Origin of the sequence: Kitasatospora sp. NPDC056076 (genome assembly GCF_042266305.1) — a bacterium.
GTDB lineage: Bacteria > Actinomycetota > Actinomycetes > Streptomycetales > Streptomycetaceae > Kitasatospora.
In genome coordinates, this window is sequence record NZ_JBHJWG010000015.1 from 1 (window position 1) to 84278 (window position 84278).

Sequence of the window (84278 nt, forward strand, 5' to 3'; positions counted from 1 at the left end):
AGTTCGGGCTGCTTCCAGTAGCCGGCCATCAGGGTGGCGGAGCGGACGTGGATCTCGCCCTGCTCGCCGGCGGGCAGCACGGTGCCGTCGGCGGCCCGGACCTCCACGTCCACGTCGGGGAACGGCCGGCCGACCGGGAGCGGGCCGTCGTCCGTGAACCGGGTGTGCTCCTCGGCGGTGAGGTAGGCGATCTTCTGGGCCTCGGACATGCCGTACAGGCTGACCAGTACCGGCCCGAACACCTTGAGGGCTTCGCGGATCCGGGCCGGGGAGGCGGCGCAGCCGCCGTAGTCGAGCCGGCGCAGGCTGGACAGGTCGGTGCGGCCGACGGCCGGGTGGTCGAGCAGCTGGTAGATCAGCGGGGGCAGCGTCCAGAGGTCGGTGATGCGCTCGCGCTCGATCGCGGCGAGGACCTCGCCGGGTTCGAAGCTGCGCTGGAGGACGACGGATCCGCCGCGCTGGAGCGCCACGTCGGCGAGCACGCCCGACAGGTGGGCGAGCGAGGTGGCGGCGAGCAGTCGGGGCGGCTCCTCGTCGTCGGTGCCCGCGAAGTCGACGTGGAACATGTCGTGGTAGGGGCCGTGGAGGCTGAGGATGCCCTTGGGGATGCCGGTGGTGCCGCCGGTGTGGCGGATGCCGATGTCGTCGCCGGGGCCGAGGGGGACGGCGGGGTCGGTGGCCGGGCGGGTGGCGCTGGCCGCGATGGCGTCCTCCCCGATCCCCGTGCCGTCGGGGCCGAGGGTGAGGACCGTCGGGACGTCGATCAGCGGCAGCAACTCGGGGGCGCCCGCGTACCGTTCGGCGTCGACGAGGAGTGCGGTGGTGTCCACGCTGGCCACGATCTCGGCCAGCACGGGGGCGCTCATCCCGTCGTACAGGTTGACCACCCGGGCCCCGGCCAGGCCGGCCGCGTAGCGGGCGGCGAGGGCCTCGGGGGTGTTGCCGGTGAGCAGGGTGACGGTGCTGCCGCGGCCGACGCCGCGGGCCAGGAGCTCGTGGGCGAGGCGGTAGGCGGTGGCGGCGAAGTCGCCGGCGGAGATCTCGGCGCCGTCGGCGGAGGTGATGGCCCGCCGTTCGGGGTGCGAGGCGAGGGACCGGAGGATCAGAGCGGGTCCGCTGACGAATTCCTGGTCACTCATGGCCACTTCTTCCTTGTAGTTTGCAACCATGTCGTCAGGCTAACTCCACCCCCCACTCCGTACCGGCGAGATTTGGCCATGTCCGGTCAGGAGAATGTCGGTGGACGAAGGACCGGCTCGGTGACAGCCCCCCAGTGCTCGTCGGGCGCGGCCGCGATGACGTACCCGGACCGGCCGGGGAGTGCGGGGGTTGCCGTCGAAGCGATCCGAGTTGGCTGGGAAATGGGCGAGTTGGGACCACGGGGCGGCGATGGAGCCGGTCCGGTGCTCGGGCGGGGGGCGGCCAGGGGCGGCCGGGGTCAAGATCCAACGGGTCAAGGTCCGTCGGGTCACGGGTGTGTTCCAGCGGGGGGTGGCCGGGTGCGGGGGTGCGGGGGCGGTGGGAACCGCTGTCCCGGCTGGGCGGGGGGCCCGCTCCGGCGCTTCGTGGTCGGCGGGCCGTGTAACAGCACTGTCCTGACGGATGGTCGGACGGAACGGTTCATCGGCCCGGGCGGTCCTGCTCACCAGAACCGCCGCTCGTACCGATCCGTGCCGAGCAGCCGCCACCGCCACCCGATATCGAGGAAGTCACGATGCGCGTTCACAAGGCCACCTTCGCCGCCGCCCTGGTCGTTGCCGCCGGTCTGTCGCTCACGGCCTGTGGCCCCAACGACGACACCGGCACCGACCAGGCCAAGCCGACGGCCGCGGCGCCCGTCACCGCCGCGCCCACCAAGGCCGCCACGGGCGGCTCCGCAGGGTCCGCCGGAACCGCCGGAACCGCCGGGACCGGCGGGACGGCCCCGAGCGGGAAGGCCACGGCCGGCGGGACGGGCGCCACCGACGGCGGCAAGGCGGGCGGCAAGTGCCGGACCGACGACCTGACGATCACGGCGGTGGACCGCACCATCGACGGCGACGCCGACCGCACCGTCGTGGTCGAGTTGAAGAACCACAGCGGCCACGACTGCTCGCTCACCGGGTACGCGGGCGTCGACCTCAAGACCAACGCCGGTTCGCTGTCCGCCCAGCGTTCCGGCGAGCCGGTCGTCGCGGGCGTCGTCAAGAACGGCAAGTCGACGTTCTTCGGCATCAGCTACCCGAACAACACCTCGGGCGGCTCCGGCGTCAAGATCACCGGCCTGGTGGTGACCCCGCCGGATGAGACCCACTCGGTCACCCTGCCCTGGCCGGGCGCGGGCTCGCTGCCCGTCACGGACGGGTCCGGCTCCCCGGTGAAGATCGGCCCGATGGGCAGCGCCGGCCAGGGCGGCCAGTGACCCCGCGCCCGTTCGCAGGGTTGAGCCGCGGGGTCGGGCCGCCGCGTCGGGCCGATCCGGGGCTCACCGGTCCGCGATGAGCGTGCCCGCGACGCCCCAGCTTTCCGGCTGGTACTCGTTGACGAAGACGAACACGCTCTCGGCGGGGACCTCCAGGGTCTCCACGAACGCCTGGGTGACCTTCTCGACCAGCTCGCGCTTCTGCTCGACGCTGCGCGGGCCCTGCTGGATGGTGACGATCGGCATCTTCGGCTCCTGACCGGGTGTCCTGCCCGGCTGTTCCGCCGGGCTCTTCCGCCGGGTTCTCCGGCTGGGAACAGTCCACCCGACCGGTGCCGTCCGCACCCAGACCCGAATCGCTCTCGCAGCGATCACGAATCCTGATCGTTCCAGGTCGGGGGTGTGCTGCGGCAGGTCTCCAGGAGCAGTCGGGGCACCGGGGCGGAGCGCCGCACGGCGATCGAGGTGGGCAGCGCCAGCGGGGTGCGGCAGGGGCGGAAGGCGACCCGGTGGGTGTTCACCATCCGGGCGTTGGCCGCGTACACCACCGTCCACATCGGGGTGCCGGTGCCGATCGAGGCCAGGGTGTCCTGGAGGGCGCCGTGCGCCGGGCCGAGGACGGGCCGGAAGCCGGCCCGGGCGCAGGCCTCCGTCACCAGGTCGACCAGCGCCGGGTGGTTGGCCCGCTCGGTGAGCCGCAGCGGCAGCTCGGCGAGGTCCGCGAGGTCCACCTCGGCCGCGTCGGCGAGCGGGTGCCGGGCGGGCAGCGCGAGCACCAACTCGTCCTGCCAGACGGGCAGGAAGCGCAGGTCCGGGCTGTGCTCGGCGATCGCCCCGCGGACGAAGGCGGCGTCCAGCCGGCCGTCGGACAGCCGGGCCAGCCGCTCCCGCACCGGGGCGGAGTGCAGTTCCACCCGCACCCCGGGGGCCTTCTGTTGGTAGGTCTCCAGGATCAGGTCGAGCCGCTCGGCGAGCCCGGTGACGGTGCCGAGCCGCAGCACGGCGGGCGCGGCCAGGTCGGCGGCGAGCGCCCGGGCGGCGTCCTCGGCGGCCAGCACGTTCCGGGCGGCGGGCAGGAACCGCTCCCCGGCCGGGGTCAGCCGGACGTACCGGGGCGAACGGTCGAACAGCTCGACCCGCAACTCCCGCTCCAGCCGCCGCACCTGCTGGCTCACCGCCGGCTGCCCGAGCAGCAGGCGCTCGGCCGCCCGCCCGAAGTGCAGCTCCTCGGCGACGGCGACGAAGCAGCGCAGCTGCCGTAGCTCCATGCGGTCCCCCTGGTGGATCGGTCGTCGACCCCATCGTCCCAGGCCGGGGTGTCACCAGGGAGGGGGTGCCGCCGGGGGGAGCGGATGGTGCTGCACGGGAAGTCGGCCGGGCCGACTTCCCGTGCGGGCTCTCGGGCCGCCGGTGGCGGCGGCGGTGGCGGCTGGAACACTGGGGGCCATGACCACGGGCATCGTCGTGCAGTACACCGGGCTCCTGCGGAACAGCGACCACGATCTCTGGGTCCGGCTGCGGGAGTTGCTGCGCGGCCAGGGGCTCGATCCCGAGGGGACGGTCGTCGTGGACCTCCTCCAGGAGAGCCTCAGCTCCGAGGAGGGGCAGGTCATCTCCGCCGAGGGCCGGGTCTACCGGTTCAGCCTCACCTTCGACCCGGAGCGCGAGGACGGCGTCCGCGACGCCCGGCTGGGCAGATGGCGGGACGTCACGGACTCCTGGCGGGACGGAGCACTGGCACGGCGGACGGAGTTCGCCTTCGCCTGGAAGTCCCGGGGCGAGGCCTGAGCAGGCGCACTCCGCCACACTCCGCCGCGTACGGGAAGTCGGCCGGGCCGACTTCCTGTTCAGGTGCGGCGGCGTCGCCGGTAGTAGGCGAGGGTGACGGCCGCGAGCAGTGGGCCCCAGAGCAGCAGGGGTGCGTAGCAGGCGTCCATCAGGAAGAGGGCCGGCCCGGTCGGGGCTCCCGGGGCCCCGCCGAAGCCGCCCGCCCGGGGGATCGTCAGCAGCATCACGGCGGCCGCGCCGAGCAGCGCCGGAACGACCGCCGCCAGCGGCGCGACCCGCCTCCCCCCGATCAGCGGGAGCCGGCGCGGCACCACCTCACCCCAGGGCCGCACCAGCCCGAGGGTGAGGAGGGTGAGCCCTTCGGTGGCCAGGCTCATCGCGATGCACACGGCGCTGAACCGGCCGGGGACGTCCAGGCCCGAGGTGTCGAACCCCACCGGTACGCCGACCCCCATCGCGATCCGCCAGATCCCGGACGGTACGGCCGTGAGCGCCGCGAGGTGCGCGGCCCGTACCGCCCAGCGGGCGGGCGGTCGGTACGCGGGCGGTCGGTACGTCGGGGCGGCGGTGGCCATCGGGTTCCGGTCGGCATCCATGGCCCCCATGCTGGCGCGCGGCCCGCTGCGTCCGGATCGTGCGCGAGGCCCAACTCTCCTCCCCCGCGCGGGGGATGGGTGACGAGGCCCGGCGCCGAACCCCCGCCACCGGGCCGTACCGCGCTGACGTGCATACTTGCCGGACGATCAGGAGGACGTGGAGGTGATGACGCGATGAAGCTGGCAGAGGCGCTCGCGCAGCGCGCGGCCGCGGTGCGGCAGGTGGAGCAGCTGCGGGCGCGCGTCGTCGGCAGTGCCCGCTACCAGGAGGGCGAGGAGCCGGCCGAGAGTGCGGCGGAGGTCCTGGCCCAGGCCGAAACGGCGCTGGACGAGCTGGAGCGGCTGATCCGGCAGATCAACCGGACCAACTCCACCGCGCGGATCGAGGGCGGCGGCACCCTCACCGACGCCCTCGCCCGCCGGGACGTCCTGCGGCTGCGCCACTCGGTGATCACCGCGGCCGCCGACGCGGCCTCCGGGCGCGACCAGCGGGGAGCCGTACGGCAGTTGCGGTCCGAGCTCCGGATCCTCTCCGCCCTGCCGGTCGCGGAGCTCCGTGCCCGGACGGACGCGCTGGCCAAGGAGATCCGCGAGGTGGACACCCTGATCCAGCGCACCAACTGGGAGATCGACCTGATCGAGGACTGACCTCCCGGTCCCATGAGCAGGGTGTGGGGCAGCAGGTAGTCGTCACGGAGGCGTGCACACACCGCGGGCCGGCGGTTCATCCGGTCCATGGCGCGTGAAGAGCAACGCAAGGGGTTCGATTCCCCACCCAACAGTGCAGCTCAGCACCGCGTACAGGTGACGGAGCACAGCGCACAGCTCACCACTACGTGCAGATCCGGACGACGAGGGCGGGAACGGGGCGCCCCACACCCCCAGCGAGGGCCGTGCGACCGAGCACGGCCCTCGCTGCGTGAGGCCGGTGGGTGCTGGCCGGTGATCATCGTTCGGATCGGCACGCCGGCAGGCGTGGTGAGTCCGCTCGGCGCGGTGGAGGCGGCAGACTCCTGACGGCGTCCGAGGCCCGGCGTCCGGTGTCCGGTGTCCGGCGTCCGAGCGGATCCGCCGGGCCCGCAGCGGGCAGGGGCCGCCGGGGCGCAACGACGAGAGGAGCGGCCATGGACGGGAACAGCCAGGACCAGGGACGGCTGGGCGGGCGGATCTGCGTCATCGCAGGCGCGGGCGGGGCCATCGCGGGTGCTGTTGCGGCCCGGTTCACCGCCGAGGGCGGGCGCGTCATCGGAATCGACCGGCAGCCGGTGGAGGTCGGGTTCCCGGTCGTCGCGGCGGACCTGCGGGTCGATTCCGAAACGCGGCTCGCGTTCGAGCGCATCCACGCGGAGTACGGCGGGGTCGACGTGCTCCACGTCAACGCCGGGCCCATGGACCGTGAGGACCACGGCCTGCTGGAGACGCCCCCCGAGGTCTGGGAACGGGCCTTCCGGGCCGTCCTCGCCCCCGTGGTGCTCAGCTGCCGCTACGGGGTGCCGGTGATGAACCCCGGCGGATCGATCGTGCTGACCGGCTCCTTCCTCGCCGGCATGGGCGCGGCGACCGCCCAGACGGCCTTCTCCGCGGCCAAGGCCGCGGTGACCCAGCTCGGGCGCGACCTGGGCACCCACCTGGCACGGCGCGGCATCCGGGTGAACACCCTGGCGCTGGGCCCGGTCGACGCCCCGGAGATCAGGGCCGTCTTCGAGCGGATGGGCGAGGAGGAGACCCGGCGGCGCTTCGCCCACATCCCGATGGGCCGGTTCGCCACCCTCGACGAGGTCGCGGCCGCGGCCGCCTACCTCGCCGGCCCGGACTCGGGCTACCTGACCGCCTCCGAACTCCCCGTCTACGGCGGCATCCGCGCCGCGTACACCCTCCCGGACCACTGAACCGGCGCGGGGCGGACACTGCACGGCATGGAACGCGAAGACCTGATCACCGTCCTGGAGCGGCACGGCACCGACGGCGCCCGCCGGGCCGCATTGGCCCAGCGACCCCGCTCGTCATCGGAGCACGGAGGCTTCGTTGTCGCTCGGGGCCCGGTAGACGGTCACCACCGAGGCGAGGGCGTCGACTTCGAGCGGACCGGTGATCCTTAGCCAGGCCAACTCGGGCAGGTCTGTGGTGCGCTCGATCCGCCCCACCGCCTCGGCGGGCCAGGGTGCCGGAAGCCGGGGCAGGTGGACGAGGGAGATCCCGTCGATGACGGAGGGAACCAGGTCGGCCTCCAACGGGCGGACCGAGCGCAGGCCGGGCAGCGAGATCACCACTGAGGGCGCCTCCGGCCCCTTGTGCAGCCACACGTCCAGCGCGTTGTCCTGGGGGTTCTCGTGGGACTGGTTCAGGGAGACGCGCTCGATGAAGTGGTCGAGGCAGGAGTGCAGCGCCAGCGCTGCGTTCGTGCAGCGGTTGTTGAAGGCATCGGGTGTCTGGTGCGCTTCGGTCATGCCGGGAGGCTACGGGGGCGGAGCGGTCCGCGGGGTGGTGCACGGGAAGTCGGACGGGCCGACTTCTGGTGCTTACGGGTGGGCGGCTGCCCGGGCCGCGCGGCTGCGGCACTGAGCGAGGGCGGTTTTGATGCGGGGGTCGGGGGTGGGGGTGGCGGCGAGGAGTTCGCCGGCGGTGATGAGGCTGGTCCAGTAGGTAGCCGGGTTGCCGGTGGTGGGGCGGGGGTGGGCGGAGGTGAGGGAGAGGTAGGCGGCGTTGAGGTTGCCGGTGGTGAACCAGCGGGCGAGGCCGTGTTGGTGGCCGGGGCGGATGCCGCCGAGGGCGTCGATGGCGGTGAGGAAGTGGTCGACGACGGCGAGTTCGGTGGCGGTGAGGTCCTTGGGGACGTCGAAGACGCCGAGGGCTTCGAGGAGTTCGCCGGTGTCGGCCTCGGTGCCGGGGCGGGGGTCGGCGAGGAGGGCGTCGTAGCACTCGTCGAGGCGGATGGTGGTCTCGGCGAGGGGGATGGCGAGGGCGAGGCAGACGGCGCGCGCGGAGGGGAGCGGTTCACCGGAGCGGCGGGCGAGGATCGCGTAGGTCTCGGCCGGGGTGTGGCCTCGGTCGAGGGCGTGCCGGGCGAGGGTGGGGAGGGGAGGCAGCATCGGGGGGTGCGCTTTCAGGCGGCGAGGAGAGAGGGAGTGACCAGGGCCCAGACGAACTTGCCGACGCCGCCGGCGCGGGGGCAGCAACCCCAGCGCTCGGCCAGCTCGTTGACGAGGAACAGCCCGCGTCCGTGCTCGTCGGTGGTGGTGGGGGTGCGGAGGGAGGGGCGTCCGGTGCCGGCGTCGTGGACTTCGAGCCGGAGGCGGTCGTTGACGAGGGCGAAGCGGATCTCGATGAGGCGGTCGACGGGCGCGTCTGAGTGCTGGACGGCGTTGGCGAAGAGTTCGCCGAGGAGGAGTTCGGCGATGTCGCGGTAGCGGTCGCCGGAGGGCAGGCCCGCGAGGTACGCCTGGAGCAAGTACCGGGCGAGGGGGGTGGATTCGGCGCGGGAGTCGAGGCGGGCGGCGAACGCGCGGGGGCGGCGGGAGATGGGCATGGGGGGACCTCGGGAGGGGGCGGAATGGGGAGCGCGAAAGGCGCGCGCAATCACGCTGTGCACGCGAATGATTGCGCTCTGGTGTCAATCATCGGGGCTGCGGAGGTACGGTGACGCCAGATAGGCGTGCGGGACGTGCGGTGCACAACTGGGGGCAGTCGTGGCACAGGGAAAGACCAGGCGGGGAGCGACTGTTAGCTCCGCGATCATGTTCGGCGAGGAACTCAAGTACGCCCGAGAGGCGGCGGGCTACACCCAGGAGGACGTGGGCAAGCTCCTGCACTGCGATCGAACGGTGGTCTCGCGGACCGAGAGCGGGAAGCGGAAGCCGTCGGTCGAGGAGGTCGGGGAGTTCGACCGGCTGTACGGCTCGGGCGACCTGTTGATGCGGCTGTACGGGCGGGTTGACTGGGATGTCTCCGTCGAGCACCCGGACTGGTTTCAAGAGCAGGTCGACCGCGAGGCCATCGCGGTTGGGCTGCGGGTGTATCAGGACAGTGTGGTGCACGGCTTGTTGCAGTGTCGGCAGTACGCGCATGCGCTCTTCGCCAATGGTGCAGCGGCCCTTGGTCGAGAAGAGATTGAGGAACGGGTCAAGGCTCGACTCAGTCGACAGGACCGCATTCTCGCGCCTGGCGGCCCCCTGCTGCTCGTCATTCTGGATGAGAGCGCCATCCGTACGGTCGTGGGCGGACCGGGCGTGATGAGGCATCAGATGGAGCATCTGCTGCGGGTAGCACAGCTCCCGAACGTCCTTATTCAGGTGGCGCCGTTTGCACATCGGCGCACCTTCATCAAGACGGCTATGGTGTTGTTGGAACTGCCGGATGGGCAACGCTCGGTCTACTCGGAGAGCCTCGAACAGGGACATCTGAGCGACGTTCCCGCCACTGTGGCCAAGTATCAGCGTCGCTATGATCAGCTCCGTGTCGAATGCCCGTCGGAGCGCGACTCGCTTCGGCTGATCGCTGATGCGCTGGAGGGGTTCAGAGATGAAGAGCAACGAGCTCGCGGCAGCCGCTTGGAGGAAGAGCAGCTACAGCGGGGACGACGGCGGCGACTGCATCGAGGTGGCCCTCGGATTCCTCCCCAGCGCCGTCCCCGTGCGTGACTCCAAGGACCCGCACGGCCCGGTCCTCGTCTTCCCCGATTCCTCGTGGGGCGTCTTCATCGAGGCCGTCCGGTCCGGGGGCTTTCCCTCGTAGCCCTGAGGTGGTCAGAGGCACCCCTCCAGATGGTCTATAGTTAACCCATCACCCAGATGCGCGGGTGGCGGAATAGGCAGACGCGCTGGATTCAGGTTCCAGTGCCCGAAAGGGCGTGGGGGTTCAACTCCCCCCTCGCGCACAGCGAATGGCCGGTCGATCTTCGGATCGACCGGCCTTTTTGCTTTACGGCACCAGGCGGTCCAGGAGGGCGTCCAGGCCGGTGGTGAACTCCGTTTCCGCGTCGTGGTCGATCAGCAGCGGGGCGAGGGTGCGCAGCAGTGGGTACTCGGCGGCCGGGAGGCGGTGCAGGCCGAGGCGGAGCAGGGGCTCGGGATCGTCGGGGTTGTCGATCACCTGCCGCTTGTCCACCAGGAGGAAGCCGATCGCCCAGCCGACCACGGCCCGGTAGAGGCGCAGGGTGCCCCGGTCGTCGAGGCCGGCGCCGCTCAACACGGTCAGGACGAGTTCGTTGAGCTGGAGCATCGAGGCCGGCCGGCGGGCCAGGGGGACGCTGAGCGGGCGGGTGGCGACCAGGGGGAACACCTCCGGGTGGGCGTCGGCGACCTGGTGGAAGGCCTTGCCGACATGGTGCAGCCGGGTCCGCCAGTCGCCCGTGTCCGCCCCGTCGCCCACCCGCTCGTTCACCTCGGCGTAGAAGGCCTCCACCATGCCGTCGAGGAGCGCCTGCTTGCCGTCGGCGTAGCGGTAGAGCGCCATCGGCTCCACGCCCAGGTCGACGGCGAGGCCGCGCATGGTGAGCGCCGTGAGGCCCTCGCGGTCGACCAGGGCGACCGCCGCGCGCAGCACCCGTGGCCTGCTCAGCCGGCCCCGGCCGGACGGCTTCGGCTCGGGGGTCGAGTCGGGGGTCGAGTCGGGGGTCGAGTCGGTTCCCACCAGTGCCTCCCGGACTGTCCTCGGGGCTCAGGTCTTGACGTCCGACGCTGCGCGGCAGAGGCTGTAAGTATACAAGCGACATTTACGGCAGATGCGTAGTACCTACGTATACACCACGGAATCGGACATCGGGAGGAGCCATGTCCATCATCAAGATCGAAGTGACCAACGAGAGCACCGTGCTCACCGACCACGAGGTGAGCGCCGTCGTCCCCGCACTCCAGACCCAGGTCCACCGGGACTTCGCGCCGGTGTGGGGGATCGACGCGGACGTGTCCTTCGTCGCGTCGAACGCACTCTCCGACACCGCCTGGTGGATGGTCGTCCTGGACAACTCCGACCAGGCCGGCGCCCTCGGGTACCACGACCTGACCGCGAACTTCCTGCCGATCGGCAAGGTCTTCGCCGCCACCGACAAGCAGTACGGCGAGAACTGGACCGTGACGATCAGCCACGAGCTGCTGGAGATCATCGGCGACCCGGACATCGACCAGGTGGTCTTCGACCAACCGACCGCCAACAAGGGCACGTTGTACGCCATGGAGGTGTGCGACGCCTGCCAGGACGAGAACTTCGCGTACGACATCGCCGGGGTCAAGGTCAGCGACTTCGTCCACCCGGCGTGGTTCCAGTCCGCCCGCCCCGCGAACGGCACCCAGTTCGACCACGGCAATGCCATCAAGCAGCCGCTCGAACTCCTCCCCGGCGGCTACATCGGGATCTTCGACGTCTCGGCCGGCACCGGATGGACCCAGAAGACCGCCTCCCTCAGCGTCGCGTACCACAGCCGGGCGCACGTCGGCAGCCGTCGTGAACGGCGCCGGATCCCGCGCGACCAGTGGCTGCCGAGCAAACGGAGGGGCTGATGTCCGGCGGCGACGGCCTCCAGGCGGTCGAGCACCTCGTGGTGCTGATGCTGGAGAACCGCTCCTTCGACCACATGCTCGGGTTCCTGTACACGGACGAGGGCAACCTCTCTCCCACCGGCCAGCCGTACGAGGGCCTGACCGGCCAGGAGACCAACCCGGACCAGAACGGCAAGCTCGTCACCGTCCGCCGCATCCAGTCGACGGACCCCCACCCCTACTTCATGCCGGGCGCCAACCCCGGTGAGGGGTACGGCCCGACCAACGCCCAGCTCTTCGGCACGACCGACCCGCCGACGCCGCCGGTGGCCGGGATGCAGGGGTTCGTGACGGACTTCGCGCGCGTGCTGGACCTGCCTCCCCAGCCGAACCACACCGTCCTTCCCGGCACCGTCCCGGCCGACATCATGAGCTGCCACACCCCGGACACCCTGCCGGTGCTCTCCGCACTGGCCCGCGGCTACGCGGTGTGCGACCACTGGTACAGCTCCGTGCCCACCGAGACCCTGCCGAACCGGGCGTTCTCCTGTGCGGCGACCAGCCAGGGGCACCTGGACGACCACACCCACAACTTCACCTGCCCCAGCATCTTCGGGCGGCTCACCAGCGCCGATGTGTCCTGGCGGGCCTACGGCTACCACGCCGCGCCGATGGTCTCCGGGAACTTCCCCGACATCCACGGCGCCTCCGCCGACCACTTCGGCGTCTTCACCGCCTTCCAGGCGGCGGCCGCAGCCGGCACCCTGCCCGCCTTCACCTTCCTCGAACCCAGTTGGGGAGCCACCGGGAACAGCGAACACCCCGTCCTCGATGTCGCATTGGGCGAGCAGCTGGTCCGGGACGTCTACCGGGCCCTGCGCGGCGGGCCGGCCTGGGGGCAGACCCTGCTCGTCATCACCTACGACGAACACGGCGGCTGCTACGACCACGTCCCGCCCCCCACCACCGCCACCCCGCCCGGCGACGGCACCACCGGCGAACTCGGCTTCGACTTCAAGCGGTTCGGCGTCCGCGTGCCGACCGTGCTTGTCTCCCCGCTGATCGCCCCCGGCACCGTCTTCCGGTCACCCGACGCCGCGGCGCAGCTGGACCACACCAGCGTCCTGCGCACCGTCGAGCGGCGCTGGTCGCTGCCCGCCCTCACCGCCCGCGACGCCGCGGCCGCCGACATCGGGGCCGTGCTCACCCTCGCCGCGCCGCGCACCGACGACGTCCTCGCGGGGGTCACCGCACCCACCGCGGCCGCCGTCAACCCCGCCGCCGGGGAGGTCACCCACCTCCAGCAGGTCTACGCCGACCTCGTCGCCCGCCGGCTCATCCCGCCCGGCGCGGTCGCCGCGGCCGCCGGCCCGCCGCCCGGTGGCTGAACTCCACGGCCACGACCACGACCACGGCCAACGGTTACGGCCAACGGCCACGGCGAACGGCCACGCTGAACGGCCGGTCGGTCCCAGGACCGACCGGCCGTGTCACTGTGCCCTGCTTCGATGGCCCGAGGAACGCGACACCGGCACCACCCCTCCGAGGAGAACCACATGGGCACCTGGGGCAGCGGCAACTTCGAGAGCGACACGGCCCTCGACCACCTGTCGAGCGTCGTCGACGGGCTCGTCACCGAGATCGCCGAGGCGCTGGACGGCGATCCCGTCGAGATCGAGCCCGACGAGTACTGGGGCGTAGCCGTGCCGTGCAACCTGGAGCTGCTGCACACCCTCGCCGTGGCCGGCTACGCCTTCGAGGGCCTGCCGGAGGCCGGGGTGGTCGAGGACTGGAAGCGGACGTTCCTGGCCGTCTGGGAACGGACCGTCGACGGCCTGGAGCCCTCCCCGGAGTTCAAGGAGGAACGGCGGACGGTGCTGAACCGCACCTTCGACCAGCTGGCCGACGTCATCGCCCGGCGCGCGACGGACGACCGGTGAGCGGCCGGGGCTGGGGCCGGGACTGTCGGGGCGGGGTGGCACACTCCCCGCCATGAAGATGATCGACGCGATCGAAACCGTCCTGAAGGCGAACAACTCGGAGGACGAGCCCGGCTTCCTGGGCGAGTTCACGCTGGCCGGGCGGCTGGCGAGCCGCGGGGAGATCGCGGTCTGCGGTCTCGACGGCGGGGACCACTACACGTTCAGCGACATTGCCGACGGGCTGCACGAGGTGTACCTCGCGTACGACTGGAACGACGAGCGGGGCGCCACCGTCTCCGCGGTCGCGCTGGTCGCCGCCGGTACCGGCCCCGAGGCGCTGGTCGACGCGGATTGGGAGGAGGCGTCCGACGACGTCAACGAGCTGAGCGAGAGCGCGTCGGCGATCTGCTCCACCACCCCGGACAACCTGGTGATCGGCGGGGCCCTGCGCCGGACCGCCGGGTTCGCCGAGGCGGCGGACCCGGCGGACCATGCCACCGCCGCGTTCGAGGCCCAGCAGGAGGCCGGCTCCCGGACCCCGCTGCTGGACGTCCTCGTCGACCCGGCGAGCGGCGCGAACGCCCTGGTCTTCCCCACCTGCGACTTCACCGCGAACAGCATCCTGGTCGGCCGGGACGCGAGTGGTGCGGGCGTCGGGATCTTCTGGTCCAACTTCGACGGGTGATCCGCGACGGGCTGTCGCTGTGACGGCGGGCGTGGCTTCGGTTGCGGCCGCGCGAGGAGGGCGGGCGGCGGATCAGCGGCAGAGGGCCGTGTCCACGACCTGCTCCAGGCGGCGGGTGACGGCGCCGTCCGCCGGGATCTGCGTCACCGCGATGTTGACCGCCCGGCCGTCGTCGGTGGCCCCGCCCCGGGTCTCGAAACCCGGGATGTCCCCGCCGTGGCCCCAGTAGACGCCGCCGCAGGACAGCGGGCGGCTGATCAGTCCCAGCCCGTAGCCGGCGCCGCTGTCCGCGATCGGGACGGTCGTGCGCATCTCGGCGAGCTGGGCCGCCGGGAGCAGGCGTCCGCCGAGCAGCGCGGTGAAGAACTGGTCGAGGTCGGCGTTGGTGGAGATCATCTGGCCCGCCGCCCAGCCCGCCGAGGGGTCCAGCTCGGTGGTGTCGATCAGCGGGCCGCCCGGCTTCTCCTGGCGGTAGCCCTGCGGGTGGGCCTCCCGGATGCTCCGGTCGCCGGTGCCGGGGAAGGAGGTGTGGCGCAGCCCGATCCGCTGGACGATCCGCCGGTCGATCTCCTCGGCGAGGGGGCGGCCGGTCACCTTCTGGACGAGCAGGCCGGCCAGCACGTAGTTGGTGCTGCTGTACTCGAACTTCTCGCCGGGCGCGGAGCCGGCCTTGTGCCGGAAGGCCATGTCCAGCAGCTCGCGCGGCTCGAAGTACCGCTGCTGGAGGGTGGCTTCGTCGATGTCGCCCTCGTAGTCGGGCAGGCCGCTGGTGTGCTGGAGGAGCTGGCGCACGGTGATGCGGTGCCCGTCGATGCCGTCCCCGCGGACGAGGCCCGGCAGGTAGGTCTCGATCGGTTCGTCGAGGCGGATCTTCCCCTCGCCGACCAGTTGCAGCACCACGACGGCGGTGAAGGTCTTGGTGTTGCTGCCGATCCGCACCTGGCTGTCCCTGGGCACCTTCGCGCCGGTGGCCAGGTCGCCGACGCCCGCCGTGTAGGCCTGGGTGCGGCCCTTGCGGTCCTTGACCGTGGCCAGTGCGGCGGGCAGCTTGTCCTGCCGCACCAGTGCGTCCAGGCCCTGCTGGACGGTGTCGGGCTTGGCGGCGGCGGATGCGGCGGATGCGGCGGCGGTGGCGGCGGACGCGGCGGTCGGTGTCAGGACACCCGCCGCCAGGACGCCGGCCGCCATCGCCACGGCCACCGAGGCCGCCACGGCGCTGCGCCGCCGGGGGGTGCGAAGCCTCTGCCAAGTCTGCTCACGCATACGTCAACTCCTGTGAATCGTAGGGAAATCGAAGGGAAGTCGTCGGGAACACGGGCGCTGGGGGCGGTCGACCGCCGGTCAGCCCCGGTGGAACTGCTGCTGGACGCACTCCCGGTACTGCCGGAAGCTGTCGGGCCGGTAGCACGGCTGCGTCCGGTCGGCGTACCAGGCCAGCAGGACGGCGGCCAGGACGGACCCCGCGATCGCGAGGAGCGACAGCACCACGCCCGCGTTGGCCATGCCCCGGCCGGTCCCCGTCCGCCGGGCCGTCCGCAGGGCGACGGCGCCCAGCACCAGGCCGAGGACGCCGAACAGGCCGCCGACGACGACGATCGAGGTGACCGCGCCGAGGACCCCCAACGTCAGCGCGGCCACGGCCGGGCCGTTGCGGCGGGCCGGGGGCCGTACGCCGTGGTGCGGGCCGGGGGTGGGGCCCTGCCCGGGGGCGGGGTCGTGCCCGGGGGCCTGGCGGTCCAGGGTGCGGACGTCCGTCCGGGGCTCGTCTTCTCGGGTGTGCAACGGCCGTCCTCTCGTCAACTGGCAGGACACGATCCTGACTTCCGGAGCCCCGGGCGCACATCGCGGAAAAGCGGGAAAAGGCCCTCCCTCGATCGGGGGAGGTGGTCGCTGACCTGGCCGGACATACTGGCAGGCATGATCAGGGGAATCCGGCCGCTGCTGCGCGGCTCCACGTACACGGGCGCGCTGTTCGCCTACTGCGGCGCGCTGGCGAGCCTCGCGCTGCTGCCGGTCGTGATGGTGCCGGCCCTGGCGTGGCGGTCCGCTCCGTACGGGGTGCAGGTCGTGCTGACCCTGCTGGTCTGGGCGGTGCTGATCGGCGTGGTCGGGCTGGCCCGCACCACGCGCCGGGTGCTGGTCGCGTCCGCCCGCCGACTGCTGGGGGTGGCGCTGCCGGATCCCGGTGCTGCCGGAGCGTCGGGAACGGCCGGGACGGTTGCCGCCGACCGCTGGCGGACACCGCTGTGGCTGCTGCTGCACGTGGCCCTGGGGTGGACGGGGGCGCTGGCCAGCGGCCTGCTGCTGCTCGCCGGCCTGTCGCTGCCGGGAGGCTGGCTCGACGGCCGGGCACAACTGAGCCTGTTCGGCCGGTCGGTGTCGGTGGCCGATGGCGGGTGGAGCTGGGCGGTGGCCGTCGTGTGCGTGCTGCTCGCGGTGGCCGGGTCCGCGGCGGTGGCGGCGGCCCTGCGGTGGCTGGCGCCGCGCCTGCTGGGGCCGTCGGCCGCCGAGCGGCTCGCGCAGGCCGCCGAACGGGAGCGCCGGCTCGCCGAACGCAACCGGCTGGCCCACGAGTTGCACGACTCGATCGGGCACACCCTGACGGCGGCCACCATCCAGGCCGCCGTCGCGGGCGAGGTGCTCGACGCCGACCCGGTGACGGCCCGGGCCGCCATGCGCAGCATCGAGGAGTCGACCAGGGCCGCGCTGGAGGACCTGGACTACGTGCTGGGCGTGCTGCGCGAGGAGGAGGCGGGCACCGCGCCCACCCGGACCCTGGCCGACCTGCCCGAACTCCTGGACCGGCTGCGGCACGCGGGCGCCGTGGCGGAGCCGGAGCTGTCCGGCGACCTGGCGCAGGTGCCGGGGACGATCTCCCGGGCGGCGTACCGGATCCTCCAGGAGGGGCTGACGAACGCGCTCCGGCACGGGGCGGGTGGCCCGATCACCGTCCGGGTGGCGGCGGGGCCGGACGCGCTGGAGCTGCGGGTGGTCAACCAGGTGGGGGCGGTCGCGGGGGCCGGGGTGGGCGGTTTCCCGACGTCCGGGCACGGTCTGCCCGGGCTGGCCGAACGGGTGCGGCTGCTGCACGGCGAGTTCGAGGCCGGACCGGTCGGGGCCGGGCCGGTCGGGGGCGGGCCGGCCGGGGACGGGTCGGTTGGGGACAGGGCGGTCGGGGACGGACCGGCCGGCGATGCGCGCTGGCGCCTCGCCGTCCGACTGCCGGTCCGGGCGGCGGTGTGAGCACCGCGCCCGAGGCTCCCGTCACGCTGCTGATCGCGGACGACGACGCCATCACCCGCAGCGGCCTGCGCACCCTGCTCGGCGTCCAGCCCGGGATCGAGGTGGTCGGCGAGGCCGCCGATGGGGTGGAGGCGGTCGAGCAGGCGCTGCGGCTGCGGCCCGACGTCGTCCTGATGGACGTGCGGATGCCGCGCCGCAACGGGATCGAGGCCACCCGGCAGCTGCTGGCGGAGTCCACCGAGCCGCCGAAGGTCGTGGTGATCACCACCTTCGAGAACGACGGCTACGTCACCGCCGCGCTCAGCGCCGGGGCCAGCGGCTTCGTGCTCAAACGCCTCCCCGTCCGGCAGATCGCCGAAGCGGTACGGGTGGTGGCGGCGGGCGAGGCGGTCCTCTTCCCGGCGGCGCTGCGCCGGATGGTCGCCGCCCGGCCGCTGGACTCCGCCGAGGCCCTGCCGCAGGCGGCGCTGACCGGGCGGGAGGAGGAGGTGCTGCGGCTGATGGCCACCGGGCTGTCCAACCCGGAGATCGCCGAGACGCTGACGGTCAGCCTGGAGACCGTCAAGACCCACGTCGGCAACGTGCTCACCAAGCTCGGCGCCCAGAACCGCACCCACGCGGTGGTGATCGCGTACGAGTCCGGACTGGTGGTGCCGGGCTTCACCGGTTGAGCCTGCCTCACCTGCCGCTCCCGGCCCCTACTAGGCTGGGCCGGTCGGTCGGCTGGACGGCCGACCGGCTGGACGGCCGGACGCGCCTGGGGGAGGAAACGGCACGTGACCTTGTCGGAACACGATCCGCGGGAGATCGGCGGGTACCTCCTGGAGGGCAGGCTCGGCGCGGGCGGGATGGGCGTCGTCTACCGCGCCCGGTCGGTGTCCGGGCGCCAGGTGGCGGTGAAGGTGATCCGGCCCGAGCTGGCCGCGGACGCCGAGTTCCGGGCCCGGTTCCGGCAGGAGGTCACGGCCGCGCGCAAGGTCAGCGGGGCGTTCACCGCGCCCGTGCTCGACGCCGACCCCGACGCCCCGGCGCCCTGGCTGGCGACGCTCTTCGTCCCCGGCCCCTCCCTGGGTGAACGGGTCTCCGGCCAGGGCCCGTTGACCCCGCCCGAGGTGCGCAGGCTGGCCGCCGGACTCGCCGAGGCGCTCCAGGAGATCCACCGCGTCGGACTGATCCACCGCGACCTCAAGCCCGGCAACGTGCTGCTCGCCGAGGACGGGCCGCGCGTCATCGACTTCGGCATCGCGCGCAGCGCCGGCGAGACCCAGTTGACCAGCACCGGCGTCGCCGTCGGCACCCCGCCGTTCATGGCCCCCGAACAGTTCCGCAACGGCACGGCGACCACGGCCACCGACGTGTTCGCCCTCGGCTCCGTGCTGGCCTTCGCCGCCACCGGGCGCGGCCCCTTCGGCGCGGACTCCTCGCACGCCGTGGGCTTCCGGGTCGTCTACGAGGAGCCGGACCTGGCCGGGCTGGCGCCCGAGCTGTACCCGCTGATCATCGGGTGCCTGGCCAAGGAGCCGGAGCAACGGCCCACGGTGGAGGGGCTGTTGAGGATGACGGGGGAGGGGGCGAGGGAACGGACGGTCCAGCTGCGGACGGGGCCGGTGGCGCCTGCTCCGGCCTCGGCTCCTGCTCCTGCGACCGTTCCGGCTCCGGTCGTTCCGACGCCCACGGCCCCCAACCCGGTCGCCCCGGCGTCGGTGCCGCCACCGGCGCCGCCGACCGTACCGCCGTACCTGCCGACCGCCCCCTCCGCCGCTCTCTCCGTCGCCCCCTCCGCCACCCCCGCCGGTCGACCCCGACCGCGTAAGGCCCTGCTGATCGGCGCCGCCGTGGCCGCCGCCGTCATCGCCGCGGCGGGCACGCTCGGCTACCTCACCTGGCACGACGGTGCGCCGGACACCGGGCAGGCCGGGCAGAGCGGGCAGACCGGCCCGTCCACCGTCGCCTCCGGGGTCAGCTGCGCCCCGGCCGGGCAGGCCACGATCGGCGTGGACGGGATGGAGGGCGCCCTCGTCGAGCGGTGGACGGCGGATTTCGGCAAAGCCTGCCCGGGCAACCGGCTCACCTACAAGGGCCCTGCGGCCCCCAGCGCCGACGACCCGTTCAAGACCGCCAACGCGACCCTCCTCGCCGACGGCGGGCTCGACGCCGCCGGATTCGACACCACGTTGACCGACCAGCAGGCGGTCACCTACGGCAAGCACTGCGCCACCGGCCAGGTGTCCCAGCTCCCGGTCACCGTGGCCCCCGTCGCGGTCGTCTTCAACGTGCCCGGGGTCGTCGACCTGGTGCTCGACGCCCCGACGCTCGCCAAGATCTTCCGGAAGCAGATCCAGTCCTGGAACGACCCGGCGATCAGGGCGCTCAACCCGGCCACGGTGCTGCCCGGTTCACCGATCGACGTCCGGGTCCCGGCCGGGCTGTCCTGGTCCGCCTACGTGTTCTCCCAGTACCTCGGCAAGGCCGCGCCCGCCGACTGGCCGTACGAGGTGGGCGCGGTCTGGGACTCCGAGGCGAAGGCCCGGCCGGGGGCGACCGAGGCGAGCATCCCCGGCGCCGTCGCCGGTGCCCAGGGGGCGATCGGCTTCGTCCCGCTGCGGGACGTCGGGAACCTCCACGCGGCCCGGGTGCGCACCGGTGACTCCGACGCGGCCCCGAGCACCGCGACCGCCACCACGATGGCCGCGACCGGCACGGCGGAGACCTCGGGCGGCAAGGTGTCGGTCAAGCTCGACTACCAGAAGCCGGTCAAGGGCGGCTATCCGGTGGTCGGCTTCGGCTACCTCGCCTTCTGCGGGAGCGGCGGGAACTCCGCCGTCGTGGCGGGCCTCGCGTCCTACGCGGTCAGCGGCCCGGGCCAGGCGAGCGGCGAGTCGATGAAGTACGGCACGCTGCCCCCGGCAGTCGTCCAGCAGGTGCAGGGGGCACTGGCCGGGCTCCGCGCCCAGTAGCGGCGCCGAAGGCGCGCCCGGTCGGCCACAGCGCCGACCGGGCGCGCGCAACGGATCCGCCGGGGTCTACGGCTCGACCCGGACCTTGTCGGCCTGCGGGCCCTTCTGGCCCTGGACGGCCTCGAAGGAGACCTTCTGGCCCTCCACCAGGGACTTGAAGCCGGTCGACTCGATCGCCCGGAAATGCACGAACAGGTCGGGGCCGGACTCCGGGCTGATGAACCCGTAGCCCTTCTCGTCGTTGAACCACTTCACGGTGCCGTTCTGGCGCTCGGCCATGCCTACTCCTCGGGGTCGGGGCGCGGTGCCGTCGCGTGATCCTCTCACGGAGGGCACGTGAGTCGACACGAAGAGTAGTCGAGCGGCCCTAGGCGTGCCGGGGCCGGAGCGCCGCCGAGGCGGCGACGAGGAGGTCGCGGAGGGCGGTGGCGGCGGGGGAGGGCGCGGCGGGCGTGAGGACGACCTGGTCGGCGGTGGTCGAGGGGCCGGTGAGGGGGATGACGTGCAGCCCCGGAGGCCGGTGGTCGAGGGCGGACTCGACGGTGATGCCGATGCCGGTGCCCGCGGCGACGTGGGCGGCGATGGCGTGGACGCTGTCGGCGGTGCGGATGATGCGCAGGTCGGCCCCGCCGATCCGGAAGGCGGTGAGGAGGCGGTCGCAGAGGCCGCTGTTGATCTGGTGGGGCCAGGTGAGCAGGCCGGTGGTGGAGAGTTCGGCGGTGCTCAACTCGGCGTGCCCGGCCAGAGGATGGGCCTCCGGGACGAGGGCCATGAAGCGCTCGGTGGAGAGCACCCGGGCCCGTACGCCGGTGATGCCGCCGGTGGCCCAGCCGATGCCCAGGCCGATGGTCTCCGCGCGGAGGGCGGCGACCAGGGCGGTGGTCGGCATGGCCTCCGGCACGATCGTCACGTCGGGGAAGCGCTCGCGCAGTTGCGGGAGGCAGCGCAGCAGCAGCTGGTGGCCGGTGTACTCGGCATGGCCGACGACGAGGGTGGTCCCGGTCCGCTCACCGGCGGCGAGCGCGCGGCCGCGCTGCTGGAACCCGCGCAGCTGGGCGAGGGTGGCATGGGCGTCGGGGAGCAGGGCCGTGCCGAGCTCGGTGAGGGAGACCCGACGGCTGGTGCGGTCGAACAGTCGGCCGCCGAGGGTGTGCTCCAGGCGCCGGACGGCGTCGCTGACGGTGGGCTGCCCGCGGTGGAGACGGGCGGCGGCGCGGCCGAAGTGCAGCTCCTCGGCGACCGCGACGAATGCTTCCAGTTCGATCCTGTCCACCGTCCCACGGTAGCGCGACCGCCCCGGCGATCGATCGGTGCCACCGATCGCTGCACGCCGGAGTTCGGCGTTGATGCCGGACCGCGCACGGGCTGAGATGGGAGGACAAGCAGCGCAGTCGATCGACGAGAACGGTGAAGAGACATGGCAGTCAACGGTGTTGAGTCCGGCCGGGCAGTACCGGCGGTCACGGTCGGCGTGGTGTTCCACTCGGTGCACGGCCACACCCGGGTGCTGGCCGAGCACCTCGCCGCCGGCGCCCGGCGGGTGCCGGGCGCGGAGGTGCACCTGGTCGAGATCCGGGCCGAGGACGTCAACGCGGGCCGCTGGCACGACCCGGAGGTGCTGGCCCTGCTGGACCGCTCCGACGCGATCGTGTTCGGCAGTCCGACGCTGATGGGCAGCGTGTCGGCGGTGTTCAAGGCGTTCATGGAGGCCGCGTTCACGCCGTTCGTCACCCAGAGCTGGAAGGACAAGCTGGCCGGCGGGTTCACCATGTCGGCTTCGCAGAGCGGCGACAAGCTCGCCGTGCTGGAGCAACTGGCCGTCTTCGGTGCACAGTTGGGCATGCAGTGGATCGGCGTCGGCGACATGCCGGGCAACAACTGGAGCGGCGGCAGCCGGGACGACGTCAACCGGCTGGGCTCCTGGCTGGGGCTGATGAGCCAGAGCAACGCCGACCAGGGGCCGGAGCACGCCGGGTCGCGCGGGGACCTGGCCACCGCCGAACGGTACGGCGAGCGGATCGCCCGGCTGGCCCAGCGCTGGGTGAACGCGGTGCCGTACGAGACGACGCGGATGACGGAGCACGAGGCCCGTGCGCTGTCGGCGATCCTGCGGGAGGCGGGGGTGGAGGTGCCGAGTCTGCCAGGTGCGTCGGGTGTGCCGAGTGCGCCGGGTGCGCCGGGTGTGCCGGCGGCGGGCTGAGGGGGTGGGTTGAGGGGGTGGGTCGCCGGGGCCCGGGGCCCGGGGCTGGCGGCTGGGTGGCTGTTGGGCTCCCGACGGTGGATCCGATACGGTTGCATCGGAATGTCCCGGGGTGGAGCCCGGAGGCGGGTGGAATCGGGCGGAGTCGGAAGGTGTGTGGCGGATGCCCAAGCAGGTCGACCACGAGGAGCGGCGCCGACGGATCGCCGACGCCGTCTGCGCGCTGATCGACGCCCAGGGCCTGGAAGGCGCGACCCTGCGGGACGTCGCCACCCGCGCCGACGTCTCCATGGGCGCCGTCCAACGCTGCTTCCGCAACAAGGAGGAGATGCTGCGGTTCGCCCTCGGCCACATCGGCGCACGCGTCACCGAACGGGCCCGGGGCCGACTCGTCGCCGGCCCCGCCCAGTCCGCCGCCAGCACGGTCGGCCACGTCGTCGGCGAAGTCGCGCTGCTGCGCGAGGAACACCGCGCCGAGGCCCGGATCTGGCTCGCCTTCCTCGCCGCGGCCGCCGTCAACCCCGCCCTGGCCGCCGACCTGAGGGCCGGCTATACCGACCTGGAGGGGCTGCTCGCCCGACTCGTCGCCGAGGCCGCCCCCGCCCTCGACCCCCGGCGCGAAGCCCGTACGCTGCTCGCCCTCGCCGACGGGCTCACCGGACACGTCCTCATCGGCCACCGGACCACGGCCGAGGCCGAGGAACTGCTGCACGCCCACCTCGCGGGGCTGTGGCGGGAGCATTAGGCGTCTCCGTCGGCTGGCTCCGCCGGGCGTCTCCGCCTGGTGTCCCTGCCGGGTATCTCCGTTGCGGGGGTGGGGCTTTGCGGCGAGGATCCTGTTCGTGCCCGACTCCTGGTCCGAACTGACGCCCTATCCGAAGATCCCCGCGAAGGGGCGCCCCGACGCGCCCGGCAGCCGGGAGTGGACGGCGGCGGAGAAGGTCCACGGCGCGCACTTCGCCGTGGTCTGCGAGGGCGACGCCGTACGGGCCGCCAAGCGGCGCGACCTGCTCGGGGACGAGGACCTCGACGCCTTCTTCGGCGTCAGCCGGATCTGGCCCCGACTGCGCGTCGCGGCGGGCCGGTTCGCGGCGGCGGTGCGGGCCGGCCGGGGCGGCGACGCAGTCGTCACCGTGTACGGGGAGCTGGCCGGCGGCCGCTACCCCCACCCCGGGGTGCCCGTCGCCCCCGGGGTCGAACCCGTGCAGACGGGCGTCTGGTACGACCCCGGACTGCGCTGGCTGCCCTTCGACGCCACGGTGGAGACCGCCGACGGCCGCTGCTGGCTCGCCGACCGCGAACTCCGCTCCGCCGCCGACGCCGCCGGGCTGAGCTGCGTCCCCCTGCTCGCCCGTGGCCCGCTGAACACCCTCCAGGACCTGCCCGACGCCTTCCCCAGCCGGGTGCCGGCCCTGTTCGGACTGCCCGAACTCGACGACAACCTCGCCGAGGGCTACGTCCTCAAGCCCGCCGGCGAATGGCGCGAGTCCGGAGCGGCCCGCCCGGTGCTCAAGGTCAAGCAGAAAGCATTCGCCGAGGACGGGCGCTACGACGGCGCCCGCCCCTACCTCCCCCCGCCCGAGGGTGCCGCCGGCGTCCCCGCCTGGCTGCTGGTCCAGGCCTCCGCCCTGCTCACCCCCGCCCGCGCGGCCGCCGCCGTCAGCAAGCTGGGCCCGCGCACGGCCCCGGACGCGGTCGCGGCGGAGATCGCCCAGGACGTCACCGACGAACTCGCCGAAGCCCTCGGCGGCTTGGAGCCGGCCACCGCGTCGGCACTGCGGGACGTCCTCCGGCCCGCCGCCGATGCCCTGGTCCTCTTCGACGCCCAGGGTCGGGCGCGGCGGTGGGGGCGGGGGCGGGGGCGGTCCTGAACGTACGTCCGTGTGATGCGCGGATGGGACGGACGTCCGTCTCGGACGCGCAATGGGACGGACGTCCGTCCTAGGCGCCCGCTGGGACGTACGTCCGTGTCAGACGACCGGCCGCACGGTGCGTCCGTCCTGGACGCCCAGTGGGACGGACGTCCGTCCCAGGCGCTCGCCGGCACGTACGTCCGTATCAGACGGCCACGCCGGACACCCGTGTGAAACGCACGTCCGCGTGAAACGCACGTCCGTGTGCCCGCCCGCCGCCGGGGCGCGCGCCGTCCGCTGTGCGCCGGTTCGGCGCTGCGCGAGGGGTTCTCGGGAACGGGCTCTTATTGTACTGTCCGTCTAATAAGGCGGGTGAGCGGGAACCCGCAGGGGCAGGCACCAGGAGGCAGCCATGGCTCTCACCCGGCAGACGCCGGCGGACCGGAACGGCCACGGGGCGGCGGAACACGGCCACACGGCGGCCGACGACGACGTCTCGAAGCGGCTGCTGGAGTCGGCCGCCACCCTCTCCTACGACCCGATGACCGAGATCGACTGGGACGCGCCCCTCCCCGAGGAGCACTACGGCCTCAACCCCGAGTGGAGCACCCTCTACGGCACCCGGCTGTGGGACGAGATGACCGAGCCGCAGCGGGTCGCGCTCACCCGGCACGAGGTCTGCTCGATCATGAACACCGGCATCTGGTTCGAGATGATCCTCCAGCAGATGGTGCTGCGCGACCAGTACCTCAAGAACCCCGCCAACGCCGAGTTCCAGTTCGCGCTCACCGAGATCGCCGACGAGTGCCGCCACTCCATCATGTTCGCCCGCGCCTGCCAGAAGATGGGCGTCCCCGCCTACCGGCCCAACAAGGTGATCGCCCAGGCCGGACGCGCCTTCAAGGCCCTCGCCAAGGGCGAACTCGCCTACGGCGGCATCCTGGTGGCCGAGGAGGTGCTGGACGTCATGCAGCGCGACTGGATGCGCGGCGAGAACGTCCTGGAGATCGTCCGCGGCAGCTCCCGGATCCACGTGGTCGAGGAGTCGCGGCACATGAAGTTCGCCCGGCAGGAGATCCGCGAACGGGTGCGCCACGCGGGCCCGGCCCGGCGCCGCGCCTCGGCCACCGGCATCGCGATCGGCGCGTACGTCATCGTCAGCAGCATGGTCCACCCGGGCGTCTACAAGGCCGTCGGGCTGGACGTCGCCCGCGCCCTCGACGAGGTGAAGGGCAACGAGCACCGCAAGGCGATGATGCGCAACAGCTCCCGGCACCTGATGGCCTTCCTCGCCGAGACCGGGCTGATCACCAGCCGTTCGGCGGCGATCTACCGCCGCGTGCACATGCTCTGACGATCCGTCACCCACAGCGAGGACCCACCCCGGCCATGGCCTACGCGATCACCCGGACCTGCTGCAACGACGCCTCGTGCGTGTCCGTCTGCCCGGTCAACTGCATCCACCCGACCCCGGAGGAGCCGGAGTTCGGCACCACCGACATGCTCTACATCGACCCGCAGGCGTGCATCGACTGCGGGGCCTGCGCGGACGCCTGCCCGGTCGACGCGGTGTACCCGGTCGACCGGCTGCGCGGGCCGGACGTCGTCTTCGGCGACCTCAACCGCGACTGGTACCGCGACCACCCCAACGACCACGCCTGGGGCGCGCCCGGCTTCCCGCGCAGCCTGCCGGGCGAACTCGGCACCCTGCGGATCGCCGTGGTCGGCACCGGTCCCTCCGCCGGGTACACCGCTCAGGAACTGCTGCGCTGCACCAGCGCCGAACTGACCATGATCGACCGGCTGCCGGTCACTGGCGGCCTGCTGCGGCACGGCGTCGCCCCCGACCACCAGTCCACCAAGCGGATCGCGGAGAGCTTCGCGAGCGTCTTCCACGACCCCCGGCTGCGGATGCACCTCAACCTGGAGGTCGGCACCGACGTCACCCACGAGGAACTGGCCGCGCACCACCACGCGGTGGTGTACGCGGTGGGCGCGGCCGCCGACCGGAGGCTCGGCGTGCCCGGTGAGGACCTGCCCGGCAGCCTGCCCGCGACCTCCTTCGTCGGCTGGTACAACGCCGACCCGACGGTGCCCGCCGACGCGGTCGAGCTGTCCGCCGAACGGGTCGTGGTGGTCGGCAACGGCAACGTCGCGGTGGACATCGCCCGCATCCTGCTCACCGACCCCGACCGGCTCGCCGTCACCGACATCGCCGACCACGCCCTGGCCGCGCTGCGCCGCAGCCGGGTCCGGGAGGTCGTGCTGCTGGCCCGGCGCGGGCCCGAGCAGGCGGCCTGGACGGCACCGGAGTTCCTGGCGCTGCGCCGACTGCCCGGTGTCGAGCTGGTGGTCGAGGACCACCCGCAGGTGCGGGCGGCGATCGAGGCGGCCGCGCCGGACTCGCGGGCCGCGCTGCTGGCCGGCCTGCCGCTGGTGCGCACCGGGGACGCGGGCGGCGAGGGCGGCGAGGGCGCGCGGCCGGGGCCGGGCCGGCGGATCGTGCTGCGCTTCCTGTCGACCCCGGTGGAGCTGACCGGGGCGGACGGCCGGGTCACCGGGCTGACGGTCGAGCGGACGCGGCTGACCGGGGACGGCGTGCCCGACGGGACGACGGGGGAGCGCGAGACCCTGCGGGCCGGGCTGGTGGTGCGCTCCATCGGGCACCGCGGCGTGCCGCTGCCGGGGCTGCCCTTCGACGAACGGACCGGGACGGTCGCCCGGCGGGGCGGCCGGGTCGTCGACCCGGCAACCGGGCAGGCGCTGCCGGGCGTGTACGTGGTCGGCTGGGCCAAGCGCGGGCCCTCCGGCGGGATCGGGGCCAACCGGGCCTGCGCGCGGGAGACGGTGGACGCGCTGCTGGACGACGCGGTGTCCCGGGTGCTGCCGGAACCCCCGGCGGGGCGGGCGGAGTTCGAACGCCTGGTGCGGCGGCGCCGGCCGGACGCCGTCGGGTTGAAGGAGCTCCGCGCGGTGGACCGCGCGGAGCGCGAGCGCGGTGCGGCGCAGGGACGGCCGCGGGTGAAGCTGGCGACGGTGGCGGAACTGCTGGCGGCGGGCCGGCGACGCTAGGGCCCGTCCTACGGCCTTCCGGAGGGGCCCTGTGCAGGGGGCGGCCCGCTCCGGGAGCCGCCGGTCGGCTCCACGGTCCTGCCGGTCGGCTCCACGGCCGTGCCGGCGTCGGAGCCCTCCGGGTAGAACTGCCGCGCCCAGCGCCGGAACAGCCCGATCGAGCGCTCCCCGGGCACCAGTCGCGGCTGCGCCAGGTAGCGCTTGTGGGCGAGCACGGGCCGGTCCTGCTTGATGATCCGGACCGAGGCCTGGAGCGCCAGCCAGGACGCCGCCCGGTCCACGGCCCGCGCCGCGCCGACCCCCGGCACCGGTACGGTGGCGGTCACCGCGAAGCGCACCAGGGTGCGCCAGGGCGCGAGCGGTGTCGGCAGCACCCACACCAGCAACGAGCTGCCCAGGTCGGGGAGTTCGGCCGTCAGCCGCATCATGCCCAGCCCGGCCAGGGTCACCGGCTGGTCCAGGCTCACCGCGCCCAGGCCCGGGAACCGGGTGGTGGTGCGCTGGTGGACGGTGAACAGCGGGCCGTCCGGCTCCGGTGGTGCGCTCTCGCGGGTGTCCAGGCCGTGCAGCACCGCGACGTGCCGGAAGTCGACGCTGTTCTCCATCACCTCCTGCGGGTGGGAGAGCAACTCCCCGCTCCACCAGGCCAGCGGCCGCACCCCGACCGCCGGCGGCAGCTCCCAGGCGGGCGCGGCGCCGTCCGGCCCGTCCTCCGGCCCGTTCCCCGGCCCGCCCCGCCAGACGAACAGCGCGCCGTCCCGCTCGACCAGCCGGCGCCGCGCCAGCTCGCCGCGGAACCGGGTGCCGTCCGGGGAGCCCGTGCAGGAGCCGTCCGGGGCGAAGGCGAAGCCGTGGAACGGGCAGACCAGCTCCTCGCCCCGCACCCGCCCGCCCGCGCCGAAGTGCGCGCCCAGGTGCGGGCAGTGCGGCCCGATCGCGCGCACCGCGCCCCGCCGCGTCCGGTACAGCACCACGTCCTCGCCCATCAGCCGGGCGGTGCGGACCCGGCCGGGTGGCAGGTCGCGGGCGCGGCCCACGCAGAACCAGCCGCTCGGGTACGGCAGCGGGGCGGAGTGCTCGGCCATGGCGGTCACCTCGGTGGCTTGACGGCGGTGTGGACGTACCAGGCGATGTGCTCGCGCACCGCGTACATCTCCACGGTGGAACGGAGGTTGAGCCAGCGCGCCGGGTCGCCGAGGCGGCGCAGCAGCTCCCAGGGCAGCCGGAAGTACGCGTGCACCGCCTCGGTGGTCGGCAGGTAGTAGGGCGTCGCGTCCAGCGACTCCTCGACCTCGAAACCGGCCCCGGCGAGCAGCTGCGGCAGGGTGCCCGCGTGGTAGAGCAGGGCGCCGGTCATCGCCATCGCGTCCAGGTACGGTTCGAGCAAGGCCCGTGCGGGTGCGGGTAATTGGTCCACCGGGCCGGTGCTCATCGGTCCGAGCAGCACCAGCCGCCCGCCCGGGCGCAGCACCCGGTGGAACTCGGCCAGCGCGCGGGCCGGGTGGTAGGAGTGGACGAGCGTCTCCATCGAGTAGGCGCCGTCGAACCCGCCGTCGGACCCGCCGTCGGGGAAGGGGAGTTCGTGGTAGTCGCCCCAGTGGAAGTCGGTCCGGTCGGCCAGCGCGGCGCGGGCGCTCAGCCGGCGGGCCTCGGCGAGGTGGAAGTCCAGGACGTCGACCCCGGTGACCAGCAGCCCGAAGCGGGTCGCCATCGCCCGGGCCACCACCCCGGCCCCGCAGCCCGCGTCCAGCACCCGTGATCCGGCGGGCAGCGCCAGCTTCTGCCCGAGCACGTCCTGGAGTTGGCGCTGGGCCCGCCACAGCCGCCACTTGGACTGGCCGGGCTCGGTCCACCCCCAGTGCCGGGCGTTGCGCGCCACCCGGGTGTAGAACCACCGGCTCCCGGCGCGTCCGTACACCCGGCGCAGCGCGGTGAGATCGAGTTCCTGGGCGACCATGCCGTCACGCTAGCGGCGGGTCCGTCACCCCTCCCGGCGGCGCCACGGGCGGTTGCGCCGCCGGGAGGGTTCGTACGGTCGTCGGACCGGCTGATCAGCCGACCAGGGTGGCGCGCAGCCAGGGCACGATCAACCCCATCGCCTCGCCGAAGCGCGAGATCGCGCAGTGGCCGGTGTCCGGGACGAGTTCGACCCGGGTGTCCCGGCGCCCGGTGAACACCAGGGTGTCGTGCTGGGGGACGTGCACGTCGTCCGCGCCGTTGACCACCAGCATCGGCCCGTTGGCGTCCCGGTCCAGCAGCGGGCGCAGGTCGAAGGCGGCGAACGCGTCCTCGCGGGCCGTCGGGCCCGGCATCGCGTCGAAGCCCAGGGCGTTGCCGACGATGCCGTCCATGCCGAAGGCGAAGCCGCGGTCGCGCGCGAAGGACCGCTCCACCGGCCCGCCGAGCACCACCGCCGCGTCCACGGCGCCGGTCAGGCCGGTGCGGGCCGCGTAGTAGCCGCCCATCGAGATGCCGAAGTGGCCGACCCGGCCGCCGCCGAGGGTACGGGCGAAGGCGATCAGGCCCTCGATCACCTCGGCTCCGCCGTCCGGGGTCATCGGCAGGTGGGCGGTCTCGCCGGTGCCCGCCAGGTCGAACAGCAGCAGCCGCACCGGCAGGGCGAGCGCCAGCTGCTCCCACATGCCGTGCAGGTCGGCCTTCCAGGAGTCCACCCCGCCGCTGGCCAGGAGCACCGGCGCGTCGGCGGGCAGGCCGGGGGCGGCCATCAGGTGGACGGGCAGGGAGGTGGTGCCGCCGCGGTACGGGACGGTGACGGTACGGCGCTCGAATTCCACCGGGAAGCCGGGGGCGGCCAGGACGTACTGCTCGATCTGGCGGGCGAGCGCGGTGCGCTTGGGGGCGTCGGCCAGCGAGGGGAACTTGGCCCAGCCGTACGCCTGGGCGGCCTCCCGGTGCCGTCCGGCGGCGGCGTGCCGGGCGGCCAGGGCGGACCACTCGTGCACCCAGCCGCCGGGCCGGTCGGGCCACATCTCGGTGACGGCGGCGCGCACCGCGTCCACCTCGGCGGCGGGCAGGCCGAGGGTCATCTGGGGGTGGCGCTCGGCGAACAGGTCCTGCGGGTCCAGGGGCCAGGTGAAGGACATGGTGGTGCCTCCCGTGCTGCTGGGTCTCTCGACGTTCCGGTTCTTAAGGCCGGAACTCTTGCGTTAGTGACTATGCGCCCGGCGGACCGTAAACGCAAGTACTCCTGCGTTAAGCTGGCGTCCGAGCCGAACGAGGGGACCGCCGCATGACCGAGCAGGAACCGGAACCGGAACCGGAACCGATCCGCCGCCGCCCCGGCGGGCGGGCCGCCCGGGTGCGCCAGGCCGTCCTGGCCGCGGCCATGGAGGCCCTCGCCGAGGGTGGTCTCGCCCGGCTCGGCATCGCCGACGTCGCCGCCCGCGCCGGGGTCAACGAGACCACCGTGTACCGGCGTTGGGGCAGTCGGGAGAAGCTGGCGCTGGACGCCATGCTGACCGCCAGCGACGAGGGGATCCCCGTCCCCGACACCGGGGCCGTCCGCACCGACCTGGCCGCCTTCGCCCGCGCCCTGGCCGACTACACCGCCACCCCGCTCGGCCGCGCCGTCGTCCACGCGGCCGCCCACAACTCCGACGACCCGGCCCTCGCCGAGTCCTGGCAGGCCTTCTGGCAGACCCGCCTCGACCGGGCCGGCGTCATCGTGCACCGGGCCGTCGAGCGCGGTGAACTCCCGGCCGGCACCGACGCCCGCCTCGCCCTGGAACTGCTCTGCGCCCCGATCCAGACCCGGGCCGTGCTCGGACACCGCCCGGTCGACCCCGATCTGCCGGAACGGCTCGCCGACGCCCTGCTGGACGGGCTGCGCGCGCGGGCCTGACGGGCGGGCCTGACGCGGGTCTGACGGGCGGGCCTGACGGGCGGACGCGCAAGGGCCGGTGACTCCAGGGGAGTTCAGCGGCCCCTCGCCGAGCAGCCGAGAGCCGATCAGTCGAGCAGCCGGGCAGCCGGGCCTCAGGCCGGGCCGGCCGCGCCGTGCAGGATGCCGCCGCCGTCCCGGCCGCGCAGGGCCAGGGCGGCCGGGAGGACCGCCGCCGGCAGCGCGACGGCCGCGCAACAGGCGGCCAGCACGCCCATCACCGTCCACGGCACCAGCACGGGCGTCGGCCCGACCAGCGCGGTCAGCGCCGTCCAGGAGCCGCCGACGCTGATCACCGTGCCCAGCCCGCCCAGCAGGGCGCCGGCCGCCACGCAGAGCAGGGTCTCGACCGCCACCGTGCGCAGCACCTGGCCCCGGGTGGCGCCGGCCAGCCGCAGCAGGGACAGCTCCTGCCGCCGGTCGCTTGTCGTCATCACCAGCGAGTTGGCCAGGGTGATCACCGCGTAGCCGATCGCCAGGCCGAGGATCATCAGCAGGGCGTTCCAGGAGTCCCGCGCGGTGCTGTCGGTGGCGGCCGACCAGACCTGCTCCGGCGTTTCGAGCCGGGCGCCCAGCCCGTCCACGGCCGTCCGCAGGGCGGCGGCGGCCTGCGCGCGGTCGGCGCCGGGCAGCAGCCGCAGGTCGATCCGCTCGGCCAGGGCCGGGCCGCCGACCCCGCCGACCCCGCCGGTGACGGCGTCGGGGTCGGTCACCCAGGCCTGGACGGCCTCGGCGCCGGTGCCCAGCAGGGCCGCGACCCGCAGCTCCCGAGGGGTGCCGTCGGCCAGCCGGACGGCGATCCGCGCGCCGACCGCGGGCGAGCCCGGCCAGGTGCGGCTGAGCACGACCGAGCCCGGGCCGAGGTCGGCCAGCGAGCCGGCGACGACCGGGAGCCGGTCGACGGCGGCCAGCGCGGCCGGGTCCGCCGTCGCGGCGCGGAAGGGCACCAGGGCCTGGCCGTCGTCCACGGCGGCCATGAGCGAGGTCGGGGTGATCACGGCCGCCTGCACCCCGGGGACGGCCCGGACCCGGTCCGCCACGGTCCGGCTCAGCCCGGGGGTGCCGGCCGGTACGACCACCAGGTCGGCGGCGGACAGCTGGGTGCGGGTCTCGGTGACCTGGGCGCGGTCGATGGTGCCGATGCTGCCGACCAGGCAGCCGGCGAAGGCGACGATCAGCACCACCGGGGTGGTGGTCGCGGCGGTGCGCCGGAAGGCCGTCAGCGCACTCTGCCGGGCGGTCGCCCAGACGATGCCGCCGCCGTCCTCGGCGGACCGGCCGCGCAGCCGGGCCACCAGTGCGGGCAGCGCCGTCAGCAGCCGGATCGCCGGCCCGGCCAGCACGGCCGCCAGCAGCACGCAGCCGGCCACGATCGGCAGCAGCAGGGCGAGCGCGTCGGCGACGCTCGCCGCCGCGTCCGGCCAGCCGCGGGCGGTCAGCGCGAGGGCGGCGATGCCGCCGCCGAGCACCAGCAGGCCGCTCGCCCAGCGGAACGCCAGGGCGGCGCGCGAGGTCCGCTCGGCGTCCGCCTCCGCGAGCGCCTCGCCGGGGCTGATCAGGCCGGCCTTCACCGCGGAGGACAGCACGCCGGTGAGCGCGGTCAGCAGCCCGATCGCGCCCGCGACGAGCAGCCCCCACCCGGTCACCGGGACGGTGAACCCGTCCGGCACCAGGTCGTGGTCGACCAGCCAGCGGCCGGCCGGCGCCGCCCCGACCGCGCCGAGCGCGCACCCGGCGGCGGAGGCCAGCACACCGACCACCAGCGCCTCCCGGAGGACCAGGGCGCGCAGCTGGCGGCGGGTGGCGCCGATCAGCCGCAGCAGGGCGAGTTCACGGCGGCGCTGGGCGATCGACAGCGCGAAGGTGCCGCCCACCACGAACACCGCGGTGCCGCCGGAGACCGCGGCGGACAGGCCGAGCGGCGTCTGCACGCCGTCCAGCCGGGCGGCGACCTCGGCGTGGTGCGGGTCGGCCTGGCCGCGCTCGGCACCGGTGAGCACCCGGGCCACGCCGGCCCCGCCGTTGGCCTCCACGGCCCGGCGTACGGCGTCGGCGGGGCCGAAGGCGGCCAGCGCGCCGACGGCGGGGCTGAACCGGGCGGCCCGGGCGTCGGTGAAGAAGACGGCGTGCTCGAAGGCCTCGGCCCCGGTGACGCCGGAGACTGTCGCGGTGTGCGGGCCGTCGGCGGTGACGAACCGGACCGACCGGCCGATCTGCTCCGGGCGGCCGCCGCCGAGCACGACCTGGTCGTCGGTGGCGGGCGCGGTGCCCGCGGTGAGCCGGTAGCCGCCCAGGGCGGCGCTCGACCAGGCCCGGCCGACCTGGTCGCGCGGGCCGTCCGCGAGCTGGGCGTAGAAGGTGTGGTCCTCGACCGTGCGGCCGGTCGCGGCCACGGCGGCGAGCAGCCCGGCGGGCAGGCCCGGCTGGGCGGGGACCTGGGTCGGCTGGACGTCGCCGCCGCCCGCGGGCGTGAAGTCCACGTTCAGGTCGGCGATCACCAGCACCGGGGCCTCGGAGAAGCGCTGGCGCCCCTGGTCCGGGACGCCGACGGTGGCCGAGATGACCAGGAGCGAGGTGGCCAGCAGGGCGACGCCGCAGGCCAGGGCGACGAAGCTGCCGACGAAGGAGGCCCAGCGGAGCCGGACGGAGGCGAGGGCGAGGCTCAGCATGCGAGGGCCTCCGGGGTACGGGCCTCCACCGGGTCGGCCTCCACCGGGTCGGTCTCCAGCGCGGTCATCCGGGCGGCGACCTGCTCGGCGGTCGGCCGCTCCAGGGAGCCGGCCAGCCGGCCGTCCCGGAGGAAGAGCACCCGGTCCGCGGACGAGGCGGCGACCGGGTCGTGGGTGACCATCACCACCGCGCGGCCGGGGTCGTCGGCCATCCCGCGCAGCAGGGTGAGCACCTCGCGGCCGCTGCGGGTGTCCAGGGCGCCGGTCGGCTCGTCGGCGAGCAGCACCGCCGGGCGGGTGATCAGCGCCCGGGCGATGGCGACCCGCTGCTGCTGGCCGCCGGAGAGCTCGCCCGGCCGGTGCCCGGCCCGGTCGGCGAGGCCGACGGCGGCCAGCGCGGCGGCCACCTCCGCCGCGGCGGGGTGGCGGCCGGACAGCCTGGCCGGGAGCGCCACGTTCTGCGCCGCGGTCAGCGCGGGCAGCAGGTTGAAGGACTGGAAGACGAAGCCGATCCGCTCCCGGCGCAGCACCGTCAGCTCCTTGTCCCGCAGCCCGCCGAGCACGGCACCGTCCACCCGCACCTCGCCCCGGTCGACCGCCTCCAGCCCGGCGGCGGCACGCAGCAGCGTCGACTTGCCCGACCCGGACGGCCCCATCACGGCGGTGAAGGTGCCGAAGGGGAACCCGACGGTCACGTCGTCGAGCCCGACGACGGGTTCGGGCCCGCGCCGGTAGGTCCGGCGGACGGAGCGGAGTTCGACGGCGAGGTCGGTGGCGGGGGCGGCGGCGTTCATGATCCCCATCCCACCGCCCGGGGCGGGGGTGGCTCAATGGCCAGGGGTTCACTTCCGGGGGTGCAGCCAGCTACACCCCCTCGCACCACCGGCGCTTCAACCGCTCCCAGCGCTGCGCCTGGTCCGGGGTCAGGGTGCCGCGCAGTTCGGCGAGTTTCAGGAGCTGGGCCTCGGCGTCGGCGCCCAGGGGTTGGGCCTCGGCGCGGTAGTGGTCGGTGAGCAGGGCGTCGAGTTCGGGGCGGGTGAGGGCCGGGTCGAGGCGTTGGGCGAGCTTGGCCATGTTGCGGTAGGAGCCCTGGAGCAGGAACGGCGGCTCGGTGCGGGCGCGGTCGTCCTGGGCGGCGGAGGCGAGGTAGGCGCGGTTGACGGCCAGGACGGTGCCGCGCAGGTGGAGCAGCCCGGCCAGGACGGCGGTCATCCGCTCGACCTCGGCGGCCGGCCAGGCGCCGGTCAGGGTGCCGCCCGGGGTGCCGCCGGCGCGGGCGAGCAGGGTGTCCAGGTCGGTGCGTTCGGCGGTGGCGAGCGGGGCCAGGTGGGGGCTGGCGGGCAGGGCGTTCTCGACGAAGCTGAGCGCGAAGAGGTCCTCCCGGCCGGCCACGGCGTCGCCGAGGTTCCACACGTCGGCCCGGTTGGCGAGCATGTCGGGGAGCCGGAAGAGCCGGCCGGACTCGGTGTACGGGTTGGCGGCCATCACCACGGCGAAGCGCTTGCCGCGCAGGTCCCACTCGCGGGCCCCGCCGTCCGCGACGCCGTCGATCCGGCGCTGGGCGTCGCACAGCGGGATGAAGCGCTGCAGGAACTCGGGCGAGGTGTGCTGCACGTCGTCGAGGTGGAGCAGCACGTTGTCGCCGGCGTGCAGGGCGAAGTTGAGCTTCTCCAGCTCGCGCCGGGCGGCGGCGTCGGGGGCCTCGGCCGGGTCCAGCGAGGTGACCCGGTGGCCGAGTGCCGGGCCGCTGACCGAGACCAGCAGCAGGCCGAGCCGCTCGGCGAGGTACTCGACCAGGGTGGTCTTGCCGTAGCCGGGCGGGGAGACCAGCAGCAGCAGGCCGCTGCGGTCCACCGGGCCGCCGGGGCGGGCGGTGCCGAGCTGCTTGGCGAGGTTGTCGCCGATCAGCGGCAGGTACACCTGGTCGATCAGCCGGTTGCGGACGAAGCCGTTGAGCGATGCGGGCCGGTACTGGTCGAGCCGCAGCCGGGCGTGTTCGGCGGCCAGCAGCTCACCGCGCAGCCGCTGGTAGGCGCGGTGCCCGGGGACGTCGACCGCCTCGAAATCGCGGACCCGGGCGAGCAGTTCGTCCAGGCGGAGGTCCAGCGCGCCGCCGCGCAGGCGGGGGTGGTCGCCGAGCAGTCCGGTCAGCCGGGTGCCGACGGCGCCCTCGGCGCGGCGGCGCGGCAGCGTCGGGCAGAGCAGTACGGCGGCGGCCTCGGCGAGGTCGCCCGGGTCGGCGTCGGCGGCGGCCGACTCCAGCCAGGCGGTGGCCAGTTGGTGCCGTACGGGGAGCAGGGAGGGGTCCTCCGGCAGGGTGGTCAGGGCCTCGGTCAGCCCGGCGGACTCGGGGGCGGCGTGGAACTTCTCCAGCAGTGCGCGGGCCCCGGGGGAGTAGGCGAACTCCGGTGTCGCGGAGGCGAGTTCGGCGACCAGGTAGGCCCCGGCCGGTTCGGCCTCGGCGCCAGCGCCAGTGCCGGCCCCGGCCCCGGCCGCGCCCGGGCCGGACCCGGTCGGGGCGAACTCCGCGACGGCAGACGACAGTTCGGCTTCCAGGGCGGCCAGCGCCGGCACCGCGCCGCCGTACGCCTGCCGGGCGAGGCCCAGCGAGCGGGCCCGGGTGTGCCAGACCAGCCGCTGCCGTTCGTCCGCGCCGTGCGCCCAGTACAGCTGGGCGGCCGCCCGGGCCGCCGCCGGGTGCCGCAACAGGCCCGCCTCGGCGCGGAGTTCGAGCAGGGCGCGGAGCACCAGCGCGGCGTCGTGGTCGTGCACCCCGCGCTGGTAGCCCTCGTCCGGGCGCCGTTCGGCGGCCCGCCGGACGTACTCCAGCAGGTCGCCGTCGGGTTCCCCCGGCTCGGCGGCCAGCAGCAGGCTCGCGGCCAGGTACTCGGCGCGGTAGAGCGCGGGCGTCTCGGAGGGCAGCGGCCGGTCCCAGTACCGTTCGGTGGCGGCGAAGGCCGGGTCGGTGACCGGGGCGCGGTAGTCGGTGCCGGTGAGGGTGAAGGCGGGCCGGCCCCGCCAGGGCAGCAGGGTGAGTTCGGGGCGCTGGGTGGTGACCGCGAACAGGTGGCGGCCCAGTCGCAGGGTGCCGGGGCCGTCCCCGGCGAGCTCGGCGCGGTCGCGCAGCGCCCGGTGGGCGCGGCCGCGCGCGGCGCGCAGCCGGCCGGTCAGCTCCTCGGCCCGGACCCGGTCGCCGAGGGCGGTCAACTGTCCGGCGAGGTCGCGGAGTTTGACGGCCGTCGGGTCGGCGGCGAAAGCGGCCTCGATCTCCTCGAGAGTGCCCAGGGCGGCCAGCCGCCGGTGCAGGGTGTCGAGGATCCGCTCGGCGGAGGCGGCCAACCGGTCGGCCCGCCCGGCCCGCTGCTCCAGCAGGTGCTGGCGGCGGGCGGTGAGGGCGTCGTGGATCTCGGTGCGGCGTTCGGTGAGCTGTTCGCCGAGCGCCGGGTCGGCGTCGGCGAAGCGGGTCTCCAGCTGCTCGATCCGCAGCAGCAGGCGGCCGAGCCGGTCGTCGCAGGCCTCGGGGGTGTCGGCGGCGGCCAGTGCCGCGGTGACGGCCTGGGCGAGCAGCGCCGTCTCGGCGGCGAACTCGGCGGCGGCCTCGCGGGTGCGCAGCTCGCGGCGGCGGACGGTCAGCGTGCTGCGGGCCCGGTTGAGCAGTCCGAGGACGTCGGCGAGCCGGTCCAGGATGGCGGTGCGGGTGGTGGCGTCGGCCAGGTCGAGGGTGCCGACCAGCTCCGAGACGGTCTGCAACGCCTCGCTCTGCGCCGTGAGTTCGAGGCCCAGCGGCTCGGCCTCGGCGGCGGTCGCCAGCGCGGCGCAGCGCTCGGCCAGCTCGCCGGCCCGGCGCCGGTGGGGCTCGAAGGCGGCGGGTTCGGCGAGCTGGACCACTGCTCGGTCGGCGGCCTCGGCCAGCCCCTCGGCGAGGTGCTCGGCCAGCGCGTCGATCCGCTCCGCCCGGGCGCGCGGCAGGTCCCGCAGGGCCTCCACCCGGCCCTGGGCGCGGCGCAGCGCGGCCAGCCGGTCGACCCATTCGGCGGCGTCGGCGATGGTCTCGCCGCGCGCCGTGCGCAGCAGGCCCTCGACGTGCTCGGCGGTCTCCTCGGTGCGGGCGGCGGCGTGGGCGGTGAGCTGGGCGACCGCCTCGTACTCGGCGATCACCTGCCGGGCGGTGTCGCGGATCTCGGCGAGCGGTGCGGCGAGGTCGCCGAGGCCGCTCTGTCCGAGCCAGTGGTGCCGGTCGGCGGTGCGGGTGCAGGCGGTGAGCACGGCGTGGTGCCCGGCCGGGGTGTCGGCGCCGGCCGCGGCCAGCCGGGCGAGGGCGAGGCAGTCGGCCAGGCCGCGGACCAGGTCGGCGTTGCCGATCCGGGCCAGCGGGCCGGTGCCGGGCGGCTGTTCGGCGGCGTGCCGCTCGCTGGTGAACGGGCTCTGCCAGAGCTGGACGGGGTGCAGCCGGGTCGGGCCGTCCTCGGCGGGGCGCAGCGCGATCAGGGTGCCGTCGTCGAGCAGTGCGTAGCCCTGGCAGGCGAGCGGGGCGGCGGCCTCCTGGCGGACGGAGTTGTACGGCTGGAGCAGCGCCCGGCCGTCGGTGGCGGAGCGGAACTCGTACAGCAGGTCCTCGCCGTTGGGGGAGAGGACGGTGCGTTCGTACGCGAGGCCGTCGACCGGCTGGTCGAAGGTGCGCACGGTGCCGTCGGCGAGGTGGCAGCCGCCGGGGAAGGCCACGCCCTGGTCGGCGGGCAGCCGCAGGCAGGCCTGGCCGAGGGCGTCGATCCGGGTGACCCGGCCGGTGGGCAGGTGGACCACCAGGTGCCGGACGGTCTCCTCCTGGTACGGGCGGACCCGCACCAGCAGCAGGGTGGCGAGCCGGGCGTGGGCGACCTGGGCGTCGGCGAGGGTCTGGAGGGCCTCGGCGAGCGGCTCCCGGTGCAGTTCGCGGCCGTCGGGGGTGGTGAGGGTGAGCCGGCCGCCGTCCACGCCGAGGCGGAGTTCCCCGGCGAGGTCGGCGCGCGGTGCGGTGCCGGGGGCGGCGGGCAGCTGGTCGTCGCGGGTGAGCGGGGTCCAGTCGAGCTGCCGGCCGTCGGCGGGGGTGTGGTCGCGTTCGCCGCGGCCGTCCTGGTAGGTGGCGCGGTCGTCGTCGAGGCGCCAGCGCAGCACCCGGACGTCGGTGGCGGCCGGGCCGGTGCGGAAGACGGCGAGCAGCCGGCCGCCGACCGGGCGCAGCCGTTCCAGCCGGGCGTCGCGGAAGTAGCGGCGCAGGTCGGTGAGGTCCTGGCGCAGCCGGGGGTCGTCCAGCAGGGTGCCGTCGGCGGGGGAGAGGTCGTCGGGCCGGTGGAGGGAGAGGAGGTCGGTGAAGTCCTCGGTGCCGCCCTCCGCCTCGGCCGGGCGGGTGCCGAGCAGCAGTCGGCCGCCGACGGCGGTGAGGTCCTGCGGCAGGCAGGCCCGGGCGGTGGTGAGCCGCCCGGTGCCGGTGAGCCGTAGTTCCCCGCCGCCGAACTCGGCGACCCGGCGGGTGTTCAACGCCTCCGCGCGGTCGGCGAGTTCGGCGGCGGCCCGGGCGAGCCGGCCACGCAGGACCTCGTAGCTGCCGGCGTCGGGCCGGGCGTCGTCGAGGGCTTCCACGGTCATTCCCCTGGTGTTCGGCGGGTGTCTGCCTGCTGCTGCTCGGCGGGTGACTACTTGCTGCCGTTCACGGCGGCGCCGGTGAGCGCCCCGATCGGGGTCTCCGCGATGCCCAGCTTCCGTGCGGAGTCGAGCAGTTGGCGCAGCTGTCCGGCCTGCTCGCCGCCGCCGCCGATCAGCTTGAGCAGCAGCGCGGACACCGTCAGGTTCTGCACGTCCGCGGTGGAGACCGAGGACAGCACCCGGGTGAGGTCCTTGGTGAAGTCGGCGCTGCCGTCCAGCCAGGGCCCGGCCAGGGCCTGGGCGGTCTGCGAGTGGCCGACGAAGGCGTCCACGCTCTTGCCGGCCGTCACCGACTGCACCAGCCGGTCGAAGAAGACCGAGTCCCCGCCGACGATGTCGATCTTGGCCTTCTCCAGCCCGGCGGCGACCAGCGCGGCCTGCGCCTCGGCGATCTGCCGCTGGGTGTCCAGCCCGGCCAGGCGGACGTCCTTCTCGGCGGCCAGCCGCAGCCGGTACTCCTCGTGCCCGCGCGAGGCCTCGTCCAGCTTGGCCATCGCCGCGGCCTTCTCGGTCAGGCCCTCGGCCTCGGCCTTGAGCTTGGCGCCGACCTCCAGCGCGCTCGCCCTGGCCTTCTCGGTCTGCACCACGGCCTCGGCGCGGCCGACCTTCTCCACCGCGGCGGCCTCCTGCTCCCGCACCTGCACCCGGGCCAGGCCCTCGGCGGCGGCCTCCGCCCGGACGCCCTCGGCCAGCTTGACCTTGGCGGCCGCGTCCAGCTCGGCGGCCTGCTGCCGGGCCTCGGCCAGCACCAGCGACTCGCGGGCCTTGTGCGAGGCGGCCTGCTCGGCGGCCTCGGCGGCCTTGATGTCCTTGACCAGCTTCTCCTGGGCCTCCGCCTCGGCCTGGATGACCACGGCCTTGCGCATCCGCTCGGCCTCCTCGACGGCCCGCAGGGTCTTCACGGCCTCCTCCTGCTCGGCGACGGTGCGCTCGACCGCGACCCGCTCGCGGACCACGTCGGCGACCTCCCGGCGGCGGGACTCGACCTCCTTCTGCTTGGCCATCACGGCGAGTTCGGTCTCCCGCTCGCGGCCGACGACCTCCAGCAGCCGGTCCTTCTCGATCCGCTCGTTCTCCACCGCGATGACCCGCTCGCGGTTCTTCTGCGCCACCGCGACCTCGCGGGCCTGGTTCTCCCGCTGCACCCCGAGCACCTCCTCGGTGCGCAGGAAGGCGGTCTGGGCGGTGAGCCGCTCCTCCTCCTGCACCCGGGCGATCACCGCGTCCTCCTTGGCCCGCAGGGTCTCGATCTCGCGGCGCTGGCGGATCTCGGCGTCGGCCTGGCGGCGCTCCAGCTCCAGGACGGTCTCCCGGGCGTCCACGTTCTGCCGGGTGATCTCCTTCTCCTCGTTGCGCTGGTACTCGTTGGTGCGCACGTGCTCGATCGCGGTCAGCTCGGTGATCTTGCGGATGCCCTGGGCGTCCAGGATGTTGTCGCCGTCCAGCTGGCTCATCGGGGTCTGTTCGAGGTGGTCGATGGCCGCGTCCTCGAGGGTGTAGCCGTTGAGGTCGGTGCCGATGACCGCGATGATCTGGTCCCGGAACTCGTGCCGGTGGGTGTAGAGGTCGGTGAAGTCCAGCTGCTTGCCGACGGTCTTGAGCGCCTCGGCGAACTTCGCCGCGAAGAAGTCCTGGATCGCCTGCGGGTCGCTGGCCCGGGCGGTGCCGATCGACTGCGCCACCTTGACGACGTCCTCGACGGTCTTGTTCACCCGGACGAAGAAGGAGATCCGGATGTCCGCCCGGATGTTGTCCCGGCAGATCAGGCCGTCCCGGCCGGCCCGGTGGATCTCCACCGTCTTCGCCGTGATGTCCATCAACTCGGCCTTGTGCAGGACCGGCAGGACGATCGCCCCGGTGAAGGTGACGTCCACGCTCTTGGTGCGGGAGACGATCAGGGCCTTGCCCTGCTCGACCTTCTGGAACAGGCGCCCCACGAAGAGCAGCGCGGCGAGCAGGATGAGCAGCACGACGGCGATGAGTACGCCGAAACCCACGGCGATGGTGTCCATCACGGAGTCCTTTGACGGGATGGTGGTGCGAAGTGGTTGGTGGGAAATCTGTGCTGACGAGGCGTCAGAGGCCCGGCGGGGACGGGTCGAACGGCGTGACCAGGAAGTGCTCGCCGTCCGCGTCGTAGTCGTAGATCAGTGCGGTGCGCCCGGCGGTGAGCTCCGGGTCCGCTTGCGGGGTGCGGACCTGCACGGTGGCGGTGGAGCCGTCCCCGGCGGTCACCTCGGCCTGTCCGAAGTCGGCCGTCACCCGGCCGGTGCGGATCACGCAGACCCGGCCGACGAAGTCGCCCCGGGTGACCGGCCGGTCCTCGGGGAACAGCCGCCGCAGCGGCCGGACGAGCACCCGGGTGCCCGCCCAGGAGGCGACCAGCGCGACGACGAACACGCCGCCGCGCGCCGGTGCCCCGGAGGTGAGGACGGTGCCGGACAGGCTGACGAACCAGGCGAGCGCGACCAGCAGCGACACCGCCACCGTCGCGGGCACCCCGCCCAGCCCCAGCGCGTCCAGCACGCCCCCGTGGTGGCCCGTGCCGTGGGCTCCGTCGGCGGTCCCCCCGTCGCCGGTCCCCCCGCCGGCGCCGTGCCCGCCGGACGCCCCGTGGGCCACGTTCCCCCCGACACCGTGCCCCCCGGCACCGTGTCCGACGTGACCCGCCGGGCCCACATGTCCGGCGTGCCCGGCACCGAGGTGGTGCCCGACGCCGTGCCCCCCGTGCACGGCGTCGAACCCCAGGCCGCCGATCAGCATCAGCAGCCAGTACCCGACGACCACCACCAGCGCGAAGCTGAACAGCGCCGTCGGAAAGGCCAGCGCGGCCGCGAAGAAGTCCCCCGTCCCGGCCATGCCCCCCGCCTTTCCCCCGGCACCGGGCATCGGCGCCGCAGAGATCATGGCAGCGGGCGGGGCGTTCGCACATTGCCAGGATCCGGCAATCTTTACGGCCTTTTGACACCCTGGTACGCGCGCTGCCCGTGACACTGTGACGGTCGGGCAACAGAACGGACTTGAGCAGGTCACCCGGGGTTTCGGCGGGCCGGGAGACGCGCCGCGGAAGGCGGGGTGCGGGAGCCCTACAGTGGCTGTTCCGGCCAGTTCAGCAGCCGCGCGCCCATCGCCGCCGTCTCCAGGGTGAAGCGCTGCAACGCGTCCGAGGGGTCGTAGCCCGTGAGCGCCTTGATCCGCTCCAGGCGGTAGCCGAGGGTGCGCACGCTCAGCCCCAGCCGACGCGCCGCCTCCGCGTTCACGTACGCCGCCTCCGCCTGCACCGCGATGGTGTCCAGCAGCGGACGGGCCCCGCCGCGCGCCTCGGTCAGCGGGCCGAGGACGCTGCGCACCAGGTCGGCCATCGCGGCCCGGTCGCGCATCAGCACCGGGAACACCAGCAGCTCCTCGGCCTTCAACTGGCAAGCCGACAGCCCCAGTCGCTGCGCGTAGTCCAGCGCGTCCAGCGCCTCGTCGTAACTGCGCAGCACCCCGCTCGCCCCCGAGTGCCGGCGGCCGGTCGCCACCCGCAGCACCGGCCGGTAGCCGGGCCCGGGGCGCAGCGTCAGTTCGGCGAAGGCCTCCAGCACGGCCCGCTCGGAGTCCGGGGCGATGCAGACCAGCCGGCCGTCCTTGCTGGCGAGCAGGACGTCCCGCTCGCCGAACCGCCCGGTCAGCTCCCGCTCCACCCGGTGCAGCATCGGGTGCACGTCCGCGAACGGTTCGCCGCCCACCGCCACCGCCACCGTGTACGCGCCCGCCAGCCGTAGCCCGAACCGCTCCGCGCGCTCGGCGAGCAGCCCCAGGTCGCTGCGGCCGTGCAGCAGGTCGTCGATGAACTCCCTTCGGGCCGCCTCCTCCTGACGGACCGCCAGGCGCTGGGACCGCTCGTGGCCTTCGCCCAGCGCGGCCAGCGCGGCGTCGGTGGCGGCCAGCACCGCGTCACCGGTCCGGCGCAGCTCGCCGACACTGCTCGCGGCGGCCGTCCCCGGCAGCGTCTGCCAGGCCCGCCGGGCTGCCGCCAGGCAGTGCGAGACCACCTCGCGCAGCCCGTAACCGGCCTCGGCGCACTGCTCGCCGAGCCGGCGCAGCGCCTCCAGCTCGTCCCGGCGGGGCAGGCGCCCGGTGCGGGAGGTGTCGGCGAGCAGGGCGAGGTACGCCTCGGCCAGCTCGTTCGGTATGTCGCACTCGTCCGTCTCGTTCACCGTTACTGCCAACCCCCGTGCGGCCTGCGATTTCGGCGCTGAACGTTATCAGGATCCATACGCCCGGGAGCCGTTCCCGCTACCGCTCGCGGAAGTGCAGCACGAAGCGCGCGCTGCTGCCGTCGATCCGGCGCCGGACGTACAGCGACGGCGTGCCGTCCGGCGTGCAGCTGACCCCCTCGCGGACCAGCAGCGGGGTGCCCGCCGGGACGCCCAGCAGTTCGGCGTCCGCGAGGTCCGCGCCGATCGCGCCGAAGGCCCGCCAGTCGTACTCCAGCTCCACCCCGGCGGCCCGGGCCAGGTCCAGCACCAGGTTCCCGGCGTGGCCGGGCCGTACCAGCTCGGCGGGCAGCGGACCGAACGGCACCCAGTAGCTGCACGCGGCCCGGGCCCGGCCGCCGAGGCGGATCACCGAGTCCAGCCGGTACAGCTCGCCCGGCGCCCGGCCCAGCTGGCGGGCCGCCTCCTCGTCCTCGGCCGAGCCGGTCACCGGCGGGGCGGCCACCACGAACTCGCCGTCGCCGCGACCCCCCGCCGGCACGGCCTCGTGCACGCTGCCCAGGTCGAAGCGCTGGCTGCGCGGGTCCACCGCGATCGAGACCCGGACGGCGGGCGGGCGGACGAAGGTGCCCACGCCCCGGCGGATCTCCACCACCGCGGCCCGCTCCAGCTCCGCGACGGCCTGCCGCACGGTCAGCCGGTTCACGCCGAACTCGGCGCTCAGCTCCGGCTCGCTCGGCAGCCGGGCGCCCGCGGGGTAGCCGCCCGCGTCGATCCGGTCCTGGAGCCGGCGGGCCAGCCGGCGGTAGACCGGGGTGTTCGGGCTGTCGGGGGGAGTGCTCGGAGGGTTCTCGGGAGTGCTCGGGGGAGTGCCCGGGGGAGTGCTCGGGGGGGTCGTCGCCACGGACCGATCCTACGAAGCCGAGGGCCCCGCCCCGGGTCGCCGTGGCGGGCCGGCGGCGGTGGGATGGAGGGGTGCCCCGCGCCCGCCGGGGGAATTGGACATCTAGACGTCTAGATGTCCTACTGGACGTTCAGCCCTCCCGTGTGCGGCTCCACCGAAAGGCCCTCGCATGTCCCTGGTCAACTTCCGCGATTCCGCCGTCCTCAGCGACCCGGAGGGCCTGCGGATCCGCCCCGGCGTGCTGTACCGCTCCGCCCAGCCCTTCCCGGCCGCCGACGAGGCCGTCGTCGCCCAGCTGCGCGCCTGCGACATCCGCACCGTCGTCGACCTGCGCGACCCCCGCGAGACCCGGCCCGACGACTGGGCCGCCGCCGAGGCCGCCGGGATAGCCGTGGTCGCTGCCCCGGTGAACCCGGCCACCGACGCCCTCACCGCCCACATGGCGACCATGACCACCGCCGCCGACCTCGGCGAGTTCTACCTGCTGCTCGCCGAATCCGCCCCCGAGGCCGTCGCCGCCGCCGTCGAGGCCACCACCCGCCCCGGCGCCGTCCTGCTGCACTGCGCCGCCGGCAAGGACCGCACCGGCCTGCTCACCGCCCTGCTGCTCGACCTCCTCGGCGTCCCCGCCGACCGGATCGTCGAGGACTACGCCCGCACCGCCGAGGCCCTCCCGCAGATCTTCGCCAACCTCGCCGAGCGCCACCGCACCGCCCTCAACGACCGGGGCACCGCCACCCGCGTCACCGACTCCGAGGGCCGCACCCTCACCATCCCCGCCCCGCTGCTCCAGGCCCCGGCCGAGGCGATGTCGGTCTTCCTCGGCCACGTCCGCACCCGTCACGGCGGCGCCGAGGCCTTCCTCCCCGCCTGCGGCGTCCCGGCCGCCACCCTCGCGGCCTTCCGCAGCAAGGCGGCGGTGCCCGCAGCCCCCGCAGTCTGACGGGCCGGGGCCGGGGCCGCCGGAGGGGGCGTCAGACGTCCCGGCGCCGCACCACGACCACCGTCACCGCCACCGAGACGACCGCCCACACCCCCATGGTGATCCAGGAGTCCAGCACGCTCGGCGCCCACTTGCTGATCGTGGTCGAGGAGTCGGGGTTGTAGGTGAGCAGGTTGACGGTGTCCATCGGCAGGTGGGCGCCGATCTCGTGCAGCCAGCGGTAGCGGTCCCCGCCGAACATCAGCGGCAGGATGAAGAACAGCAGCACCAGGGAGACGATCGAGGCGGTGGCGTGCCGCAGCACGGCGCCCAGGGCCATCCCGATCAGCGCGCAGACCGGCACGATCAACGCGTAGGCGAGGACGGCCCGGAGGCTGACCCCTTCCGTGATGGAGAGCCCGACGTGCCGGGAGGCCAGCATCGCGTTGCCGCCGAAGAAGGACACCGTGGACACCACCGCCCCGGCCAGCGCGGTGATCCCGCCGACCAGCAGCACCTTGGCGGCGATCACCCCGCGCCGGTCGGGCACGGCCGCGAAGGTGGTGCGGATCATGCCGGTGGTGTACTCGCCGAACACGGTGATCGCGCCGAGGCTGCCGGCCGCGATCGCCATCAGGTAGCAGGCGATGCTGCTGAGGCTGTGGTAGAGCGCGTCGTACCGGTACGGCGGGAGGCCGGGTATCGGCCGCGGCGGGTGGTCGATGTACGTCAGGTCGGAGTGGACGGCGTTCAGATTGATCCCGATCGCGACCAGCGCGGCCAGCGCCAGCACCCAGTACGTCGACCGCAGCGAGCGCAGTTTGATCCACTCGGCGGCGAGCAGGTCGGTGAACCGGGGCGCGGGTTCCGTCGAGCGGGCGCTCTCGGTGCGGATCAGGGTCGTGGTGCTCATCGGCTCTCTCCTGCCAGGTACTCGACGCTGTCGGCGGTCAGGGACATGAACGCCGACTCCAGGGACGACGTCCGGGTGGCCAGCTCGTGCAGCACCACGCCGTGGCGCAGCGCGAGTTCACCGATCCGGGCCGCGGCCATCCCGGTGACCACACCGAACTGCGGCTCCGGCAGGCCGACTTCGGCCCCCTCGGCGCGCAACACCGGCACCAGTTGGGCGAGTTCCGGTGCCCGGACGGCCACGCTCGACTCCGCGTACCGGGCCGAGAACGCGCCGAGGCTCTCGTCGGCGATCAGCCGGCCGCGGCCGATCACCACCAGCCGGTCGGCGGTGTGCTCCATCTCGGCCATCATGTGGCTGGAGACGAAGACGGTGCGGCCCTCGTCGGCGAGGCGGCGGAACAGGCCGCGCACCCAGAGCACGCCCTCGGGGTCGAGGCCGTTGAGGGGCTCGTCGAAGAGCAGTACGGGCGGGTCGCCGAGCAGGGCCCCGGCGATGCCCAGGCGCTGCTTCATCCCCAGCGAGTAGCCGCCGATCCGCCGGTCCGCGGCCTTGCCGAGGCCGACCTCGGCGAGCACCTCGGCCACCCGGCCGAGCGGGATCCGGTTGCTGCGGGCCAGTGCGGACAGGTGGGCCCGGGCGCTGCGGCCGCCGTGCACGTCCCCGGCGTCCAGCAGGGCGCCGACGTGCCGCAGGCCGCGCGGGCGGCCGGCGAACGGCACCCCGTCGACGGTGACGGCGCCCGCGGTGGGGGTGTTGAGGCCCAGGACCATGCGCAGGGTGGTGGACTTGCCTGCGCCGTTGGGCCCCAGGAAGCCGGTGACGGTGCCCGGCCGGACGGTGAAGGTCAACTGGTCGACGGCCGTGGTGGCGCCGTACCGCTTGGTCAGTCGCTCGATCTCGATCACGGGGACAACGCTGCCGGTCGGGGGCGTGATCGGGCATCGGGCGGCGGGCCACAACCGGGAGCGGCGGCCCCCGCCCCGGGGATTACGCCCGCGGGCCGATGCGCCGTCCGACGGCCCGCCGCTACCATCGCGTCATGATCACCGAACCCCGCCCGCCGCTGCTCAGGCGCCTGCCCGCGGGCGTGTGGGTGGCGGCGTTCTGGACGTCCATCGTGGTGTTCCGGTTCTTCACCCGGGACAACGAGTTGAGCCACCTGTTCAATTACGACGGCAACACCGAGGACATGGCCCTGGTGGTCACCGCCGTGGTCACCACGCTGGTCGCCTTCCTGCTGGTGCGGCTGCCGCTGGCGGCGGTCGCGGTCGCGCTGGCGGGCGGCGTCTTCTCGCTCGGGATGTGGACGGTCACGGCGACCGCGCCGGTGCAGTTCCTGATCGCCGAGGCGGTGGTCGGCTACTGCGTGGTCACCCGCTCCCGCCTGCTCTCGACGATCGCGGTGGCGATGCCGCTGACCGTGCTCGCCACGCTGTTCGCCTGGGGCGCCGTCAACGGCTACCCGGTGAACCCGTACGCCTATCTGGGCATCGCCGCGACCGTCCTGATCGCCTGGCTGATCGGCAACACCGTCCGCCAGGGCCGCGCCCACACCGAGGCGCTGCGCGGCCGTGCCGCCGAGCAGGCCGTCACCGCCGAACGGCTGCGGATCGCCCGTGAGTTGCACGACATGGTGGCCCACAACATCGGCATCATCGCGATCCAGGCGGGCATGGGCAGCCGGGTCATGGACACCCAGCCCGCCGAGACCCGCAACGCGCTGAACGCCATCGAGGCCACCAGCCGGGAGACTCTGGCCGGGCTGCGCCGGATGCTCGGCGCGCTGCGGCAGGGCGAGGGCGAGTCCGCGCCGCTCGAAGTGGCGCCCGGGCTGGACGAGTTGGAGCGGATGCGGGAGAAGGCGGCCGGCGCCGGGGTGCGGGTCGCGCTCAGCCGCAGCGGCGAGGCCCGGGCGCTGCCGCCCGAGGTGGACCTCGCCGCCTACCGGATCGTCCAGGAGGCGGTCACCAACGTGGTCAAGCACTCCGGCACCCGGGACTGCCACGTCACCGTCGCGTACGCGCCCGAGCACCTCGCCGTCACCGTCGTCGACCTCGGTGCCGGCACGCCCACGGCCACCCCCGGCACCGGCTACGGCCTGGCCGGGATGCGCGAGCGGGTCGCCCTGCTGGACGGCGAGTTCAGCGCCGGCCCGCGCCCCGGCGGCGGCTTCCGGGTGGCCGCCCTGCTGCCGCTCCCGGCCGTGCCCGCCGGGAGCCCCGAACCGACCCCCCCGGAGGTGGGACCGTGATCCGCGTCGTCCTGGTCGACGACCAGCCGCTCATCCGCACCGGCCTGCGCGTGCTCATCGCCGACGCCCCCGACCTGGAGGTGGTCGGCGAGGCCGGCAACGGCGCCGAGGCCGTCGACGTGGTCGCCCGACTGCGCCCGGACGTCGCCGTGATGGACATCCGGATGCCCGGCATGGACGGCATCGAGGCCACCCGCCGGATCCTCGCCGACCCGGACCTGCCCACCCACGTGCTGGTCCTGACCACCTTCGACGACGACGACTACGTGTACGGCGCGCTGCGCGCCGGGGCGAGCGGCTTCCTGGTCAAGGACCTCGCCCTGGAGACCATCCTGGACGGCGTCCGGGTGGTCGCCGCCGGGGACGCCCTGCTCGCTCCGGGTATCACCCGCCGGCTGATCGGCGAGTTCGCCGCCCGCCCGGACGCGGCCGCCCGGCCGCGGACGTCCGCCGAGGGCATCACCGGGCGCGAACGCGAGGTGCTCACCCTGGTCGGCCGCGGCCTGTCCAACACGGAGATCGCCGAGGAACTCACCATCAGCGTGGCCACCGCCAAGGCGCACGTCGCCCGGCTGTTCACCAAGCTGGGCGCCCGGGACCGGGTCCACCTGGTCATCCACGCCTACGAGTTCGGGCTCGTCGCGCCGTCGTGACGGTGCCGCCCCGGTGGCCGGCCCCGGACAGCGCGAAGCGCCGGGGCGGGCCCGCACAGCCCGCCCCGGCGCTTCCCCCGTACCGGATCGTCAGGGCACAAGACCCCTCCGGCCCGTCCGATCCGTCGGTCCCGTCAGCTCCCGAGCTGCCCCACGCTGCTCGGGGGACGGCGTTCGGAGGTGTTCAGGCGACGTCGGTCGGTCCCCGACCGCTCAGTGCCCGACCGCTCAGTGGACGATCGCGTGCGAGATCTGGCACCCGCTGACCGCGTTCGACCAGGTCCCCTGCATCGCGAACGAGCCGGTCGCGAAGGCCACGTTCTGCGAGCCGCCGGTGCCGCCGACGCCCTTCCAGGCGCACTTGTCGGCGTTCTCCGAGCCGGAGGAGTCGGTCCAGCCGCCGGCCGGGTTCTGGTCGGTGACCGTCTCCGCGTACTCGTGGCCGAACACCATGGTCACGCCGTCCAGCAGGCCCGCACTGCCGCTGTTGACGTAGTTCTGGCCGCAGGAGGTGCCCATGTCGGTCACGTACGGGTCGTTGCTGAACGCCACGTCGCCGTAGGGGGAGGTGGCCGCGCCGCCGGTCAGCGTGGTGTCGCCGTTCCAGTCGTGCCAGGCGCAGAAGTTGCCGGTCGAGGTGTTGAAGCCGTCCGGGTGGGTGCCGGTCGGCGAGAGCACCACGTACTGCACGTTGCGGTTGGCGGCCGCGGTGGTGTTGCCGAAGTGCCCGGCGGCCTTGATGGCCTCGTTGGCGATCTGGTTGCCGGTGGCCTGGCCCGGGGCGGTGGCCGAGTTGTCCACCCAGACCCCGGCCAGCGCGCCGCCGGTCGGGTAGCCGACGTGCGCGGCGGTGGAGCCGCAGGTGGTGGCGCCCTTGGCGACGCCCTCGCAGTACTGGGTCATGACGCCGGACCAGGTCTCGCTGTTGGTGCCGAGGCCCTTGTACAGCTGCTGCGCCCGGACGGCCTCGCCGGACGGGTCGCCGGACAGGGTGGTGTAGCCGTTGGCGTCGGTGCCCGCGGTGCCCCACTGGGAGCCCCAGAAGACCACGTACACCTTCGGGGCGCCGGTGGTGACGCCGATGCCGTCGACCGCGCCGCCGTACTTGAGGTTGGTGGTGCGGCTCGCGGCCGCGGAGGCGGCGTTGGCGTGCTCGGCGGCCTCCTTGGTCGGGACGGTGCCGTGCCGGTACGGGTGGGACTGCCCGGCGAACTCGCTGCCCGGCTGGTCGGCCTGGGCGGCCGGCGCGGCGGCGAAGCCGGTGGCGGCCAGCGCCAGCGCGCTGAGCCCGGTCAGGGCCCGGACCCGTGCCCGGCGGGAAGTGGGGGAGATGCCCATCGTGAGGGTTCCTCTCTCATGCCGACCGCACGCCGGTGGGGGCGCGGCGACACCGTGGGGGACAAATGGGGAGGAGCGACGACGGCAGGCCGGTGTCCACCGACCGCCCGTCAGGGACGTTCGGTGAAACGGGGATGGGGGACCGGTTCACTGCCGACGGCGGGAAGCAAAGCACCGCCGCGGAAACCGGGTCAACGACGCCGGGAGTAAGACCAGCCCCAAGAGCGGCCCCGGAAGAGGTATTGAACGTCAAAAACCCGCAGTTGACAGGTGGTTGACGCGCTTGACGAAGACATGCCTCAACAGTTGAAGGGGCCTTCTACACCGTATGGCGGTCCGACCCGGCCCGGCCCGCCGTCCGGCTCAGCGCTGCGCGCCCTCGACCTCCGGGTCTTCCGTGCCCTGGACGTCGGTGCCCTGGACGTCCGCGCTCTGGAGCTCCGTGCCCCGGACCTCCGTGATGCGCATGATCCGCCCGTGCGAGTCCAGCACGACGTCGTAGGCGTTGCCGTGGCAGCCGTACGGGTCGGCCGGGTCGCGTTCGGCCAGGCAGTCGTTGAGGTGGGTGACCAGTTCGTCCAGGTGGACGGGCCGCGCGCTCTCCCCGCGCGGGCGGTCGATCAGGGTGGCGGTGACGCCGGCCGCCGCGAAGCCGTAGTGGACGGGCGAGCCGGTGGCCTCGTAGCGGGGCGGGGTGCAGGCGAACCGGGCGGGCTGGGCGGTGAGTTCGGCCGGGCCGGCGGCGACCACGACCAGCACCTGGTGGCCGGGCCGCAGGGCGGGCGCGGTGCACTCCGGGGCGGGGTCGACGGGCGCGCCGGGTGCGGCGGCGACGGTGCCCGCGGCGGTGCCGGTGGCGGCGTAGGCCTCCTCGTCGGCGAAGTCGTCGTCGCCGTCCAGCAGCGGGTCGTCCAGGCCCTCGTCGGCGAGGGCCTCGGCCGAGGAGGCGGCGGTCACCGTCGGGCGGGAGTCCGCGGGGGTGCAGCCGGTGAGTCCGGCCAGGGTGAGTCCGGTCAGGGCGGCGGCGGCGAGGAGGGTACGGGGCACGGCCATGACACAAGTCTCCCCGGGCGGCGGTGGTGGTCGGTACCCGGGTACCACGAGCGGCGCGCACCGCACGGTTCCCGCCCCCGCCGGACGTGCGGGTCCGGTGGGGGCGGGAGGTTCAGGGGGCAGGCGCCAGGCGTCAGACCGTGACCGCCGGCTGCGCCTCGTACGCCCTGCGCACCCGCGCCTGCGCGGCCGCGTCCACGCCCAGGTGGTCCAGCCCGAGCAGCGCGGCGCCCAGCACCGGCGGCGCGACGACCACCCGCGGCTCGGCCAGCGGCGCGGCCCGGGCCAGCCGCTCCCTCAGGTTGTCGAGCAGCAGCGGCTGCCGGGAGGCGAGCACCCCGCCGCCGAGCACCACCGGGGTGGCGGAGTCCAGCAGGTCCAGCCGGCCGAGGGCGACCACGGCCAGCCGGACGATCTCGTCGGCCTGCCGGTCGATCAGCTCCCGGGCGACGGCGTCCCCGGCGTTCGCGACCGCGAACAGCACCCGGACGATCTCGTGCAGCCGGGTGGCCGGCAGGTGCCCGAGGTGGACGGCCTCGGCGACGGCCCCGGCGCTGGGCAGGCCGAAGTGCTCGGCGATGGCCGCGGCGAGCCCGGTGGGCCCGCCGCGACCGTCCTCCGCGCGGACGGCGTGCCACATGCTGCTGGCGGCCAGTCCGCCGCCGCCGCCCCAGTCGCCGGTGAGCTCGCCGAGGGCCGGGAAGCGGGCGGTGCGCCCGTCCGGCAGCAGCCCGACGCAGTTGATCCCGGCGCCGCAGACCACCGCGACCCCGCGCGGGCCGTCGGTGCCGGCCCGCAGCAGGCCGAAGGTGTCGTTGACGACGGTGTTGCTGAGCCCCCACGGGTGCGATTCCAGGGCTGCGCGCAGCGCCTCCTCCTCCACCGGGAGGTCGGCGTTGGCCAGGCAGGCGCTGACGTGGCTGGTCAGCACGCCGCGGAAGGACGGGAATCCGGCCGCCGCGGCGGCCTCCTCGACCAGCGGGGCGAGGCCCGCCACGGCCGCCGCGCCGCCGATCTTCTGCGGGGCGAAGCCGCCGCCGCGGGCGGTCCCGCGGACGGTGCCGTCGGCGCCGATCAGGGCGACGTCGGTCTTGGAGTTGCCCGCGTCGATGGCGAGGACGCCGGGCAGGAGTGGTTCGGGCTGGTGGGTCATCAGGTCCCCGCGGCTCGTACGTGGCCCGGCCGCGAGCTCCGGCCGGGGACCGGGCCCCCACGCGGGGGGCCCGGTGAGGGCTCTCAGGCCCAGGAGAGGTGCTCGCGGTTGTGGGCGAGCAGCCGGTCCGTGAGCCGGTCGGCGAGTTCGATCTGGCCGACCAGCGGGTGCGCGAGCAGGGCGTCGAAGACCCGGTCGCGGCCGCCGCGCAGGGCGGCGTCGAGCGCGAGGTGCTCGTACGAGGTGACGGCGGCGACCAGGCCGGCGAACAGCGGCTCGACCGGCCGCTGCGGCAGCGGCCGCACGCCGCGGGCGTCCACCTCGGCGGGCACCTCGATGACGGCGTCGTCCGGCAGGAACGGCAGCACCCCGTCGTTGCGGGTGTTGACGACCTGGACGGAGGTCCCGCCGCCGGTGCCGAGCAGGGCGGCGATCAGCTGGACGGCGGCCTCCGAGTAGAAGGCCCCGCCGCGCTTGCCGAGCAGTTCCGGCTTGGTGTCGAGGGCCGGGTCGGCGTACAGCTCCAGCAACTGCCGTTCGATCTCGGCGACCTGGGCGGCCCGCGAGCCCTGCACCCTGAGCTCCTCGACCACCGCGTCGTGCTGGTAGAAGTAGCGCAGGTAGTAGGAGGGCACCACGCCGAGCCGCTGCACGAAGGCCTGCGGCAGGTGGAGGTCCTCGGCGATCTCCTTGCCGAAGTCCCGCAGCAGTTCCGGCAGCACCTCGCGGCCGCCGGCGGCCCCCGGGCCGTCCAGCAGGGTGACCCCGCGCTCCCAGGTGAGGTGGTTGAGCCCGACGTGGTCCAGCCGGACCAGCTCCGGGTCCACCCCCAGGTGCCCGGCGAACTTGCGCTGGAAGCCGATGGCGACGTTGCACAGCCCGACGGCCTTGTGCCCGGCGCTCTGCAGGGCCCGGGTGACGATGCCGACCGGGTTGGTGAAGTCGACGATCCAGGCGTCCGGGTTGGTGCGGCGGACCTGCTCGGCGATGTCCAGGACGACCGGCACGGTGCGCAGCGCCTTGGCGAGCCCGCCCGCGCCGGTGGTCTCCTGGCCGACGCAGCCGCACTCCAGCGGCCAGGTCTCGTCCTGGTCGCGCGCGGCCTGGCCGCCGACCCGCAGCTGGAGCAGGACGGCGTCGGCGTCGGCGACGCCCGCCGCCAGGTCGGTGGTGACGGTGACGGTGGCGGAGTGGCCCTGCTTGGCGAAGATCCGCCGGGCCAGCCCGCCGATCAGCTCCAGCCGTTCGGCGGCCGGGTCGATCAGGACCAGTTCGCCGACCGGAAGGGTGTCGCGCAGCCGGGCGAAGCCGTCGATCAGCTCCGGGGTGTACGTCGAACCGCCGCCGACGATGGCCAACTTGAGTGCGGACATCAGCCCTTGACCCCTGTCAGTGTCACGCCTTCGATGAAGGCCTTCTGTGCGAAGAAGAAGAGGACGATCACCGGTGCCATCACCAGCAGGGTGGCGGCCATGGTGAGGTTCCAGTTGGTGTGGTGGGCGGCCTTGAACGACTCCAGGCCGTAACTGAGCGTCCAGGCCTGCTGGTTGTTGCTGGCGTAGATCTGCGGGCCGAAGTAGTCGTTCCAGCAGTAGAAGAACTGGAACAGGGCGACGGCGGCGATGGCCGGCTTGGCCATCGGCAGCACGACCCGCAGCAGGGTGCGCAGGTCGCCGCAGCCGTCGATCCGGGCGGCCTCCAGGTACTCCTTGGGGATGGTCAGCAGGAACTGGCGCAGCAGGAAGATCGAGAAGGCGTCGCCGAAGGCCATCGGGATGATCAGCGGCCAGAGCGAGCCGCCGAGGCCCAGCTGCTTGGTCCAGAACAGGAACATCGGGATGACGGTGACCTGCGGCGGGAGCATCATCATCGCGATGACGGCCATCAGGGCCAGGTTGCGGCCGCGGAAGCGGAACTTGGCGAGCGCGTAGGCGACCGGCAGGCTGGAGACGACGGTCAGCAGGGTGCCGGCGCAGGCGTACACCAGGGTGTTGCGCCACCAGGTGAGGAAGCCGGGGGTGTGCCAGACCTGGCCGTAGTTGCCCCAGTTCCAGGAGGTGGGCCAGTAGTCGGTGGTGAGCGCCTGCTGGTCGTTCATCACCGAGGTGAGGAAGACGAAGACGAAGGGCAGCAGGAAGAACAGCGCGGCGGCGATCGCCAGCGAGTGCACCGCCACCCAGTTGAGCAGCGCGCGGCGCCGGGCGGCGCGGGCGGCCGCGGTGCCGGTGCGGGAGGCGCCCGCGGGGGGCTTCGGGAGCGTGGAGCTGAGAGTCATGGTCGGGTCCTCACTGTCCGCTAGTCGTCGCTCGCCATGAAGCCGGACTTGCGGCGGAGCAGGATCGAGGTGACGGCCATCGAGATGACGAACAGCACCATCGCGACGGCGCAGGCCGCGCCGTAGTTGAAGCGCTGGAAGCCGAGGTTGTAGACCATCTGGGGCAGGGTCCAGGTGGAGCCCTGGGGGTAGCCGGGTTCGAACTGCTGGCCGGAGTTGCCCGCGATGCCGCTGGCGACCTTCCCGGCGACGATCGCCTGGGTGTAGTACTGCATGGTCTGGATGACCCCGGTGACCACCGCGAACATGATGATCGGCGAGATGTTCGGCAGCGTGACGTACCGGAACCGCTGGAACGGGCCGGCGCCGTCCAGTTCGGCCGCCTCGTACTGCTCCTTGGGCACGTCCAGCAGCGAGGCCATGAAGATGACCATCAGGTCGCCGATGCCCCACATGGCGAGCAGGGTGAGCGCGGGCTTGGACCAGTCCGGGTCGGCGAACCAGCCGGGCTGCGGCAGGCCGAGCTCGCCCAGCAGGTGGTTCAGCGGGCCGGTGCCCGGGTTGAGCAGGAAGGCGAAGGCGACGGTGGCGGCCACCGGCGGGGCCAGGTACGGCAGGTAGAAGACGGTGCGGAAGAAGCCCGCGCCGGTCTTGACCTTGGTGATCAGCATCCCGATGCCGAGCCCGAAGGCGACCCGCAGCGACACCATGATCAGCACCAGCCACAGGGTGTTGCGCAGGCCCTGCCAGAAGGTCGGCAGCTGGTTGAGGACGTAGTCCCAGTTCTTGAGGCCGTTGAAGGTCGCGGCGCCGATGCCGTTGTACCGGGTGAAGGAGAAGTAGGCGGTGGAGACCAGCGGGTAGACGAAGAAGACGCTGAACCCGATCAGCCAGGGGGAGAGGAAGGCGAGGGTGCGGGCCGCCTCCCGGCGGCGCTTCCGGCGCAGCAGCTGCTGCGTGGAGGGCGTCGCCGGGTCGGTGGTCGCGGCGCCCTTGCGGGTGCCGAACGCGATTGACATGGGGTGCTCCGTGGACCGTTCCCGCTACTTCGCCTGGGCGATGTCGGTGTCGACCTGCTTGGCCGTGGCGGCGAGGCCCGCCTTGAGGTCGGTCTGCTTGCCGGACTCGTAGTCGTAGCCGAGGTTCTGCAGCGAGACGATGTAGGCGCCGCCGTTGACGCTGGCCGGGGTGGTGCCCGAGTTCGGGTTCTTGGCGACGTCCAGGAAGGTCTTGAAGTTCGGGTCGCTGACCAGCTTCGGCGAGCTCAGCGCGTCGAAGGTGCTCGGCACGTTGTGGATGGCGTTGGCGAAGTTGACCACGGCGTCCGTGTCGGTGGTCAGGAACTTCACGAACTCCCAGGCCGCGGTCTGCTTCTTGCTGGTGCTGGCGATGCCGACGATGGTGCCGGTCTGGTAGCCGCGGCCGTAGGTGTCGGCCTGGTCGTCCGGCACCGGGAACGGCGCGGTGGCCCAGTCGAAGTCGGGCTTGTTCTCGGCGAGCGAGGCGGTCCGCCACTCACCGTCGATGGCCATCGCGACCTGACCGGTGTGGAAGGGGTTCTTGGCGCTGAACTCCTCGCCGAAGGTGGCGCGGTACTTCTCCAGCTTGGCGTAGCCGCCGAGCTGGTCGACCATGCCCTTCTGCCAGTCGAGCATCGCGGCGACCTTGGGGTCGGCGGCCAGGTTCGACTTGCCGTCGGCGCCGAAGTAGGTGGCGCCGTACTGGCCGAGGAAGTGCTCGGTGGTGGACTCGTAGCCGTGGTACAGCGGCATGAAGCCGAGCTGCTTGTACGAGTCGCCGTCGGCAAGCGTCAGCGCCTTGGCGTCCGCGGCGAACTCGCTGAAGGTCTTCGGCGGCGCGGAGATGCCGGCCGCGGCGAAGGCCTTCTTGTTGTAGTACAGGCCGTACGCGTCGCCGAGCAGCGGCAGCGAGCACTGGTTGCCCTGGAACTGGGTGTAGTTGAGCATCGCGGCCGGGAAGGTCTTGGCCGCGTCGATGCCGCTCTTCTGCAGCTGGGGCTTGAGGTCGACGAACGCCTTCGTCGAGCAGAACATGCCGACGTTGTTGGTGGTGAAGGAGGACACCACGTCCGGCGCGTCGTCCCCGCCGGCCCGCAGGGCCTGGTTGACCTTGTCGTCCGCGACGTTGCCGACCGGCTTGACGTGGATGTTGGGGTGGGCCTTCTCGAAGGCGGCGATGGTGTCGTTGATCGCCTTCACCTCGTTGTCCTGGCTCCAGCCGTGCCAGAAGGTGATGGTGACGTCCTTGCCGCTGGCGGAGTCGTCGTTGCCGCCGGACTCGCTGGAACCGGTGCAGGCGGAGGCGAGCAGGGCCAGGACGGCGCTGCCGGCGACGGCGGCGACGGTGCGGCGGCCTCTGCGGGAGGGGGTGGCGTGCACTTCGAGGTCCTCCTGGGGGTGCGCGGACAGGCGTCATTGCCTCGGGGCCCGCGTAGGGGTTGGGGGAGAGGTGGGTGCAGGGCGTCTTGGGGAGCGGGAGCGGGGCGGGAGCAGGGCGGGAGCAGGGGAGCGGGGGGAGCGGGGAGCGCTAGTGGGTGGAGAAGACCGCCTCACGGGCGTCCGTGAGGGCCCGTTGCAGGGCGCCGAGCAGGACGGGCGAACCGGACAGGGCACTGCTGCGGATCTCCGGCCGGGCGTGGCAGACCCGGGCCAGTTCGTCCTCGACGAGCGCGCGCAGGCGTTCGCCGCCCGCGTTCGGCACCGCGCCGGAGAGGACCACCAGCTGGGGGTCGACCACGGCGACGATCACGGACAGCCCGACGGCGAGCCGCCCGGCCAGTTCGGTGAGGAACGCGTCGCCGGCACCCGGGGTCTCCAGGGCCTTGGCGACCGACTCCTCGGCGGTGGGCGCGCCGAGCCCGTGCTCGCGGGCCAGGGTCCGGACGGCGACCGCCCCGACCTGGTCCTGGAAGCCGCCGAACTTGCGGCGGCGGGCGTCCCACTCGACCGGCGAGCCGGGCACCGGCATGTAGCCGACCTCCCCGGCGCCGCCGGTGAAGCCGCGGTGCAGCCGCCCGGCGATCACGACCGCGGCGCCGACCCCCGACTCGGCCCAGAGCAGCACGAAGTCCTCGAAGCCGGCCGCCGCACCGGAGACCTGCTCGGCGACCGCGGCCAGGTTCACGTCGTTCTCGATCGACACCGGCGCGCCGATCGCCCCGGTCAGCTCCTCCACCAGCCGCGGCGAGTGCCAACCGGGCAGGTGCGAGGCGTAGCGCAGCTTCCCGGTGACCGGGTCCGGCGCACCGCCGAGCCCGATCGCGACCGTCCGCAGACCCCCCGCGGGCACCCCGGCGGCGCGCACCGCCTCGGCGACGGCCGCGGCCACCCGCGGCACCGTCCCGGCGGCCGGGACGCCCTTGGTCGACACGGTGTGCTCGGTCAGTGTGTTGCCGGTGATGTCGGCGACGGCGACCCGGATCCCGCTGTTGGTGACGTCCAGCCCGGCCACGTACCCGGCCGCCGGATTCACCTGGTACAGCTGCGCGTTGGGCCCCGGCCCACCCTCCGTCGTCCCGACCGGCAGCACCAGCCCGGCCGCCTCCAGCCGGGACAGCAACTGCGAGGCCGTCGGCTTCGACAACCCGGTCAACGCGCCGATCTGCGTCCGGGACAACGGCCCGTTCTCCAGCAGCAGTTCCAGCGCGGCCCGGTCGTTGATGGCGCGCAACAGGCTCGGCGTACCGGCGAGTGGAGCCTTGGCGGTGCTCTTGGTCATGCCGGGATCCTCCCCTTCCGCCGCCCCTGCGTGAACTGTTAGGAAACTTTCCAGTCGCTCGGAACAGGACCGTACGATCCCCGTCAGCACAGTGTCAATGCCCCCCACACCCTCGGATGCCGAAGCGTTACCGGACCCACGGCGGGCCCCGCCCCCACCCAACCGGGGGCGGGGCTGGCTGGAGAAACCATCTGCCTGTGCCCAGCCGCTGAATTCAGGCGCGGCGGCCTCCTCCGATGAGGATGCCGCCGCCAAAAGGCCATTCACCCATTCACCCACCCGGCAAGCGATCCCCCGCCACCCGCCGCCCGTCGCCGTTTCGGTAGGGCCGAAGCGGCGACGGCAGCGTTCGGGTCCGCTGAGCAGGAAGTCGGCCAGACCGACTTCCTGCTCAGGAGATGGGAAGGCTGTGGGTCAGGCAAGGTTTCCTTCGCCGTTCCGGCGCGATCGTGATCGCGGCGGAACGGGGTGCGACGCAGGGTGATTCGGCTCCGGACGCATCCGTCCGGAGCCGAAAAGCGGGCCGTCGTCGCCACCGGGCTCAACCTCGGCGACGCACACCGCTACGCCGGTGACGTCCAGACGGCGGACGCGCTCTACCGCAGCGCACTGAACACCGCGCGAAGCCGGCACCCGGAGCTCGTCGACTTCGCCCTCCAGCACACCGGCAAGCACCTCATGGAGCGCGGCGGCCTCGCGGATGCCCGGGCCCATCTCCAAGAAGCGCTGCGACTGCGGATCGCCAAGGAGGACACCGGGCTGATCGAGTCCACGCAGGCCGCACTCGACCGGGTAGAGCTGCTGATCGGCCGCGACCGTCTATCTGGAGCACGGCGTGCCCTGCCCGTAGATCCGTGACCTCCCGCCCCGCGGGGAAGCGGAGAGCCCCGCCCCCATCGTGGTGGGGAGCGGGGCTCTGTGTACCGCCGAACCGTTACGGCTTGGTGAGCGTCGGGTCGTCCGTCGGGGGCTTCGGCTGGGGGATGGGCTCGGTGGCGCGGTAGCGGGGCGAGGTGGGGTCGGCGAGGGCGGAGGGCGGGGAGGGCTCCGCCGCGGTGATCGAGACGCCGGTGGCGACGGCGGCGGCCTCCTCCTTGACCTTGATCCCGGCCAGGTCGAAGGTCGTCTTGAGCCGCTGGCGCAGTGCCCGGGAGATCAGGGGCGCCTTGCCCGGGGCCGTGCGGGCCTCGATCCGGACCACGACCGAGTCGGCCGCCACCGACTCGACGCCGAGGATCGAGACCGGCGCCCAGACCAGTTCGTCGTACGGCGCCTCCTTGGACAGCGCCTCGGCGGTCTCCTGGATGAGGTCCTCGACCCGCTGGAGGTCCTCCTTGTACCCGACCTGCACGTCCACCGAGGCGGTCGCCCAGCCCTGGCTCATGTTGGCGATCCGCTTCACCTCGCCGTTGCGGATGTACCAGATCTCGCCGTTGGCCCCGCGCAGCTTGGTGACCCGCAGGCCGACCTCCAGCACGGTGCCGGTGGCCACCCCGGTGTCGATCTCGTCGCCGACGCCGTACTGGTCCTCCATGATCATGAAGACCCCGGAGAGGAAGTCCGTGACCAGGTTGCGGGCGCCGAAACCGATCGCCACACCGGCCACACCGGCGCTCGCCAGCAGCGGCGCCAGGTTCATCCCGAGCGCGGAGAGCACCATCAGCGCGGCCGTGCCCAGGATGGTGAAGGAGGCCAGGCTGCGCAGCACCGAGCCGATCGCCTCCGAGCGCTGCTGCCGCCGCTCCGGGTTGACCACCCCGTGGTTGGCCAGCAGCCCGCCGAACCGGCTCTCCTCCCGGTGCTGGTCGTGGCTGCGCGTCATCCGCGCTATCAGCTGGGTGACCAGCTTGTTCACCACGGCCCGCAGCACCAGGGCCAGCACGATGATGAGGACGATCCGGAGGCCGCCGGCCAGCCAGCTCTGCCAGTGGGTGTCGAACCAGCTGGCCGCCTGCTTGGTGGTGTCGGTGACCTCCTGCGCGCTGGTGGGGATGCGCAGGTCCGGCAGTTGCGGTGTGGTGGCGGAGGGGGCCGGCGTCGGGGTGGAGAGCGTCGAGGACGCGTCGGTCGGACCGGTGGCGCCGGAGCGGAACACGTGCGGGACCTTCCTTGCTGGGGGCGTGACCCGGTCCCGCGCCGCACGAGCGGCCCGCGGACCGTGCGGGCCAGCCTATCCGGCACCGAACACCAGCCCGGACACACCGGCGGGCGTGCGGCCCGTCCCGGACGCCCCGTCAACGCCCCGGTGCGCTCCCCGGCCCGCGCGGCCCGCACCGCCCCGGCACCGTCCCCCCACCACCCCCGCACCACCGGTCCCACCACCCCCGAACGGCCGCGCCCCCGCCCGCCGTACGGCCCCCGGCGCTGCTCCGACCGGCCGAGCCGCACCCCCCGGCGGTCCGCCGCGCCGGGCCCGGCGGCGCGGGGGTGCAAGTGGACCTTCCCCAGGGCATACCGGGTACTACGGGGTATGACGGAGACCACACCCGGAGTTCACGTCAGGTCCGTTACACAGGAGTGGTGGCGCCGTACGAAGGCGTAAGGCGACACTGGGGGAGATCACGCACTCGTTGCGCGATCCAACCGCTCGTCCCGGCGCGAGCCACGCGCCGCAGGCGTCCAAGGAGGCATCCGTGCCGCATGTCCTGGTCCTCAACGCGTCCTACGAGCCACTCGGCGTCGTATCGATGCGCCGCGCACTCATCCTGGTCCTCAACCACAAGGCGGTCAGCCTGGAGGACTCGGGAGTCACTCTGCACAGCGCCACCAGCGCCCTTCCGGCGCCGTCCGTCGTCCGCCTGACCCGCTTCGTGCGGGTCCCGTTCTGCGGGCCCGTCCCGCTCACCCGCCGGGCGCTGTTCGCCCGGGACCACGGCCGCTGCGTCTACTGCGGGGCCGCCGCAACCAGCGTCGACCACGTCATCCCGCGCAGTCGGGGCGGCCAGCACCGGTGGGACAACGTGGTGGCGGCCTGCCGCCGCTGCAACCACACCAAGGCCGACCGCCACCTGACCGAGCTCGGCTGGCGGATGAAACGCCCGCCCGCACCGCCCAGCGGCCTCGCCTGGCGGATCATCGGCACCGGGATCAAGGACCCGCGCTGGCGGCCCTACCTGGAGCCGTACGGCGGCGGTGACCAACTGCGCGCCCCGCAGTGGGGCGAGTACGAGCACCACGACCATACGGAGCCGAACCACTCCGTCCCGATCGGCCGGGCGCACGTCGCCCACCCCGCCCCCGTCCGCCGCGGCGAGCAGCCCGAACCGCTCTCCGCCTGACCCCAGCACCACAAGGGCCCGCCCGTCACACCGTCGGTACGCGCCTCATGGGCCGCCGCGCCCCCCGCGAAGGGGAGCCCGGCGGCCCGCCGCGTTCACTGCTTGGGCGGCACCGCCGGCGTGCCGGGCTGCGTGCCGGGCTGCGTCCCCGGCTGGCCCGCCGGGGCCACCGGCGGGGTCGGCGGCGGGGTCGGCGGCTGCGGCGGAGCGGCCGGCGCCGTGACGGCGTAGAGCTCGATCCCGTACAGCGAGTAGCCGAACTTGGTGGCCCGCGCCACGCCCTGCATCCGTACGTACCGGACGTTCGAGGCGTCGAAGCGCACCGTCTCGTCCCCGCCCTTGCCGTTGTCGACCGTCGCGGCGTCCGTCCAGCTGCTGCCGTCCGAGGAGACCTGGATCTTGTACGAGGAGGCGTACGCGGACTGCCAGTGCAGCGTCGCCGCGCCCAGGTGGACGGCCTGCGGCAGCGCCAGCTGCACCCAGGCGTCGTCCTTGGCCGGCGAGGACCAGCGGGTCTTCGGGTCGCCGTCGGCGACCGCTGCGGCCGGGAAGTTCGGGGTCTCGTCGCCCGAGGAGGAGGCCTGGGAGCCGGGCGCCAGGTCCGGCCCGCCGGTCGGCGGCACCACGTGGACCTGCAGCACCTGCTTCACGGTGGTGCCGCCCGCCACGTAGGACACCGGCACCTGGTACGTCCCGGAGGGCGTGCCCGGTACGGCGGTGACCAGCAGCGGCACGCCCACCCGGCCGCCGCGCGGCACGGTGACCGGCCCGGCCGGGGTGACGGTGAGCCCCTTGGCGGCGGCCGGCACCTCGACCCGCAGTTCGCCGGTGGTGCCCTCGGGGCGGCCGGCCTCCACGGTGGCCTGGGTCCTGGCGGGCGAGGCCGCGCCGGTGACCACGTCCAGGGCCGGGTCGGCCAGGCTCAGCCGGGCCGCCGGGATGTCCGCGTACCAGGGGATGACCTGGTTGACCACCGGCGGGTCGCCGCCGGGCTTCCAGGTGATCCGGAACGCGTCGGCGACCTGCCCGCCGGCCGGCAGCTCGTTGTAGCCGGGCTGGATGACGCCGATGTCCGTCCAGCCGCCGTCGGCGCGGCGCACCGCGACGGTGGCGCTGGCGTGCACGGTGGGGTCGGTGAGCACGGTCAGCCGGTCCAGCGGGCGGGCCGCGCCGAGCTCGACGGTGAGCGGCTCGTCCTGCGCGGTGGGCGCCTTGGCGGCGCGGTACGCGGTGTCCGGGTTGCCGTCCAGGACGGCGGCGGCCGAGGAGCCGGGCAGCGCGGCGGGGCCGCCGGTGACGCTGGCCGGGGACTCGTCGGGGGCGGTGACGGTGAACTCGCGCACCGCGACGGCGGTCTTCTGGGCGGCGGTGGCCCGCAGCCGTACGGCCCGCACCACGGTGCCGGGCGGCAGCTGGGCGCTGACCGTCTTCTGGTTCTTCACCACGGCGAGCTGCTGCCAGCCGCCCGCGCCGGTGCTGTACTCCAGCACGCCGTCGCGGATGTAGTCGTCCACGGCGGTGCGGGCGTCGGGGCCGTTGCCCCAGCCGCCCATCAGCACGGTGACGCCGCTGATCGGCCGCCCGGCGCCGAGGTCGACGCCGACGGAGTCGCCGGGCTGCGGGGGAGCGGAGCTCCAGTAGAAGGTGTCGGCCTGGCCGTCGGTCATCAGCGCGGGCAGGTGGTCCTGCGCGGTGCCCATGCTGGTGGTGGGGGTGACCCCGCCGCTGACCACGCCCGACCAGTTGTCGGCGGCGCGCACGGCCCGGTCCAGGAAGGGCGCGAGCACCCCCGCGCCGATGGTCGCCGGGGCCTGGGCGAGCTGGGCGCGCAGCCGGTTGAGCTGCACCCGGGCCTTCCAGGCCGCCGCGCCGTCGCCGCCGTGCTGGGCCAGCAGCATGTCGAGGGCGGCCTGCCCGGCCAGCCCGTAGTCGCGCAGCGGGCCGAGCCAGGGGCCGGCCTCGGCGGCCAGCTGGGCGGTGGCGTCGGTGCCGGCCAGGGTCTGCCGGGCGCCGGCCATGGCGGTGAAGGCGTCCCGCAGCGGGCCCGCGGCCGCTATCAGCTTGGCGAGGTCCGGGGTGGCGCCGGAGGTGGGTTCGGCGTTGGCCCAGAACTGGTCGAGCAGCGGCTGGAGGTAGCCGGACTCCTGCTTGGCCAGCGGGGAGGAGGTGCTGTTGCCGGCCAGCGCCTGGACGGCGGCCAGGGCCGAGCCGGCGGGGGTGGCGTTGGCGCCGGTCGGCCCGGCCAGCGAGCGCACGGCCGCCTGCCAGGAGTCCTCGGGCTTGTAGCCGGTCGGGTTCCAGGCGAAGTCGCCGGCCGTGGCGAGGGCTATCCGGGAGGCCACCGGCTGCTGCATGGCGCCGGTCAGCAGCACCGCGGAGCGGGTCGCCACCTCGGGTTCGCGGCCGGTGTAGGCGCCGAGGAAGAGCCGGTCCGGGCTGGCGTCGTTGACCGGGTAGTTGTCCATGGTGACCAGCGGGTGCCCGTACAGGCTGCCGGTGTCGGAGGCCTGGGCGCCGGTGATCTTCTCCGGGATCGCCCCGCCGCCGCTCCAGGCGACCTGCACGCCGCCGGGCAGCGCGTCGGCCAGGGCCTTGCGGTAGGGCGTGGAGCCCTGCTTGTGGTACTCGGTGGGGACGATCGACAGCGGCGCCAGCCCCGGGTTCCTGGCGACCAGCCGGTCCTGGACCTTCTTGACCAGCGCGGCCTGCGCCTTGGCGGCGGCGGCCGGGCCGCGGCCGTACTCGTCCTGGTCGTCGTCGCAGTGCCACTCGTCGTAGCTGACGTCCAGGAACTGCAGCTGGAACGCGGTGAAGCCGAGCTTGCGCAGCCCGTCCAGCTTGGCGACCAGGGCGTCGACGTCCTTGCCGGAACTGAAGCAGAGGGACTGCCCGGGGTCGATCGCGTAGCCGAGGGTGACGTGGTTCTGCCGGGCCCGGTCGCCGAGTTCGCGCAGCTCGGACTGCTGGTTGGCGGGGTAGGCGTCGCGCCAGCGGCTGAGCCGGAACGGGTCGTCGCCCGGGGCGTAGAGGTAGAAGTTCTGCTTGGAGCGGCCCAGGAAGTCCACCTGGTCGAGCCGCTGCTGGGCGGTCCACGGGGTGCCGTAGAAGGCCTCCGCGGTGCCGCGCACCGGCGCGCCGCTGGGCCAGTCCCGCAGGGTGATGCCGGGCAGGCCGAGCCCGGCCGCGCCCGGCCCCTGGCCCTGACCCGCGGGTACGGCGGCGAGCAGCTGGCGCAGGCTCTGCGCGGCGTAGAAGGTGCCGGTCGCGTCGGCGCCCGCGAGCACCACCGTGCCGTACGTGCCGCCGCCCTGGGCGGGCAGCTGGCCGGCGGACAGCACGTAGCCGCCGGGCGGCATGCCCGCGGTGGACGGCGCGCCGCCGTCCTTGCCGCCGGCCGCGGCCGCGAGCTGGCGCAGCGTCCGGTCGACCTCGCCCTCGGCGCCCTCGGCGGGCCCGCCGATGTACACCACCAGCGAGCCGGCGGCGGGGGTGCCGCCGTCGGCCTGGGGGGTCAGCACGGTGGCCCCGGCGACGGTCAGCACCTCGCGGACGGCGTCCACCGCGCCCCGGTCCACCTTGGGCGCGGTCACCAGCGTCACGGCGGTCGGCACGGTGACGGCCCGTCCGGCCGCAGTCTGCTCCTGCGGGTGCGGGAACACCTGGGGGTTCGTCACGCTGCCCAGCGGCGTCTGGGGCGCGGTGCTCACCACGTCCGGCCCGGGGCCCGCCGCGTACGCCACCGAGGGCATCGGCCCGGCCAGCAGCCCGCCGACCACCGCCGCGGTCACCACCCCGGCCGCGATCTGCAGGGTCCGCCGCCCCGGCCGCCCGGCCGCGCGCTCCGCCCGCACCGACGCCAGCAGCGGCTCCGTCCCCTTGAGGTCGGCGATCAGCCGGTCCGCGGTCCGCGGCACCAGCTGACGACACGTCCGCGCCGTCGCCCGCCGGGCCGCCAACGCCGTCGGATGGTCCAGCACCTCGCGCAGCACCGGACTCTGCTCCAACTGCTGACGCAGCCGCCGCCCGGCCACCACGGACACACGGGCTTGCACAGGGGCCTCCTCGCCAGGCCTGGACCACAATGCGAGCAACCCCACCAGCTACCCGAACCGGTGTCAACGTCACCGACGGCTATGCCGAGTTTGCACCGGAATATCCCGTTGGCCTGACCCTCCGTCACCCCCCTGGCCACCTCTTGAGCCACCGGGCGAACCACCAGGCGCACTCGTGTCGCACAGCGTCGCCGCGCGGTTACCCGGGTAGGACTTGGGAGTCCTGACCAGGCGTTGCCGAGACATCGCAGGAGCCGCGAGTGGCCGCTTACCACGACAGTGACGGAGCCGAAGGACGGAAGGTCCCGGCGCAGGACGCGCCGCCGCCGCCCGCCGAACTGGTCGCGCTGGCACGGGCGTACGGGGTGGACACCCGGTACCCGGGGGCCGGGGGGCAGACAGTGGGGGCGCGGACGCTGGTGGCGGTGCTGGGGGCGCTGGGGGTGGCGGCCGGGTCGCCGGAGGAGGTGCGGGAGGCGCTGGAGCGCCACCGGGCCGAGCAGCGGGAGCGGTTGCTGCCGCCGTGCATCGTGGTCCGGCAGGGCCGCCGCACCGCGCTGGACGTACCGGCCGACGTCCGGCTGTACGTGGAGCTGGAGGGCGGCGGCAGTTGGGAGTTGCCGCGCGGCCACTCGCACTGGCTGCCCGCGGACCTCCCGCTCGGCCGGCACACCCTCACCGCAGCGAGCGGCGAGAAGCAGCAGCAGGCCCCGCTCGTCGTCGCCCCGCAGCAGCTGCCCCGACTCCCCGGCCGCAGCTGGGGGTTCCTCGCCCAGCTGTACTCCGTGCTGTCCGACCGCTCCTGGGGCATGGGCGACCTGGGGGACCTCGCCGAACTCGCCGGGTGGGCGGGCGCCGCCCTCGGCGCGGGCTTCGTGCAGATCAACCCGCTGCACCAGGCCCTGCCCGCGACCCCCGGCACCCCCTCCGACCCCTCCCCGTACCGCCCTTCCTCCCGCCGCTTCGCCGACCCCGTGCACCTGCGGGTCGAGGCCGTCCCCGAGTACGGCCACCTGACGCCGGCCCAGCGGACGGCCACCGACGACCTCGCCCGCCGCGCGGCCCGGCTGCGCGAGGAGGTCCTCACCCACGACGGCCTGGTCGACCGGGACGCCGTCTGGGCGCTCAAGCGCGAGGCGCTGGAACTCCTCCACGAAGTCCCGCGCGGTCCCGGCCGCCAGGCCGGTTACGAGGCGTACCAGCGCCGCGAGGGGGAGTGGCTGCGCCGCCACGCGCTCTGGAACGCGATCGCCGAGGTGCACGGCGCCGACTGGCACCACTGGCCGAAGGGCCTGCGTCACCCGAACGGCCCACAGATCGAGCAGGCGGCCAAGGAACTCCAGGACGCGGTCGAGTTCCACCGCTGGCTCGCCTGGCAGGTCGACCAGCAGCTCGCCGCCGCCCAGCGCGCCGCCCGGGACGCGGGCATGCCGGTCGGCCTGGTCCACGACCTCGCCGTCGGCGTCCACCCGGACGGTGCCGACGCCTGGGCGCTCCAGGACGTGCTGGCCGGCGGCATCTCGACCGGCGCCCCGCCGGACGCCTTCAACGCCCACGGCCAGGACTGGGGCCTGCCGCCCTGGCGCCCGGACGCCCTGGCGAAGGCCGGCTACGCCCCGTACGCGGAACTCCTGCGAGCAGCGGCGAGGCACGCCGGAGCGCTCCGCATCGACCACGTGATGGGCCTGTTCCGCCTCTGGTGGGTGCCCGAGGGCCATCCCCCCACCGAGGGCGCCTACGTCCGCTACGACGCCGAGGCGATGCTCGGCGTGCTGGCCCTGGAGGCCCACCGGGCCGGTACCGCCGTGATCGGCGAGGACCTGGGCACGGTCGAGCCGGGCGTCCGGGAGGAGCTGGCGGACCGGGGCATCCTCGGCACCTCCGTCCTCTGGTTCGAACGGGACTGGCAGTCCGACGGCGGCATCCTGCCCCCCGACCGCTGGCGCCCCGGCTGCCTGGCCACCCTCACCACCCACGACCTGCCGAGCACCGCCGCCCGCCTCTCCGGCGAGCACGTCGAGCTGCGCCACCGCCTGGGCCTGCTGGCCCGCCCGCTCGCGGAGGAGCAGCAGGAGGCCGCCGACGAACTGGCGGCCTGGCGGGCCGAACTGACCGCCCTCGGCCTGCTCGCGCCCGACGAGCCGCTCGCCATGCCCGCGCTGTACCGCTTCCTGGACCGGACCCCGGCCGAGCTGGTGGGCGTCTGGCTGCCGGACCTGGTCGGCGATCCGCGCCCGCAGAACCTGCCGGGCACCTGGGACCAGTACCCGAACTGGCGCCTGCCGATCGCCGACGGCACGGGCGCCCCGGTCACCCTGGAGCGCCTCGCCGCCGCCCCCACCGCCCGCCTGCTCGGCCGGCTCCTCACAGCCGGCGACACACCCTCCGACCCCCGGACCCCGTAGGCCGGAACCCGCAAGCGGAACCCCCAGCACCACCCCGACGCGCGCCCTCCCGTAAGCGGCGGGTAAGTTGGAATCGTGGACAAGAGGAACGCTTTGCGAGCCGGCGCGGTCTCCGCAACGGTCACGCTGATGATGCTGCTGTCGTCGCCCGCCATGGCCCTCACCAGGGACGACGGCGACGACCCGGGTGCCGGCCTGAGCGTCGGCCAGACCATCGGCCTGTACGTGCTGATCCCGCTCGCCGCGTTCGTCGTCATCGCGGCCCTCGCGGGTCTGCCCTACGGCAAGAAGAAGAAGTAACCGCGAGAAGCCTCGCGAGAAACCGCCGCGTCCACCGAGGACGCGCGGCAGGCGTTGGGCAGCACGGTCCACCAGGACCCGCAGGAACCCCGAAGGGGCGCCGGACGATCCGTCCGGCGCCCCTTCGGGCCTTCAACGGCAGGTCACCGGCCGGCTCAGCGAGCCCCGGCCGCCTTGTCGACCACCTGGGCCTTGAGCGCGCGCTCGATCCCGGCCCGCGACTCGACGACCTGACGGCGCAGCGCCGGCGCCGGCTCGGCCGAGGCCAGCCAGGCGTCCGTGGCGGCGAGCGTCTCCTCCGTCACCTGGAACGCCGGGTACAGGCCGACGATGATCTGCTGCGAGATCTCGTGGCTGCGGGTCTCCCAGATGTCCTTCACCGCGGCGAAGTACTTCTCCGCGTACGGCGCCAGCAGCTCCCGCTGGTCCGACTGCTGGAAGCCCGCGATCACGGCCTCCTGCACGTAGTTGGTGAGGGTGTCCGACTCCACCACCGAGGCCCAGGCCGCGGCCTTGGCCTCCGCGGTCGGGCGGGCGGAGCGGCAGCTGGCCGCGTGCTCCTGGCCGGCCGCGGTGTTGTCCCGCTCCAGCTCCGCGACGATCGCGGCCTCGTCGGCCCGGCCGGTGGCGGAGAGCCGGGCGAGCAGCGCCCAGCGCAGCTCGGTGTCCACGGCGAGGCCCTTGAGCTCGACCGAGCCGTCCAGCAGCCCGGCCAGCAGGTCGAGCTGGGCGTCCGTGCGGGCGACCGAGGCGAAGGTGCGGGCCCAGGCCAGCTGGTGGTCGCTGCCGGCCTCGGCGGTGCGCAGGTGCTCCTCGGCGGCGGCGGCCCAGCGGAGCAGGCCCTGCTCGCTCCAGTCCGGGTCGGTGTAGGCGTCCAGGGCCAGCTTGACCTGGCGCTGCACGGACTGCACGACGCCGATGTCGCTCTCCCGGCCGATGCCGGAGAGCGCCAGCGACAGGTAGTCGCGGGCGGCCAGTTCGCCGTCGCGGGTCATGTCCCAGGCGGAGGCCCAGCACAGCGCGCGCGGCAGCGACTCGGTGAAGCCGCCGAGGTGCTCGGTGACGACGGCCATCGAGTCCTCGTCCAGCCGGATCTTGGCGTACGACAGGTCGTCGTCGTTCAGCAGCACGACGGCCGGGCGGTGGCGGCCGACCAGCTCCGGCACCTCGGTGCGCGGGCCGTCGACGTCCAGCTCGATCCGGTCCGTCCGCACCAGCGAACCGTCGACCAGCTCGTAGAACCCGATCGCGATCCGGTGAGGCCGCAGCACGGCCTCGCCCTTGGCACCGGCCGGCAGCGCGGGGGCCTCCTGCAGCACGGCGAAGGACTCGATCTCGCCGTCCGTGTTCAGCACCACCGACGGCCGCAGCACGTTGATGCCGGCCGTCTCCAGCCAGGACTTGGACCACGCCTTGAGGTCGCGTCCGCTGGCCTCCTCCAGGGCGCCGAGCAGGTCGCTGAGCCGGGTGTTGCCCCAGGCGTGGCGCTTGAAGTAGGCGCGCACGCCCTCGAAGAAGGCGTCCTGGCCGACGTACGCCACCAGCTGCTTGAGCACCGAGGCGCCCTTGGCGTAGGTGATGCCGTCGAAGTTGACCTGGACGTCCTCCAGGTCGTTGATCTCCGCCATGATCGGGTGGGTGGACGGCAGCTGGTCCTGCCGGTAGGCCCAGGTCTTCATCTGGTTGGCGAAGGTGGTCCAGGAGTGCGGCCACTTGGAGCTGGGGGCCTCGGCCTGGCAGACGGCCTCGGCGAAGGTCGCGAAGGACTCGTTGAGCCAGAGGTCGTTCCACCACTCCATGGTGACGAGGTCGCCGAACCACATGTGGGCGAGCTCGTGCAGGATCGTCGCGGCGCGCGCCTCGTACGCGGCGTCGGTGACCTTGGAACGGAACACGTACTGGTCGCGCAGGGTGACGGCGCCCGCGTTCTCCATCGCGCCGGCGTTGAACTCCGGGACGAAGAGCTGGTCGTACTTGGGGAACGGGTACGGGAAGTCGAACTTCGCCTGGAAGTAGTCGAAGCCCTGCTTGGTGACCTCGAAGATCGCCTCGGCGTCGAGGAACTCGCGCAGCGAGGGGCGGCAGTACACGGCCAGCGGCACGCGCTGCTCGCCGTTCTCGTAGGTGTCGAAGACCCCGACGTACGGGCCGGCCACGAGCGCGGTGATGTAGCTGGAGATCCGGCCGGTGGGCTCGAACTCCCAGACCTGGGTGGGGCCTTCGCCGACCGGCTCGGGGGTGGGCGAGTTGGACACCACGACCCAGCCGGTGGGGGCCGTCACGGTGAACCTGAACGTGGCCTTGAGGTCGGGCTGTTCGAAGTTCGCGTAGACCCGGCGGGCGTCCGGCACCTCGAACTGGGTGTACAGGTAGGTCTCGCCGTCGACCGGGTCGACGAACCGGTGCAGGCCCTCGCCGGTGTTGCTGTAGGCGCAGTTCGCGACGACCCGCAGCTCGTTCTCCGCCGCCAGGCCGGGCAGCGGGATGCGGCTGTCGGCGAAGCTCGCCGGGTCGAGCGACGTGCCGTTGAGGGTGATCTCCTCGACGCCGGGGGCGACGAGGTCGATGAAGCTGTCGGCGCCGGGGGTCGTGGCGGAGAACCGGACCACGGTCGTGGACCGGAAGGTACCGCCCTCGCGGGCCGAGCCGAGGTCGAGCTCGATGTCGTACGCGTCCACCCGGATGAGGTCGGCCCGGGTACGGGCCTCGTCGCGGGTCAGGTTGGTGCCGGGCACTCGCTGCACTCCTTCGTCAGGCTGATGGACCGAATCCTCGCATGCCCGACGAGCGACCCGGCCGGAAAATCCCGACCGGAGAACCCGGCCGGAAACCCGCCCGGAAATCCCGCCCCGAGAACCCGGCCCGAGAACCGGCCGGAGAACGGGGGCGGGGCGGGCCCGGGCCAACCGGCCCCGACCCGCCCCGCCCTCACTGCCTCACCGACCGGAGTGCGTCACTTCCGCCACTTGGTCAGCGGACCGTCGGTGTTGGTGTACCGGCGGAACGCGTAGACCGCGTTGCCGTCGTCCGAGACGTAGTACACCGAGGTGCTCATGCTGATGTCGAACTTCCCGTTCGCGTTCGCGACGGTGCCGATGTCGGTCATCGAGCCGTCGGTCGGCGAGAGCGTCACCAGCCGGGACGGCTTGTCGTAGCCCTGCGAGACCAGGGCGCGGACCTTGCCGTCCTTGTCGGTGCCGGTGACCAGGCGGATGTCGCTGCCGCTGGCCGAACCGGGGCTGGCCGCCCACAGGCGCTTGCCGGTGTTCAGGTCGTAGGCGTTGATGGCCGGCTTGGTCGGGTTGACCTGGACGTACAGGGTGCTGCCGCTCACCACGTTGCGGGTGAAGGCGGTGTCCTGGCCGGACAGGCGCAGGCTGTCCGAGCCGGCCTCCTTGACGGACATCTGGTTGCCCGGCTTGTTGTCCTTGTCGAACGGCAGGATGTAGTCGCCGTTCGGGCCGTTGGTGATCACCAGGACCAGCGGCTTGTCCTGGACGACCGAGTCGACCTGCTCGATCGTGCCGGTCAGGGTGATCGGGCTGCTCGCCGCCTTGCCGGAGTCGGCGTTCACGATGACCAGCTGCGACTTCGGGCCGCTGGTCATGTAGCAGCGGTCGCTGATGGCGATCTGGCTGCCGGCCGCGCGGGCCCGCATGGTGCAGTCCTTGTCGCGGGGCTGGTACTGCCAGGCGGGCTGGCCGTTGGAGATGTTCAGCCCGGCCACCGCGTTGCCGCCGACGGCGACCACGTTGTCGGTGACGCTCAGGGTCGGCTGGGACAGCCGGTCGGCGGTGGCCTTGACGGTCCACAGCAGCTTGCCCGAGGTGAGGTCCACGGCGCCGATGGTGGAGCAGTCGTAGTCACCGGTGTTGAAGGCGACGGCGGCGACGTTCTTGGAGTTGGCGGTGTACGAGGCGCTGCACACCTCCTTGCTGCCGGACGGCACCGGGATGTTCCAGGCCTGCTTGCCGTCGACCAGGTTGTAGGCCTTGACGCCGTCGCTGTCGACGCGGACGGCGTACTTGTCGGTGCCCCAGATGCCCAGCAGCTGGTTGGTGGCATCGGTGTTGGAGGGCGTCGGGGCGTTCCAGGCGACGTTGAACGTGGCCTTGGTGCCGTCCGGCGCGGGCGCCGGAGCGACGGTGTTCCCGCCGTTGTCGCCGCCGACGGTGCTGGTGCCGCCCGAGTTCGCCACCGGGCCGGGGTTCGGGTCCGGCTTGGGGCTGGGCTTGAGCAGCACGACCAGCCCGATCACGATGGCGATCGCCAGCACACCGCCGATGATCCCGCCCCAGAGCATCACGGGGTTGCGCTGCTTCGGGGCCGCCGGCACCGGCGCGCCGGGGTAGTAGCCCGGCTGCTGCTGGTAGTTGTACCCGCCGCCGTAGCCCTGCCCCGCGTCCGCCCCGGGGTAGCCCCCGCCGGGCGCCGGGTCGTACGGGCCGATCGGCGCACCCGCCGGAGGCTGGGCCGGCATCCCGGCGGCCGTCGGCGCGTACGCGGCGTAGTCGGCCCCACCCGCCGGGGGCTGGACCGGGGGCGCCGGGGGTGCCGGGGGCATCGGGGGCTGGGCCGGCGGCCCGCCCTGCCCCGGAACCGCCGAGCCGTCGAGCTGGGTCATCTGGTCCGCGACGGCGGCAGGATCCACACCGCCCGCCGGCCGCCCGAACGAAACGCCCCGATTGCCCTGCGGGCCGCTGCCGGATGCATCGCCTGCACCCGGCGTAGGGTGATCCCCTGCCATCTGATTCCCCGTCATGTCTGGATGCGTCCCCCTGCCGGTACCGACCGCGGCCCGGTGGGACGGGTGAGATTGGGCACCATGCTAGTGGCGGCCGGTTTTCGCCCGCTCCCAGGACCACCCGATCCGGGCCCCGCCTCCCCCCACCGCGCAACACCTTCACCCCCCGGCCACCCCGCCCCCACGCCCGGCCCGCCGCTAGCCCCGCGCCCCCGCCCGCCGCGGGCCCGCGCAGCGGCCCCCACCCGTCGGCCCCCGACCCGTACCCTTCAGGAGTTGAAGGGGACACCCGGCGGAGGGTTCCCCACCCTGGGAGGGTGGATCATGTCGACGGACACACCGGGCTCACAGTCGTCCCTGCACCGGGCGAACCTGGAACGGGTGCTCCGCGCGGTACGGATGGCCGGTTCGCTCACCCAGGCCGAGATCGCCCGCGGCACCGGCCTCTCCGCGGCCACCGTCTCCAACATCGTGCGGGAACTGAAGGAGAGCGGCACCGTCGTGGTCGCCGACACCTCCTCCGGCGGCCGCCGCGCCCGCAGCGTCTCGCTGAGCGGGGACGCGGGCATCGTGGTCGGCATCGACTTCGGCCACACCCACCTGCGGGTGGCCGTCGGCAACCTCGCCCACCGGGTGCTGGCCGAGGAGAGCGCCCCGATCGACGTGGACGTCTCGGCCGCGCAGGGCTTCGACCGCGCCGAGGCGATGGTGGCGCGCCTCCTCGCGCAGGCCGGCTTCCGTCCCGAGAAGGTGATCGGGGTGGGCCTCGGCGTGCCCGGCCCGATCGACGTGGAGACCGGTGCGCTGGGCTCGACCGCGATCCTGCCGGGCTGGACGGGCATCGCCCCGGGCCGGGAGCTGGCGGAGCGGCTCGGCATGCCGGTGCACGTGGACAACGACGCCAACCTGGGCGCGCTGGGCGAGCTGGTCTGGGGGGCCGGCCGCGGCCTGAGCGACCTCGCCTACATCAAGATCGCCAGCGGGGTCGGCGCCGGCCTGGTCGTCAACGGCCAGATCTACCGGGGTCCGGGCGGCACCGCGGGTGAGATCGGGCACATCACCCTGGACGAGGCGGGCCCGGTCTGCCGCTGCGGCAACCGGGGCTGCCTGGAGACCTTCGTCGGCTCCCGCTACCTGCTGTCGCTGCTCACCTCGACCCTCGGCCCGGACCTCACCCTGCCCCGGGTGGTGGAGCTGGCCCACCAGGGCGACCTGGGCTGCCGCCGGGTGATCGCCGACGCCGGGCGCCAGATCGGTACGGGCGTGGCGACCCTGTGCAACCTGCTCAACCCGCGCCGGGTGATCCTGGGCGGCGACCTCGCCGAGGCCGGTGAGCTGGTGCTGGCCCCGATCCGCGACTCGGTGGCCCGCTACGCGATCCCCAGCGCGGCCCGCCAGCTGTCGGTGGTCCCCGGCACCCTGGGCGGCCGGGCCGAGGTGCTGGGCGCGCTGGCCCTGGTGATGAGCGAGATGGGCGAGTCCGGGGCGCTCGGCCGGCACTGACCGCCTTCCCCCCGTTCACCCGTCCGGCCGCAACCGCCGGAGAACGTCCGTTCGTCAATGAGGATTGACCCGCGCCCCCCGACCGACCTCCGGGAATGGCGGTAACCGGTCGGTGGCACCGGGCGCGCCGCTCGGCGTCCGCGTAGCGGACATTAGACTCGACCGGTCGGTACCGGCCGCGACCACCGGCCTGCCGCCGGACCGGGCGGCGACGCCCGTCGGACCGTCCGTGGTCCGCGAACACTGAACGAGGAGGAACGGGTGGCCCTGCTGACCCGCATTCGGGGACCGCGCGATCTCGACCGGCTCACGCCCGGACAGCTGGCCGCACTGGCCCAGGAGGTCCGGACCTTCCTGGTGACCGAGGTCTCCAAGACGGGCGGCCACCTCGGACCCAACCTCGGGGTGGTGGAGCTGACCATCGCGCTGCACCGGGTCTTCGACTCCCCGCGCGACCGCATCCTCTTCGACACCGGCCACCAGAGCTACGTCCACAAGCTGCTCACCGGCCGCCAGGACTTCTCCCGGTTGAAGATGAGCGGCGGCCTGTCCGGCTACCCCTCGCGCGCCGAGTCCGAGCACGACGTGATCGAGAACTCGCACGCCTCCACGGTCCTCTCGTACGCGGACGGCCTGGCCAAGGCCAACAAGATCCAGGGCAAGGCGGACCCGGTCGTCGCCGTGATCGGTGACGGCGCGCTCACCGGCGGCATGGCCTGGGAGGCGCTGAACAACATCGCCGACGCCAAGGACCTGCCGGTCGTCATCGTCGTCAACGACAACGAGCGCTCCTACTCGCCGACCATCGGCGGCCTCGCCAACCACCTCGCCACCCTGCGCACCACCCAGGGCTACGAGCGCTTCCTGTCCTGGGGCAAGGACGCCCTCCAGCGCACCCCGGTGGTCGGCCAGCAGCTGTTCGAGACGCTGCACGGCGCCAAGAAGGGCCTCAAGGACTTCATCGCCCCGCAGGGCATGTTCGAGGACCTCGGCCTCAAGTACATCGGCCCGATCGACGGCCACGACCTGACCGCCCTGGAGTCGGCGCTGACCAAGGCGCGCGGCTTCGGCGGCCCGGTGATCGTGCACTGCCTCACCGAGAAGGGCCGCGGCTACCACGCCGCCGAGAACAACGACGAGGACCGCTTCCACGCCGTCGGCGTGATCCACCCGGACACCGGCCTGCCGGTCAAGAACTCGGGCAAGGACTGGACCTCGGTCTTCGGCGAGGAGATGGTCGCGCTCGGCCGCGAGCGCGAGGACATCGTGGCGATCACCGCCGCGATGCTCCACCCGGTCGGCCTGGCGCCGTTCGCCAAGGAGTTCCCGGACCGCATCTTCGACGTCGGCATCGCCGAGCAGCACGCCGTCACCAGCGCCGCCGGCCTGGCCACCAACGGGCTGCACCCGGTGTTCGCGGTCTACGCGACCTTCCTGAACCGCGCCTTCGACCAGGTCCTGATGGACGTCGCGCTGCACAAGCTGGGCGTCACCTTCGTACTGGACCGGGCCGGCGTCACCGGCACGGACGGCGCCTCGCACAACGGCATGTGGGACATGTCGATCCTCCAGGTCGTCCCGGGCCTGCGGCTGGCCGCCCCGCGCGACGCCGACCAGGTCCGCGCCCAGCTGCGCGAGGCCGTCCAGGTCGAGGACGCCCCGACGGTGGTGCGCTACTCCAAGGGCTCGGTCGGTCCGGCCGTCGCCGCGGTCGGCCGGGTCGGCGGCATGGACGTGCTGCGCGCCGCCGGGGAGCCCTCCGGCGCCCACCGCGCGGACGTGCTGATCGTCTCGGTCGGCGCGATGGCCCCGACCAGCCTGGAGGTGGCCGACCTGCTGGCCGCCCGGGGCGTCACCGCCACCGTGGTGGACCCGCGCTGGGTCAAGCCGGTGGACGAGGCCCTGCCGGGCCTGGCCGCCGAGCACCGGGTGGTCGTCACGATCGAGGACAACGGCCGGGTGGGCGGCGTCGGCGCGGCCGTCGCGCAGGCACTGCGGGACGCGGACGTGGACGTACCGGTGCGCGACTTCGGCATCCCGCAGGAGTTCCTGGACCACGCCAGCCGGAACGAGATCCTGGCCGAGATCGGCCTGACCGCCCCCGCCATCGCCGAGAAGGTGGGCGCCCTGGTCGCCAAGCTGGACGCGGCGCCGGTCAAGGCCTGAACCGCCCCCGGTGGAACGGGCCGGCCACCCGTCGCCCGTTCCGTCGACGCCCGATTGTCGTCTCTGCGTAACAGTTCGTCGCGGGACGAGCTGACAATCGCACTGAATGGCGGGACCGGCGCTCTACGCGCCGTTCCCGCCCGGTAGGTTGTCAACCGTGCCCACCCCCACCCGCCCCCGCCTCGACGGACTGGTCGACCGCCTGCCCGCGCGCGCCCGTACCCACATCCGACAGGGGTACTGGACGAGGCTGGTGCCGCTGCTCACCCTGGTCGCGGTGGCCACCCACATCCCGTCCTTCGCCCGGCCCGTCTGGAGCCCGGACGAAGGCTTCCTGGCCACCCAGGCCCGGATGCTCGCGGACGGCGGGGTGCTCTACGACACCGTGGTGGACCGCAAGCCGCCGCTGCTGCCCTGGCTCTACCAGGCCTGCTTCGCCGTCTTCGGCTCCGCCTCGCTGTGGCCGCTGCGCACCCTCGCGGTGGCGGCCCACCTGGTCACCGCGATCCTGCTGGCCTCGATCGCCCGCGGCCGCTGGGGCAACCGGGCCGGGGCCGGCGCCGGACTGCTCTACCTGCTGGTCTCCATCGGGCTCTCCCCGGAGGACACCCAGGCGGCGACCTTCGAGGTCTTCATGCTGCCCGCGATGGTGGCCGCCTTCCGGTACGCCGAGCGCCGCCGCTGGCTGGCCGCGGGCATCGCGGTCGCGCTCTGCTCGCTGACCAAGCAGACCGGCGGCGCGGTGCTGCTGCCGGTGCTCTGGATGCTCCTCCAGGACGCCCGCCGACGCGGGGTGCGCTGGCCGCCCGCCCTGTTCAAGATCGGGTTCGGCTTCGCGGTGCCGATAGCGCTGGTGGCGGTCATCCTCACCAAGCCCAAGGGCTTCCTCTTCTGGGTGGTCACCGGCAGCGGCGACTACGCCTCCTTCGGCGGCGCCTGGCTGCAGATGCTCGGCCGGGCCTTCGGCAACCTCGGCATCCTGGCCGCGGCGGGCCTCGGCTTCCTGTTCCCGGTCGGCCGCCGGCTCTGGTTCAAGTACCGCCACCGCCCGCTGCCGGTGGCCGGCGAGGAGCACGGCTCGACCACCGACCTGTGGGTCTGGCTGCTCTCCTCGGCCGTCGCGGTCAGCGTGGGCTTCCACTTCTTCGGCCACTACTACCTCCAGCTGATGCCCCCGCTGGTGCTGCTGGGCACCGGGGCGGTCGCCACCTCGGCGATCCGCTGGAAGCCCGTCCTGGTGTACACCACGGTCGCCGCCACGGTCTTCTGGGGCCTGGCGCTGGCCTGGCCGGGGGAGCAGATGAGCCGCAACACCGAGGTCGCCACCGCGGTCGCCGCCCAGACCACCCCCAAGGACACCGTGCTGGTCTGGGGCATGCACCCCGAGCTGTACTGGCTGGCCGACCGCAAGCCCGCGAGCCGCTACCTGACTGCCGGCTTCCTCACCAACTACAGCGGCGGCAAGGACGGCAGCGGCAACGTCGGCGAGCAGTTCAGCGTCAACAACGCCTGGCAGACCTTCGACAAGGAACTCGCCAACGGCCTGCCCGAGGTCTTCGTGGACGACTCCGGCGTCGCCCCGTACCAGCCGGTGCTGGTCCCGCGGATCGAGAACCTGCTGGACACCCACTACGAGATGATCGGCGTCATCGGCGACACCGTCGTCTACCGCCTCAAGCACTGAGGCACCGCTCAAGCACCGAGGTACCGCCTCGAGCACCGAGGCCCGACACCGCGCACGCGAGAGCCCCCGGCGACCAGGTCGCCGGGGGCTCCGCTCGTACCGCTACGCCTTACGCGGGCACCGAGGCCACGCCGGGGGCGAGGAACTTCTTGCCGGTCACCCGCTCCGAGACGCCCTCACGGTCCAGGTACGGGGTGATCCCGCCCAGGTGGAAGGGCCAGCCGGCACCGGTGATCATGCAGAGGTCGATGTCCTGGGCCTCGCCGACGACACCCTCCTCCAGCATCAGGCCGATCTCCTGGGCCACGGCCTCCAGGGAGCGGTTCAGGACCTGCTCCTCGGTGAGCACCGAGTCGCCGAAGGTCAGCAGCTCCAGCACCTCGGGGTCGAGGACCTGCTTGCCGTCCACCCAGGTGTAGAAGCCGCGCTTGCCGGCCTTGACCACCTTGCCGAGGTTCTCGGAGACGGTGAAGCGCTCCGGGAAGGCGCCGGCCAGGGTCTCCGAGACGTGCAGGGCGATGGCCGGGCCGACCAGCTCCAGCAGCACGATCGGGGACATCGGCAGGCCGAGCGGCTCGACGGCCTTCTCGACGCTGGCGATCGGGGTGCCCTCGTCGATGATGTTCTGGATCTCGCCCATGAAGCGGGTCAGGATCCGGTTCACCACGAACGCCGGAGCGTCCTTGCACAGCACCGAGGTCTTCTTGAGCTTCTTCGACACGGCGAAGGCGGTGGCCAGCGACGCGTCGTCGGTCTGCTCGCCGCGGACGATCTCCAGCAGCGGCAGGATCGCGACCGGGTTGAAGAAGTGGAAGCCGACGACCCGCTCGGGGTGCTGGAGCTTCGAGGCCATCTCGGTGACCGACAGCGAGGAGGTGTTGGTCGCCAGCACGCAGGTCGGCGAGACCACGGCCTCCAGGTCCGCGAAGACGGTCTGCTTGACGCCCATCTCCTCGAACACGGCCTCGATGACGAAGTCCGCGTCGCCGAAGGCCACGGCCTTGTCCAGCGAGCCGCTGACCAGGCCCTTGAGGCGGTTGGCCTTGTCCTGGCCGATCCGGCCCTTGCCGAGCAGCTTGTCGATCTCGGCGTGGACGTAGCCGACGCCCTTGTCGATACGCTCCTGGTCGATGTCGGTGAGGACCACCGGCACCTCCAGACGGCGGGCGAACAGCAGCGCCAGCTGCGAGGCCATCAGGCCGGCGCCGACGATGCCGACCTTGGAGACCGGGCGGGCCAGCGACTTGTCCGGCGCACCGAACGGGCGCTTGGCCCGGCGCTGCACCAGGTTGAAGGCGTAGATGCCGCTGCGCAGCTCGCCGCTCATGATGAGGTCGGCCAGGGCCGCGTCCTCGGCGTCGAAGCCGGCCTGGAGGCTGGCCTTGTCGGCGAGGTCGGCGTCCTTGACGGCGGCGATGATGTCCAGCGCCTTGTACGCGGCCGGAGCGGCCCCGTGCACCTTGGCGTCGGCGACCATGCGGCCCCAGAGGACGGCGTCGTCCCAGGCCTTGCCGCGGTCGATCGCCTCGCGCTCGACGGCGACGTCGCCCTTGAGGACCTGGGCGGCCCACAGCAGCGACTGCTCCAGGAAGTCGGCCGGCTCGAAGATCGCGTCGGCGATCCCCAGCTCGAACACGTCCTTGCCCTTGAGCTGCTTGTTCTGGTTCATCGAGTTCTCGATGATGACCTTGACGGCCTTACCGGCACCGATCAGGTTCGGCAGGATGGTGCAGCCGCCCCAGCCGGGGACGAGGCCGAGGAAGACCTCGGGCAGCGAGAAGGCCGGAACGCCCGCGGACACCGTGCGGTAGTCGCAGTGCAGGCCGACCTCGACGCCGCCGCCCATGGCCGCGCCGTTGTAGAAGGCGAAGGTAGGGACGGGCAGCGCGGCGATCCGCTTGAAGACCTCGTGGCCGCCCTTGCCGATGGCCAGCGCGTCGGCGTGCTGCTTGAGCAGCTCGACGCCCTTGAGGTCGGCGCCGACGGCGAAGATGAACGGCTTGCCGGTGATCGCGGCGCCGACGATCCTGCCCTCGGCGGCCTCGGCCTCGACCTGGTCCAGCGCCTCGGACAGCTTGAGCAGCGAGCCCGGGCCGAAGGTGGTCGGCTTGGTGTGGTCGAAGCCGTTGTCCAGGGTGATCATGGCCAGCTTGCCGGCCTGCAGCGGCAGGTCCAGGTGGCGCACGTGCGCGGTCGTGACGACCTCGCCCGGGAACAGCTCGGCGCCCTGCTGGAGCAGCTCAGTGGTGTTGCTCATGCTCACTTACCACCCTCGAAGTGGGGGTTCTCCCAGATGATGGTGCCGCCCATGCCGAAGCCGATGCACATCGTGGTGAGGCCGTAGCGGACGTCCGGGCGCTGCTCGAAGCGGCGGGCCAGCTGGTTCATCAGGCGCACGCCCGAGGAGGCCAGCGGGTGGCCGAAGGCGATCGCGCCGCCGAACGGGTTGACCCGCTCGTCGTCGTCCGCGATGCCGTAGTGGTCCAGGAAGGACAGCACCTGGACGGCGAAGGCCTCGTTGACCTCGAAGGCCTGGATGTCGTCGATGGTCAGACCGGCCTTGGCCAGCGCCTTCTCGGTGGCCGGCACCGGGCCGATGCCCATGACCTCGGGCTCGACGCCCGCGAAGGCGTAGGAGACCAGGCGCATCTTGACCGGGAGGCCGAGCTCCTCGGCGACGTCCTCGGCGGCCAGCAGCGAGGCGGTGGCACCGTCGTTCAGACCGGCCGAGTTGCCCGCGGTGATGTTGCCGTGCGGGCGGAACGGGGTCTTGAGGCCGGCCAGCGACTCCATCGTGGTGCCCGGGCGCATCGGCTCGTCCACGGTGGCCAGGCCCCAGCCGGTCTCGCCGACCTCGGGGTTGGTGTTGCGGATCGTGATCGGCACCAGGTCCGGCTGGATGTCGCCGTTGGCGTACGCCTTGGCGGCCTTCTCCTGGGAGCGCACGGCGTAGGCGTCGCAGCGCTCCTTGGTGATGTGCGGGAAGCGGTCGTGCAGGTTCTCCGCGGTCATGCCCATGAACAGGGCGGACTCGTCGACCAGCTTCTCCGAGACGAAGCGCGGGTTCGGGTCCACGCCCTCGCCCATCGGGTGGCGGCCCATGTGCTCCACGCCACCGGCCACGACCACGTCGTACGCGCCGAAGGCGATGCCGCCCGCGGTGGCGGTCACGGCGGTCAGGGCGCCGGCGCACATGCGGTCGATCGAGTAGCCGGGCACGGACTTCGGCAGGCCGGACAGCAGGGCGGCGGTGCGCCCGATGGTCAGACCCTGGTCGCCGATCTGCGTGGTGGCCGCGATGGCGACCTCGTCGATGCGCTCGACGGGCAGGCTCGGGTTACGGCGCACGAGTTCCCGGATGCACTTGACGACGAGGTCGTCGGCGCGGGTCTCGTGGTAGATGCCCTTCGGGCCGGCCTTGCCGAACGGGGTGCGGACGCCATCGACGAAGACGACGTCCCTCGCGGTACGAGGCACGGGGGCTCTCCTCCCAGGGACCAACATTTCGGGTGTGCAGGCTGCCGCCGGAAGATCCCGAGCGGCGCCGCGTCAGAAGCCATGCTACCGGTCGGTAACCAACCTGCCCAGGCCCCTCGGAGGGTTCTGACCATGTGTCCCGCGACACGTCCGGCACCACCGCGACCAGGAAGGCTCCCCCGGAACGCCGTGAGGGGGCGCCGTCCGTAACGGACGGCGCCCCCTCACGGGAGTCGGTCGGCGGGGCCGGGGCCGCGTGGGAGGGCCCGGGCGCTCCGGCCGGATCAGGCCTCGGCGGTGCCTGCGGTGGCGGCGGTGGCGAAGGCGGCGGCGACCACCGGCGCCACCAGGTCGACCTGCCACTGCCGGGCGCCGAGCCGGCGCAGCACGGCGGCCACGCCGTCGCCGCTCAGGTCGGCCGGCGGCTCCCAGGAGACCCGGCGCACCAGGTCCGGGGTGATCAGGTTCTCGGCGGGCAGGTGGTGGCGCTCGGCCAGCTCGCTGACCGCGGCGCGGGCACCGGAGAGCCGGGCGGCCGCGACCGGGTCCTTCTCCGCCCAGGCCCGCGGCGGCGGCGGCCCGTCGTGCGGGGCGGCGGCCGGCGGCAGCTGGTTCTCCGGGACCTCCCGGCCGCGCTGCACGGCCGCCAGCCACTGGTCCAGCTGGCGCCGGTGCAGCCGCGGGCCGAAGCCCTGGACGGCCTGCAGCGCGGCGATGTTCAGCGGCATGGCCAGCGCGGCGTTGACGATCGCGGCGTCCGAGAGCACCCGGCCCGGGGAGACGTCGCGCTCCTGGGCCATCCGGTCGCGGGTCAGCCACAGCTCGCGCACCACGGCCAGCTGGCGGCGCCGGCGGACCTTGTGCAGCTGCGAGGTGCGCCGCCACGGGTCGGTGCGCGGGGCGGGGCGGGGCGCGGCCGCGATCGCGGCGAACTCCTCCAGGGCCCAGTCGAGCTTGCCCTGGGCGTCCAGCTCCTGTTCGAGTGCGTCGCGCAGCTCGACCAGCACCTCGACGTCCAGAGCGGCGTAGCGCAGCCACGGCTCGGGCAGCGGGCGGGTGGACCAGTCGACCGCCGAGTGCTCCTTGGCCAGGCTCAGCCCGAGCACGTTCTCGGTCATCGGCCCCAGGCCGACCCGGGCGAAGCCGGCGATCCGCCCGGCCAGCTCGGTGTCGAACAGCCGGGCCGGTCTCATGCCCACCTCGGCGAGGCAGGGGAGGTCCTGGGTGGCGGCGTGCACCACCCACTCGGCGTCCGCGATGGCGGCGCCCAGTCCGCTCAGGTCGGGGCAGGCGATCGGGTCGATCAGCGCGGAGCCGGCGCCCGCGCGGCGCAGCTGGATGAGGTACGCCCGTTGCCCGTAGCGGTAGCCGGAGGCGCGCTCGGCGTCGACGGCGACAGGTCCGGTGCCCGCGGCGAAGGCGGCGACGACGGCGGCCAGCGCCTGCTCGTCCGCCACGACGGGCGGGATCCCCTCCTTCGGTTCGAGGAGCGGGACCGGGGCTGCTTCTTCTGGGATGGCTGCTACGGCGTCGGTCACCTACCAAGGGTACGACGGTCACCGGAACTGGGAGTGTTGTCGGACTGGTCAGACTGCTGATCGCCCGCCCGCCGGGTCACCCACCGGGCCGCCCGACCGGCTGCCCGGGCGCCCGGCTGACGGACCGCCGGGCCCGGAGCCCCGGGTGCCGCCGGACGGGCGTGCGGCGGCCCAGGAGGGAAGTGTCATCATGGCCGCCCAAGGGTGGCGGGGGCGGTTTGGCCCCCGCCCGCGGAGTGGTATGTGGCCGTGCGCAGCGCGAACCCCGACAAACCGGGCCCGTA

68 protein-coding genes and 1 tRNA gene are annotated in these 84278 nt (G+C 73.7%); 30 read left to right on the forward strand and 39 right to left on the reverse strand.

What is annotated here, in order from left to right:
- A partial coding sequence (locus tag ACFC1T_RS14690; RefSeq protein ID WP_375888136.1) for an AMP-binding protein occupies window positions 1–1139 on the reverse strand: 1139 nt, incomplete at its 3' end.
- Window positions 1140–1714: 575 nt separating this feature from the next.
- On the opposite strand from ACFC1T_RS14690, the gene ACFC1T_RS14695 reads away from it, so the two are divergent.
- Complete coding sequence (locus ACFC1T_RS14695) at window positions 1715–2401, forward strand: DUF4232 domain-containing protein (protein ID WP_375888139.1); 687 nt, start codon at window positions 1715–1717, stop codon at window positions 2399–2401.
- Between the two features lie 63 nt (window positions 2402–2464).
- On the opposite strand, the gene dmpI is transcribed toward ACFC1T_RS14695, so the two are convergent.
- A complete protein-coding gene (gene dmpI / locus ACFC1T_RS14700; RefSeq protein ID WP_375888141.1) occupies window positions 2465–2647 on the reverse strand; it encodes a 4-oxalocrotonate tautomerase DmpI in 183 nt (60 codons plus the stop codon).
- Window positions 2648–2772: 125 nt separating this feature from the next.
- Complete coding sequence (locus ACFC1T_RS14705) at window positions 2773–3669, reverse strand: LysR substrate-binding domain-containing protein (protein ID WP_375888142.1); 897 nt, start codon at window positions 3667–3669, stop codon at window positions 2773–2775.
- Between the two features lie 178 nt (window positions 3670–3847).
- On the opposite strand from ACFC1T_RS14705, the gene ACFC1T_RS14710 reads away from it, so the two are divergent.
- A complete protein-coding gene (locus ACFC1T_RS14710) occupies window positions 3848–4189 on the forward strand; it encodes a hypothetical protein (RefSeq protein WP_375888145.1) in 342 nt (113 codons plus the stop codon).
- 59 nt (window positions 4190–4248) lie between these two features.
- On the opposite strand, the gene ACFC1T_RS14715 is transcribed toward ACFC1T_RS14710, so the two are convergent.
- Window positions 4249–4785, reverse strand: a complete 537-nt coding sequence (locus ACFC1T_RS14715) for a hypothetical protein (protein ID WP_375888147.1) — start codon at window positions 4783–4785, stop codon at window positions 4249–4251.
- A 174-nt stretch (window positions 4786–4959) separates the two neighbouring features.
- Here ACFC1T_RS14715 and ACFC1T_RS14720 point away from each other — a divergent pair, with 174 nt between their 5' ends.
- Entirely contained in the window at window positions 4960–5433 is a 474-nt protein-coding gene (locus ACFC1T_RS14720; RefSeq protein ID WP_375888150.1) for a DIP1984 family protein, read from the forward strand.
- A gap of 476 nt (window positions 5434–5909) precedes the next feature.
- Entirely contained in the window at window positions 5910–6674 is a 765-nt protein-coding gene (locus ACFC1T_RS14725; protein WP_375888151.1) for an SDR family oxidoreductase, read from the forward strand.
- A 114-nt stretch (window positions 6675–6788) separates the two neighbouring features.
- On the opposite strand, the gene ACFC1T_RS14730 is transcribed toward ACFC1T_RS14725, so the two are convergent.
- From ACFC1T_RS14730 to ACFC1T_RS14740, 3 genes are all read right to left on the reverse strand, one after another.
- Window positions 6789–7232, reverse strand: a complete 444-nt coding sequence (locus ACFC1T_RS14730; RefSeq protein WP_375888154.1) for a hypothetical protein — start codon at window positions 7230–7232, stop codon at window positions 6789–6791.
- A gap of 72 nt (window positions 7233–7304) precedes the next feature.
- Complete coding sequence (locus ACFC1T_RS14735; protein WP_375888156.1) at window positions 7305–7874, reverse strand: hypothetical protein; 570 nt, start codon at window positions 7872–7874, stop codon at window positions 7305–7307.
- A gap of 14 nt (window positions 7875–7888) precedes the next feature.
- Entirely contained in the window at window positions 7889–8311 is a 423-nt protein-coding gene (locus tag ACFC1T_RS14740) for an ATP-binding protein (protein ID WP_375888158.1), read from the reverse strand.
- A 208-nt stretch (window positions 8312–8519) separates the two neighbouring features.
- Here ACFC1T_RS14740 and ACFC1T_RS14745 point away from each other — a divergent pair, with 208 nt between their 5' ends.
- From ACFC1T_RS14745 to ACFC1T_RS14755, 3 genes are all read left to right on the forward strand, one after another.
- Window positions 8520–9422 carry a Scr1 family TA system antitoxin-like transcriptional regulator gene (locus tag ACFC1T_RS14745; protein ID WP_375888161.1) on the forward strand — a complete coding sequence of 301 codons (903 nt, stop codon included), beginning with the start codon at window positions 8520–8522 and terminating at the stop codon, window positions 9420–9422.
- Complete coding sequence (locus ACFC1T_RS14750) at window positions 9382–9516, forward strand: DUF397 domain-containing protein (protein WP_375888162.1); 135 nt, start codon at window positions 9382–9384, stop codon at window positions 9514–9516. Before ACFC1T_RS14745 ends, ACFC1T_RS14750 begins: the two co-directional genes overlap by 41 nt.
- A 58-nt stretch (window positions 9517–9574) precedes the next feature.
- A tRNA-Leu gene (locus tag ACFC1T_RS14755) sits at window positions 9575–9658 on the forward strand.
- 44 nt (window positions 9659–9702) lie between these two features.
- Here ACFC1T_RS14755 and ACFC1T_RS14760 read toward each other — a convergent pair.
- On the reverse strand, window positions 9703–10413 hold the full coding sequence (locus tag ACFC1T_RS14760; RefSeq protein WP_375888165.1) for a TetR/AcrR family transcriptional regulator: 711 nt from the start codon (window positions 10411–10413) through the stop codon (window positions 9703–9705).
- Between the two features lie 140 nt (window positions 10414–10553).
- Here ACFC1T_RS14760 and ACFC1T_RS14765 point away from each other — a divergent pair, with 140 nt between their 5' ends.
- From ACFC1T_RS14765 to ACFC1T_RS14780, 4 genes are all read left to right on the forward strand, one after another.
- The gene (locus tag ACFC1T_RS14765) at window positions 10554–11279 is read left to right on the forward strand and encodes a hypothetical protein (RefSeq protein WP_375888167.1); all 726 of its coding nucleotides are present in this window, start codon (window positions 10554–10556) and stop codon (window positions 11277–11279) included.
- Window positions 11279–12646 carry an alkaline phosphatase family protein gene (locus ACFC1T_RS14770; RefSeq protein ID WP_375888169.1) on the forward strand — a complete coding sequence of 456 codons (1368 nt, stop codon included), beginning with the start codon at window positions 11279–11281 and terminating at the stop codon, window positions 12644–12646. Before ACFC1T_RS14765 ends, ACFC1T_RS14770 begins: the two co-directional genes overlap by 1 nt.
- A 120-nt stretch (window positions 12647–12766) precedes the next feature.
- Window positions 12767–13198 carry a DUF4259 domain-containing protein gene (locus ACFC1T_RS14775; protein WP_375888170.1) on the forward strand — a complete coding sequence of 144 codons (432 nt, stop codon included), beginning with the start codon at window positions 12767–12769 and terminating at the stop codon, window positions 13196–13198.
- A 52-nt stretch (window positions 13199–13250) separates the two neighbouring features.
- Window positions 13251–13865, forward strand: coding sequence for a hypothetical protein (locus ACFC1T_RS14780; RefSeq protein WP_375888172.1), 615 nt, complete (start codon window positions 13251–13253; stop codon window positions 13863–13865).
- A gap of 72 nt (window positions 13866–13937) precedes the next feature.
- Here ACFC1T_RS14780 and ACFC1T_RS14785 read toward each other — a convergent pair whose 3' ends face one another.
- Together ACFC1T_RS14785 and ACFC1T_RS14790 are read right to left on the reverse strand one after the other, a co-directional pair.
- On the reverse strand, window positions 13938–15128 hold the full coding sequence (locus ACFC1T_RS14785) for a serine hydrolase domain-containing protein (RefSeq protein WP_375888175.1): 1191 nt from the start codon (window positions 15126–15128) through the stop codon (window positions 13938–13940).
- Window positions 15129–15206: 78 nt separating this feature from the next.
- Window positions 15207–15647, reverse strand: a complete 441-nt coding sequence (locus ACFC1T_RS14790) for a DUF4190 domain-containing protein (RefSeq protein WP_375888178.1) — start codon at window positions 15645–15647, stop codon at window positions 15207–15209.
- A gap of 135 nt (window positions 15648–15782) precedes the next feature.
- On the opposite strand from ACFC1T_RS14790, the gene ACFC1T_RS14795 reads away from it, so the two are divergent.
- From ACFC1T_RS14795 to ACFC1T_RS14805, 3 genes are all read left to right on the forward strand, one after another.
- Window positions 15783–17108: a sensor histidine kinase gene (locus ACFC1T_RS14795; RefSeq protein ID WP_375888181.1), complete on the forward strand. Its 1326-nt coding sequence runs from the start codon at window positions 15783–15785 to the stop codon at window positions 17106–17108.
- Window positions 17105–17779, forward strand: a complete 675-nt coding sequence (locus tag ACFC1T_RS14800) for a response regulator (protein ID WP_375888184.1) — start codon at window positions 17105–17107, stop codon at window positions 17777–17779. The genes ACFC1T_RS14795 and ACFC1T_RS14800 overlap by 4 nt, the downstream gene beginning before the upstream one ends.
- A 105-nt stretch (window positions 17780–17884) precedes the next feature.
- Window positions 17885–20065, forward strand: a complete 2181-nt coding sequence (locus ACFC1T_RS14805) for a serine/threonine-protein kinase (protein WP_375888186.1) — start codon at window positions 17885–17887, stop codon at window positions 20063–20065.
- A gap of 66 nt (window positions 20066–20131) precedes the next feature.
- Here the strand turns inward: ACFC1T_RS14805 and ACFC1T_RS14810 are convergent, their stop codons facing one another.
- Complete coding sequence (locus tag ACFC1T_RS14810) at window positions 20132–20344, reverse strand: cold-shock protein (protein WP_375888189.1); 213 nt, start codon at window positions 20342–20344, stop codon at window positions 20132–20134.
- An 88-nt stretch (window positions 20345–20432) separates the two neighbouring features.
- On the reverse strand, window positions 20433–21338 hold the full coding sequence (locus ACFC1T_RS14815) for a LysR family transcriptional regulator (protein ID WP_375888191.1): 906 nt from the start codon (window positions 21336–21338) through the stop codon (window positions 20433–20435).
- A gap of 144 nt (window positions 21339–21482) precedes the next feature.
- On the opposite strand from ACFC1T_RS14815, the gene ACFC1T_RS14820 reads away from it, so the two are divergent.
- The 5 genes from ACFC1T_RS14820 (at window position 21483) to ACFC1T_RS14840 (ending at window position 27190) form a co-directional block, all read left to right on the forward strand.
- A complete protein-coding gene (locus ACFC1T_RS14820) occupies window positions 21483–22265 on the forward strand; it encodes a flavodoxin family protein (protein WP_375888193.1) in 783 nt (260 codons plus the stop codon).
- A gap of 163 nt (window positions 22266–22428) precedes the next feature.
- Window positions 22429–23010 carry a TetR/AcrR family transcriptional regulator gene (locus tag ACFC1T_RS14825; RefSeq protein ID WP_375888196.1) on the forward strand — a complete coding sequence of 194 codons (582 nt, stop codon included), beginning with the start codon at window positions 22429–22431 and terminating at the stop codon, window positions 23008–23010.
- Window positions 23011–23107: 97 nt separating this feature from the next.
- Window positions 23108–24136: an RNA ligase family protein gene (locus ACFC1T_RS14830; RefSeq protein ID WP_375888198.1), complete on the forward strand. Its 1029-nt coding sequence runs from the start codon at window positions 23108–23110 to the stop codon at window positions 24134–24136.
- A 394-nt stretch (window positions 24137–24530) separates the two neighbouring features.
- Window positions 24531–25472, forward strand: coding sequence for a diiron oxygenase (locus ACFC1T_RS14835; RefSeq protein ID WP_375888200.1), 942 nt, complete (start codon window positions 24531–24533; stop codon window positions 25470–25472).
- A gap of 35 nt (window positions 25473–25507) precedes the next feature.
- The gene (locus ACFC1T_RS14840) at window positions 25508–27190 is read left to right on the forward strand and encodes an FAD-dependent oxidoreductase (RefSeq protein WP_375888202.1); all 1683 of its coding nucleotides are present in this window, start codon (window positions 25508–25510) and stop codon (window positions 27188–27190) included.
- Window positions 27191–27198: 8 nt separating this feature from the next.
- Here ACFC1T_RS14840 and ACFC1T_RS14845 read toward each other — a convergent pair whose 3' ends face one another.
- The 3 genes from ACFC1T_RS14845 to ACFC1T_RS14855 all read right to left on the reverse strand — a co-directional run bounded on the left by ACFC1T_RS14845 (window position 27199) and on the right by ACFC1T_RS14855 (window position 30294).
- A complete protein-coding gene (locus ACFC1T_RS14845; RefSeq protein WP_375888205.1) occupies window positions 27199–28275 on the reverse strand; it encodes an aromatic ring-hydroxylating dioxygenase subunit alpha in 1077 nt (358 codons plus the stop codon).
- A 5-nt stretch (window positions 28276–28280) separates the two neighbouring features.
- Window positions 28281–29147 (reverse strand): methyltransferase domain-containing protein, encoded by an 867-nt coding sequence (locus tag ACFC1T_RS14850; RefSeq protein WP_375888207.1) that lies wholly within the window; start codon window positions 29145–29147, stop codon window positions 28281–28283.
- Window positions 29148–29241: 94 nt separating this feature from the next.
- A complete protein-coding gene (locus tag ACFC1T_RS14855; RefSeq protein WP_375888209.1) occupies window positions 29242–30294 on the reverse strand; it encodes an alpha/beta fold hydrolase in 1053 nt (350 codons plus the stop codon).
- A gap of 146 nt (window positions 30295–30440) precedes the next feature.
- Between ACFC1T_RS14855 and ACFC1T_RS14860 the strand changes: the two genes are divergently transcribed.
- A complete protein-coding gene (locus ACFC1T_RS14860) occupies window positions 30441–31052 on the forward strand; it encodes a TetR/AcrR family transcriptional regulator C-terminal ligand-binding domain-containing protein (RefSeq protein ID WP_375888211.1) in 612 nt (203 codons plus the stop codon).
- Between the two features lie 134 nt (window positions 31053–31186).
- Here ACFC1T_RS14860 and ACFC1T_RS14865 read toward each other — a convergent pair whose 3' ends face one another.
- The 7 genes from ACFC1T_RS14865 to ACFC1T_RS14895 form a co-directional block, all read right to left on the reverse strand.
- Window positions 31187–33760 (reverse strand): FtsX-like permease family protein, encoded by a 2574-nt coding sequence (locus ACFC1T_RS14865; protein ID WP_375888213.1) that lies wholly within the window; start codon window positions 33758–33760, stop codon window positions 31187–31189.
- A complete protein-coding gene (locus ACFC1T_RS14870) occupies window positions 33754–34554 on the reverse strand; it encodes an ABC transporter ATP-binding protein (protein ID WP_375888216.1) in 801 nt (266 codons plus the stop codon). The genes ACFC1T_RS14865 and ACFC1T_RS14870 overlap by 7 nt, the downstream gene beginning before the upstream one ends.
- Window positions 34555–34624: 70 nt before the next feature.
- Window positions 34625–39385, reverse strand: coding sequence for a DNA repair ATPase (locus ACFC1T_RS14875; RefSeq protein ID WP_375888219.1), 4761 nt, complete (start codon window positions 39383–39385; stop codon window positions 34625–34627).
- A 47-nt stretch (window positions 39386–39432) separates the two neighbouring features.
- Window positions 39433–41454 carry a flotillin family protein gene (locus ACFC1T_RS14880; RefSeq protein ID WP_375888221.1) on the reverse strand — a complete coding sequence of 674 codons (2022 nt, stop codon included), beginning with the start codon at window positions 41452–41454 and terminating at the stop codon, window positions 39433–39435.
- Window positions 41455–41518: 64 nt separating this feature from the next.
- Window positions 41519–42301 carry a hypothetical protein gene (locus tag ACFC1T_RS14885; protein WP_375888223.1) on the reverse strand — a complete coding sequence of 261 codons (783 nt, stop codon included), beginning with the start codon at window positions 42299–42301 and terminating at the stop codon, window positions 41519–41521.
- 227 nt (window positions 42302–42528) lie between these two features.
- The gene (locus ACFC1T_RS14890; RefSeq protein ID WP_375888226.1) at window positions 42529–43644 is read right to left on the reverse strand and encodes a PucR family transcriptional regulator; all 1116 of its coding nucleotides are present in this window, start codon (window positions 43642–43644) and stop codon (window positions 42529–42531) included.
- Between the two features lie 79 nt (window positions 43645–43723).
- Window positions 43724–44548, reverse strand: a complete 825-nt coding sequence (locus ACFC1T_RS14895) for a GntR family transcriptional regulator (RefSeq protein ID WP_375888229.1) — start codon at window positions 44546–44548, stop codon at window positions 43724–43726.
- A 169-nt stretch (window positions 44549–44717) separates the two neighbouring features.
- Between ACFC1T_RS14895 and ACFC1T_RS14900 the strand changes: the two genes are divergently transcribed.
- On the forward strand, window positions 44718–45491 hold the full coding sequence (locus tag ACFC1T_RS14900; RefSeq protein ID WP_375888231.1) for a tyrosine-protein phosphatase: 774 nt from the start codon (window positions 44718–44720) through the stop codon (window positions 45489–45491).
- Between the two features lie 31 nt (window positions 45492–45522).
- Here ACFC1T_RS14900 and ACFC1T_RS14905 read toward each other — a convergent pair whose 3' ends face one another.
- Together ACFC1T_RS14905 and ACFC1T_RS14910 are read right to left on the reverse strand one after the other, a co-directional pair.
- Window positions 45523–46383, reverse strand: a complete 861-nt coding sequence (locus ACFC1T_RS14905) for an ABC transporter permease subunit (protein ID WP_375888233.1) — start codon at window positions 46381–46383, stop codon at window positions 45523–45525.
- Complete coding sequence (locus tag ACFC1T_RS14910) at window positions 46380–47291, reverse strand: ABC transporter ATP-binding protein (protein WP_375888236.1); 912 nt, start codon at window positions 47289–47291, stop codon at window positions 46380–46382. Before ACFC1T_RS14910 ends, ACFC1T_RS14905 begins: the two co-directional genes overlap by 4 nt.
- 134 nt (window positions 47292–47425) lie before the next feature.
- Between ACFC1T_RS14910 and ACFC1T_RS14915 the strand changes: the two genes are divergently transcribed.
- Both ACFC1T_RS14915 and ACFC1T_RS14920 read left to right on the forward strand, forming a co-directional pair.
- Window positions 47426–48637 carry a sensor histidine kinase gene (locus ACFC1T_RS14915; protein ID WP_375888238.1) on the forward strand — a complete coding sequence of 404 codons (1212 nt, stop codon included), beginning with the start codon at window positions 47426–47428 and terminating at the stop codon, window positions 48635–48637.
- The gene (locus ACFC1T_RS14920) at window positions 48634–49290 is read left to right on the forward strand and encodes a response regulator (protein ID WP_375888240.1); all 657 of its coding nucleotides are present in this window, start codon (window positions 48634–48636) and stop codon (window positions 49288–49290) included. Before ACFC1T_RS14915 ends, ACFC1T_RS14920 begins: the two co-directional genes overlap by 4 nt.
- A gap of 228 nt (window positions 49291–49518) precedes the next feature.
- Here the strand turns inward: ACFC1T_RS14920 and ACFC1T_RS14925 are convergent, their stop codons facing one another.
- The 8 genes from ACFC1T_RS14925 to ACFC1T_RS14960 form a co-directional block, all read right to left on the reverse strand.
- Complete coding sequence (locus ACFC1T_RS14925; RefSeq protein WP_375888243.1) at window positions 49519–50628, reverse strand: hypothetical protein; 1110 nt, start codon at window positions 50626–50628, stop codon at window positions 49519–49521.
- A gap of 363 nt (window positions 50629–50991) precedes the next feature.
- Window positions 50992–51681 (reverse strand): hypothetical protein, encoded by a 690-nt coding sequence (locus ACFC1T_RS14930; RefSeq protein WP_375888246.1) that lies wholly within the window; start codon window positions 51679–51681, stop codon window positions 50992–50994.
- Window positions 51682–51814: 133 nt separating this feature from the next.
- Entirely contained in the window at window positions 51815–52834 is a 1020-nt protein-coding gene (locus ACFC1T_RS14935) for an N-acetylglucosamine kinase (RefSeq protein WP_375888248.1), read from the reverse strand.
- 83 nt (window positions 52835–52917) lie between these two features.
- On the reverse strand, window positions 52918–54207 hold the full coding sequence (locus ACFC1T_RS14940; RefSeq protein ID WP_375888251.1) for a 6-phospho-beta-glucosidase: 1290 nt from the start codon (window positions 54205–54207) through the stop codon (window positions 52918–52920).
- On the reverse strand, window positions 54207–55109 hold the full coding sequence (locus ACFC1T_RS14945) for a carbohydrate ABC transporter permease (protein ID WP_375888253.1): 903 nt from the start codon (window positions 55107–55109) through the stop codon (window positions 54207–54209). The genes ACFC1T_RS14940 and ACFC1T_RS14945 overlap by 1 nt, the downstream gene beginning before the upstream one ends.
- Window positions 55110–55129: 20 nt before the next feature.
- Complete coding sequence (locus tag ACFC1T_RS14950; RefSeq protein ID WP_375888255.1) at window positions 55130–56128, reverse strand: carbohydrate ABC transporter permease; 999 nt, start codon at window positions 56126–56128, stop codon at window positions 55130–55132.
- Window positions 56129–56152: 24 nt separating this feature from the next.
- The gene (locus ACFC1T_RS14955) at window positions 56153–57508 is read right to left on the reverse strand and encodes an ABC transporter substrate-binding protein (protein WP_375888257.1); all 1356 of its coding nucleotides are present in this window, start codon (window positions 57506–57508) and stop codon (window positions 56153–56155) included.
- A 148-nt stretch (window positions 57509–57656) separates the two neighbouring features.
- Window positions 57657–58847 (reverse strand): ROK family transcriptional regulator, encoded by a 1191-nt coding sequence (locus ACFC1T_RS14960; protein ID WP_375888260.1) that lies wholly within the window; start codon window positions 58845–58847, stop codon window positions 57657–57659.
- A 480-nt stretch (window positions 58848–59327) separates the two neighbouring features.
- Between ACFC1T_RS14960 and ACFC1T_RS14965 the strand changes: the two genes are divergently transcribed.
- Complete coding sequence (locus tag ACFC1T_RS14965) at window positions 59328–59705, forward strand: hypothetical protein (RefSeq protein ID WP_375888262.1); 378 nt, start codon at window positions 59328–59330, stop codon at window positions 59703–59705.
- Window positions 59706–59781: 76 nt separating this feature from the next.
- On the opposite strand, the gene ACFC1T_RS14970 is transcribed toward ACFC1T_RS14965, so the two are convergent.
- A complete protein-coding gene (locus ACFC1T_RS14970; protein ID WP_375888264.1) occupies window positions 59782–60942 on the reverse strand; it encodes a mechanosensitive ion channel family protein in 1161 nt (386 codons plus the stop codon).
- 538 nt (window positions 60943–61480) lie between these two features.
- Between ACFC1T_RS14970 and ACFC1T_RS14975 the strand changes: the two genes are divergently transcribed.
- Window positions 61481–62125 (forward strand): HNH endonuclease, encoded by a 645-nt coding sequence (locus ACFC1T_RS14975; RefSeq protein WP_375888265.1) that lies wholly within the window; start codon window positions 61481–61483, stop codon window positions 62123–62125.
- A 95-nt stretch (window positions 62126–62220) separates the two neighbouring features.
- On the opposite strand, the gene ACFC1T_RS14980 is transcribed toward ACFC1T_RS14975, so the two are convergent.
- Window positions 62221–66177 (reverse strand): beta-N-acetylglucosaminidase domain-containing protein, encoded by a 3957-nt coding sequence (locus ACFC1T_RS14980; protein WP_375888268.1) that lies wholly within the window; start codon window positions 66175–66177, stop codon window positions 62221–62223.
- A 260-nt stretch (window positions 66178–66437) separates the two neighbouring features.
- Between ACFC1T_RS14980 and malQ the strand changes: the two genes are divergently transcribed.
- A complete protein-coding gene (malQ, locus tag ACFC1T_RS14985) occupies window positions 66438–68582 on the forward strand; it encodes a 4-alpha-glucanotransferase (RefSeq protein WP_375888270.1) in 2145 nt (714 codons plus the stop codon).
- 75 nt (window positions 68583–68657) lie between these two features.
- Entirely contained in the window at window positions 68658–68882 is a 225-nt protein-coding gene (locus ACFC1T_RS14990) for a hypothetical protein (protein WP_188303613.1), read from the forward strand.
- A 155-nt stretch (window positions 68883–69037) separates the two neighbouring features.
- On the opposite strand, the gene pepN is transcribed toward ACFC1T_RS14990, so the two are convergent.
- Both pepN and ACFC1T_RS15000 read right to left on the reverse strand, forming a co-directional pair.
- Window positions 69038–71617, reverse strand: a complete 2580-nt coding sequence (gene pepN / locus ACFC1T_RS14995; RefSeq protein ID WP_375888273.1) for an aminopeptidase N — start codon at window positions 71615–71617, stop codon at window positions 69038–69040.
- 218 nt (window positions 71618–71835) lie between these two features.
- Window positions 71836–73506 (reverse strand): PQQ-binding-like beta-propeller repeat protein, encoded by a 1671-nt coding sequence (locus tag ACFC1T_RS15000; RefSeq protein ID WP_375888274.1) that lies wholly within the window; start codon window positions 73504–73506, stop codon window positions 71836–71838.
- 444 nt (window positions 73507–73950) lie between these two features.
- Between ACFC1T_RS15000 and ACFC1T_RS15005 the strand changes: the two genes are divergently transcribed.
- The 3 genes from ACFC1T_RS15005 (at window position 73951) to ACFC1T_RS15015 (ending at window position 78979) form a co-directional block, all read left to right on the forward strand.
- Window positions 73951–75129: an ROK family protein gene (locus ACFC1T_RS15005; protein ID WP_375888275.1), complete on the forward strand. Its 1179-nt coding sequence runs from the start codon at window positions 73951–73953 to the stop codon at window positions 75127–75129.
- Between the two features lie 261 nt (window positions 75130–75390).
- Window positions 75391–77295, forward strand: a complete 1905-nt coding sequence (dxs, locus tag ACFC1T_RS15010; protein ID WP_375888277.1) for a 1-deoxy-D-xylulose-5-phosphate synthase — start codon at window positions 75391–75393, stop codon at window positions 77293–77295.
- Window positions 77296–77452: 157 nt separating this feature from the next.
- On the forward strand, window positions 77453–78979 hold the full coding sequence (locus ACFC1T_RS15015) for an ArnT family glycosyltransferase (RefSeq protein ID WP_375888279.1): 1527 nt from the start codon (window positions 77453–77455) through the stop codon (window positions 78977–78979).
- A gap of 109 nt (window positions 78980–79088) precedes the next feature.
- Here the strand turns inward: ACFC1T_RS15015 and ACFC1T_RS15020 are convergent, their stop codons facing one another.
- From ACFC1T_RS15020 to ACFC1T_RS15030, 3 genes are all read right to left on the reverse strand, one after another.
- Window positions 79089–81236 (reverse strand): 3-hydroxyacyl-CoA dehydrogenase NAD-binding domain-containing protein, encoded by a 2148-nt coding sequence (locus tag ACFC1T_RS15020; RefSeq protein WP_375888282.1) that lies wholly within the window; start codon window positions 81234–81236, stop codon window positions 79089–79091.
- Window positions 81237–81238: 2 nt separating this feature from the next.
- Entirely contained in the window at window positions 81239–82456 is a 1218-nt protein-coding gene (locus ACFC1T_RS15025; RefSeq protein WP_375888284.1) for a thiolase family protein, read from the reverse strand.
- A 284-nt stretch (window positions 82457–82740) separates the two neighbouring features.
- Window positions 82741–83994 carry an HRDC domain-containing protein gene (locus ACFC1T_RS15030; protein ID WP_375888286.1) on the reverse strand — a complete coding sequence of 418 codons (1254 nt, stop codon included), beginning with the start codon at window positions 83992–83994 and terminating at the stop codon, window positions 82741–82743.
- Window positions 83995–84278: the final 284 nt, after the last annotated feature.

Coding starts and splice junctions, on each gene's coding strand:
- ACFC1T_RS14775 (WP_375888170.1), top strand. CDS start 12,767: ATGGCCCGAGGAACGCGACACCGGCACCACCCCTCCGAGGAGAACCAC.
- ACFC1T_RS15000 (WP_375888274.1), bottom strand. CDS start 73,506: ATGACCCAGCTCGACGGCTCGGCGGTTCCGGGGCAGGGCGGGCCGCCG.
- ACFC1T_RS14945 (WP_375888253.1), bottom strand. CDS start 55,109: ATGACTCTCAGCTCCACGCTCCCGAAGCCCCCCGCGGGCGCCTCCCGC.
- ACFC1T_RS14930 (WP_375888246.1), bottom strand. CDS start 51,681: ATGGCCGTGCCCCGTACCCTCCTCGCCGCCGCCGCCCTGACCGGACTC.
- ACFC1T_RS14780 (WP_375888172.1), top strand. CDS start 13,251: ATGAAGATGATCGACGCGATCGAAACCGTCCTGAAGGCGAACAACTCG.
- ACFC1T_RS14855 (WP_375888209.1), bottom strand. CDS start 30,294: ATGTCCTTCACCTGGCCCCTGGACCCGCAGGACCTGTTCGCCGAGCGC.
- ACFC1T_RS14770 (WP_375888169.1), top strand. CDS start 11,279: ATGTCCGGCGGCGACGGCCTCCAGGCGGTCGAGCACCTCGTGGTGCTG.
- ACFC1T_RS14900 (WP_375888231.1), top strand. CDS start 44,718: ATGTCCCTGGTCAACTTCCGCGATTCCGCCGTCCTCAGCGACCCGGAG.
- ACFC1T_RS14720 (WP_375888150.1), top strand. CDS start 4,960: ATGAAGCTGGCAGAGGCGCTCGCGCAGCGCGCGGCCGCGGTGCGGCAG.
- ACFC1T_RS15020 (WP_375888282.1), bottom strand. CDS start 81,236: ATGAGCAACACCACTGAGCTGCTCCAGCAGGGCGCCGAGCTGTTCCCG.
- ACFC1T_RS14850 (WP_375888207.1), bottom strand. CDS start 29,147: ATGGTCGCCCAGGAACTCGATCTCACCGCGCTGCGCCGGGTGTACGGA.
- ACFC1T_RS14765 (WP_375888167.1), top strand. CDS start 10,554: ATGTCCATCATCAAGATCGAAGTGACCAACGAGAGCACCGTGCTCACC.
- ACFC1T_RS14875 (WP_375888219.1), bottom strand. CDS start 39,385: ATGACCGTGGAAGCCCTCGACGACGCCCGGCCCGACGCCGGCAGCTAC.
- ACFC1T_RS14835 (WP_375888200.1), top strand. CDS start 24,531: ATGGCTCTCACCCGGCAGACGCCGGCGGACCGGAACGGCCACGGGGCG.
- ACFC1T_RS14745 (WP_375888161.1), top strand. CDS start 8,520: ATGTTCGGCGAGGAACTCAAGTACGCCCGAGAGGCGGCGGGCTACACC.
- ACFC1T_RS14885 (WP_375888223.1), bottom strand. CDS start 42,301: ATGGCCGGGACGGGGGACTTCTTCGCGGCCGCGCTGGCCTTTCCGACG.
- ACFC1T_RS14865 (WP_375888213.1), bottom strand. CDS start 33,760: ATGCTGAGCCTCGCCCTCGCCTCCGTCCGGCTCCGCTGGGCCTCCTTC.
- ACFC1T_RS14840 (WP_375888202.1), top strand. CDS start 25,508: ATGGCCTACGCGATCACCCGGACCTGCTGCAACGACGCCTCGTGCGTG.
- dmpI (WP_375888141.1), bottom strand. CDS start 2,647: ATGCCGATCGTCACCATCCAGCAGGGCCCGCGCAGCGTCGAGCAGAAG.
- ACFC1T_RS14810 (WP_375888189.1), bottom strand. CDS start 20,344: ATGGCCGAGCGCCAGAACGGCACCGTGAAGTGGTTCAACGACGAGAAG.
- ACFC1T_RS14905 (WP_375888233.1), bottom strand. CDS start 46,383: ATGAGCACCACGACCCTGATCCGCACCGAGAGCGCCCGCTCGACGGAA.
- ACFC1T_RS14705 (WP_375888142.1), bottom strand. CDS start 3,669: ATGGAGCTACGGCAGCTGCGCTGCTTCGTCGCCGTCGCCGAGGAGCTG.
- ACFC1T_RS14870 (WP_375888216.1), bottom strand. CDS start 34,554: ATGAACGCCGCCGCCCCCGCCACCGACCTCGCCGTCGAACTCCGCTCC.
- ACFC1T_RS14935 (WP_375888248.1), bottom strand. CDS start 52,834: ATGACCCACCAGCCCGAACCACTCCTGCCCGGCGTCCTCGCCATCGAC.
- ACFC1T_RS14740 (WP_375888158.1), bottom strand. CDS start 8,311: ATGCCCATCTCCCGCCGCCCCCGCGCGTTCGCCGCCCGCCTCGACTCC.
- ACFC1T_RS14820 (WP_375888193.1), top strand. CDS start 21,483: ATGGCAGTCAACGGTGTTGAGTCCGGCCGGGCAGTACCGGCGGTCACG.
- ACFC1T_RS14960 (WP_375888260.1), bottom strand. CDS start 58,847: ATGACCAAGAGCACCGCCAAGGCTCCACTCGCCGGTACGCCGAGCCTG.
- ACFC1T_RS14825 (WP_375888196.1), top strand. CDS start 22,429: ATGCCCAAGCAGGTCGACCACGAGGAGCGGCGCCGACGGATCGCCGAC.
- ACFC1T_RS14695 (WP_375888139.1), top strand. CDS start 1,715: ATGCGCGTTCACAAGGCCACCTTCGCCGCCGCCCTGGTCGTTGCCGCC.
- ACFC1T_RS14725 (WP_375888151.1), top strand. CDS start 5,910: ATGGACGGGAACAGCCAGGACCAGGGACGGCTGGGCGGGCGGATCTGC.
- ACFC1T_RS14950 (WP_375888255.1), bottom strand. CDS start 56,128: ATGTCAATCGCGTTCGGCACCCGCAAGGGCGCCGCGACCACCGACCCG.
- ACFC1T_RS14940 (WP_375888251.1), bottom strand. CDS start 54,207: ATGTCCGCACTCAAGTTGGCCATCGTCGGCGGCGGTTCGACGTACACC.
- ACFC1T_RS15005 (WP_375888275.1), top strand. CDS start 73,951: ATGTCGACGGACACACCGGGCTCACAGTCGTCCCTGCACCGGGCGAAC.
- ACFC1T_RS14925 (WP_375888243.1), bottom strand. CDS start 50,628: ATGGGCATCTCCCCCACTTCCCGCCGGGCACGGGTCCGGGCCCTGACC.
- ACFC1T_RS14785 (WP_375888175.1), bottom strand. CDS start 15,128: ATGCGTGAGCAGACTTGGCAGAGGCTTCGCACCCCCCGGCGGCGCAGC.
- ACFC1T_RS14730 (WP_375888154.1), bottom strand. CDS start 7,232: ATGACCGAAGCGCACCAGACACCCGATGCCTTCAACAACCGCTGCACG.
- ACFC1T_RS14795 (WP_375888181.1), top strand. CDS start 15,783: ATGATCAGGGGAATCCGGCCGCTGCTGCGCGGCTCCACGTACACGGGC.
- ACFC1T_RS14860 (WP_375888211.1), top strand. CDS start 30,441: ATGACCGAGCAGGAACCGGAACCGGAACCGGAACCGATCCGCCGCCGC.
- ACFC1T_RS14915 (WP_375888238.1), top strand. CDS start 47,426: ATGATCACCGAACCCCGCCCGCCGCTGCTCAGGCGCCTGCCCGCGGGC.
- ACFC1T_RS14710 (WP_375888145.1), top strand. CDS start 3,848: ATGACCACGGGCATCGTCGTGCAGTACACCGGGCTCCTGCGGAACAGC.
- ACFC1T_RS14735 (WP_375888156.1), bottom strand. CDS start 7,874: ATGCTGCCTCCCCTCCCCACCCTCGCCCGGCACGCCCTCGACCGAGGC.
- ACFC1T_RS14715 (WP_375888147.1), bottom strand. CDS start 4,785: ATGGATGCCGACCGGAACCCGATGGCCACCGCCGCCCCGACGTACCGA.
- ACFC1T_RS14880 (WP_375888221.1), bottom strand. CDS start 41,454: ATGGACACCATCGCCGTGGGTTTCGGCGTACTCATCGCCGTCGTGCTG.
- ACFC1T_RS14845 (WP_375888205.1), bottom strand. CDS start 28,275: ATGGCCGAGCACTCCGCCCCGCTGCCGTACCCGAGCGGCTGGTTCTGC.